Source organism: Neolewinella lacunae (genome assembly GCF_014349155.1).
GTDB lineage: Bacteria > Bacteroidota > Bacteroidia > Chitinophagales > Saprospiraceae > Neolewinella > Neolewinella lacunae.
Genome location: NZ_JACSIT010000100.1, coordinates 230,685 through 346,027, shown reverse-complemented (window position 1 = coordinate 346,027; position 115,343 = coordinate 230,685). Strand labels below are relative to the sequence as shown.

Here is a 115,343-nt window from a genome sequence, read left to right as displayed (position 1 = left end):
ACTGCTGCACAAACCCGTAGATCGCTGGGTTGATGCGCGTGAATTCTTGAAACTCGTCAATCACCAGGTTGATGTGGCGGGTATGCGCCAGTTCCATTAGAAAGCGAAACACGTTGCGGAACTCCGTGTAGGGCTGATAAACATCAATGCCGAGGACACGACTGAGCTGTTCGACAAATTGGGCACACAAAAGCTGTTCGTCTTGCCGGGTTACGAAGAAATACAGGTATTCTTCTCCCGCAAGACTTTCGAGGATTAAACGGGTTTTCCCAATGCGACGGCGGCCCGTAACTACGGTCATCCGACTTTGGGTCTTACTCGCTTCCCGGATCTTCCTTAGTTCCGCAAGGTCATTTTCTCTGCCAAAAAACTTCATGGGGGCAAAGATAAGCATATTCTGTCAACGCAGGTTGCGTCAACTCAGGTTGACGCAACCTGCATTGACGCAACATCCTCTGCAACTCCCAGAAACTTTAATTGGCGCTGGATTGAGATGGGAGAAAAGTTGGTGGCGCAACTGTCAGGGTTGGGGTTGGGCCGGGCTGGAGTTTGCCGGGCCCACTTTATCCTCCACTTTACGATTGTCGAGATTTCGATAATCGTAAAGTGTGTTGATCCCACGGCACGCCATGAAGGCGGGCAAGACGCGGGCGAATATGCACCTACCCTGCGGATGGAAAAAGTCGGCTGTCACCCAGCAATTACTTCTGCGAATAGCCAGCGTAGGGACCTTCTGTTTCGTTTGCGGCCGTCGCCTGGTCATCGCGCAAGATCACGTAGGTCTGCGAGAGGACAAGCAGGGCGGAGCTCGTCGCCGCCAAACCAATCATCAGGGGAGATGGGAAAAAGCCGGCTAGCGCGATCATTACCAGGGCCAGCAGAATGATGAAGCGGGAAATCGTGGAAAGGGACATAAGATCGATTTTGCCAGGCTAACAGCGGGAGAATGATTCGGTTCTGCGTTACCTTCACGTCGGTAGTGCCCACCGACCCTGACCCCGGTAGGGGTCTAACCTCAATAACCCCGGATGGAGGATGCAACGCATCCGGAATCCGGGGTATCTCGCAGTACCGTGCAACGCATCCAAAATCCGGGGTATCTCGCAGTACCGTGCAACGCATCCAAAATCCGGGGTATCCAAAATCCTGGACTACTCCTCACCGCCATGCTCCTCCCCGAGTCTGACCTGCTGTTCAACTTCCCCCCAGACTGGGTGGTGCGCAAGTACGACGCTACCGATGCCTACCAGTCGCTGAGTGGCCACGGCCTGAAGGGCGTTGACTTCCTGGCGCTGAGCCCCGATGGCTACCTGTGGCTGATCGAGGTAAAAAACTTTCGCCCCCGCTTCGCCGCCGGGCTGGAGTACCGCGCCAAACGCCGGAGCCCGGAGCACCTTGCCGCGCAGGTCGCCCGCAAATTCAGCGACACCCTGCGGCTGATCCACATCGTTGACCGGGCGCTGCGCAAACACTGGTACCGCCGCCTTAAGCTCTGGTACGTGGAGCGGGTGGCGGGCGATCAACAATCCAACTACTGGTTCTGGTCTGAGGCAAAGCGACGCATCGACGTCGCCGCCAAAGTAGTCTACGTCTTGTGGTTGGAAACCCCGGAAAAGAAAGCGACCTACGACGAAAGTACCCGGGCCTTGCTCGCCGCCCTCCTGCCGCCGGGGGCCACCCTTTTCGTCGCCGAAAGCGACCGGCCCGCAGGCCTGCCATTCAGCGCCGGGCCTGCGGGCGAGGCGTCGGCGGAAGGTCAAGATCTGCCGTGATGACATCCGTTTTATTGTAATGTTCCTATCTTGCCGCATACCCATGTTTTATGAGTAAGAGCTACGAACTCGATGACCTTGATCGCAAGATTCTGGCCCTCCTGATGGAGAACGCCAAGCGCCCCTACACCGAGCTGGCCAACCAGCTTTTCGTATCGGGCGGCACCATCCATGTTCGCATGAATAAGTTGATTTCTGCGGGCATCGTCCAGGGGCAAACCCTGATGGTCGATCACGCCAAATTGGGCTACGACGTGACGGCCTTTCTGGGCGTCTACCTCAAAAGCAGCAGCGAATACGAGCCCACCACGGTCTACCTGCGCGACATTCAGGAAATCGTCTCCGCCCACTACCTTACGGGCGTCTACAGCATCTTCCTGAAAGTCGTATGCCGGGATACCGACCACCTGCGGCAGGTGCTGGGCAAAATCCAGCAGTACGAAGGCATCCAGCGCACGGAGACCTTCATTTCGCTGGAGGAGAGCATCAACCGCCCGGTACAGGTCGTTAGCCCCAGCGAAATGCGCGAACTGGGTTTGCATTTATCCTGAGGCCAACAAGTCCAGAGCTGGCTGGCGGACCACCCCGCTTTTTCATTTATCCGCACCTTATTGTATGTCCAGATTTTTGCCCCTTTCCTGCCTCTTTTTGCTGGTTGTTTCCTGCCGCGACGTGCCGGATACGGGCAACCAGGCCGATCTGCTGGTATTCAACGCCCGGATCTGGACGGGCGTGGATTGCCCGGGGGTGAGCAGCCCCGCCGCTGCTGATTACTGTGCTACGGCGCTGCTCATTGGCCAGGGGGGCCGCGTCATGGCCGTGGGCAATGATACGAGCGAGTGGCTGGCACAAATTACGCCAGCTACGGCGCGGCTCGACGCGGGTGGTAACTTCCTCATGCCGGGCTTCATTGAGGGCCACGCCCACTTCAGTGGCCTGGGCAGCAGCCTGCGCAACCTCAACTTCCTGCGCTCCAAAAGCTGGGAAGATATTGTGGCCATGGTCGCCGAGCGGGCCGCCACCACCCCCGAAGGCGACTGGATCAGTGGCCGGGGTTGGCACCAGGAAAAGTGGGACGCTCCGCACGACCACAGCGTTGGCGGCTACCCCGTCCACGACGAACTGAGCCGCCTGACCAGCCAGCACCCCGTCATCCTCCGCCACGCCAGCGGCCACGCCCTGTTCGCTAACGAAAAAGCCATGGAAATCGCCGGCGTCAGCCGCGAAACCCCCGACCCACGCGGCGGCCGCGTCTTGCGCGATGCTTCCGGAGACCCCACGGGCGTCTTCGAAGAGCGGGCCATGGACCTCATCACCGACGCCTACCAGAACTACATCCAGACCCTCACCCCCGAATCCCGCAAAACGGAGTGGCTGGCCGGCATCAGCGCAGCCCAGGACGAGTGCCTCCGCAAGGGCATCACCAGCTTCCAGGATGCGGGATCTCAGTTCCAGGAAGTCGATTGGTACAAGGAACTCGACCAGGCCGACTCCCTCCGCCTCCGCCTTTGGGTGATGCTCCGCCACTCCTACCAGCGCATGGCGGGCAATATGGACGGGCTGCCGCACTACGGCGATCGTTTCACCTGTGCGGCCATCAAGAGTGAGCTCGACGGGGCCCTGGGCAGCTACGGGGCCTGGCTGCTGGAGCCCTACTTCGATAACCCCGGCTTCGTTGGCCAGAACACCACCAAAGTGGAGACCGTCGACAGCATCGCCCAGCTGGCCTACCAGCACAACATGCAGCTTTGCGTCCACGCCATCGGCGACCGTGCCAACCGCGAGACCCTCGACGTGATGTCCCGCTACGTGCAGCCCGGCGACGACCGCCGCTGGCGCATCGAACACGCCCAACACATCGACCCGGCCGACATCCCCCGCTTCGCTCAGCTGGGCGTCATCGCCAGCATGCAGGGCATCCACTGCACCTCCGACGCGCTCTTTGCCGAAAACCGCCTGGGTACCGAACGCGCCCGCAGCGGGGCTTACCCCTGGCGAAGTTTGCTCGACGCCGGAGCCACCGTCACCAACGGCACCGACGCGCCGGTGGAAGACGTAGACCCCATCGAAAGTTTCTACGCGACGGTAACCCGCAAACGCGCCGATGGTAAAGCCGACTTCTTCCCCGAGCAAGCCATGACCCGCACCGAAGCCCTCCATTCCTACACCGCCGCCCCCGCCTACGCCGCCTTTCAGGAGGATGAACTGGGCACGCTCGCCCCAATGATGGAAGCCGATTTCGTGCTCCTTTCCAACAACCTCCTGAGCTGCCCCGAGGAAAACATCCTCAGCACCAAAGTACTGAGCACCTACGTCGGCGGGCGCCTGGCCTGGAAAAATTAAGCGCTTAGCGTTAGCCCAACAGCAGGCAAAGCGTGGGTACGGGCGCGGACGCAGGTGCAGGGAGCCGGAACAAGGAGCGGAGTTAAGGCAGTTCGGTAGTTTTTTAGTTCGGTAGTGGACAATGCTCCACTACCGAACTAAAAAACCCTTGCGATCTGACCATCTGAAAATCAGCGAATATCTACGTTGCATCCCCCTCAACCTGACGTTAACTATCTTCGCCGCAAACCTCGTTTGGAATGACCTCCCCCAAAGCACTCGAAGACGTTGCTGAATTTCACCGCACTTTCCACTTGCCCGTTTTAAGCACGCCGCAAATTCCCGGCCCAGACCGCTGCCGGCTGCGCCTCAACCTGCTGCGCGAAGAGCTGGATGAACTCGCCGCCGCCATCGACGCCCAAGACATCGTTGAAGCCGCCGATGCCTTTGCTGACCTCCAGTACGTCCTGAGCGGGGCCATCCTGGAATTTGGCCTTGGCGAGAAGTTCCGCGCCCTCTTTGAGGAAGTTCACCGCAGCAACATGAGCAAGACCTGCGCCACCCTGGCCGAAGCCGAGGCCACCGTGGCCCACTACGCCGCCCAGGGCCAGCAGGGGCAAATCGAAGCCTCCGGCGAAGTGTTCCTGGTGTACCGGACAGACGACCGCAAGGTGCTGAAAAACGTTCATTACTCCCCGGCCAACCTGCCGGCCGTGCTGGGGGGATAGCCAAGCCATTTGCCATGGATTCTTTCCGCCACCGCGGCCTGCGCCGCCAACTCATCGAGCAACTTCGCCAGCAGGGTCTGTACAACGAACAGGTGCTGGAGGTGATGGCCAACGTCCCCCGCCACGTGTTTCTGGACAGCAGCTTCCAGGAATGGGCCTACCGCGATGAGCCTTTCCCGATCGACTGCGAACAGACCATCAGCCAGCCCAGTACGGTAGCCTGGCAAACGACCGCACTGGAACTTCTGCCCCGGCAGCACGTCCTGGAAATCGGGACGGGGTCGGGCTACCAGGCGGCAGTGCTGTCGCTGCTGGGGGGCCGGGTATTCACGGTGGAACGCCACAAACTGCTCTACCAAAAAGCCAAACTGACCCTGAAAAAGCTGCGCCTCGACCGCATCCGTTGCTACTTGCGTGATGGCACGAAGGGGCTGCCCGAAATGGCTCCCTACGACCGCATCCTGGCCACGGCCGGGGCCGCAGCGGTGCCTCCCGCCCTGCGCGAGCAACTCAAAGTGGGCGGCATCATGATCATCCCCGTCGGGCCGGAAGGCGAGGAACAAACCCTGCTCAAAATCGTCCGCACCGGCGATAATGCCTGGACGGAAGAAAACCTGGGGGGCTGCCGCTTTGTCCCCTTCAAGGAAGGACTGGGCTGATTCCTCCCCCGCTCCCGGTCCTTTCTCCCCCCTTCGGGGGGGCGGGGGGGAGCACCCGCGTCCGCGCCCAACCTAAGTCACCGCTCTTTTTCTTTTACCCTACCCCACCCCGCCGATGTCCGATAAAACTCCCCAACTCGAGGCCTTCCGCCGCCTGCTCACCATTATGGACGAGCTGCGCGAGCAGTGCCCCTGGGACCGCAAACAAACCCTGCTCTCCCTGCGTAAACTCACCATCGAAGAGACGTACGAACTGGCCGACGAACTCCTGAAAGAAGACCTCGAAGGCATCAAAGAAGAGGTGGGCGACCTGTTGTTGCACATGGTTTTTTACGCCAAAATTGCCAGCGAGCAGGGTGCCTGGGACATAGCCGATGCCCTCCATTCAGTGTGCGATAAGCTCGTGGAACGCCATCCCCACATCTACGGCAACGTTGTCGCCGAAGACGAGGAGGCCGTAAAACAGAACTGGGAGAAAATCAAACTGGCCAAGGGGCAGGGCAAAAAAACCGTCCTCTCCGGCGTCCCCACCGCCCTGCCCGCCATGGTGAAGGCCATGCGGATGCAGGAAAAAACCGCCCAGTTTGGGTTTGACTGGGACAACGTGGACCAGGTATGGGAAAAGGTGCGGGAGGAGATGGAGGAATTCCGCACGGCTACCGACGAGCGCCACCGCGAGGAGGAATTCGGCGACCTCCTCTTCAGCCTCATCAACTACGCGCGCTGGAAAGGTATTGACCCTGAGCTGGCCCTGGAACGCACCAACCGTAAGTTCCGCGAACGCTTTGAATACGTGGAAAACGCCGCCGGAGCCGCAGGCCTGGCCGGGATGCCGCTCGCCGAAATGGAAGCCCTCTGGCAAGCCAGCAAAAAACTGGCCTAGGAGGGGCCATATTTGGCGCTGCGGCAAGAATATTCCGCAGCGCCTTCACAAGTTTTTGTACCTTCGCACGTCCCTGGCGCGAAGCATTTGAACCCGCGCCGTGGCCTATCCGTTACAACCGGTGCCTGCCCAAGGAGCGATCCACAAGCAACAAAGAAAGGGAAAAGCCTTCTCCTTTCTACCCTCAGGTTGGTATTCCTCCCCAGCAAGCCCCAGGCACTAAGCAGTGTAAGCAGAAAGTATGAACAAGATTGAGCTCCGGATAATGGCCATCAGCCGCAGTGTGACACAGTCAACCAACTACGCCATTGTATTGGGTGAGCTGGATAGCCCGCGCCGTCTGCCCGTCATCATCGGCAGCGCCGAAGCACAGTCCATCGCCGTAGCCATTGAAGGCATGACCGGGCCGCGCCCCCTGACGCATGACCTGTTCAAGAACACCCTGGAAACGTTGCGGACGGACCTGCGGGAGATCATCATCAGCGACCTGAAGGAAGGCGTATTTTACGCCCGCCTCGTGCTCGACCGGGAAGGGGAAATCATTGAAGTAGACAGCCGGACCAGCGACGCCCTGGCCCTGGCCATCCGCTTTGAATGCCCGATTTATACCTACGGCGACATCCTCGAAACGGCCGGCATCGTCTTACACGGCGAGGAAGAACACGACGAAGAGGACCTGGACGAGCAACCCGCAACGGCCGAAGCCAACCCGGAAAACCTCAGCAGTTTCAACGTCGGCGAACTTAACCACATGCTGGAAGAGGTGCTCAGCAACGAAAACTACGAGCGCGCCGCCCAGATCCGGGATGAGCTGAAACGCCGGAGGGAGAGTTAATGCGTGACCGCCGGAGGCAGCAGCGTAGCTAATGCGTGCGTAGGGGCTGAGGGCTGGCGCTGGTTGGCTTAAGCTTTCATCCAATAGCTCGTTTCTTGGCTCCGGCATTTCGGTCATATCAAATTTTACGCTTCGGATATTCAGTGTAGGGGCCTTCGCTTATGCTGCTGTAGCTCGCGGTAGCCATTCACGCATTCGCTCATTAGCTGCTATGCTGCCTACGGCAATCACACATTATCTTCGCTGCTGTCGCTCGCGGTAGCGCATTCACGCATTCACGCATTCAATCATTCACTCATTGACCGTCTAGTGTTGCACCGCCTCAAGTACCTTCTCCTTTTCCTGGTCCTCTGCAGTGCTTTTGCCTGGACGACGCTGCCGGAAGACCCTGACTGGGGCTTTTTCGGCCACCGCCGCATCAATCGCCTGGCGGTCTTCACCCTCGATGAGGAGATGATGCCCTTTTTCCGCGCCCACGTGGAATGGCTTACGGAACACGCCGTGGACCCCGACAAACGCCGCTACGCCTCTAAGCACGAGGCCGTTCGCCACTACATCGACATCGACCACTGGGGCGAGCGGGGGTCCGGTTTTCCGCACGTGCCACGGCGCTGGACGGATGCCTTGCTCTGGAAAGCCGAGCTCCTGGTGGTTGTGGAGGCCCGCGACACCCAGGTGTGGCACGTTGATACCATCACCCATCCTTCGCCCGATCGTTTGTTCTCGCCCGATAGCCGGGTGTTGCTGCGCGACCAGCGGGGCGCTTCCGTGGAGCTGCAGTTGGGTGCCTACCGTAGCTTCTGGATCAGCAACGTGCTGCCCCAGTACTACGAAGACGCCATTCTCCTCCAGCCCGATAGCCTGCGGGCGGTGGGCTTTCCCGTCGGGGAGGGCACCAGCAGCATCACCGTGCGCGAAAACTTCAGCAGCTACGGCATCCTGCCCTACCACCTGGAGTCCATGCACCGCCGCATCACCAAGGCCTTCAAGGACGAGAACGCCGACCAAATCCTCCGACTTTGCGCCGAGATGGGCCACTACGTCGGCGATGCCCACGTGCCGCTGCACACGACCGAAAACTACAACGGGCAACTGAGTGGACAAACGGGCATTCACGCCTTCTGGGAAAGCCGCCTGCCCGAGTTGTTTGCGGATGAGGAATACGACTTCTTCGTCGGTAAAGCCGAATACATTGAAAATCCCCGGGAGTACTACTGGGAGATCGTACTGAAAAGCCATTCCCTGGTGGACAGCGTCTTCCGCACCGAGCAGCGCCTGCGCGACACTTACCCTGAAGACCAGCAAATGTGCTTCGAGGAACGCCTGGGCCGGACGGTGAGCACCCAGTGCGCCGAATTCTCCGCCGCCTGGGACCGCGAGATGCAGGGCATGGTCGAAGAACGTTTCCGCGCTGCCATCCACAGCATCGGCAGCGTTTGGTACAGCTGCTGGGTAGACGCCGGCCAGCCCGATCTGCGCCGGCTGGTTCCCCGGCCCACGCTTTTTGCTAAGTCCGATACCCTGGACCGGGCCGTGCAGGCTGGCGCGATTAAGGGAAGGGTCCACGAATAAGCAAAGGCAGTTTCACACCTGGCTTCACAGTTTACTTACACCCGCGCCAGAAGGAAAAAAGAGACCAGGACTCCCAAGCGGCAAGCAAGGCCGTAGTAGCGGGCTCTCCCTGGTCTCGGTGCGAATCTAAAAAAGTTGGCAAAAAGGTGTTTCTTGGGGGTGATTTTTTTCGCGTGATGACCGAAGATCGTTTAATCCCTTTCCTCCTTTCCTCCCTTACTCCCTTATTCCGGATGTCCCCAACTTTTTCCAGCGAGCGCGCTGCCGCTTTGGCCCGCGAACACTACGGCATTGACGCCACTGAGGTAAAAGCCTTAGCGGGGGAGGTCGACCTCAACTTTTACCTGCGCACGACAACGGGAGCGGCCTATACCCTCAAGATTTCCGCGCCGGATACTGCTCTTTCCTCGCTCGAATTCCAGGACGCGATCATGCGCCACCTGGCGGACAGTGGAATTCCCCGGCAAACGCCCGTACCCGTTGGCAATATTACCCCGCTCGGTGGAGGTCGGTTCCTGCGCTTGCAAACCTGGATCGAGGGTAAGATGCTCGGCGACCAACACCCCATCACGGCCAGCCTGCGCTGGCAGTGGGGGCAAACGGCGGGGCTCCTCAGCCACGCCCTCCAGAATTTCCAGCACCCGGCGGCCCCCACCCGTTACAAGTGGAACCCCAGCCAAACGCTTGATGCTCAGGTCCTGGCACAGTACCTGACCGAAGAAGAGCGCAGCCTGGCACAGTTTTTCTGGGCGCGCTTTGCCACCCATACCCTGCCCCGGCTGGCGGACTTGCGGCAGTCGATCAATTACAACGACGCCCACGAACAGAATTTGCTGGTGGACGCCCACGGGCGCATCACCGGGGTGATCGATTTCGGGGACGCGATGCATACCCATACCGTGAACGAACTGGCCATCGCCTGCGCCTACGCCGGCATGGGCTGGCCCGACCCCATCGGTGCCATGGCCGAAGTTGTAGCGGGCTACCACGCCAGTTTTCCGCTTCAGCCGGAGGAACTGCTGGTCTTGCTGGACCTGATCATTGCCCGCCTGCTGCTTACCGTCACCACGGCCGCCGAAAACCTGGCCCACGCGCCGGAAAACCCCTACCTCCAGGTTTCGGCCGCCCCGGCCTGGGCACTTTTGCGTCGTTTGCGGAAGATCGATCCCGCCTTTGCCCTGGCCATGTTCCGGGCGGCAACGGGGGCGGAAAGTTCGCGGCAATTTGCTCCCCTGCATCCCGTCGTCCGGCTGGCGGGTAAGACGGTAGTGCCAATCGATTTGAGCGTCGGCAGTCTCGACCTGGGCAATCATCGCAACTATACCGACCTGCCCACTTTCACCCGCCACGTTGCCCGTTTTCTCGAAGACCGGAACGCCGATTTTGCGGTGGGCGGCTACGGCGAAGCCCGGCCCGTTTACACCACCGACGCCTACGCTACGGAGGGCAATTACGGCCCCCGCTGGCGCACCACGCACCTGGGTCTCGACGTCTGGGGAGCAGCCGGAACGCCCGTTTTTGCGCCCTTCCCCGGGGTGGTACACAGCCTCGCCATCGACCCCGCCCCCGGCAGCTACGGCCCCACCATCATCCTGGAACACCAAGACCAGGACGGCGTTTTTTACACCCTGTACGGTCATCTTTCGGCGGATAGTTTGCTTCCTTTTCGCGCCGGAGCGCAGGTGCAGGCGGGGGATGAGATAGCAAGGTTTGGCAAGGCCGGGGAAAACGGCGGCTGGCCTCCCCACCTCCACTTTCAGGTGATGACGGACCTGCTGGGCTACGTCGGCGACTTCCCCGGGGTGGCCTACCCTACCGAGGCCGCCGCCTGGATGTTGCTCTGCCCCGACCCTTCGGCCTTCCTCGGTCCGGCCATCTCCGCCCGCGCTACGGCCCAACCCGCACTGGAAACTTTACTCAGCACCCGGCGGCGGGCCCTGGGATATAGCCTTAGTGTATCCTACCAACAGCCGCTGCACATCGTGCGGGGGGCCGGCCAGTACCTCTACGACGTCTCCGGCCGGCGCTACCTGGATACGGTCAACAACGTCGCCCACGTTGGCCACCAACACCCCCGCGTCGTCGAAGCCGTTGCGCGGCAGGCCGCCGTTTTGAACACCAACACGCGCTACCTGCACGAAGAAATCCTCCGTTTCGCCGAAGAGTTGGTTGCGACCCTCCCCCGGGAATTGTCCGTGGTGCATTTCGTCAACTCCGGCAGCGAAGCCAATGAGCTGGCCCTGCGGATGTGCGAAAACTGGTCAGGGACCCGCAACATGCTCGCCCTCGAGGTCGGCTACCACGGCAATACGGGCCGGACGATCGACGTCAGCCACTACAAATTCAACGGCAATGGGGGCCAAGGCGCTCCGCCCCAAACCCGGATTCTGCCGATGCCCGACGTCTTCCGCGGCCGCCACCGCAACCCAGCGACGGCCGGGCGGGACTACGCAGCCTACGCCCGGCAGGAAATCGAAAGGGCCGAAGGCGAAGGACGGCGTTTTGGCGGCTTCATCGCCGAAAGCATCCTGAGTTGCGGGGGGCAGATCCCGCTGCCGGAAGGGTACCTGCGGGAGGTCTACGGCTACGTACGGGCCCACGGCGGACTCTGCATCAGCGACGAGGTGCAGGTGGGCGTGGGGCGAATGGGGACGCACTGGTGGGGTTTTGAACTGCAGGGGGTAATCCCCGACATCGTCACCATCGGCAAGCCACTGGGTAACGGACATCCCCTCGGGGCCGTCGTTTGTACCCCGGAGGTAGCGGCCAACTTCGCCAATGGCATGGAGTACTTCAATACCTTTGGTGGCAACGCCGTCAGTTGCGCTGCCGGGCGGGCGGTCTTGCGCGTGGTGCGGGAAGAAGGATTGATGGAAAATGCGCAGGCGACGGGCCAGCTTCTCCAAACCTTGCTGCGGCAGCTGGCGGCGGAGTTTCCATTGATTGGGGACGTCCGGGGCCAGGGATTATTTCTGGGCTTCGAGCTCGTTTATCCGGACCTGGCACCTGCGGCCGCGCCCGCGAAATACCTCAAGGACCGCATGCGCGAACTTGGCTTTTTGCTGAGTACCGACGGGCCAGACGATAACGTCCTCAAAATCAAGCCTCCCCTGTGTTTCAACGCCGCAAACGCCGCGCAGCTGACGGACTATCTGCAAAAAGTTTTGGGGGAAGACGCTTGCAAAATTTAATGCAAGCAGCTCCCCCCAAATAAAACTCAGGACATTAAATAAGACTCGTACTTAGCGCTTGACGAAGGCGGTCCGGCCTTTAGCAATACCAGCCGCGTTCTGGACAACCAGCAGGTAGTAGCCAGCGGGCAGGTGCCCCACTTGCAGGCCGCGGCTGCTGCTGCCGTAAGGCTGGCTGAGGAGGCGTCGGCCGTGGAGGTCAATGACCGTCAGTACGTCCGTAGCGGCAATACTGGCATTGGGCAGGCTGATGCGCAGCAGGCCGTCCGTCGGGTTGGGGAAAACCTGGAGGTCGATTTCCTGGGCCAGTTCGGCGCGGGTGCTGCTGACCAGGCCGTCTTTGGCGATGCGGTGGAGGCTGACGTTGGTAAAGATCGGCTCGTTGAAATCGAAGTAGATGGCCGCCTGGTTGGTGATGGGCGTGCCGGGGGCCAGGCCTTCGGTGTGGTCGATGCTGAAATTGATCACGCCCTGGCTGGCGGCTACATTGACGTTGCTATCGGGCAGCATGATGTTGGGGAAGCGGAAGGTGACCACCCGGCCGGAATCGATGCTTACGCGGTAGTCGTGGCTGGCCGAAGTTACCTTGAAGGTGGCCAGGTCGAGCTCTGGCGCAATGGTATCGAGGATGACGATGTTGAAGGCGGTATCCGTGCCCGTGTTCTGGAAGCGTACGGCGTAATCGATGCGGGTGCCACTGGGAATATTGCCACCGTCGTAACCCAGGGGGTAACCGAACTTGTCATTGGGGTCGTAAGCCCCTACGTTGGCGCGGCAGGCGATGGCCTGAGCAGGCATACCGTTGCCGAGCGCCAGGATGTTGGCCAGGCCCGTGGTGATGCTGCCTGCGGTGTTCGTACCACAGCCTTCGGAAAGAGCCGTGGGCGAAGAGGAGGCGGGGGCAAGGGGTTCCTGGTTGGTGATGATCTGGTACGTCCGGCCATCGGCGGGCAAATCCACGGTGAACACCCCGTCGGCGGCCAGAGCGGGCACCATAATGGGTTGCGGCGTCATCATGATGCCGTCTTCCACCACCACGTAGCTGAGGGGAACGGTCATGGGATTAGCCCCAATGTTTTCGATGGAAAAGCGTACTTGCTCGCCGTCACAATCTGCGCCGGTAACGTTGACCAGAGCACCCGACCAACCGTTCTCCGGCACACAAGGGGCATCCGGGGTAACGGCAGCCTCTACGCAGTGACTTTGGCCCAGGGCCGCGTTGCAGCTGACGGTAAAGGTAAACTGAATGCGCCCTTGCGCAAAGGGAGGAAGGTCGCCCAGCTCAAAAGTAAAGGTGTTGCCCGTTTGGCTGCTGGCGGGGATGCCCGGGGAGATGTTGAAAAAGAATGGATCGAGCTCGACCGTCAACGTAGCGTTCTCAGCGACGGCCGATCCCTGGTTGGCGTAGCTTACGTACACCACGTTGCTAAAGCAGCGGCGCAGGAAGGGTACACTAACGGAGGTGGTCATCATCGGGCAGTCTGCCAGCACCGGCAGGAAAACATTGGCCTGGCTGGGCGAAGAAGGAAATACCGTAACGGTAGCCGCTGGTTCGCAGGCACCGAAAGGCTGCCCTGGCTGGATTACGGGGTGCAGGGTGTAGGTCCCCGATGGCACGTCCAGTACGAATCGCCCGCTGGCATCCGTCATGCCGTAGTAAACCTGTCCATCGTCCGTATCGACCAACCGAACGACGACGCCGGGCACCGGCGTATCGCCTCCGTCAAAGGAGCAGTTTCCTGCGGCATCCAGGTAGACGTCAATGGACACACTACCGCAGGCCTGGTTTTGCAGTACGCTATTGTCCACCACAATCGCTTTGATGATGGTATCACATTCCGTGGCAATCTCCACGGTGTAGGTGCCCAGCTGATCTACGCAAATGCCGGGTCCGTTGTTCTGGCCGTTCAACGCGCCATCCGGGCCGGTCCAGGTGTAGGAAATTCCCGCATTAGTGGCGGGCACGTTGGCCGCTCCTTCCAGGAAAAGACAGAAGAAAGTTCCGCACAGTGAGTCGGGAAGTTCGGAGAGCAGCAGATCCCCGAATTCCGGGAAGGCAATCACCGTAGCTGCGCCCCGCACGGTACAGCCCCCGTCTTCCGCGACCCCCAATACGCGGTAAATGCCCGCTTCCGTAGCCTCTACACTGGGTCCTTCGGTGATGACACCGGAAGGGGAAGTCCAGGTGTATTCATAGAATACCGTAGCATCGCCCACCTCAATGGTTACCGACCCACCCTCGCAAGGCAGGTAGAAGGGGCTGAACCAGTTGATGGTATTGGTCGTATCAGGCTCAGCGGTGATGATCGTTTCGGCAGCACACTGCCGGGCGTCGATGGCAACAAAGTTGTAGGTTTCGCCAATGGTGATGTTGCTTACGATCAATTGACCACTTTGGTTGACTTCCCCATTGACCAGATACGGAGGTACCCCGCCGATGATTTGCACCTGGATGAAGCTATTTGAATCTTGCGGACTACAGTTGCCGCCGAATTGCTGTGCCCGCACCGCAAACCCAAAACAGGGGTCAGTGCCGCAGCCCGCCGCCGGAGGTGCGATTTCGATGCTCACCACGCAGTTGGGATTGTCGACGTCAACGAACACGAGGGTGGAAATGCCCTGAAACGGACCCGCCTCAAAAAGTTCGTCGGTCAGGAAACTGCCGGTCTGGTTGGTCCCCACCAGGTTCCAGGTACCCTCGGTGGTTCCGTCCACGTCGAAGCTGATGAAATAACCTTCATTGTTGTTGCCGCAAAAGACCGAATCGATCGATACGGTAAAGCACTGGCCCGTGAGTGGGGCCAAGGCGAGGAAAAAAAGCAAAGCAAGTAAAGTACGCATGGGAATAAGTTTTCAGATCAGAGTAAATAGTGTTTGGCTGCAATGCCATTTTCACAGTACAATAATCCGGTGATTACCTGGGCATTTCAAGTACATTTTCGCCCATTTGTTACTGCCACTTTTGCGCGGACGCAGGTGCAAAGTCAATAAAAATAAGCAATGTTTGTTACAACTGTTGTACTATTGTTGAAAGAAATTACTGAAGCCTTGTCACTTTTAAATGCCCTGATTGCGGATTTGAGCCCGGCCGATGTCCGCCGCGCGACCGATTGGCTGGCCTGCCCCCTGCACAACCAGCGGGCGGACGTGGTTGCGCTCTTCCGGCTCAGGACCGCCAGGGACGCTCCCACTACTCCCGAGGCGGAATATACGCTGCTCTTTCCGGACGCGACTTACCACGCCGCCCGGCACCGGCAGGTGGAACACCAACTCCTCCGTCGCCTGGAAGCTTTTCTGGCTTACGACCAGTACCAACGCGACCATTTTGCGCCGGATCGCTACCTGCTGCAGGCCTACCGCGAGCGCGGGCTGGATGATCACCGCCGTACCCGCCTGCGCCGCTACCAGCCCGGGCAGGAAACCAGCATCGAGCGCCTGGGCTTTGACTATTTCCACGCCCGGGAGGAATACGACCTCAACCTGGGCAATTCCCGGGGAGGCAAAGACGACTTCCGCGCGCCCGAAGAACACCTGGAGCGCTACCTGCTGGCCCTCCGCCTCCGGCAAACCTGCAATACCCTGGCCCACCAGCGCCTCCACCAGTCCACCGAAACCTACGCCATCCCCCGCCTGCGGGAGACCCTTGCTGCCGCGGCGAGCGCCGATCACCGTGCCACGCCCTTCATCTATCTCTACCATCTGGTTGCTTTGCTCCAGCTCGACGAAGACGGCAGCGCAGAAGACAGCTTTCACCTTCTGCTCAGCGGGCTGGAGCAGGAAGGCTCCCGCCTGCCGGAGGAAGACCTGCGCAACCTCCTGTTGCTGGCCATCAACTACGGACTGCGCCGCGCCAATACCGGCTGGGAACCCGCCATATCTACCACTTTTGCCCTCTATAAACTTGGCCTGGAACGCGGCAGCCTTTACGACCGGGGCAAACTCAGCGTTTTCACCTTCAACAATGTCCTGGCACTCGCCCTCCGCCTAAGGGAAGTCGCCTGGGCCAGCCGCTTTCTGGAAGAACACCAGGCCGACCTGCCCGAAGGCGGCGAGGAAGTCATTGCCCTCGGCCGCGCCCGCCTGGCCCTCGCCAACGGCAAAGACGGCGAAGCCCTCCGCTATCTCCAGCAGGCAGACTTCCACGACTTCATCCACCACCTAACCGCCCGCGTCCTCCAGTTGAAGATTTACTTCCGCCAAGACAGCTATACCCTCCTGAGCTCCCACATCAGCAGCACCCGCAAGCTGCTCACCCGCCGTCGGGGCATCGGCTACCACTTACAGAATTACCGCCACATTTTCGCCCTCGCCGACACCATTACCCGCCTGCCGCCCGGCGACGAAAAAGCCCGGACCCTGCTAAAGGAAAAGATCGAAAAAACGGAACCTTGCACTGAGAAGCCCTGGTTGTTGGAATGCCTGGAAGCGTTTGCTAAACGGAGGTAAACCCGTTTTCACGCTTAGAGCTTGTCTTAAATCTTTAAGACAAGCGATTAGCCCTCCCGCAGCATTTCCAGCGCCCGGCGGAGGGCGGCCGCGTTATCGGTGCACCATTCGTCGGCGTGGATAACCTTGTCGTTCAGCCCAATCAGGTAGCAGCCCGCCGCCTTGGCCGCCGCCCCACCGGGCGTACTGTCCTCAATGGCAATACAGGCGGCGGCGGGCAAACCCAGGCGTTGGGCAGCCAGAAGATAGATGTCTGGCGCGGGTTTCAGGTGAACGACGTCGGTGGCCGTCACAACCGTATCCGTAAAGCGGTCCAGGCCCAGGGCCGGAACGACCACCCCGGCGTCCACGCGGCCGCTGTTGGTGGCAATGGCCAGGGGAAAGGCGGCGCTGATTTCCGCCAGGGCCGCCGCTACTCCCGGGAAACTGCTGCCTTCAGTACGGACAATCGCATGGAATTTTTCCTGCTTCCCCGCTATCATCTCATCAATGCTGCTGGAAAGACCGTGCTCGCGGATCAGCCAGTCGGCCACCGTACGGTCGCTCGTGCCAATCCACTGCTCAAACCAGTGTTCGTCGTAGTGGAGGCCGTAGCTACTCTCCAGCAAATTCAGCCAGGCGCTGCAATGTTGGGGTTCGGTGTCGGCCAGCGTGCCGTCCAGGTCACACAGAAGGCCAAGGAATCTTGCCACGGGTTTTGTCTTTTGGGGTGCGCTAAGGTAAGGCAGGAGAAGCGGAGCGGAGGTGCGCTTCCGCATTTTCCTTGCCTGGGACGGGGCGGGTGAAGCCCGGCTTCGGCGCAGCGGCTTGAATGGATGCCCAAAAACAGCGAACCCGCCGGAGTTGCTTCCGGCGGGTTCGTGTTTTAGTGCTTGGTGGAGGCTTACTTTACCAGCAGACGCTTTACAAGATCAGCGCCCCGGAAGAGAACCTCACTGGTAGCCTTTACCTGGCTGCCCATTTCCTCGAACTGCGTGGTGGAAGAAGCATTGTGGTGCTGGATACGGCCCAGCAGAAAACCAAAACAAGCGCCACTCAACCCGAGGATGAGGACGAACGCAACGCTTGACCACCTGATTTTGCGGAAAGACATCAGCTACTTGATTTTGATTCGACCCTAAATTTACCGTGCGCGGACGATTTAACAACATTTTAGGTCACAAATTGCCCTGTTTGTCGACGAAGGTTAAGTTTTTATCGACGAGCGGGAGGGCCGGCAGCGAACAGATCAGAAGTTCTTCATCACATCTACCAGTACCTGTACACTCTCCAACGGCATACTGTTGTAAATGCTGGCACGGAATCCGCCTACCGAGCGGTGGCCTTTGATGCCATCGCAACCCGCAGCTTCGGCGGCGGCCAGGAAAGGCTTCGTATCGGCATCGTCCGTACAGACGAAAGTCACGTTCATCAAGCTGCGGTCCTGGGGGTTAGGCACGGTGCACTGGAACCTGGGGTTGCGCTCAATTTCATCGTAGAGCAATTTGGCCTTGGCTTCGTTGTGGCGTTCCATGGCCTCCAGTCCGCCCTGGGCTTTCACCCAGCGCATCGTCAGCATGCTCACGTAGATGGGGTACACCGGGGGGGTGTTGAACATCGACTCGTTTTCAATGTGGATACGGTAATCCAGCATCGAGGGGAGGTGACGGTCTACCTGGCCGAGGAGATCCTTGCGGACGATGACGAGGGTAACGCCGGCTGGCCCCATGTTCTTCTGGGCACCGGCGTAGATCAGGCCAAATTTCTCCAGGGGAATGCGCCGGCTGAAGATGTCGCTGGACATATCGGCAACCAGCGGCGCATCCGTCGTCGGGAATTCCCGCAACTGGGTACCGAAGATGGTGTTGTTGCTCGTCACGTGTACGTAGCGGAGTCCCGCAGGAATGTCGTAGCCGGTGGGGATGTAGTTGTAGTTCTGGTCTTTGCTGCTGGCCAGGACCTGTACCTTACCGAAGGCTTTGGCTTCTTTGATGGCCTTGGAAGACCAGGTTCCCGTATCCAGGTAACCGGCGCTTTGGTTTTCGTTGAGCAAATTCATGGCACTCATGGAAAACTGTCCGCTGGCGCCGCCGGATAGAAAAAGCACGGCGTAGTCAGCAGGAATCTGCAACAATTCCCGCGCCAGGCTTTCTGCTTCGGCGGCAATGGCGATGAATTCTGCGGAGCGGTGGCTGATTTCCAGGATGGACATCCCGATGCCATCCAATTCCAACACGCCGGCGGCGGCTTCCTTGATTACGCTGGCGGGAAGGATGGCTGGGCCAGCACTGAAGTTATGCTTTTTCATTAGGGGGCTATTGAGGCGCAAAAATAATACGATTTTTGGCTACCACCATCCAACATCGCCAAGCTTTTGCATCTTTATACCTGAAACGAAGTGCCGGGGGAAAATCCATCCTACGGAGGACGAGTCCACTGCCCAGCATTCCCACCGGAAACTACCAGCCCGGGATAGCGACCTCCTCTTCGCCTGGCACGCCATTCTCAGTAGCTATTTTTACCAACCAACAGCTTTAACGTATGCATCTGCGCCACCTCCCTTCCTTCCTGACCTTAATTTGCTGCGCCGTATTCCTGGTTCTGGCCTGTACGCCCAAAGCAGTCGGCCCGGTCACCACAACCGAGACGCCAACCACAACTACGCCCAAGCCTCCCAAGCCTGCCGACAGCAACCTAAGCCCCTGCAAGAAGTTCTCGGACGCGCCAAACCCCGACGACGCCGAAACCAACTACGTCATCTACCGGCAAATGCTTAATGCCCAGGATATGGCCGGTGCCTTCAGCGTCTGGCGCAAAGTCTACGCCACCAGCCCCGCCGCCGACGGTAAACGGGCCACCGTCTACACCGATGGCATCGCCTTTTACAACAACCTGATCCAGAAAAACCCGGCCAAAAAGGACGTCTACGCAGATTCCATCATCGCCCTCTACCAGGAAGCCCGCCGCTGCTACCCCGGCGATGGCTATATGGCCGCCATCCAGGCTTTCGATAGCTATTACACCTACCCCGGCAGCGCCACCGAAGACGAAATCTACGCCCTCTTCAAGGAAAGCATCGAAACCGATGGCCCCGAAAAATTGCAGTACTTCGTCATCAACCCCATGTCCAGCCTGGTCGTAAAAATGCACCGGGAAGGTAAAATCGACGCCGAAGAGGCCAAAGAAATCGTCAGCGCCCTCAATACCCGACTTGCCCTGGGCCTCAAGGAATGCCAGGGTGCCGACTGCGAGGCCTGGAAGACCATTGAAAATTACGCCCCCGACGCGCTGCGCTACTTCGAGACCGTTGCCGGGTTCTACGACTGCCAATACTACATCGACCAGTACTACGGCGATTACCTGGCCAACCCGACGGACTGCGACGCCATCTCCACCGCCTACAGCCGCCTCCGCTACGGAGCCTGTGGCGAAGAAACTGCGGAGTTTCAGCAGGTAAAAGCCGCTTTTGAAGCCAATTGTCGGGTACAAAGCTCCTCCGGCCCCAGCACCCTGCGCGAAGCCTACGATGCCCTGGAGCAAGCCAAGTACAGCCAGGCCATCGACCTCTTCGAGCAAGCCGCCAACGAAACCGACGACGCCGAACGCAAAGGCCGTTATCTCCTCACTGCCGCCAAAATATACTACTCCCACCAGCGTAATTTCGGCCAGGCCCGCGCCTACGCCCGCAAAGCAGCGGCGGCCAACCCCAATTTCGGCGAGCCCTACATGCTCATTGGCACCCTCTACGCCAGCAGCGGCCCCTTGTGTGGCCCGGGCACCGGCTTCGATTCCCAGGTCGTCACCTGGCCGGCCATCGATATGTGGCAGCGCGCCAAAAGCGTCGATCCGTCCGTCGCCGGCAAAGCCAATGCCCTGATCGCCCGTTATTCTCAGTACATGCCCTCAAAATCCGATATCTTCCAACGGGGCATTAAAGAGGGCGACTCCTTTACCGTCGGCTGCTGGATTCAGGAAACTACCCGGGTGCGGACGCCCTAAGCCCGCCGGAGTTCAGGAGAAAAACCCCAGGCGCCAGGGCTTAAAACGCGTCGGGACCAGGCTGAGGTGCGGCCCGGCCAGCCCCGGCCGGAAGAACAACAGCCCAAAGTGGTAGACATCCACCGAAGCGGTGACCTGCGGCAGTCCTTGCAACTGCCGCCAGGCCGCCTCCATGCCCTCCGACCAGTGAATGTCGGCAATAACGAACACGGAATCCGGCCCCGCGAGCGGCAGCAGACGCTCCACGTAAGCCAGTGTCGGCTCCTCGCGGTGGTCGCCGTCCAGGAAAAATAAGTCCAGGACGGTAGGCTGCCCGGAGGCAGCAGTTGGGAGGAAGGCATTGGCCAATTGGGTGTCAAGCCACTCCTGGAAGAGGCCGACGTGAGAGCACAAATTGGGTCCCGCCCCCACCCGGGCAAAGGTTTCCTGCGCCAGCGCCGCCACGGCGGGGTTGCCTTCCACCGTCACGAGCCGGGCCCGCGTATCGGCCAGGTGCAGGTAGAGCGTGGAAATGCCGGCGTTGGTCCCGAATTCAAGGATCGTGCGGGCCCGCAGCCACAGGGCCAGACGAAACAAAAACCGTCCGCTCCGGTCGCTGATCGCGTTGGTGGCCACGAGCGAACGGACACTGCGTTCATTCCGGCGCGTCGTCATCGAAGGAGCCCCGAGGGATTGCAGGGTCACCCGGCCGGGGTGGCCCGACCAGTAGCGGCGCACCGCCCGGATCAGATCAAAGGCGTAGTACTGCCGGTCATCCCGGAAAACCGCCCCCATGAAATCCACAAGGTGCGGAGAGTGGACGTCGTAGCGGGTACGCGCTGCCCAGTACCACCGTAAGGCGGAGCGGATACGGAACCAGGCGTAAACCAACTTTGTGCTCATATGCCGCCAAGGTAGGGCCTTTGGGCGATGCCCACTAACTTCCGCAATTTGCCGGCATGGATCAGGAAACAGAGTCCCCCGCTTCGCGCGCTTTTTTTGAACCACTAAGGACATTCAGCGCACTAAGCAGCACTAGGTTTTCTTAGAGTCTGTCTAAGCTATTCGCCCTCGCTGTGGCAACTGCCCACTGCTTAAATCTTTGTCACTATCTTTCCCCAATGCGGAAAGGATTTGCGTGTACTGGGCTGGTCAGCTTCCTGCTCGCCCCTTGCTGGCGGGTGCTTTTCCTGTTTTTTGCGCTGACGCAGGTGCAAGGGGAAGTCTTAGGGCAACGTACGGACCTGAAGCGCCTGCGGGGTGGCAAATACATCGAGCTGCCTTTTGAACTGGAGAATGATTTCATCATTATTGATGTGCTGCTGGACAACCTCTTGCCACTGCGTTTCATCATCGACACGGGCGCGGAGAACACCGTCCTGCTCGACAAAAAGATGACGGACCTGCTCAACGTGGATTACCGCCGCACCTTCAAAGTGCGGGGGGCGGACGTTGAGGCCGACCTCACCGCCTACCTGGCTACGGGCATCGATATGCGCCTGGCCAATGTCCTGCTGGCCCGCAACCGCTCCGTGTTGGTCCTGGAGGAGAACTACTTTAACTTTGAACAAATCATTGGCAGCAACATCCACGGCATCCTGGGCGCTGATTTTCTGATGCGCTTCATCGTGGAGTTTGACTATGGTCGCCGTGTCGTTATCCTGCATGAGCCCAGTGAGTTTCGCCGTTCTAACCGCCACGTAGAAGTCCCTTCCGTTTTCATTCGTAACCGGGCCTACCTGGAAGTTCCGCTGGCCGTGGCCGATGCCAGGCCCACTACCCGGCGCTTATTGGTGGACTCCGGGGCGGGCCTGACCTTGTTGATGCACACGTTTGCGGATTCTACTGCCCAGGCCGAGGATTTGCCGGTTTTGACGGTGCCCACCCGCATTGCCAATGGCCTGGGCGGTTCGCTGGAGGGCAGTGTCGGCCGGGCGCGGAGTCTCCGGCTGGCGGGGAAAGAACTCAGCGGCGTAGTCACCTATTTCCAACCCCTGGATACGGTAGGGTTAGACTTTCTCAACGACCGCGAAGGCATCATCGGCAACCGCATCCTCAAGCGCTTCAACGTTGTGGTAGACTACATCAACTACCGCGTTTACCTGCGGCCGGAGGGAAAGGGCTGGAAGAAAAAATTCCGTTACGACCGCAGCGGGATGAGCCTCCTGGCCGGGGGGACGAACCTACGGACCTACAACGTGGCCAGCATTGTACCGGGAAGCCCCGCCAGCCGGGCAGGCCTGCAGGTGGGGGACCGCATCGTGGCCGTCAATGGCGTATCCTCAACCTTTCTTTCCCTCGCCAACGTTCTTCACAAATTGGAAGGCAAACCCGGCCGCAAGATCAAAATCAAGTACCTGCGCGGCAAAGACTACACTACCGTTGTTTTCCGCCTCGAAAACCTGATCTGATGGCTTTTCTTTACATTGCTCTCCGATCCGCCGCCCCGCACCTGCGGCCGCGCCCCCATTATCCCCTTCCCCCTTGACTATGGCTAAAAATAAGATTACCCACGTTGCCAAACCCATTTACCCCGGTGGGCTGGCTGCCCTGCGCAAGTTTGTCAGCAGCCACCTGACTTACCCCCTTGAGGCGCTGGCGGCCAAGGTAGAGGGTACCGTGACGGTGCGTTACTCCCTGGATTACCGCGGCGTAGTCGTCGATGCCAAAATCAAACAGGGGCTGGGCCACGGCTGCGACGAAGAAGCGCTGCGCGTTACCCGCTTGCTGCGCTTTACGGTGCCGCAAGACCGCAAGAAAAAAGTGCGCATCCACCAAGACCTGAACGTTCATTTCAAACTGCCAAAACCGACCAAAAAAGCCCCGACGCCCCCCGCAACCGCCGTCCAGATTACCTATACAACGACGGCGAGTGCGGCAAAAAAGAGCCCTGAGGCGGGCAGCGGCTACCAATACCAGATTGAGTGGTAAGGGATTAAAGGGGGAGAAATAAAGGGCTGCTCACAAATACAAAGCGGGGTGCCACCGGAAGGCAGCACCCCACTTTGGGTAAAATCGCAGGTTGCTGAATTACTGCTTCGTGAATACGAGGCTGTAATTCATAGCAGGAACGCCACACCCACCGTCGTTAGCACCGTATTCCGTGAATTCAATCGTCCAAGTGGTGTCGTCGTTGAGGTCGAAGGTAGCTACACCCGTTTGTACGGCAGCAATGGATCCAGTCCCACACCCTTGGCGTGAGTCGATGGCGGTAGAACGTACTACGTCACAAGCAAACTCGAGGGTAGCAGGCGGCGCATCGAACATATAGCCGGGGTTTACGGTGGTTCCTACGTCGTAGGTACGTCGCGTGGTAGAACCAGCTATCAATTTCAACTCCACTACCAGATTGAGTGGGGGATTACCCAGAGCCTGAACCGGTAAGTTAAAAAGGGAAAATTCGTCATAAACACTACCGTAGGATACTGCATAGTTGCCAACGAACGCCGTGTTTGCTAGCGGGCAAGTAGCGGTAACGTCGAAGTTCCAGATACCACCGAAAGAGCTGGTGATGGCGGGCGTTGAGTTGGCGGAAGAGAACGTAACACCGTCGGCCTTTACGATCTCAGTACGGAAGCGGAAACGGTCACCAGACACTACTGCGTCTGGAGCACCGGCACCAACAAATGCAGCGATCTCCGAAAAAGGAATGCGAACCGTGAGGCCCAGGTTGCCCTTTTCACCCAGTGGCGCGAAGTCGCTGGGGGTAAATGACTTGTAAAGGGTGGATGGAAACTCGATGGTCCCGTTGTCGGGGTTGTTGTCATTGAAGGAAACGTAGATGTTGTACTGGGCAACATCATTTCCACCGGCATTATCGACGAAGGACACGTCCATTTCGTAAGCGGAGGTGGATAAGTTGGCCAAGTCAAACTCAGCGGTTTTCAGTTCCTCCAGGAATGGGAAAGCCCCAATACCCAGGGTCTCGAAGGTGATGGTCGGCGCGGAATCCGGGTCCGTACAGCCAGCGGCTGCGAGGACGGCGATTGCCATCAGGTAAGAAAGTTTTTTTAACATGGTATATTTTTTAATCCAGCGTTTTGAGGCGGGATAAAAGTTAAGCAAAACTTTCGGTCGGGCCGGGGAGCCAGCCAAGGCTTGGTGGAATGGCCCGACCGAAGGCATCAGAAATCCTGTTAGTAGTTACAGCTGGCAGGGTTGGTATCCCAGAAAACCGGCTCGGTGAAGCTGGTTTTTTGCGTAGCGTTCTGGTTCAGGTTGATGTGTACTGCGGGGTAGAGGGCAGAACGGATGAAGGGACCAGAATTGGGGTCAATGCCGGGCTGGATAGCGGCGGGCAGGCAGGTACGACGGTAGAGGTTGTAGCCTTCGATAGGGTTGCCCCACAGTGCGATCAGGTATTCACGGGCGACGATGCCCAGGCGCTCTTCGTCGCTGGTAGCCGCGTCGTATTCAGCCAGGACGAAGTTAACGTAGTTGGTTACCGTAGAATCGGCAGGGATGGTGTTGGCTACCGTTACGGTAGTAGGGACGGTAGCGAGTACTTCACCCTCATCGATCAAAGAGCGGAAACTGCGGACGCGGGCGTGGGAAAGTTCCATACCGCTCTGGAGGCGGGCCCGGGCATCACCCGTAGCGCCCATCGTCAGGATGGCTTCGGCCAGGATGAAGTGGGAGAAGGAAGCCTGCCAGATGGGGGCGATACCCGCACCAAGTCCACCGTCAACACCGTTGTTCTGTACGTCGCCATCGCGGATACCGTTGTCAAACTTGCCACCACCGGGGTAGAGGCCGTACACGGTACGGATCTGACCATCCGGTGGGATACCGGAACCGTTGAGGTGGTCGCGGCCAAAATATCCTTTGCTGTAGCTGCCTAAGCAGTAAGGCATATCGGGCGAAACGGCCGCGTAGTGTTCAGGGAGGAAATCCTCCTGGGGTACCCGGGTGAAGATGCAGTCGAAGGCATCGGGGTCATCGTCAATGGCACTGAGGATGTCCGTTTCCTGGCGGTAGAAGTAAAAGCGGGTACGGGGATCTTCAAATCCTTTGGATTCAGCGAGCAACCACATGTACCAGTTGGACTGGTACACTCCATCGTCCGCTTCGTAGCTGTCGTTGTAGAAGGGGTGGCGGTTGTTGGGCACGTTGCGGTTGGTACCGTACTTGAATTCGAAGTTGCGGTTGTTGGAGGAGATGAAGTCGTTTTCCGCGAAGATGCTGTTAACCGTTTCTACGCCACCGGCACCGTTGACGAGGCGGGTGGTGACGGCCGCACGCAGCTTAAAGGTTTTAGCCGCACGGGCCCAGTTGGCGGCATTACCACCGTAGAAGTTGTCAAAAACACCGGAAGTCATGTTGCTTGCACCCGTGAGCTGAGTGATGGCCTCATCCAGCAGCGCAACGGCGGCTGCGTATACTTCTGGGCCGGTATCGTCACCGGGGTTGGTTACACCATCCTGGCCCTGTCCGGCCTGGGAAAGGGGAACACCGCCGAAGAGGTCCACCAGCAGCATCAAGGAGTAAGCCTTCATGATTTTGGCAGAAGCCACCTCCGTCCGCAGACCGAGAGGTTCAGCGATGGCAATGTAGGCGTCGATGTCCGGAAAGAGATCGGCGTAAACATCGTCCCAAAGGCCACTGAACTCAGTTGGGCCGTGAGTAGCTTCGTAAGTAAAGCCACCGATTTCTGCCCGCTGGCGGGCAAGGCCGCCTGCGAAGCCCCAAACGGCACCGCTGTTGGCGACGTTGCGGAAGTTCAGCTGTACACTGTTGTAGAGCGAAACCGCATCGGCGCGGGTGGGATCAACGCCGTTGGGGTTGATCAGCAATTCGTCCAGATCCGCACAGGCGGCCATGGATAGGACGATCATTGCCAGAGCAATTTTCTTGAATAGTTTCATATCTGTTGCTTGTCTCCTGCCCCTCCCGGTGTAGCTTTGGAGCTACGGCGGGAGGGGACAAAAGGAGTCTTAGAAAAGGATGGTTGCGTTTAGAACGTGAGGCTGAGGGTTGCTCCGTACTTCTTGGCGGTAGGGCCAGTGAGGTAATCGAAACCACGGCCATTACCTACCCCGAGGGAGAGGACTTCGGGGTCGAAGTTTACTCCGGGAGGGAAGTTCGGTGCGTAGTACCACATGTTCTCTCCGGCGATGCGCAGGCTGATGGATCCGAAAGGAGTCTTGCTGAGCAAGCTGGCGGGAAGGCTGTAGCTGAGGCTAACTTCCCGCAGACGAATCACAGTAGCGTCGAAGATGGAGCCTTCGTCGGCACCGAAGAAGGCCGCGAAGTAGTAGTCTCCAGCGTAACCTTGTACCGTGTTTACAGCACCCTCTGCATTTTCACCCGGCAGGATGAGGGGAAGGGCGCGGTCGAATTCGGTATCGGTGGTCAGACCGCGGGCCAGCATAGTTGCGGCCGTGATGCTGTAGATGTCGCCACCGTCGGTGTAGGAGAACTGCCAGTTGAGGCTGAGGCCTTTGTAGCTGATGGTGTTCAACCAGTTGGCCTGGTAGTTCGGGTTCGGGTCACCGATGATTTCGATGTCGTTGGTGGCTTCGTATTCACCGGCGGCGTTTACGAGCAGGCCACCGTTGGGACCGCGGCGGAAGGCAGAACCCTGGATGGCACCGAAAGGCTCACCGGGAATAGCAAAGTTACCCAGGTTGGTGTAACCAGCAATCGTTACCTGGTTAACCCCTTCGGCAATGCTGATGACTTCGTTGCGGTTGCGGGTAAGGTTCCAGGTCATGTCCCAGGTAAAGTCCTTAGACTTAACGGGGATGAGGTTCAGGCTGGCTTCGATGCCCTTGTTGGAGACCTCGGCGGCGTTGATCGTCGTCAGGGTGTAACCCGTAGCGGGGTCCAGGGGCAGGTCTACCAGCAGGTCGCTGGATTGCTTGTCGTAGAGGCTTACGTCAATACCAATGCGGTTGTTGAAGAAGCGGCCTTCTACGCCGAATTCAAGTTCGCCCAAAAGTTCTGGCTCCAGTGCGGTATTACCAAGTACGTTATCCACAAAGTTGGTATTCAGCGTTGCGCCGGCGGGAGATTGGCTGACGTTGGTGGCGCTGCCCAGGATGGCACGGGTGCTGTAGGGATCGGGGAAACGGGCGGAGGTACCGTAACCTGCACGCAGTTTCAGGTAGTTAAGGACCCGGCTGCCCTGCAGGCTTTGGAAAGCATCCGTTGGCACGAAACTCAGGCTGACGGACGGGTAGAGGATAGAGCGGTTGGCTTTTTCCAGCGTAGAGCTCCAGTCGTTACGGGCAGAAGCCGTCAGGTAGAGGTAACGGTTGTAACCGGCAGTGATGCTACCGTAAATGCCGCGCTGGCCTTCGTTGATGACCGATTGGCTGCCAATGTGGTTGATGAAGTTATCCTGGTCAAAGAGGTCGAAAATGAACTGCTGCGAAGAAGATACGCGGCTGAGGTTCAGCTTATCCGTACGCTCGTTGTAGCCGATGATACCGCTCAGGTTGAAGGTTTCGCTCAGGTCGGTATCGAAAGACAGGTTGATGACCTGGTCGAGGATGGTGTTGCGGCGCGTCGTGGTGACGAGCTGACCATCGGGAACCTGGGCACCACCTTTGTTGATTTCGCGGCGGGATTCCTGCGTGTACTGGTCAATACCGATGCGGTAGCTGGCCGTCAGCCAGTCGTTGATGGCGTAGCTCATCGAAACGTTACCGAAGTAGCGGGTCACGTTTTCGCGGTCGAACATGTTCCGGAGGCCCCACAGTGGGTTCTGGATATCGTTACCACCCCGGTAATAGACGTGGCCACCGGTAACCGGATTCTGGAACGGCCAGTTCAACAGGTCGACGGAGCGGGGCGTGTACAGTACGTTGGCAAATACAGAAGCGCCGGAAGGGTTAGAGCCGAAGCCGATAGAGGCTGGGGGGTTCACCCGGTCGGAGTTCACGATGTTGAGGCTGGTTTGGATCTTGAGGCCGTTGGCCAGGTCAACCTTACCGCCAATGCCTGCATTGTGCTTTTTAAAGGTGTTCTGGGGAACGAAGCCCTGGTCATCCAGATAGCTGTAGTTGGCGTTGAAGCTGATGCCGTTGCCGAAGTTCTTGTCCACACTGACGCTGGTGTTGTACACCGCACCGGGTTGGAAAAACTCAGTTACGTTGTCGTAGGGCTGGTATGGGGTACGCGCACCGACGAATTCCGGAAAAATAGCGGCCAGGTTGGCACGGCTGTAGGGGTGAGGTACCGTTCCGTCAGCGGCAACACCGTTGCTGCCGCGGATATCAAATGCGGGGCCCCAGTTGGAGAAGAACAGACCGTAGTCACCAGAAAAGCCGTTACCAAAAGTGTTTTGGTAGTCGGGCAGGTTGGCCACTTCCGTACGGGCAACGCCCTGGGTGAAGCTCACCTCAAATCCCTTCTGGGCATTGGCGCCACCTTGGCCATTCTTGGTCGTAACCAGAATTACACCGTTGGCACCCTGCTCACCGTAGAGGACGGTAGCGGAGAGACCCTTCAGTACGCTGATTTCGGCGATGTTGTTGGGGTCCAAATCAAGGAAGCGGCTGGAAGCCGTTGCACCACCCGTAACGAAGTTGCGGTCGGTGTTGGTTGCCGTGTTGAAAGGCACACCGTCTACAACGAACAGCGGCTGGTTGGAACCAGAAATGGAGCTGTAGCCACGGATGATGATGTTGGTACCGGAACCGGCTACCCCTGAAGTTTGCGTAATGTCTACACCTGCTGCTTTACCACGGAGGATACGGCCCACGTCAGACTCGACGCGGTTTTGTACCTCACCGGAGCCAATGGTGGCAACAGAGTAACCCAAGGCCTTTTTCTCCTTGCGGATACCGAGGGCGGTTACTACTACTTCGTTCAATTGCGCCGCGCTCTCAGAGAGCGTGATCGTTACCCCTTCGGTAGCGCCCGTAAGGCGGTAGTTGAGGGTGGCAAAACCGGTGTAGCTTACGATAACTACCTCGGCGTTGGCCGGAACGGCGATGGAAAAATTACCGTCAATGTCCGTGACGGTTCCGGAGGTCGTGCCCTTAACGAGCAAGGAAGCCCCAATCAGGGGCTCGCCAGACTCGTCAACGACAGTACCGGTGAGCGTTGACTGCGCAAATGCCAAACTATAGGCAAAGCAGACGAACGCAATCACTAGCGAAATTCTCTTCATTCTAGTTGAAATTTAAGTTGATTACTAGTCTCAAATGGTGATAAAATGTGGTGAAAGCACGCAGGGTGTAGACCTGCAAAGACCTTTAAGCGTCTTAGGTGAGCAAAACAAGGTGGTTTGGGGAGGGGCGTAGTTGAAAATTAAGCGTCTTTGTGTAAGGAGTGTATGGAAAAGTGCGGGTAATGATCTCAATAAAGCTTTCTACGCGGGGTCAGGCAGTGTTTCTACTAGCGTTCTAAACTCAGGGGCGCTGGCTTTACACTTCGGGCCCGATTCCTTAACGCAAAGTTAATTCAATTCGCTGCTTGTGCAAGCCCCCCGACGAATTAATTGCCCAAACAACGGTCGATAGAGAGGATAATTTGGTCGATCCTCCGTGGCGATTCATCGAAATTTTTGGAAAATGTGCCAACCCCAAATCGTCTTAGATTAAGGAAGTTTGACCACCATTTAGTTAAGCGCCCCGCAGGCAAGCCAGGTAGCGCCGGATGGTTTCTTCGAAGCCCAGGTAGAGGGCATCGGTAACGAGGGCGTGGCCGATGCTAACTTCCTGAAGGCCAGGCATGTGTTGGGCAAAGTAGGCGAGGTTTTCCAGGTTGAGGTCGTGGCCAGCGTTAATGCCCAGGCCCAGATCAGCCGCCAGCTGACAGGCCTCAGTGAAGGGCGCGACGGCGGCGGCTGGCCCGTGTTTAAACTGATGAGCAAAGGGGCCGGTGTAAAATTCGATGCGGTCAGTTCCCACCGCTTTGGCCCCTTCGATCATCCGGGGGTCGGGATCAACAAAAATTGAGGTGCGGATGCCGGCCGCCTGGAAAGGTTGGAGGACTTCGCGGAGAAAACCGGCGCGACCGACGGTGTCCCAACCGTGGTCGCTGGTCAGTTGGCCGGGTTCGTCGGGGACGAGCGTGACCTGGTCGGGGCGGCTGGCCAGGACCACGTCGATGAACTCCCCGGCGGGGTAACCTTCGATGTTGAGTTCGGTGGTGCAGGCGGCGCGTAATTCGGCCACGTCGGAGTAACGGGCGTGGCGCTGGTCCGGGCGGGGGTGGATGGTGATGCCCTGGGCACCGAAGCGCTCGCAATCCAGAGCAACCTGCACCAGGTTGGGGTAGTCGGCCCCGCGGCTGTTCCGGATGAGGGCAACTTTGTTGAGGTTGACGGAGAGACGGACCATGGGGGAGGCGATTCAGGGGGGATGGAAGATGCAGGGCAAAAGTAGTGTTTGGCCGGCAGATCATCCGGTTGCTGGCCCTCCCCTACCCTTGCTCCTTGTCCATTCTCCCCCTTTCGGGGGGTCGGGGGGGAGCACCTGCGGCCGCGCCCGACAAAAACGCCCATTGAACTTTAGCCGGCGCCGGGCATTCCCGTCCGTAAACACACCCCATGCGCTACACCACCTTTGGCACCACTGGTTTCGAGATTTCCAAAATTACCCTGGGCACCATGACCTGGGGCCAGCAAAACACCGAGGCCGAGGGCCACGCCCAACTGGATTACGCCCTGGAAATGGGCATCAACGCCATCGATACCGCCGAACTGTACAGCGTGCCCGCCCAGGCAGAGACGCAGGGCAGCACCGAGCGCATCATCGGCAGCTGGCTGGCGCAGACGGGCATGCGCAAAGACCTCTTCCTGGCGTCCAAAATTGCCGGCCCACTGCCCTTCGCCGGCCACATTCGCAATCCCCTGGGCTACGAACGGGCGCAACTGGACGAAGCCCTGGGCAAATCGCTGGACCGCCTGCGGACCGACTACCTGGACCTCTACCAACTCCACTGGCCAGCCCGCAAGACCAATTTTTTTGGCAAACGCGGCGTCCATACCATTAAAGATGATGTCTGGGAAGACAACTTTCTGGACATCCTCACGTCCGTAAACGAGCTGATCCAGAGCGGCCGCATCCGTCACTGGGGCCTGAGCAACGAGACGCCCTGGGGGGTGATGCGGATTTTGCACCTCGCCGACGTCCACGGCCTGCCCCGGCCGGTCAGCATCCAGAACCCCTATAGCCTGCTCAGCCGGAGCTTCGAGGTAGGTTTGGCCGAGGTATGCCTGCGGGAAAACATTGCTGGCTTCCACTATTCGCCGCTGGCCATGGGCCGGCTTTCGGGGAAGTACCTCGATGGAAGGGCTACGGCGGATTCGCGCCTCAACCAATTCAAGCAGTACACACGCTACAACGGCGCAGCGGCGCTGGAAGCCACCGAGGCCTACGCCGCAGTGGCCCAAAAGCACGGCCTGCCGCTGGCCCAGCTGGCGCTGGCCTTCGTCATCGACCGCGATTTCAGCCAAAGCACCATCATCGGGGCCACCAGCCTGGAGCAACTGCGGGAGAACATCGGCAGCATCGACGTGGTCTTGTCCAAGGCCATTTACCAGGAACTGGAGGCCATCCAGACGCGTTGGCCAGACCCCAGTGTTTGATGCTTACTGTAGCTTTCCCGCCGCAGGAGGCCGCGGGGTGATCGACGGCCACGAAAGCGCAGAATAGGCAGCTGAACGCAGCATTTTTTCCCTTCGGGACCATATCTTCGCTGCTTTAGCACCCACCATGGCCAAGAAGATCAACATCGTCCGCAACTCGGGCACCCTCGACATTTCCTACTCCTGGCGCACGGCGAGCAGTTGGTTCATCCTGCTGTGGGCCATTTTCTGGAACTCCTTCGTCATTTTTTTCCTCCTCGTCGAAGCCGGGTGGTTCATCAGCGTTCACCTCATCGTGGGCGTGCTGGTGGGGTATTTTGCGGCTACGCGCTTCATCAATAAATCTACGATTACGGTTTCCACTTCTGCGCTGAAGATTGCGCACGGGCCCATGCCGTGGCCCTTTGCGGCGGAGCACGATATTCCGGCGCGGTCGCTGGTGCAATTGTACGTTGGGAAGAGCAGTGTCCGGATCAACAACCAGCCGACCTACAACCTGAAGGCCAAGCTGGATACCGGCGCGGAGCTAACCCTGTTCCACGCCGAACCCGACCGCGAGCTGCTGATGGAGCTGGAGCGCACTATTGAGGCCTATCTGCACATCAGCAACGACGAGACGTTCGACTTATCCAGGAGTGGCCATACGGCGCTGGATCTCAACCAGATGAAGGAGCAACTCGAGATGTTGCAACCCATTAAAAAATGGTTGCCGAACGCGATGGTGGCGAAGATGGAAGAAGCCGAAGCCAAAATCCACCAAAAGGCCGCTGAAAAAACGCTGGTCTCCCCCACCCCGGGCGCACCGCCGCAGGGCCGGGAAGACTGGGAGGTTAGCCTGCATCCGGGTGCCGTCCGGCCGCGTGCCCTGCCGGCCTCTTCCAACGACTTCAACTTCCCGCTTTACTCCGCCCCCTCCGGCGAGGTTTTCCACTGGAACCACGAACCCTTCCGTGTGGGACGCTCTGCCCAAATTGACTGGGACAACGACCACCAAAGCAGCGCCCGACAATTTGAGATCACCGGGGTCAACAAGCCGGATACGCGCTACCTGTACACCGAAAATGAACGCGGCCGCTGGAGCTACTACGAAGAGCGGCGGCTGGACGACGACGAAGTGAGTAAGCTCGGTTTCAGCGCCAGCCACCACCCCTTGCGCTTTGACAACGGCCCCGAACGCTACTACCCCCGCGATGCGCAACGGGGGCACCGCTTTGTGGCTGCTGCGGCGCAGGCGGTGGAACAGTACATTTACTTCACCACTTCATCCGTCACCCAATTCCGGGCCCTGCGGCCAATGGGGGGCGGCTGGGAAGTTTACGTGATGGAACCCGTGGACGCGGGAGGTTTTGACCCCGTGCCGAATAAGTAAGGTTTAGGCAAACAGCGCTTCGTACAATTCCCGAACCGTAGCCAGAGTGTAGATCCGGATGCTGTAGCGGTCGGGGTCGAGGCCCTTTACGTTGTATTTGCTAACGTAGATGGAGCGGAAGCCCAGACGATCGGCCTCCTGGATGCGCTGTTCAATGCGGGTGACGGCGCGGATCTCTCCGCTCAAACCAATTTCTCCGGCAAAGGCAATTTCGGGGGAGATCGTTACGTCCATGGCGCTGGACAGCAGGGCGGCGACGATGGAGAGGTCGATGGCCGGATCATCCACCCGGATTCCTCCGGCTATGTTGAGGAAGACGTCCTGGTTGCCGAGGGGCAGTCCCGCTCTTTTTTCCAGGACGGCCAGGAGCATGGAAAGGCGGCGCAGGTCGAATCCCGTTGCGGAGCGCTGGGGCGTGCCGTAGACGGCGGTGCTGACGAGGGCCTGGACTTCGATGAGCATCGGCCGCATCCCTTCGAGGGTAGCGCAGACGGCGGAGCCGGAGAGGTCTTCGTCGCGTTCGGAGAGCAACAGTTCGCTGGGGTTGGAGACTTCGCGCAGTCCGGAGCCATCCATTTGGTAGATGCCCAGTTCATCGGTGCTGCCGAAGCGGTTTTTCAGGGTCCGGAGGATGCGGTAGGTGTAGTTGCGGTCTCCTTCAAATTGGAGGACGGCATCGACGATGTGTTCCAGCAGTTTGGGGCCGGCGATGGACCCTTCCTTGGTGATGTGGCCGATCAAAAAGGTGGGGATGCCTGTTTCTTTGGCGAAGCGTTGCAGTTCGGCGGCGCATTCCCGTACCTGGCTTACGGTGCCCGCCATGCTATCGACGTGGGGGCTGGCGAGCGTCTGGATGGAATCAATGATGAGCAGCTTGGGCTGAAGCTCGGCGGCGTGCTGGAGCAGTTTTTGGGTGTTTGTCTCGGTCAGCAAGAAACAGTTGTGGGAGGCCCCGCCGAGGCGGTCGGCGCGCATCTTGATCTGTTCTTCGCTCTCTTCGCCGGAGACGTAGAGGACGCGCTGGCCCAGGCGCAGGGCGAGTTGTAAAAGCAGGGTCGACTTCCCGATGCCCGGCTGCCCGCCGAACAGGATGATGCTGCCGGGGACGATGCCGCCGCCCAGGACGCGGTTGAGTTCCTGGTCCGGCGCGATGAGGCGGTGGACTTCGCCAGCCACCACCTGATCGAGAGCAATGGGGCGGGGCCCTTTGCCGACGGGGCCGTTGCTGCTGGTCTTCCCGACTTCGCGCCAGTTGGGTTGGTTATCGAGGCGCTCGTTTTTGGTCTGGACGATGGTTTCTTCCGTCAGGGTATTCCACTCCCGGCAGCTGGGGCACTGGCCCATCCACTTGGGGGATTCCGAACCGCAGTTGCGGCAGAAGAAGGAGGTTTTGGTTTTGGCCATGGTAAAGTCCGGTGAAAAGGCAAATTTAAAGCAAAAAACTTAAAATTCAAAAGGACCAACTTTTTGTTTATTCCTCATCTTCGGCACATTCGCGAGCAGCGCTTACCTTGGCCCCGCCAAACCTTTTTCTGCCCGTGCAACTGACCTGGAAATCCCTGCCCTTCGCCCAGCTGGATACGCAGCAACTCTACCAAATCATCCAACTCCGCATTGAGGTCTTCGTAGTCGAGCAAAACTGCCCGTACCAAGACCTGGATGACAAAGACTTCCAGGCCATCCACCTGCTGGGCTTGGCCGAAGATGGTCGGCTGGCGGCCTACACCCGGCTCTTGCCGAAGGGGGTTTCCTACCCGGCGTACGCCAGCATCGGGAGGGTCATCACCGCTCCTTTTGCGCGGGGCAAGGGGCTGGGGCGGCCCTTGATGGAGCAATCCCTCCGCCTGCTTTTCGCCAATTTCGGGCACCAGCCGGTCAAGATCAGCGCCCAGGCCCATTTGCAGGAGTACTACGGCAGCGTAGGCTTCGTGGGCGTTGGCGACCTCTACGACGAAGATGGGATTCCGCACCGGGCGATGGTGTATGAACGGTAGGGATTGAGAAACGAATTACGACCTAGCAGGGATTAGTCCTACTTCATTATTCAAATGCCAATTTTTATCCTTGAAAGTGAGGAACCATCTTTATCAGACCAAAGGTTAACGCTTGAAAAATTTGTGGGCCGAAAAGCGCCCATTCTGGTAATCTAAGCGTAGGACGTACGCACCCGGCGGTAATTGGGAAACATCCAGGCTACTATCCACTCGTTGTTGCATCAGTAGCCGTTGGCCATTCATGGCATAGACCGTAGCAACTTGCACTGGAGAGGCATTCGCACCATCCGGCCAGTGTAGGAGCCCCGACACCGGATTCGGGAAAACACTGGGCTGCACACTTGGTGGCGTGACGCTAGTGGAAGAGATGAGATCGGAGCAAGGCATAAATAATGGGGGGGACAAATAAATAGACAGAACTTCAATTGTATCTAAAGGATTGGAGCTACCTTCTACGGGTTGTAAGGTAAAAGAGAAGGCACGATGGGAATTGGAGCCGGGCATTGCGTCAAAAGACTGGTAAACGATGGAAGAATCCAAGGCGAGGCATTTCCAATATATCCCTCCTTCCCTATTTTCGACCGTCCACCACGGATAAACTGTTTCCGCAATAAAACTATTAATTATCCAGGAGGTATGCGTACAATTGGAAAAGCCGTCTCTGGCAAAGGCGTCCTGATTCCAGTATACTTTCAAAGGTGGATACTTGACGTTGATGGCGAAAGCTATTACTTCACTAAAAAGATAATTAATACACTCGTCAGGATCTCCACTGAGATAGACTCGCCTAATTACCTGCCTTTTGTACTCATATCTGGCGGGGTCACCGAAAATGAATTGATCATATTCGCTTGCCCGTACCTCAAGCACACTGTCGTAAGGTTCTCCCAAGATGTTGGAAGACCTTAGAGCTGCGTTAATCGAATCACTTTTATGATCGGAAATAATGATCGTGACCGTATCCCTATTCCCTTGTGCATCTTCGAAATAGAACGGAAGGGTAACTACAATAGAATCTTGCGCACGAAGATTAGCGCTCAGGAATCCCATAACGAGACAAAGACCTGAAATGATGGTTCTATAGGAGGGCATGGTTTAATTTTTTTGGACGCGTTTAACTATGATTTGGTCACCTGCATGAATACTGATGTAATTAAGCCCTTCGCTTAGCTCGTATTCAGGGAAGTATACAATATAGCTCCCGGCTTGTTTATTTCCGGAGTCCGCCTGTTTGAGCAAGGTTTGGGTGGAATTTCCATTCCCGGAAGTAGTAGTTAGATAAATGTATATGTTCGCAGTGACATGCGAAGTGTAATTCAAGCTCGTACCAGTAATGACAGGATTAGGGTAAATTATTATGCTACCCTCTTCAACTGGATTCAACGGACCAGGGTTATCAGGCCGTAAATCACAATCTCCAGTAGTAAAAAAGAGGATAAAGTGGTCGGAATCGCCGCAAAGATTTTTTGTTTGAACGATCACCTTATAGGAAGCATTGGAGAGCAAAACAACATTCGCGAACTTGTCGTGTTCATTGGTGCCAACCGCTACTCGATCGGATTCTGCGGGCCCGTCGAGCCAATCCGTCTGGCGATATGTGACGAAAGTACCATTGGGTTGTTGCACTTCGCTAGGTAACACGGTATTCCGTGTCATTTGTACTTGCTTGAAAATGGAAAGTGTACTTACAATCTGCAGTGAAATCAACCATTGGCAATACCCCAATATGGGCAGAAGCAGGTGGACAGCCTGGATCGATTGCCTCGATCAGGTCGCATTTATCATTTATAAGTCATTCAGCATAATATCCATTTGACATGGTGTAAAGGCAGAAACAAAAGGATCGCTAGCGTAGGATGCATAATTCATCATATTGTTGGTTTGATACTGCTGTTCACAACATGGGTGGGAGTTTACTACGGTAGTGCCGTTTGGTTGGCAAAGGTCAATGCCATTTACGACATTTTACAGGTTCCAACAACTAACCCCGGAAGCATCTGTCGTTCCATCTCCGTTTCTGTCATAGGTCCAGCGAATGTAGGGAGTATCCGCACATCCATCGTTTGTCAGGGCACCCCTTGAAATGGATGTTTAAGCTTTAGGCTATGGCCAATTTCATGGATGAGCAGTTGTGAGTGAAAATTTTCGTTGAAAATGGTAGTATTCCCAAGATCTAAATATACAAATCCGTTAGCGCCACCCTGTACATTAGTAATGAACACATTTAGGGCAGAACCGTAGTTAGCTGTGTCGTACGAAACAACATCATCGGATTGCGATAATTGTACTCCTACTACTCGATTACCCGTCTCACAGTGAATGAAAACCTCATTTAAGACTAAACGAAGCATTACGCACTGAGTATCAGTCACCGTAGCACCCCATTCAAGCTGGTTCCATTGCTGGTTTCCGCTCATGATGCTTAAGAAGGTGTTAGCATTGCCGATGTAGTCTTCGGCCTTTTGAAATACTTCTGACTGTTGAAGTTGATTATTGACTGCTGCTGCAGCGGTAGTTCCCGAACAATCGGACTCCACAAAAAAGTGAACATTTACTCGGATGTAGGTAGTGAGACAGTTATTGTTGATATAGCTTTCTGAATAATTACAAAACTCATAGAGATTTTTCTGAATAATTCTAGGTTGAGCGAATTGCGTCGAGTCAGTCCCACAGAGCGTTTCAGCTGACTGGGAAGCGAGAGAATTGCCAATTGCTAAGCAAATGATTATAATAGTGGTGAGGTGATTTAACATAAGGGATGGGTTTAAGTCTTCAAGAGATCCGAAGGGTAAGACTAAGATTTGAATCGTGCAAAAAAATATTTTAATTTCCCTAGGTTTATAAACAGGCTTGGGGTAAAGTTGACTGCTCTTTAGAATTTTCACAGCCCTTCTATACTCAAAATCACTCCCCCTTCCCCAGCTCCTCCATCTTCCGGATATTGCGGGCGGGGATGGCATTTACGTCGGGGTAGGCGGCGATGGCGCGGGCGACGGACTCCACCCGCAGCAATTGCAGCATGGGATAGGGCGAGCGGTTGGTGCGGTTGCCGGGATCGTCGTCGGCGGTGCCTTCGAAGCGGTAGCGGGGGTGGAAATGGGCCAATTGCACGAGTTGATCGGCGCCCACCTCGGCGAGGGTATCTTCGAAGGTGTACACGAAATCCATAAATTCCGTAAAATCTTCCATGGCTTCCGAGAAAACGATCAGCGTCGTCTCGACTTCCCCGGCTGGTTCGGAGAGCAGACTTTGCACCTGCGCCAGCGCCCCGTTAAAACAAGCTTCAAGGTCGGAACCACCTATTTCAGTGGCCAGCACGCGCCCGGCGGCGAAGGGCTGGGCGGCAAAGGGGCAGAGGGTGTGCTGGATTACAAAATCGCGCACCCAGGCCAGGGAGTCGACTACGGGGTTCATTCCAATTGGTCGTTTTGGCGGCGGGGGCTGACGTAATTGCGCCATTTTTCCAGTACCTCCCGCATGTCGTCGGGCAGGTCGCTATCGAAAGAAAGTCTTTCCCCCGTCGTGGGGTGGGTGAAGGCCAGGCTTTTGGCGTGGAGGGCCTGGCGCGGGCAAATTTCGAAGCAGCGTTCGGCAAAAATCCGGTACTTGCTGTAAATCGTGCCTTTGACGATGCGGTTGCCGCCGTAGCGCGCGTCGTTGAACAAGGGGTGGCCGATGTAGCGGAAATGGACCCGGATCTGGTGGGTACGTCCGGTTTCCAGCTTCAGTTCGATGAGGCTCACGTAGTAAAGGCCCTCCAGCGTGGTGTAGTGGGTAACGGCGTGTTTGTGCCCGTCTTCGGGCTCTTCGAAGACGCGGTAATTCTGGCGGTTTTTGGGGTCGCGACCCAGGTGGGCGTCGATGGTGCCGTTGGGCGGATCGGGCTCGCCCCAGCAGATGGCCTGGTAGGTGCGTTCGATGGTGTGCTCGTAAAACTGCCGCGCCAGGTGGGTCATGGCGTCCTCCGTTTTGGCGATGATGAGCAGGCCGGAAGTGTCTTTATCGATGCGGTGGACGAGGCCGACGCGGCTATCGTCGTTGCCCGGCAAAACGGGCAAATCATCCTGTTTGAGGTGAAAGGATAGGGCATTGACCAAGGTCCCATCGTGGTGGCCGACGGCGGGGTGGACGACCATCCCCGGCGGCTTGTAGATCACCATTACGTCGTCGTCTTCGTAACGGATATCGAGCGGGATTTCCTGGGGAATGACGGTGGGCTCTTCTTCGGGCCGGTAGCGTGGAATATCAATGGTGACCAGTTGGCCGGGAGTCAGCTTGTGATTGGCTTTTACGGAAAGCCCGTCGACGCGGATGCGCCCGTTTTTGATGTCGTTTTGTACCCGGTTGCGGCTGACTTTCGGCAGTTTATCGGTTACGAATTTGTCAAGACGCACGGGTTGCTGGCCCGCATCAACGAGGATGCGGACGGTTTCGATGTGGTCGATACTATTTTTGGAAGAAGGCATCCCGCAAAGGTAGGCAAGAACGGGGAGCCGAGCTGCTTTCCTTGCCGGGGTGTCCAGTTGAATACGAACAAAGTCAGTACCGCGCCAAAACTGCCCGCCGGTGTAGCAGGTAGGAATCCTCCGGAGTATGGCGGAGTCCTTCTTCTACGTAGTGGCGGGCGCCGTGGTAATCTTCGATGCGGAAGTGGTAATTGGAAGCGGCGGCGAAGGCCGTCAGCGTCCATAAGCTGCGTTCGCGGCCGAGGGGGGTGTCCTGAAGAGACTTTCGGAAGGCCTCCAGGGCGATGCTGGCCAGATCGGGGCGGTCGCTGGCGTACAGATCGCGGACTTTCCAGGCCTGTTCCCGCAGCAGGAGGTCGGCAAAGCGGTCTTGCTGGCGGATGAAGGGGTAGTTGGCGGCAGCGGTTTCGGCGCTGCGGAGAAAGTCGGGATCCCCGGGGCGGGTGCCACGGAGATTGGCGATGACGAGTTCGCCGAGGACGTAACGGACGGTGGGGTTGGCGGGATCCTGGCGGTAGAGGGTATCGGCGATGCTCTTGGCCAGGTCCAGGCGACCGGCCGTATGGTAGTGGTTGAGGAGGCGCAGTTGGTGGAGTTTCCGGATGGCTACGCCCCACGCTGCCTGCCCGGCGGGGGCCCGTTCGAGGTATTCTTCCAGCAGCGCCGTGGCCGCCGTCACCTGGTTTTGGGCGAAGAAGAGGCGCTGCTGCTGGTCGTAATGCTGCAAAATGGCGGCGGGCAGGTAGCGGTTGGTGGGGTCTTCGGCCCACTGCTGGAAAAATTCGGCTACGTCTCCCGCCACCGTCGAGCGGTTGGCGGCGGCCAGTTGCAGTTCGGCGGCACGGCGCAGGACGAGGAAGGCGGGGCGTTCTTCGCGGGCCAGCGCTGCGTCCAGGAGAACCTGGCAGGCGGGGTAATCTTTGCGCTGGTAGGCATCCTGTGCGCGGCGGTACTGGAGGTAGGCGGAGAGCTGGCCGAAGCTCAGGGCCCGGTGGGGGGAGTAGTAGTAGCGGTAAAAAAGGGCCTCGGCTTGTTCCTCCGTCAGGCTCGGCAGGCGAGGTTCTACTGTCCCCCGGATCAGGGCCAGGTAATCGCGTTGGTAAGCCTGGACGACCGTCTCTTTGCGCTTTTTGGTACTGGGGGAGCGGACGACGACCTTCTTGCCTTCGGGATCGGCGACGAGAAAGGCTTCCCAGTGGTCGACGTAGCCGTTGAAGTCGATCTGAAAGCGTTCAAAAGCCAGGGCGGTGAGGATGGCGGCCGTGGCATCGCTGTAGCGACTGGTACGGAAGGCGTCGTCCAGGCGGGCGTCGGCAGCAAAGGTCCGGAAAAGTTCCCGCTGCAAGCGGCTGACGATGCGCGTGATTTGCTTGCTGGTGGATTTGCGCGAGAGCCGTTCTTCTTCCTCCAGGCGCGTAAACAACTGGTCGATGCGCTGGTAGAGAAACTGCCGTTCGTTGACGGTGGCGGGGTCATCGCCCGGCAGCAGCAGGCGCAGCCGGGTGGAAAGCACATCGGCCCGCAACCCCGTGGCCAGGCAAAGTAACAAGGGAAGCAGGAGGTATTTCATAGTGGGGATGAAGTTCTTAAGACCGTACAGGACAAAAGCCAAATGTAGGACTGCGACGGCAGTTTTACCAGGCACGGACCGGGAAACTCCCCGCAGGCGAGGACCGGAGGACGCCAGCGATTATAACGCCGGGCCGACCTTCCTTATGCGTAACGCTCCCGAAAAACGTCGGCGTGGTGCAACACGTGGCCACACATCACGTAGCCGATGCCCCGGGTGGAGGCGCTGGCCCCGCTCATGGTCCCTTTGCGCAACAGATCGTCTTTGGTAAAGCTGGAAAACAGGACAATGCTGGACTGCCGCACGAGGCGGAACTCGTCGATCATCTCAAGGAGTTTACGGCCGGAAACGTCCATCACCCGCGCGAAATCATTTTGCTCAAAACCGGGCAGGGGCGTGAGGTCGCCGCGCCCGATGCGCAAGGCACGGTAGCTGAAAATCCGTTCGGTATCGATGATGTGCTGGAGGCATTCCTTGATGGTCCATTTGCCGGGCGCGTAGGCGTAGTCGGCGCGCTCTTCGGGTACGTGGGTAAGGTAATCCAGCAGGGCGGCAGAGCTTTCGTCGAAGGCGGAACGCAGGGTGATTTCCGGAATCTTGGCGATGTAGCCGGCATAGAAGGAGCCATATTCGTCGGGCTGCAGGTCAGTAACGCGCATAGATGGGGTAATTTGGGGCAAAGCTAGTGTTTTGTGGAGTAGCCCGCCTTATTGAAGGTCCCGGACTTGCCAGGTACGGGAGATTTAGCCGTCGTAAATGGCCCGGCCATTTAGCCCCGGGCTTCCGGTCGGCTTTTGCATCTTTGTCACCCCAATAAAAAAGACAGAGAAGTATGGCAATGCTCAACTTCGGAGGCACCGACGAAAAAGTAGTCCTCCGCGAAGAATTCCCCCTCACCAAGGCCCTCGAAACGCTCAAAGACGAAACCATCGCCGTGATTGGCTACGGTGTGCAAGGCCCCGGCCAGAGCATGAACCTGCGCGACAATGGCTTCAACGTCATCGTCGGCCAGCGCCAGGGCGGCAAATCCTGGGACAAGGCCGTGGAAGACGGCTGGATCCCCGGCAAGACGCTTTTCTCCATCGAGGAGGCCGCCGAGAAAGGAACCATCATTCAATACTTGCTCTCCGACGCCGCCCAGATCGAGGTGTGGCCCACCATCAAGCCCTTCCTCACCCCGGGCAAAGCCCTCTACTTCAGCCACGGCTTTGGCATTACTTACAATGACCGTACGGGCATCCAGGCTCCGGAGGGCGTCGACGTTATTCTCGTGGCCCCCAAGGGTTCCGGCACCAGCCTGCGCCGCATGTTTTTGCAGGGCCGCGGACTCAACTCCAGCTACGCCATCGCGCAGGACGCCACCGGCCGCGCCTACGAGCGGGTCATCGCCCTGGGCATCGGCGTCGGCTCCGGCTACCTGTTTGAGACCGACTTCAAACGCGAGGTGTACTCCGATCTCACCGGCGAACGCGGTACGCTGATGGGAGCCATCCAGGGCATCTTCGAGGCCCAGTACCAGGTGCTGCGCGCCAACGGACACACGCCCTCCGAAGCCTTCAACGAAACGGTCGAAGAACTCACGCAGAGCCTCATGCCCCTCGTCGCCGAAAACGGCATGGACTGGATGTACGCCAACTGCTCCACCACCGCCCAGCGGGGTGCCCTCGACTGGAAAGACAAGTTCCGCGACGCCACCAAGCCCGTCTTCGAAGACCTCTACCGCAGCGTCGCCACCGGCAACGAGGCCCAGCGCAGCATCGACTCCAACTCCCAAACCGACTACCGCGTAAAGCTCGAAGCCGAACTCCGGGAACTACGCGAAAGTGAAATGTGGCAGGCCGGCCGCACCGTCCGCAGCCTCCGCCCGGAAAACAACTAAGCCAGCGCAACCCAGCGCTTACTCACCACGCCGGTAGTGCCAAAGGAGCATTACCGGCGTTTTTTTTTGCGCGGCCGCAGGTGCCAGGAAAAGAACTACGGAGCAAGGCGTGAATCAGCGACCGCCGAAGGCAGCAGAGTAGCTAATGTGTGAACCGGCGAATGAACACTCCCACACTCCCCCGCGTGCTGCCAGCCCCCCACGTACTCTCGAACATGTTCGAATGTTCATTTTTACCGACGGCGGAGCAACTCTACACCAAGGTCTTACTACTGGACTATGAACTATGAACTATGAATGAACTATCCCCATAACCCCTTCTCCCGTACCTTTACCCTCCATAAGTTTCCCCACCGCTTCCATGTCCAAAATTTCCCCACCACACCTCATTTCCGTCGAAGAAATCACGCGGGCCCGGCACCGGCTACGCCACGTGGCCTTGCATACGCCCCTGCAACGCAGCACGCGCCTGAGTGAACAGTTTGGGGCGGAGATTTACTTCAAGCGCGAAGACCTTCAGGAGGTGCGGAGTTACAAAATCCGGGGAGCCTACAACAACATGGCGTTGCTGACGGACGAGCAGCGCGCCCGGGGCGTCGTCTGCGCCAGCGCGGGCAACCACTCCCAGGGTATGGCCCAGGCCTGCTTCAAGATGAAAGTGAAAGGCACGATTTACATGCCCGCCGTTACGCCCCAGCAGAAAGTCAAAAAAGCCAAGTCTTTCGGTAAGGAGTTTGTGACCGTGGTCCTGACGGGAGATACCTACGACGATGCCTACGCCGAAGCCATGAAAGGAGCCAAGGAAAACGGCTGGACTTTCGTACACCCCTTCAACGACCACAATACAATTGCTGGCCAGGGGACCGTTGGCCTGGAAATCCTCGACGACGCCAACGGGCCGGTGGATTATGTACTGATGGCCGTCGGGGGCGGCGGACTCAGCGCGGGCGTAGGCAGCGTTTTTGCTCAACTCAGCCCCAAAACCGCCATCATCGGGGTTGAACCGGCTGGTGCACCCGCAATGTACGAAAGCCTGAGGCAGAACAAGATAGTTAAGCTGGATAAAATCGATAGTTTCGTCGATGGGGCCGCCGTCCGTCGGGTAGGCGACCTGAACTTCCCCATCGTCCGTGAAACCATGCGCGAGGTCTTGTTGGTCGACGAGGGCCTCGTCTGCCGTACCATGCTTGAACTTTACAACGAAGACGGCCTGGTGGTGGAACCCGCCGGCTCGCTCTCCGTTGCCGCCCTCAGCCAACTGACCGACATTCAGGGAAAAACCATCGTCTGCGTCATCGGTGGTGGCAACAACGACATTGCCCGCACCGCCGAGATCCAGGAGCGGGCCCTGCTCTACGCCGGGTTAAAGCACTACTTCATCATCGAATTCCCGCAGCGCGCCGGGGCCCTCCGCGACTTCCTCAACGTACTGGGCGACCAGGACGACATCACCCACTTCGAGTATACCAAAAAACACAACCGCGCCGTCGGCCCAGCCCTGGTCGGCATCCAGCTGGCCGCCAAAGAAGACTACGCCCTCCTCGAAGCCCGCATGCTGGCGGCCAACATCGATTTCAAGCACATTAACGATCAACCGATGCTGTTTGAAATGTTCATTTAGACACTGATCAGCAGACCAATGCATTATCGTTAGCAGCAAAGTCTGCCTACCTTCGCCCAATGCTGAACAACCTAAAGCTCATCTCAGCTGGTGCTGGCAGCGGAAAGACTTACCGCCTGACCCAGGAAATGATCTCCCTGCTGGCCAGCGGGGCCGCACGACCTTCGGGAATCATCGCCACCACTTTCACCAAGCGGGCGGCGGCGGAGTTGCGCGAGCGCGTCCGGGTAAAACTGCTGCGCGAAGGCCTCACCACCGAAGCCAATGAACTGAAAAATGCCCTGATCGGCACCGTCCACGGCCTGGGCGTTAAATTGCTGCGGCGCTTCGCCTTCGAGGCCGGCGTCTCCCCCGAAGTCGACATCATTGCCGACGAAGACCACCAGCGCCTGTTCAACCTCAGCATGGCCGCCGTCATCCCTCTCGATACCATCGAAGAGATTGAGCTGCTCTGCGAAAAGCTGGGGCTTAGTCAGAGTGGCGAAAAATACAACTGGCGGGGAGATGTGCTCCGCCTCGTGGAAGTCATTCGCGCCAACAACTTCTCCGCCGCCACCATCGAAAAAAGCAAGCGACTTTCCTGGGAAAGCCTCGCCGCCTTTCTGCCGCCTCCCGTGTCCTCCCCCACCCCGGAGCAACTCAAAAGCCGGGCCAGCGTTGCCCTGACGGAGACCGCCCGCGCCCTGGAAAACAACGAGCAGGACGGAACCAAAAAGACCCTCACCGCCGCCAGTTACCTCAAACGCCTGGCCAGCGAACTCCAGCGTCGTGGCCACCTGCCCTGGTACGAATACTGTAAACTGGCCCGCTTCGTTACGGAGGTAGGAGCCAAAAGCCGCGAATTGGTAGACGAGGTGGTGGCCCTGGGCAATCTTCACCCCGCGCTGGAAGCCTTCCAGTCTGACGTCCGCAGCTACCAGGACCTTCTTTTCACCTGCGCCAGCGCCGCCATCGAAGAGTACGACCGCTACAAAAAAAGCCGGGGCCGGATTGATTATACGGACATGGAAGTGCTGGTCCTCAATCTTCTCGACCACCCGGGCGTGCAGGAAACGCTGCGGCGGGAGCTTGACCTGCTGATGGTCGATGAGTTTCAGGACACCAGCCCCATCCAGCTGGCGGTGTTTTTGAAATTGAGCCAGCTGGCCCGCCAGAGTGTGTGGGTTGGCGACCCGAAGCAATCCATTTACGGTTTCCGGGGTGCCGAGCCCCGCCTGATGGCCGCCGTGGTACACGCCAACGGCCCCATGCCCCCGGAAAACATCCAGCGCTACAGTTGGCGCAGCCGCCAGGACATCGTCCTGGCCTGCAACGCCATTTTCACCCGCGCTTTTCCGGAATTGCCGGCCGCCGAAGTCGTCCTCGAGCCCGTTCGCTGGCGGGCGGGCGGCGCGCACAGCCCACCCGAGAGCCCGGAACTGGCCCAGCACTCCGCCCTCCGCCACTGGCACTTTGAACTGGAAGGCCCGGGCCTGTACGCGCGGGGGTGGCACCAGGACGTAACGGCCAAAGCCATCCGGGAACTGCTGGATAATCCCCTGCCCATCGTCCCGCGCGAGGGCGGCCCGGAACGGCCGCTGCGGCCCGCCGACGTCGCCGTTTTGTGCCGCACCAACTACGGCTGCGTAGCCATGGCCGAGGCGCTGGCCCGCCAGGGCATTCCCGCCGCCATTGCCCGCACGGGCCTCCTCCAAACGGCCGAAGCTACGCTTCTGCTGGCCTGCCTCAAGTACATTCTCAACCGGTCGGACAGCCTCTCCGTAGCCGAAATCCTCCTGTTCGGCAGCCGCCACCGCCTGCCGGAAATCATCGAAAGCCGCCTCGATTACCTGGAACAGGAAAACGACGGTGCCGATACCGACCGGGCCAGCGCCTGGGCCGAGGCCGACCCCTTCATTGCCCAGCTCGACGCGCTGCGCGTGACCACTACCGAGCATTCCTCCAGCGAAATGCTCAACCTGCTGCTGGAACGCCTCGACCTGCGTCGCACCATCGTGGCCTGGGGCGATGGCGAGCAGCGGCTCAGCAACGTCGATGAACTCCGCCGCCTGGCCGTGGCCTACGAAGACAGTTGCCACCGGCAGCACCGCGCCGCCTCCCTGGGTGGCTATTTGCTTTACCTCGATCAGTTGCTGCGCAGCGACCGCGACAAACAGGGGGCCGGAGAACGCGCCGATGCCGTCAACGTACTGACCTACCACCGCAGCAAAGGCCTCGAATGGCCCGCCGTGGTGGCCATGGACCTGGAGCAAGACCTGCGCGCCGACGTCTGGGGGCTGGCCGTAGTACCCGAAACCGAGACGGTGGACCTCAGCCGACCGCTGGCCGATCGCTGGGTGAAATTCTGGGTCAATCCCTACGCCCGCCTGACGAGTGGCGTGCCCTGGCTCAACGCCTTACTGGAAAGCCAGTGGCAGCAAACGGCGACGAACGACGCCCTGGCCGAAGAGGCCCGGCTCCTCTACGTCGGCTTTACACGGGCCCGCGACTACCTCATCCTGCCCACCGCCAAAAAGGGTGCGCCCTGGCTCGACCGGGCCTTCGTCCGGGGCGGTGGCGTGATCCCCGTCTTAGACCCCCACAGTAATCAGGCGCCCTTCGATTGGCAGGGCCACGAGGTCACCAAATACCTGAAAACCTGGACGGAGCCCCGCAATTTGCCCTCCGCTACGATGCAGTATACTGCGGTACAATTCCTCGCGGGTGAGCGACCGGGGCCCGGGCAGCACCAGCCCCTGGAGCCCACTGAAGACTGGTTACTGGCGCATTACGGTCACGCCACGCTTGGCGGCCGGCAGCTCTATTTCCAGGGTCCTGTGCCCGATCCGCAGACGGACGAGCGCCTGCTCAGCCAGGCCATCGGAGCGTTCTTGCAGGGCGATTTTCCGCCGCTGGCGGCGGAGTTGCGGGCGGAGCGGGCCCGGCATTTGCTGGAGGCCTACCTTCCCGGCAGCCAGGAGGCGTCGGATCCTTTCGTGGCGCAATCCAGTGCTTTCCAGGCCTGGCTGGCGGGTCTGGGGGCGGTGTTGACGGGCGCCGGAGCGCAGGTGCAGCGGAGGGTGGTCGAGCAGGGAACGTCCCACGGCCGGCAACTGCATTTAACCGCCGACTACCTGATGGCCACCCCCGACGATGCCCTGATTCTGCTCCGCGACGTCCACTTGCCAGCGCGGCAATTTGACCAGCAACAAGGCACTTTAGCCGCCGAGCTGTGCTTGCTCGGGGAGCTGATCTCCCGGAACACGGGGAAGAAAATAGCGGCGGCTTTTCTGCACTTGCCGGCTTTGGGCAGTGTTTTTCCGTTGGGCTCCGGGGCGGCGGAAAATCCTTGATTCCGGCCTTCCTTTGCTCCTGGTCTTCCACCGGGCACCTGCGTCCGCGCCCGCTTTATCCGCTAATTTCTACGGCATGTTACTCCTCTCCGCTACCCCATTTGAAATTGCGCCAACGGTTGCCTGGCTGCGCGACCGGGCCATTCGGGAAGAAGGCAACGTCCTGGTTTTTGCGCGCACCAGCGTGGAGGTCTGTTTTACCGGGGTGGGCTTGCCGGCGACGGCTTTTGCCCTGGGCAGGCGTTTGGGCAGTGGCCCCGTCGTAGGCCCCATGGTGCAGGCGGGCGTGGGGGGCGCGTTGGACCCTACTCTGGCGCTGGGCGAAGTGGTGCGGATTACGAGTGAGCGCTTCGCCGATCTGGGGGCGGAAGACCCGGCTGGCCACCACCTGCGTCTCAGCGACATCGGCCTGCCGCCCGGCCCTCCCTTCGACGGGGAGGAAGTCCTGCGCCTCCCCCCGGGGTACGCCCGGCTGCCCTTCCGGGAATGCGCAGGCTACTCCGTCAACCGGGTCAGCGGCAACGACCAGAGCATCAGCGTTTTACGCCGTCGCCTCCCCGAGGCCCAGGTGGAAAGCATGGAGGGGGCCGCCTTTTTCTACGCCTGCCTTTCCGCTGGGCTGGAGCCCGTTCAACTCCGGGCCATCAGCAACTACGTGGAAGCCCGCAACCGCGCGAACTGGCGGATGGGCGAAGCCATCGGGGCCTTGAACGCCGCCCTGCAACAAATGCTCTTGCCTTTTACCCAGGCTTGAGGCGGATGGTGTGCCTCAGTGTTCTCTCCCGAAGGCTTTGTCTTTCGAGGCCAGGTGCGCTTATCTTTACGGCATGAAAATGTTCCCACTGCTGCTGTTACTGACCGGGCTGACCGGTTCTCTCCACGCCCAAGACCAGGCCAAGGGCGAGCCTTTTGCCGCCCGCACCGAGTGGCACGAAAAGTGGAAAAACTCGCTGGCCTACACCCAGGAAGCTCTGGCGAGTGTCCCCGATTCCAGCCTCAGTTACCGCCCTTCACCGGGGCAGATGAGCATCCAGGAGCAGGTGCAGCACATTGCAGGTAACATTTACGGCCTTTCGCGGCGCTTTCTGGATTACGAACCCCGGGGGTTTGACGAAGAAGCCCTCCGCGCTAAGCTGGCCGCAGAGACGCTCAGCCGGGCGGAACTGCTCGCACTGCTCAACGGGGCCTATGCCTTTGGCCACGCGGCCATCGATAACCTGCCAGCCGAGCGTTGGGACGAGGAAGTGCCCAATTTTTTTGCTGGCCCCCGGAGCCGGCGGGTCGTCATTTATTTGCTCCAGGACCACGCTACCCACCACCGGGCCCAGGTGCTGATGTACCTCCGGCTGCTGGGTATTGAGCCTCCGCGCTACCGGGGCTGGTAAGGTGCCTCCCTCCTGGAATTTTAAGGCCGCAAACAAGACTGATCTATGCCATTTTTTCCTACTCCGCTGGCGGGCGTCCAACGCTTTGAACCCCGTATTTTTGGCGATGAGCGGGGCTACTTCTTTGAGTCCTACAACCAGCAAACCTTCCAGCAGGCGGGCATTGACAACCTCTTCGTACAAGACAACCAGGCCAAATCTCCCCGGGGTGTTTTGCGGGGAATGCACCAACAGACGGGCGAGGCTGCGCAGGCCAAGCTGGTCCGGGTCATCGCGGGGGAAGTTTTCGACGTAGTGGTCGATCTCCGCCCCGGCTCCCCCACCCTGCACCAGTGGTACGGCTGCATCTTAAGCGCGGACAATCAGCAGCAGTTGTTCGTCCCCCGGGGCTGCGCCCACGGCTACCTGGTTCTTTCGGAAACGGCCATTTTTGCCTACAAGTGCGACAATTTCTACTTCCCCCAGGCGGAGGCTGGGTTACGCTACGATGATCCCACCATCGGGATTGAGTGGCCGGACCTGGGGAAGGCGTTTACGGTGGCAGCGCGGGATTTGGCGTGGCCCTTGCTGGGGTGAATCATTTGGGGTGGGGATAAGTTCTGGCAATCCCCTCGCTACTCTGGTTTTTGGTACACCCGGACGTAGTCCAGGTACATGCTGGCGGGTAAGGCCGTGTTGTCTCCGGCGGATTCGGGGCCACGGATACCGCCCACAGCCAGGGTGGCTGCCATGTAGAAGGGCCAGCGGAAGGGAAAAATCTCAATGGTGGGATCGGGTCCCGGCAGGTAAGACCAGTAGGTTTGGCCGTCGACGGCAAAGTCAATCTGCTCTTCCGTCCAGGTGCAGCTGTAGACGTGAAACTCCGTTTGGGCATCCGGCACGGTCACCCCGCCGCCAAACTGGTTTTTCTTGCTCCAGTAGTTGTTGGTCGTTTGCACTGCGGCATTGACCTTATCGGGAACGGCACCGTAGTACTCCACCAGATCGATTTCGCCCGCTTTGGGCCAGCCCATTTTCGAGACGGTATCGCCCACCATCCAGAAGGAGGAACGGAGTCCGGCACCCCTCGGGAATTTGGCGCGCACCTCGAAGTATCCCCGGGTAAAACTGGCTTTGCCTTTGCTCACCAGGCGGGTGCTGGTGTAGTTGTTGCGGCCGGATTTTTCAGCGATGGCGGTGATACGTAGCAGGCCATCTTCTACGCCGACGTTATCGGGGTCGGCGTGCAGGTAATTCTGGAGTTCTTTGGCCGTCCAGCCGAAACCGCCGGTCTGGTAAGTCCAACGGGTGGTATCGGGCAGCGGACCGCCGTCGAATTCGTCGTTCCACACCAGTTCGTACCCTTCAGGCACGTAGGCTCCTTCCCCGGCGGGGATGCTGGTGGTGGCTGAAGAAGCGTCAGTATTTTGATTTTTACAGGTGGTCAGTAGGCAAACGGCCACCAATAAGAGGCTGAACTGGAAGAGTTTTGCAATCATTTTACTGCGGTTTTGGCCGCAAATGTACCTATCATTACGTTGTAAAGCCCCCGGCCCGATGCGTATTCTTTTCCTCACTCCCTGGTTTCCCAACCGCGTGCACGCCCGGGACGGCAACTTCGTGGAGCGCTACGCAGCGCTGGCGGCGGAGATTGGTAGCGTCACCTTACTCCATGCGGTGCACGACCCAAAACTGGGGGTGGGAACCTTGGAATTACATACTGAAGCCCGCATCTGGGGGCAGTTACATCAGGTGTACTACGGCGGCCAGGGGGGGCGCTGGCAACGCCTCCGGGCCCGGCGGAAGGCCTGGCGGGCAGCGATTGCTGCCTTGACGGAGCGGCCCGACGTAATCTACGCCCACGTCTTGATCGACGGCGGCATCGTGGCGGCGCGCCTTGCGCGGCGGTGGGGAGTGCCCTTTGTGGTTAGCGAGCACGCCAGTCGCTATCTGGAGCCCGGGGTCCCGCTGCGCTATGCATTTGATTTCATGCTGGCCAGGCGGGCGGCCCGGCGGGCCAGCTGGGTCCTGCCCGTCAGTACCGCCCTTCGGATGGGCATGGAGCAAAAGGGCATCCGGGCCAACTACCGGGTTTTGCCCAATCCCGTCGACGATCGCTTTTTTGTACCTGCTTCGCGGGAAGCCTCGCCAGGCGGTCGCCAGATGTTGCACCTATCTGACGCTAGTTGGCAAAAAAACATCGGTCTCCTGCTGGATGCGTTTGAGCTGGCCCACCGGGAAGACCCTGGCCTGGAGTTAGTCCTGGCGGGGGATGGAAACCCGGTTGTGCTGCGCAGGGCCATTGCCACCCACCTCGGCCCGGCCGCCCGGCGCGCACTCCGCCTGCGGGGTCCACTGGACCGCAGCGAGGTCGTTTCCGCCATGCAATCGGCCCGGCTTTTTGTGCTCACTTCCACGATCGAAACCCAGGGCATTGTGGTCCTTGAAGCGCTGCTGTGTGGTTTGCCGGTAATCACTACGCCCTGCGGTGGCCCCCAAAGCCTGTTGCAGCACCCCGAGGATGGGAGCGTCTTGGCCGATTTCCAACCCACCACCCTGGCGGAGGCCATGCTGGCGTGGTTGGCCCGGCCAGCGGAGACCGACCACGCTCGCCAGCAGCGGGCAGAGCGGGCCCGGCAGGCCTTTGGTTTGGAGCGCTTCCGGGTGGACTTGCGGGAAATCCTCGGCAGCTTACGGGGATAAATTGATCTATTGACTCCCCTGTTCTTCCGACGTCCCCAGGTACGAATAGCCCTTGACGTAAACTTCGGGAATCCGGTAGGCCGGGTCATCGGGCAGCGCATTGGGCCGGGGGCGGTAGCGCAATTCGCCGCGTACCACCAGTTGATCGCCCACTTTCAGGTGAACGTGGAGGTCGAGGGCAGCCGGCCCCCAAGCCAGGCAATGGTGGTCTTCTTCGGTACTGCCTGCCGCACCACTGGGCGGCGTACGGAGGGTAAAGCGGAGCAAATCCCGGGCCTCGGGATTGCAGTGGTAGGTAGGGGTGCCCGTCAGGACCCCGGCAAGGCTGAGGCTATTCATGGCAAATGGGAGTAGTGGCCAGGATAGGTTCCTGCGCAGAAGCTCCCGAAGCCAGGTGATGAAAAGCGGTGAGGTGGATTTCCGTACGCAGGTGGGTGATCCCCTCCCGGCGGAAAGAACGGTTGCTGAGGCGGCCCTGGACGAAAAGGGCCTGTCCGCGGCTCACCCGGGTACAGAGGGCTTCGGCAGTACGGCCCCAGGCCACCAGTTGAAAAGCTTCAGGGCCAGCTTCCCGCCGGTCGGGCTCGGCAGCAATGTAAATGCGCAGACGGGTGATGGGCGTGCCATCGGTAAGAAAAAACAGTTCGGGGTTGTGGCCAGCACGGCCCACCAACTGCACCTGGTTCCAGGATAAAGACATAAGCGAAAGGATTGATTCGGCGGCAAGGTGGATCAATCCCTTAGTGACAACCGTTTTTTAAACGCATACTTGCGATTATATTCGTTTTAAAACCTTAGTGGTGTTAAATTTGGGCATTCAAGCGGAGATCAGACGCTTTTTAAGAGAATAATGGCCTGGAATCCGGGAGTAAACCCCTTACTTTGGAGTGCGCTGCGGTAGCTTGAGGAACGAAATTTGCACATTTTTCCCTCAGGTACGCAACGCAGTTTAAACCCTCGCTGAAATCTGGAATCTAAGTGGTGCGTAGTGCGCTTACTCCCGCCGGAGGAATGTCGCATACTCCCATCTATTATTTCTTTCGCCTGCCCGTGTACCAACGACCTCGCCCTCCCGCAGGGCACGCACCTTGCAGCGACATGACTGTAAACCGGCCATCCTGGCTCCCAAAAACTACCGCCCATAATGTCAGCCACTACACTTTTTGCCGCACCAGCGGTGAGTACCCTGGCCGCTTATGCGGGCCCCTGGACCTTCCTCCAGGCCGCGCATCTGCTCCGCCGGGCCACCTTTGCCCCAACGAAGAACGAGATCGACGAAGCCGTTGCCCTGGGCCTGAACGGCTCCCTCCAGCGGCTCTTCAGCAGCATCCCCCTGCCCGCCCCGCCGGTGTACTACGACTACGAAGGGCACACCCAGGCAGGTCTTGGGGACACGTGGATCGACCTACCCATTGAGAATACCGACCGGACGGGTGACGGGAATGCACGCCGCCGGAGCATGGATGCCTGGTGGATCCTTTCCACTGCCGCCGACGGCTTCACCGTCCGGGAAAAGATGCTGCTTTTCTGGCACAACCATTTCGGTATTGCAGATACCAACGACATGCGCGTCGTTTACCGCTTCATGACCCACTACCGGAATTTCGCCACGGGCAATTTCCGGGAACTGATGAAGGTCATGACCATCGACCCCGCCATGCTCGTCTTCCTCAACGGCAATTCCAACACGGCCGCCAACCCGAACGAAAACTTCGCCCGGGAAATCCTCGAGCTCTTCACCATCGGCAAAGGCCCGCAGGTGGCTCCCGGGGACTATACCAACTACACGGAACTGGACGTAGCCGAGCTCGCTAAAGCCTTCACGGGCTGGCGGACGCGCTACTTCAATTCCGTCAATCCGGACCAAACCGGCGAAAGCTACTTCCAGGCCAACCGCCACGACACCAGCACCAAGCGGCTGAGCCACCGCTTCGGCAACGCAGAGATTCCCAACAACGGTGAGGATGAATACAAGGACGTGGTAGACCTCATCTTCCAGCAGGACGAAGTGGCGCGCTACCTCTGTCGTAAGCTATACCGCCACTTCGTGTATTACAAAATTACTCCCGGGATTGAGCAAAGCGTCATTGCGCCGATGGCCCAGATTCTGCTCGACAACGACTACGAAGTTGGCCCTGCCTTGCAAGCACTTTTGGGCAGTGAGCACTTCTTCGAGATGTCCATCGTCGGAGACATGATCAAGACGCCGCTGGAGTTTGTCCACAGCATCTTCCGGGTCACTAACTTTTACGCCCAGGCGAACATTACGGATACCTACCTGGCCGCCCGGGTAGCGGCCGTACACGCCCGGGATACGGGCATGGAACTGCGTAACCCTCCCAGCGTGGCGGGATGGACGGCCTATTACCAGGAACCCAGTTTCTACCGGCTCTGGCTCAATACCACTACCATCCAGCAGCGCACCACCTTCCAGCGCGACGCTACCCTGCGCTGGTTTTTCTTCAACCGCCAGCGCCGCTACGTCAACTGGTTGGCTTTGCTGGAGGACTTTGCCAATCCCTTCGATGCCAACGCCATGGTCGCCGAAATGGCCCAGCGTTTCTTCCCCCAGCCCCTGCTGGCCGAACAACTCATCGCCGTCAAAGAACTCCTGCTCCCGGGGCTGGAAGACTTCGTCTGGACCGGAGAGTACGCCAACTACACGGCCAACCCCGACGACGCCAACTTGCGGGAATCCGTCAGCAAACGCCTCACGGATATGATGTTTGGCATGCTCCAACTCGCCGAATTCCAAGTCAATTAAAGCAGCGCAGCCATGAATAGAAGAAACTTCCTCCGTACGGGCGGCGCCCTGAGCATCCCCGCCCTTTTGCAGGGTGGCATTGCCGCCTCCCCCCTTGAGTTGTTCACGCAGTTCCTCGACCCCAACAGCGACCGGGTGCTGGTGCTCATCCGCCTTTCGGGCGGCAACGATGGCCTCAATACCTTGATCGGCATCGACCAGCTGGCCAATCTGCGCAGCGTGCGGCCCAACGTCGCTTTGCCCGATAACGGCTACATTAACCTCAACGCCCGCGTAGGCCTTCACAAGAACATGACGGGAATGCGCGACCTGTTTGACGCCGGCAAACTCACCGCCATCCAGGCCGTGGGGTACCCCAACCAAAACCGCTCGCACTTCCGGAGTACCGACATCTGGACGAGTGCCTCGGCCGCCGACGAAGTCCTTTCCACCGGCTGGTTCGGACGCTACCTGGAGCAAGATCACCCCGATTTCCCGATCGGCTATCCCAACCCCGAGTTTGATTACCCGCTGGCCATGACGATGGGCAACGTCGTTTCAGAGACTTGCCAGGGTACGAGCTCGAACTTCAGCGTTGCCGTCAACAACCCCTTCAACTTCCTCTACATTGCTCCGGGCGGCGACACGGCCCTGCCGGGCAACTACTACGGCGACGAAGTCTCATTCGTCCGCAACCTCATCGGCCAGAGCAACCAGTACGGCGATGTGGTTCAGGGTGCGGCCAACGCGGGCAACAGCCTGGCCACCAACTACACTACCGGGACGCTTTCCAATCAGCTCCGCAACATCGCCTACCTGCTCAGCGGCGGCATCAAAACGCGGATTTTCATTGCCACCCTCGGCGGATTCGATACCCACTCCGCCCAGGTCATTGACGACAACAGCGTCGGCACCCACGCCAACCTGATGACGGAGCTCAGCTCGTCCATCAAAGCCTTCATGGACGACCTACAATTGCTTGGCCTGAGCAAGCGCGTTTTGGGCCTCACCTTCAGCGAATTCGGTCGGCGCATCCGTTCCAACCAGAGCAACGGCACGGACCACGGCGACGCTGGTCCGCTGTTCCTGTTCGGCGACTGCGTACAGGGCGGCGTACTAGGCAACAACCCGGAAATTGACCCCGCAGTGGAGCAAAACGTAGGTGTTCCCTACCAGTACGACTTCCGCGACGTCTACGGTTCGGTGCTCGTGGATTGGTTCAACGTGCCGCAGCCGACGGTCCAGAACCTCATCTCCGGCGGCTTCGTGTACCTGCCCCTGGCCAATGCCTGCAATACCTTGCTGGACGCCAATCCCCTGACCTTCGACCTCACCGCCGAGGGATACAACGACGATGTGCTCGTTTCCTGGGCCGACCGGGAACACCTCCGCAGTGGCGGCTTTACGGTGCAACGGAGTGAAGATGGGCGCAATTTCCGGGACATCCGCCGCGTGGCGGCCGACAACCGGGAAACGACTACGGCCGAGTACCAGATCCGTGACAACAACGTCGTTCGCAACCGCATCTACTACTACCGCATCCGCAAGGACGGAGGTGGTGATGCGGCGCTGAGCCCCATCGTGACGGCCCAATTGCGCGGTTCTGCCAAGGGAGAATGGTCGGTGGGTCTGCCCCGTCCGAACCCCGTGCGCGAAGACAGTTACATCAAGGTCTACGCGCCGGTGGATGCGACGGCCACTTTTGAGTTGATCGATGCGCGGGGCAGCAGGCTCCGCACGGGCACGGTCACCTTGCTCGGGGGGGCGGACAACCGCATCCCCTTGCGGGCGGGAGATTTGCCGGCGGGCAGCTACGTTTGGCGCCTGCGGACGCCGGCGGGGCAGGAGTTTGCCCGGAAGCTGGTGCGGTAGAATTAGCTACCTCCAGAGGAGCGAGGGCTGGGGATTTTAGGGTATACGATTGATTATCAGGCTATTAGTCTAGTCTTGAGACCCCTCCCCCTTCCCCTCCCCATGTGGGAGGGGTGACTCAAGCACCGTTCTTTTTACGTTAAGGGAATGTTTATCAGCCGCTAGAGTTTCCTCTCAAAAGTCTCTCATTCTATTGCCAGTGATGAATCATGGGGAAAGCAATAGCAAGAAGCTAAATTCTTTCAAAAATTCTACCTAAAAAACTGGCAATCAAACCCTTGCGTCTCCCCTTTCTTGTGGACCACGAAGTAGCCGCGTACCGAGCACGTAGTACTGCGCAGCAAAAGGGGTTGGGGAGAGGGATAGATAGGTGACCCATGAATCAGTTCTTTCCAGTAAAATGGATGGTTGTTCGCAGGGGAATGATGGAGATTTAGTACCTTAATAGGTTGCTAGGGAGAGTAGCTTCCGGAGGAGCGAGGGCTTGGGATTGACTTCCCTTGCTCCTTCGTCCGGTTCGTGGCACCTGCGGCCGCGCCCACTTCCCGCGGCCAACTTGTGCGGATGGGCTACCTTTGCGGCGTGATCATTCTCCTCCTTGCGGTTCTGGTTTTGTGTGGGCTTGGCGTGCTGCACACCTACCTGTTTTACCCGTGGCAGATGCGCATTTGGGCGCGGACGCAGGTGCTCCCCCCCGGCCCCCCGAAGGGGGGAGAACGGATGAGGAGCGATGAAGGAATGGGCTGGCCCCCGGTCTACGTGCTGATGGCGGCCCATAACGAGGAGGCGGTTTTGGGCGAAAAACTGGCTACGCTGGTGGCGCAGGACTACCCCGGGCCGCTGTATTTCCGCATTGGCAGCGACTGCAGCAGTGATGCGACCAACGGCATTCTGGAAGCCCAGGCGGCGGCCGACGGACGCTTCGCGGCCACCTATTTTACCGTCCGCCAGGGCAAACCGGCCATCATCAACCAACTGGCGGCGGCCGTAATAGAAGCCGACGCAGTTTTCGTTTTGACCGACGCGAGCGTGATGCTGCGGCCGGAAACCGTGCGGCAACTCGTGCTCCCCTTGCTGAGCGATGCGCGCCTGGGGGTGGTGGATGCGACGATGGTGCAAACCGGCGGCCGGGCCGAGGGCATTGGGCTGGCGGAAGAAAAATACATCAGTGGCGAGGTGTGGCTCAAGCGGGCCGAGGGGCTGCGCTGGGGGGCAATGATGGGTCCCTTTGGCGGCTGCTGGGCCATCCGGGCGGCGGCGTTTCATCCGGTGCCGGCCAATTTTCTGGTCGACGATTTTTACCTCTGCCTGGCGGCCTACGAGGCCGGCTGGCGGGGCCGGAGTAGTCCGGACGCCATCGTCTACGAAGCCGTGGGGCAGTCGATTGCCGCCGAATTTCGCCGGAAAGTCCGCATCAGCAGTGGCAATTGGCAGAACCTGGTCCGCTTTCGCACCACCTGGTGGCCGCCGGGACGCAGTGGGGTGGCTTACGCCTTTTTCAGCCATAAGATACTGCGCTGGTGGACGCCCTTCTTTTTGCTCGGCGGGGCGCTGGCCTGGGCGGGCCTGGCGTTCCTTTCGGGCAACTATTGGGCGCTGGCCTTGTTTGTTCTGGTGATCAGCGCTACCCTGGGGCTGGCCCTGACTGATCTGCTGCTCAGTCGCCTGGGCATCCACCTGGCCGGTGCGCGGGCCATGCGCTATTTTCTGGCGATGAATGCCGCCCTGCTGGTGGGTTTTCTTCGCTTCATCAACGGTATACAATCCAATGTCTGGCAACCATCCCAACGCAACTGATACCCCCGAGAAGGCCGAATCCCGGTACCAACTCAACACCATCGAAGAAGCCGTGGCCGACATCCGGGCGGGCAAAATCGTGATTGTGGTGGACGATGAGGACCGGGAAAACGAGGGCGACTTCGTAGCGGCCGCCGAGCGCGTCACGCCCGAAATGATCAACTTCATGGCCACCCACGGCCGGGGGCTGATCTGTACGCCCATTGAGGAAGGCATTGCCGACCGCCTGGAACTCCGCAAAATGGTGGAGACGAACACGGACCTCCATGAAACGGCCTTTTCGGTGTCCATTGACCTGATTGGTCACGGCTGCACGACGGGCATTTCGGCCTACGACCGCGCCACCTGCATCCGGCGGATGACCGAGCACAGTGCAAAGCCTACCGACTTTACGCGGCCCGGCCACGTTTTTCCCTTGCGCGCCGTAAAAGGCGGTGTGTTGCGGCGGACGGGGCATACGGAGGCAGCAGTCGATCTGGCGCGGATGGCGAATTTGTTTCCGGCGGGCGTTATCGTGGAAATCCTCAAGCCCGACGGCGAGATGGCCCGCCTACCCTACCTGCTGGAGCTGGCCAAAGAACACAACCTAAAAGTCATCAGCATCGAAGACCTCGTGGCCTACCGCCTGCAGACCGAGCGCCTGGTGGAGTGTGAACTCAGCATGTCGCTGGAAACCCGCTACGGCCCCTTCAAGCTCTACGCCTACCGGCAAACGACGAATAATGACGTCCACCTCGCCCTAACCCACGGGCAGTGGATGCCCGATGAGCCGGTGCTGACGCGGGTCCACAGCAGCACGAGCAGCCGCGACCTGCTGCACAGCCTGCTTTCGGGTTACAGTACGGGGCTGCACGGTCCGCTGGAAAAAATCGCCGAAGCCGGCAAGGGTGTCTTGTTGTTCATGCGCCCCCACCAGGATGGCAGCGAGGTGATTGCGGGCTTGCGCCTGTTAAAATCCCGCCTCGAAGACGGCCAAAGCGCCAAACTCAACCAGCCCGCGAGTATGGACCAGCGCGACTTCGGCATCGGTGCCCAGATTTTGCGGGACCTGAAAATTTCTAAGCTGCGGATACTTTCCAACCATCCCAAAAACCGGGTGGGGCTGGAAGGGTATGGACTGGAGGTGGTGGAGTTTGTGGGGATGTGAGGGGATGTGGGATGTCAGATGTACGAGGTGAGATATGAGATGTCAGATCTGGGATGTGGGTACGACGTTCAAATGCGGTTGGGTGATTGAGCGGTCAATGTAGCGGGTCAGGAAAATTCGTACTTGGTTTAGAAATTATCATTAGAAAAAAATGGAATTACCCATGATTATGAAAAAAATATTGCCCCTCATTTTCCCGCTTTTAATGTTGTGGGCTTGTACCTCATCGCCGATTGATTCGGAAGCAGAGGACGAGTGGATTGTTTTGTTCGGAGGTGATTCGACCAGTGCGCTGCGGGGATACGGTATGGAGGACTTTCCCCAGGGAATTTGGTACGTTGAGGATGGGGTCTTGATCGCCAACCCAGATACGACCAACCGGGATTTAATCACCAAAGATCGCTACCAAAATTTTGAACTGGAATTTGAATGGGCCGTAGACACCGCTGCGAACTCCGGCGTCTTTTTCCACATGCAGGAAGACCTTTCGATGGAAGCGGGCAATGGCAACAGCCCCAACTGGATGGACAATTATGAGCTACAGATTCTGGACGATCAACATTTTTACGACACCCTGGCCGTAAGATCAGCAGGTGCCTTATATGATTTGATCGCACCCAAAAATAAGCAGCTGAAGCCCATTGGCGAGTTTAACGAAGCCAGATTAATACACAACGATGGCCACGTAGAGCATTGGCTCAATGGAAATAAAGTGATCGATTTTGAGATGAATAGTCCTGAGATGAAAGAAATATTAAGCGAAAGTAAATTCAAGGAAAATCCCGATTTTCATTCGGACAAAGAAGGGCACATCATGTTTCAGCACCACGGGCAAAGGGTGTACTTTAGAAACATCAGGGTTAAAAAGTTGTGAGGGTGTTTGGGGATGCTTGGCAGCCAATAGCTGCTTTCCAGTTTTCGTGTGTACGGCCTTGATCTTCGTGAACAAACTCAGTTACCATCGAAGCGGGCAGGTGCTCAGGGTCTAAAAAGCTCTGTGCTTTCCCTCCTTGCTTGAGCGGAGAAAAGCTCGCTATAATAAAATGATTATTCACCACAAACCCGAAAAAATTGCAAAAAGTATACTCCATTTTTCTTGACTCCCTGAAGATAGGCACTACGCAATTGGAAAAAGCGGATGCTAGCATGGGGGTAGTATTCGGCGTGATAAAATTCAACGACGAGTCCTTTGGCTATGACTTCCTTAAGAATTATTGCCAATCTAAATGCATCACATTAGCTGCTGATTATCCTGACGATAAAATGATTTCTACCTCGACCATCGATGCACTCTCCGTAAAGGACGAAAATGGCGTTGAAATCAAAGGGTTAGGCAATCAGATTAGTGGGATGGACGGCAATGATTTTGAAGTTTACGTTGAAGGAATCGCTTACCCTTTCTACGAAACAGCGTTCCCCCATCATGTGAAAGCATACCAAGAAATGCACGGAAAGTAAAAATCAAAAACCAAATGAAAGGGATGAGGAAATGCCATTCCCCATCCCTTAAAGTTTCCAAAAGTGGATAACACGGCAGATTTGCTTATTCCAATTTGAAAACAAAATCTAAAGCAAGGAGTATTTCCGCCGGGTTTCCGTCTTTGGTGTAACGGTCTGGAAGCTGCCGTTTCAAAAACAATCCATACACTTCTTCAGCAAGAATCTCCGGTTGGGCATCGTCCGATTCGATTGGCGTTCCATAACCCACAACGGTTATTTCTGCGGCTGCTTTATCTGAATTGTTGTTAACCGTTATGAAATTTACCTTTCCGGTTTCGTCTGCGCTGACGAGGATACGGAATTTACCCGTTAACCCTGCTTTGCGGGCGGCCTCCGGGTATTTAATACGTTGGTATACATCTGCGATGATGCGATCCAACTTGCCGTCTACCAGAAGTGGGCTTTGGGGATCATCTACCAAGTAAGTATCGCCTTGGGTGGGGTCGTAGGGACGCACCTGGTTTTCAGTAATCGGGGCCACTACAACCTCCGCCACATCACTACAAGCCACCGCCAGCCCGGCCAGCAGCAGGCAAAGGCCAAGGAGGGGAATAATTCGGAGCTTACGCTCGCGGTTTTTATTGGTAATCATTTCAATTCGCTTTTTCAAGGGTGAAGAAAAAAGCCCCAGCTTGCCCGCCGGGCCCAGCGCGCAGTGCAGGAGCTGGAGGCCGTAAATCCGCGCCGGCACCCACTGGAGCACGGCCGCGTCGGCCTCGTATTCGTGGACGGTGGCCAGCAGCCTCCGGTAAGCCCACGCCAAAGGGTGAAACCAGAGGAAAATGCTGCCCAAAGTCAGTAAGTATTTATCGTAGTGGTGGCGCTGTCGCAGGTGCGCGGTTTCGTGGATAAGGGCGGTGTAGGTCAACTCAGCATCCGTCAGCGCGGCGGGCAAAAAGACGTAGCCACGATCGGCAAACGGCGCCTCAATCCTCGAACTGCGGATGACGGGGTAGCCGTTGAAAGTACTGCGCTCCCCGTTTCGCAAACATTGCTTTATCGACCACCCTTGCACCAGCGTCCGCGCGCCAAAAATCAGTACGCCCAGCAGGTAAATCAGCGGCAAAATGTTGTCCACCCAATACCAACCTACCGTTGCAGTTTCACTGGCCTCAGCCGTCACCATCCGCGGCGTAAAACCGAGCGCGGGCAGGTGGATGACCGACAGCTCCGCCCCCACCGCAATGGCCGGCAACAAGGGTACCACTAGGCCAAAGACCCAGCCCAGCAACAGCAAAAACCGCTGGAAACGGAAGCCCGCAGACCGCCCAAAAGCGAAGTAATAGGCCAGCAGCGCCAGCCAAATGACCGTGGCGCGGAGGAGGTATTCCAGGATCTCGGCGCTCATTCCTCTTCGAGTTTGCGGACGAGCGCGTTGAGCTCCTCCAGGCTGATGTTATCGCTTTTTACGAGGTGGCTGACCGCCAGCCCCGGCGAGCCGCCGAAAAAATTGCTGATCAGTTGCCCCAGACTGCGCCGCCCGTATTCCTCCCGACTGATGGTCGGGCGGTAAACGAAGGTCCGGCCGTATTTTTTGGCCCGCACAAAGCCCCGCTCCAGCAAGGCCAGCGCCAGGGTGCTCACGGTGCTGTGCGCCGGTTTGGCCCCCTCGCGCTCTTCAATGGCGTCGCGCAGGTCACCCACGGTACACTCACCCAACTCCCAGATGATGAGCATGAGGTCTTCTTGTGCCTTGGTCAATTTTTGCATTTCTCGTTATTTAACGTAAAAATACGTTACGTTGTTGACAAATGCAAATTTCCGGGAAATTTTGTTTGCTGCCACCGACGGAGATGGCTCGTTGCCAGGCTTTTGCCAGCGTACCTTTCGACGTGGAACCTCTTGAGCAGGTTGTAGATGGGATCGTTCAATAAGTGCCTGGTGCACTATGAACTACTGCACTATGAACTACTGAACTACCGAACTCCCCCCTTCACCTTCATCACCAAATGCTCCGCCACCAGGCGGCCCGTTTCGGCGGCACCGTTCATGTAGCCCTGGAAGTTGAGGCTGCAGTGTTCGCCCGCGAAGTAGACGTTGCCCACCGGCTCGAATTCCTGGCCGGAGATGCTCGTCCACTGCCCTACTTTGTAGCAGGAGTAGCTGCCCTTGCTGTAGGGATTGCTCGTCCAGAGCGCAGCGGCGTGGGTGCCGGTGAAAGCCTGTTTGCTGCCGGGGAAGACTTCGTCGAGTTTGGCCAGGTGGTGCTGCACGTGGCGGTTGTCGACCTGGTCGCGCTGGCTGCCCATGGCAATTTCCTTGGCCTGGGTGCCGCCCAAAAAGACGGTGTAGGCGCCCGCCCCCTGGTTGTTGTTTTGCTGGTGGGTATGGTCCCAGCCGTTCTGGATCTGGTCGTTGAACAGGTACCCGGCGAAGCGCTGGGGGTGCTCGCGCCAGGGCCGGCTGCTTACGCCCAGCATCAGTTTGTTGTTCTGCCCGTAGCCCAGGGTATCGATGCAGGCCTTCTTTTCGGGCGTCATCCCGCGCAGGGAGAGGTCGACCTCCCGCAAGATGGTGTAGGGCAAAGTAACGACCAAAAGATCGGCCGTAATCGCCTCGCCGTTGCCGAAGGTGACCTGGTAGGTGCCCGATTTTTCGCGGATGCTGGTGACTGCGTAGCCGGTTTTGATCTGATCGGAGAGTTTTTCGGCCAGCTTCCGGGTGATGGTGCTGTTGCCGCCCCGGTACTTGAAACGTTCGTCGGAATCCCCGAAGATTTTGAAGCCTTCGGAGGTATCGGTGATGATCATATCGACGAAGTTGAGCGACGACTGCTCGCCAGCGTCCAGTCCATACTCCGCCACGTAAGCGTAAATGATCATGTCTTGCACCCACTTGCTGCAGGGCAGCCCGCGCACGTACTCTTCAATGGAAACGGTATCGAGGTGGGCCGTCAGGGGCGTATCGTAATCAGCGCCCAGCCCCGCTTTATCGGCATTGAGTTTGGCGACGATGCTGCGGAATTCGGTAATGACGTCCTCTTCGCTGTAGTGGCGGCCTTCGAAGAAGAAGGTGTCTTTCGTGACGCTGCCGTCTTTATAATCGTCCTGGGTATCGACCATTTCCAGGCCAAACTCCTTGGCCAGCTGCAGCATATCGGCGTGGTCGGTATCCACAAATTCGGCACCGAACTCGGAGTGCAGGCCGGGACCGAAGGCGTCGGACACGGTGTGGATGCGGCCGCCCGTACGGCTGCTGGCTTCGTAAATGGTGCAGGGCACACCGGCTTTTTGCAGGACGTAGCCGCAGTGCAGGCCCGCCATGCCCGCGCCGAGAATGACGATCCGGGGCTGCCCGCCCGTGGCCACCTTGGCCTTTGGGGTGCAGGCGCTAAAGCCCAGGCCCAGTCCCGCGCCAGCCACTACCAGGCTAGATTGGCGCAAAAAAGCCCGCCGGGAGGCCAGGTAAGCTTCGCGGGCTTCCTGGAAATCGCCCGGATCCTGGGTACCGCGCCGCTCGAGAAAAGCAGCTTTGGAAAAACAGCGCAACAGGGCGGAGAGTGCGGGAGATTTGGCATTCGGCATAGTGGAAAGAGTTTGTGCTTGATCGATTGGCGATGGGACTTGTTACACCTTGTGCAGGGCGACCAAAAATAAGCTTTCCGCGTTTAAACCCCGTTCTTTTTCTGGCGTCCAATCACTAACCGCTTTTTCCTCCACCCCCGCTTTTCAACCGAGTAACCCATGAAAAACCGACTCCTTTTCCTCCTTTGCCTGCTTGGGTCCCTTTTCCTGCCCGCCCAGGAACTTTACTACCCCCCAACGACCAACCTCAGCTGGGAAACCATGACCCTGGAAGAGGCGGGCTTTTGTACCGACCGGGAGCAGGAGCTTTACGACTACCTGGAAAGCACCAACACCGATGCCTTTTTGCTGCTCAAAGACGGCAAAATCGTCATTGAGCGCTACTTCGGCGACTTCTCCGTCTTCACGCCCCACCTTTGGAATTCCGCCGGAAAATCCCTCACCGCCTTTCTGGTGGGCATGGCCGCCGACCTGGATTCGCTCAACATCAACGACCCCACCAGCCAGTACCTGGGCACGGGCTGGACGAATTGCCCCGCCACCGAAGCGGACATCAAGATTGTCCACCAACTAACTATGACAACGAGCCTCGACGACGGCGTGGAAAACTCAGCCTGCTACGACCCGGAATGCCTCGTTTGCAAGGCCGCCCCCGGCACCCGGTGGTCTTACCACAACGGCCCCTACACCCTGCTGACGGACGTCATCGAATCCGCCACCAACCAGGGCATCAACACTTTCATTGCCGAGCGCCTCACCCCCCGAACGGGCATCACCGGGCAGTACCGCGACTTCGGCTTCAACGAAGTCTTCATCAGCACCGCCCGCTCGATGGCCCGCTTCGGCATCCTCGTGCAGGGCAACGGCCGCTGGGCGGGCACGCCCATTTTGCGGGACACGGCCTACCTGCGGGACATGATCACGCCTTCCCAGTCCCTGAACCCCTCCTACGGCTACCTCTGGTGGCTCAATGGCCAGCCCAGTTACCGGATTCCCACGCTCCAGATCAGTTTCCCCGGTCCGCTGCTGCCCAACGCCCCCCAGGATTTGGTGGCGGCCATCGGCAAAGACGCACAGTTGCTCAACATCGTGCCCAGCCAGGGCCTCATTATGGTCCGTATGGGCAGCACGCCCGAAGACGGCAGCCTGGTTTCCACGGGGTACAACGACGCCATCTGGGAAAAAATCAACGGGCTGTACTGCACGACCGCTACCGCTTCTGCCGCCGATCTTCCGGCGGGGGTGAGCGTATTTCCCAATCCGGCAGGCGACTTCATCACCCTCCGTTCCGCCGCTCCCCTGCGCCGCGTCAGTGTGTTCGATCAGGCGGGCCGGGTGTTACGCAGCGAGCGCCTAAGCGGGCAACAGGCAAGGCTCGCACTGGAAAGCTTACCGCGCGGGGTTTTGCTGCTGCGCATTGCCGATGCGCAAGGGGGCGTGAGCTGGCGCAAAGTGGTGCATCGTTAGGCGGGCAGCTTGTTTTTTGCGCGGTCGCAGGTGCTATGGAAGGATAAGGAGCAAGGGCTGGTGAGGGCGGACTTTGGGTGCTTCGCTTTAATTTTTGAACCACTCAGGGCACGAAGATGGACTAAGTTTGGGGACGCTTCGCTTTCCTCTTTTGAACCACTAAGAACAAGAAGATGGACTAAGCTGGCAAAGCCCTGGTTGAACCGTTATACGGCGAAGTGCTATCGGGCGCGCAATCCAGGTATGCAGCGCGGCAACGGTTTGCAGTCGCCGTGAAACGTCTCCGCCACACCCAACTCTATACGACTCTATGGGCTAAAAAGCGCGCAGCGGTCGCCGGATAACGGTGCCACCAGAAAAAACTAAGGGGCACCAGGCACGCTATTCCGCGCCCAGTGCCCCTTAGTTTCCTTAGCTCCTTCGCAAGGAGAAATACCTAATCCTAGGTATGCTGCATCAGGATGTTTTCGAAGAGTTCCTGCCGGCCGCTCGTTTGGGGTGGTTCGCCGTTGGCCTGGCCGAGGCTGGCGAGGGCTTCGAGGGTGAGCTTACCGTTTTCGAAGAGTTGCCCTTCGCCGCTGTCGAAAGAGGCGTAGCGCTGGGTCCGCAGTTTTTTGTACTGGCTGGAGGTAAGGATTTTATCGGCGGCCAGCAGGGCGCGGGCGAAGGCGTCCATACCGCCGATGTGGGCGTGGAAGATGTCTTCCAGGTCGGGGGAATTGCGCCGGGTCTTGGCATCAAAGTTGACGCCGCCGCCCTGCAGGCCACCGCCTTCGAGGATGACCAGCATGGCTTCGGTCAGTTCCGGTACGTTGGTCGGGAACTGGTCAGTATCCCAGCCGTTCTGGTAGTCGCCGCGGTTGGCGTCGATGCTGCCCAGGAGGCCTTCGGAGACGGCCACGGCGAGTTCGTGCTGGAAAGTATGCTGGGCCAGGGTGGCGTGGTTGACTTCAATATTGAGCTTGAAATCGTCCATCAGTTTGTACTTGCGCAGGAAACCGGCTACGGTGGCGGCGTCGAAGTCGTACTGGTGCTTGGTGGGCTCGAAGGGCTTGGGCTCAATGAAAAAGGTACCGGTGAAGCCCTGTTGCCGGGCGTAGTCGCGGGCCATGGTCAGGAAGCGGGCCAGGTGATCGACTTCGCGGCCGTAGTCGGTATTGAGCAGGCTCATGTAGCCTTCGCGGCCGCCCCAGAAGACGTAGTTTTCGCCGCCCAGCTTAATGGTGGTGTCGATGGCATTTTTGAGTTGGGCGGCGGCGTAAGCAACTACCCGGAAATCGGGGTTGGTGCTGGCACCGTTCATGTAGCGGGGGTGGCTGAAGAGGTTGGCCGTTCCCCAGAGTACCTTGCGGCCCTCGGCCTTCATTTTCTCAGCGAGGTAGTCGGTGACTTCCTCCAGGCGCTTGCGGTAAGTGGCCAGGTTGGCGTCTTCTTCGTCGAGGAGGTCGACATCGTGAAAGCAGAAGTAGTCGAGGCCCAGGCGTGCCATGATCTCGAAGCCCGCGTCGATTTTGTCTTTGGCCCGCTGCACGGGGTCCGTGGCCGTCAGCCAGGGATAAGCCGCCGTGCCGCTACCGAAGGGGTCGCCGCCCGTGTTACAAAGGGTATGCCACCAGGCCATCGCGAATTTGAAGTGCTCGTTCATCGTTTTGCCAGCTACTACGCGGTGCTTATCGTAGTACTTGAACGCCAGGGGGTTGTCACTCTCGGCACCTTCAAACGGGATGTTGGGAACTGTGGAAAAATAAGTAGGCATCAGCTTAGAGGGTTGAATTTACCGCCGTGGGCACCGTGCCGCACGACAGCCACTTTGCGTGGAAAATCCGAAGGTAGCCATTCACGGCAGAACTAGGAAATACCGCAAAAAATGCAATCGGTTGGGACGAAAAAATAATTTTCGGGGGGGCGAAAATCGGTTCAGGGGGCCCGACAGACCTTCTCCTCATTCTTTCCATGGCACCTGCGGCCGCGCCCAGATCCGAAAAAAAAGTGTGGAGCCACCAACGCCACGCCGCTGTTTCCCGTCTGACCCAACGTACCGGGCGCAAACCGCTGGCCCCGGCCAGCCCCGCCCCCAAAATACTTAACCATGCAAAGACTTTTGACTCTTGCCCTTCTGGCCCTGCTCACCATCGTGTTCGCGAGCTGCCTGGAAGAAAAATGTGAAGAAAACCGCCTGGTGCTGGGCTTTGAACCCGTGGTGGTGACCAGCGACGCGTGGCGCAACTCGGCCTTCATTTGCGGCATTCCCGAGCCGGTGTGTGAGGCGGGCGGCTTCTACGTTTATGGCCCCTATCTGTTTATGGTGGAGACCAACCGCGGCCTGCACATTTACGACAATAGCGACACGCGCAACCCGCGGCCGATCACCTTCATGGAGGCCCCCGGTGGCCAGGGTATTGCGGTGCGCAACGACATCCTCTACATGAACCAGTACACGGATCTGGTGGCCTTTGACCTGAGTAACCCGGAGAATCCTACGCTGGTGGGCCGCACCGAAGACGTCTTCGACCCTTACAGCATTTTCGCGCAGGTGCTCGGTGGCGGTGAGTTTATTACCGACTTCGTAGAGACCGGCGAGCGGCGGGTACTGACCTGTAACTCCCCGAACTGGGGGCAAAACTTCTGGCGGGAAGGCGGCGTCTTCTTCGCCCAGTCGCGCAATGAACTCGCCTTCAACTTTGACGCGGGCAACGTTACCAACACTGCGGGTGGCACGCCCGAGAACGTAGGGCAGGGCGGCAGCCTGGCGCGCTTCACCATTGCCAGCTCCACGCTCTACGCCGTTGACGACCAAAACCTGAAGGCCTTTTCCCTGGCCAATCCCATCGCTCCCGTCTTTCAGGGCAACATCAACCTGGGCTGGGGCATTGAAACGATCTTTCCCTACGAAGACAAGCTCTTTATTGGTTCCCAGACGGGGATGCAGATTTTCAGCATCGCCAACCCGTTGGTGCCCGAGCACCTTTCCACCTTCGAGCACGTGCTGGCCTGTGACCCGGTGGTGGTGGCCAATGACCTGGCCTACGTCACCCTCTGGGGCGGCCGCGATTGTGGTTCCATTGGCGACCAGCTGGAAATCATCGACGTGAGCAACGCCCGCGAGCCCCGCTCTTTACAGATTACCCCCATGTCTTCCAGCCACGGCCTGGCGGTAGCGGAAGGCAAATTGTTCCTCTGTTCACAGTGGGAAGGCTTCCGGGTGTTCGACCTGACGGACGATGGCCTGCTGGGCGAACAGCTGGACCACTCCACCGAAATTTTTGCGCGCGACGTGATCGTCTTGCCCCAGAACAATGAACTGATCGTGCTCGGCTACGGCCAGGAAAAAGGCATCCAGCAGTTCAACTACGATGAGGCCGGCCGGCTCACCCCGACCAGCCATATTAGTGTATGTGATTAAAGGTTAGTAACGTCCCGGAGCCAGGAAAGCGCCAGTCGTTCCCATGCTTGCACTTTCCCGCTCCGGGTTTTTCCTTTAATTTGCCAGCAACAAGCCCTCAAGCCCCATGCGCTGTATTACCCTTTTGCCTTTGCTGCTGATCCTTTTCCTGCCCCTGGCCGCCCAGAACCGGGCGGAAGGTTACCTCGACGTGATTCACCTCCGGGAGGGGGAGCCGCTGGAAGGGACCATTCTGGAATACGTTTTCCAGGATCGGGTGGTGCTGGTAACGGCAGGCGGCTCGGTTAAGACTGTACCGTGGGCGGATATTCTGCGGGTAAACTTTCGAATGGATAAAGACTACGTGCCGACGGTAGAAACGACTGCGGTGGGCACGCAGGACCGGCCCGGTGAAATCATTCCTCGCCGGAGCTTTTTACACCAGGTGGGAGGCGGCCTGTCCTTCGGCTCCAACACTGCGAACCGCTTTGGCTTTTCGGAAGTGCTCACCACCATTGGCGGCAACGTGAATTACCACCTGGTCAAGCGGGTGGGCCAACGCTATGTCCTCGGTGCGGGGCTCGACGCAGGCCTGATGAGTTTTGAACGGGCGGAAAATGTGATGGCCCTGACGGCGCTGGGCGAAGTGCACCTCAACCAGCGGCGGGCCCAGCCCTTTATCCGCCTGGAAGTGGGGCCGAGTTTGCCCTTTGGCGGAAGCGCGAGCGGGCCGGAGATCAGCTCCCGCCAAATCTCGCTCCTGTACCATGCGGCGCTGGGCCTGGAATTTAAGTCTACGCCCGACGGTTGGGGCAGCCTGGTCTTCGACCTTGGTTACCGCTTCCTCAACAGCAGTTTTATTTTGACTACTGACACCCTCGACGTTATCGAGCGCAACATCCAGTACCGACGGTTGATGCTGCGGGGTGCCATTCGTTTTTAATCCCCTTTTTTACCGCTCCATTGGACAGCTATCCCGATGACAAAAGCCTGGTGGCCGCCTGCGTAGCGGGTGATCGGAGAGCCCAGGAGGTCTTCTACCGGCGCTATGCTCCCACGGCACTGGTGGTCTGCCGCCGCTACAGCCCCGACCGGGAGGAGGCCATGGCGCTGTTGAATGGGGGGATGATGAAAGTCTTTGAAAAGCTGGCAACGTTCCGCTGGGAAGGCAGCCTGGAGGGCTGGGTCAAGCGCCTGGTCTTCCGCAGTACCATCGACCAGTTCCGGGGGCAACCCAGGCGGCCGACGCTGGAGGTGGCCGACTGGGACCAGCCCACGGAGGCCAGCGCCACCCACTCCCTTTACGCTGACGACCTGTGCCGCATCATCGATATGCTCCCGGAGACCAGCAAAGAAGTGTTCTGGCTCTTCGCCGTAGAGGGTTTCAACCACGCTGAAATTGCCGAAAGGCTCCAGTTCAGTGAGGGCAACAGCCGCTGGCACCTCAACAAAGCCCGCCAGATTTTGCGGGAAAAATTACAATCCGACGCCTTTAAAATCAACCGCTATGCCGGGTAAACAACAAGAAGACTGGACCGACGATGCCGCCTTCTGGGATGAAGCCTGGAGGGACATGCAGCAGCGGCTGGACGCCCCGGCACAGCGGCGCGCCGCAGCCTGGTGGTACCGGCCAGCACTGCTCGCCGTGCTGTTCCTGGTCGTGGCCAGCCTGGTTCTACTGGCCTACCGCGCGGGCCGGGAACATGCCCCCGCAACCCCCACCCCTCCCCAACCCGCCGTGGCTGCGACGACCAAGTCCGTAGCTACCCCGCCTGCCACACCAGCGCCCCTGGAAAGTCCGGAAACGACCACCCCATCCCCTACTTTAGTTCCTGAAAAGCAATCAACCCCAGCCCGAAACGCGCCGCCGGAAGCCAGGCCCATCTCCCCCAATTCCCGGGTAGCGCTTGGCGGGCCAGCATCGTCCAGCCCCGGCACGCCATCCACCGCCCCCCGCGCGGTTGAAGGTGCTGCGCTGGAAAACACCCTGCCCCCCCCCACCTGGCCAACGGCAACGGGTTCCCCCCTGCCGGAACAGCGTGCGACGGAGCGGGTGCTGCCCACGGCCGTGTCACTTCTGCCTTCGCTCGCCCAACTCCTCCCCTTTGAAGTCGCGCCGGCTACCAGCAGGAAAGCAGTGGAATTTCGCCCCACCCGCCGCCCGGGCAGCTTCGCATTCGAATGGGGAGCAATCGCCACACCGAGCCTCCAAAAGCCGGGTTTTACGGCTGGCCTGGCCTACCGCCTCCCGGCGCGGGGCCGGTTGGAATTCCCCCTCCAGTTGCGTTACCGGCAGGAAAAGGTACAAATCGTTTCCGCCAATGTGAACGGCCTGACCGGGAACCTGGAAAACCTGGGAACAGGAGCGCCGATGTTCAATGCGCAGTCGGTGGAAAGCTTATTCCTCGATCTCCAGCGCGCCAGACTGGACGCGTTGCGTACCCGGGGCCTGGAATTGGTGGTGGGTGCTGATTACCGGCTCAACAGTCGCTGGACCTTCGGCGTGGCCGGAGGATTGGAATATTTGCTACAGGCCCAGGGACCAATAATTTTCACCGATACCCTATCCAACCAGGCTGTTTTCCGAAGTGCCGGATTTGAAGACCTGTTGGTAGTCGATTTTGCTGCTGCCGACCAAAGCCCCGTCAGCGGGGGAACGCCGGTTTTCAACGCAGGACGCAATGCTTCCGCCGTTGGCAGCATCAACCGGCTGGTGCCCCGGGCCTATCTGCGGGCGGGATACCAGGTTGCTCCACGCCTGGGCCTCTACGCCAGCGGCAGCTATCTGCTCGGCACCGTTTACCAGGATGGCCTGGGAAGCCTTCGCCGCGAACAAGTGAAACTGGGCCTGCGGTGGCGGATAAATTAGCCCACAGGGAGGATAATTCCCGCAGGGCGCAACTTCTCGCTGCGGCATCCAATTATCCGCTTATTCCAGGGCAACTCCGTCCTCGAACGAACCATAAGCAGCAATGGTACAACAAGCATTTGCCCGCCAGGCAAAAAACATTCTGGCGACGGATGACAAGGTTATTGGCCTGGCCGTGGGCGGCTCTTGGCTCGCGGATGAAGTAGACGAGTTTTCTGACCTGGACCTGGTACTGGTAACGCAGGAAAAAATTTCCCATGACCTGAGCCACATGCTGGAATACGCCAGAAAGCTGGGGGATTTCATCTCGGGGTTTACGGGCGAACACGTCGGGGAACCCCGGTTGCTGATATGCCTTTACGATAATCCGCTCCTGCACGTTGACCTCAAATTTCTGACGCTCGAAGAGTTCGGCACCCGGGTGGAGACCCCAGTCCTGCTGCTCGATAAGGAGGGACAGCTTGCCAATACCCTCCAAAGTTCCCAAGCCCGCTTCCCCTACCCCAGCTACCAATGGATAGAAGACCGGTTCTGGACCTGGATCCACTACGCCCTCACCAAAATAGGACGGGGAGAATACGTTGAAGCCGTTGATTTCTTCGCTTTTTTACGAATGCTGGTGCTAGGCCCGCTCCTACACATTAAAAACGGGAATTTGCCCCGGGGCGTCCGGAAAGTAGAAAAAGAGGTAGCGCCGGAAGACTTGGCGCAATTAAAGCTAACCATCCCGACTTGCGAGCGGAAATCCCTCTTAGACAGTCTGGGCAACGCAGTAAACTTGTACCGGCATTTGAGGACGGTGCTCTACGACGGGCAAGTGAACTTGCAGCGCGAGGCGGAAGAAAAAGTGATGACCTATTTTACGGTAATTCAGCACCGTAAATGATGGCTGGCGGAGGGAGGAATACTTCCTTGCCGTTTGCGTTTGCGTGGACATTCCTGCGGATGTCCATCCTCTGGAAGCCCCGGATTCCGGATGCGGGCATGATCTTTTGGGTGTAGCCCCGGATTACGGATGCGGGGCATCCTCCATCCGGGGTTATTCAGGTTCGACCCCTACCGGGTCAGGGAGGACAGGGAACTGGCGAGACTGGTGTTTAATGGAAATTTATTCCTTTATTCCCTTATTCCCTTACTTACATCACCACTTCCCAGGTATTGAGGGCGCGGTAGATGGCGCGGTGCACCTTCCCGCGGATGTCCATCGTCTGGAACCGTTCATTTTTGGGATCGGGGTGGATGCGGTTGGTGAGGAGGACGTAGACCAGGTCGTTTTCGGGATCAGCCCAGACGGAAGTTCCGGAAAAGCCGGTGTGGCCGAAGGTGGTTTCAGCGGCACCCTCGTTGATGACTCCGCGCCATCCGCCGGCCAGGCGGTCAAAACCCAGGGCGCGGTAATTATAGCGATTGCGGTCGGTAAACAAAGCCACCGTTTCGGGACTGAGCAATTCCCGGCCGGCGTAGGTTCCTCCGTCGAGCAACATCTGGAACAGGCGGGCCAGGTCATGGGCATTGCCGAACAAGCCGGCGTGCCCGGCAACGCCGCCGAGGAGGGCCGCGCCTTCATCGTGGACGTACCCACGGACGAGGCCACCGCGCATCCAGGGGTCCACCACCGTGGGCACGAGCCGTTCCAGGGGAAATTTCTCCGTGGGCCGAAAGCCCAGTTTTCCCAGCTGGAGGGGGAGGTAGAATTCGCGCTGCAACAGCTCTTCCATGGGCTCGCCAGCGGCGGCTTCAACGATGAGTTGGAGCAGGTAAAAGTTTAAATCGCTGTAACGGTACACGGGGCGGGAAGTGTAGTCGATCCGGCCCAGCACGTTCGCCGCCACCAGGCCTGGCACCTCGGTGGCCATCCAGCGGTTTTGGGCGATGGGAAGACTGAATGCCGCGTCTTCGAGGTCAGCGACGATCTTTTTGCTGAGCAGGCCATTGAGCGGAATGTCTGACTGCAAGCCCGTATGGTGGGCCAGCAATTGCTCCACGCGGTAACCGCCAATGGCCTTCTTTTTGAATTCCGGCAGGTAGTCGCGCACGCGGGCGTTGAGGTCAATGGCCCCTTTGTCATATAGCTTCATCACCGCCAGGGAGGTGGCGGCCGCTTTGGTAACGGAGGCGAGGTCGTAGAGGTCGCCGGGGTCTACGGCTTGCTGGCGGTAGACGTGGTTGCCGTAGGCTTTTTCGTAGACAACGTGCCCGTCTTTAAGCACTACGAGCTGGGCACCGGGCATGGCCCGGTAGCGAATGCCGCGGTTGATGTGGTAATCGATATCGGCGAAGCGTTCGCGGTCGATGCCCAGCAGCTCGGGCAACCGAAAGCCGCCGCGGACGGCCCCCAGGCGGTATCCGGTGCCGGCTGAGAAATGCGCGGTGCTGCGGGCCAGGCGGCCGTCGATCAACTCCGCACCGAAGATGGCCTGCGCCAGAATCACCTCCGTTTCCTTGCAGCGCATGGGCGTATTGAGCAGCGTCCAGTCTTGCGGGAAGTCGCCCAGCAACGCCGGATCGCCGAAGTGGAGGAAGGTCACCGCACCGATGGGCAGGCCAAACAACTGCTGGTACCAATCGGCATTGAACGGTGAGCTCCCAACGGGATCATCGGCCAAAACTACCGTGGGCAGGGGCGAAGCGGTGGGCAGCAGTTGGGGCAGGCTTTCTTCGTAGGGCAGTTCCTGGACGCTGGTGAAGCGCCGGGCAATGGCCAGAAAGTGCTCGGGGCGCTGGTCCTGGCGATAAATTACCCGGAGAGCGGGAATTTGCAGGTAGGGCAGGCGTCCGGCGGGCCGGGTCAGCACAACCGTTTCCCGCAGCAAGCGGTTGTGGCGCTCCAGATCAATGGCCGGGGTAAGGCTCTCAAAGGGCCAGGTTGCGCCAACGGCCAGGGTATCGGATTGGGGTACCAGGCTGAGCATCCGGCCAAGGGGGGAAGACTGCAGGCTATCCAGTTGGGCCGGCGTGAGGGCCACCGGCGGGGGCTCAGTGGGGGCGGGCTCGCTGGAAAACCAACTGCTCAGCCAGTCGAAGAGGCCATCCGTCCACGACCCCGCGTGCAGGGGCTGGGCGGTGCAAAGCAGGCCAAAGGTGATCAGGGGGAGAAGGAGACGTTTCATTCAATTTCGGGGGCTAGACTGGGCCGTAGGCAACGCTCTATTACTCGCTCTGGGGCGCAAGAATACGGTTCTTTTGGGGAAAATAAAAAGCGATAACGCTAGGATAAACGTGGTATTGCCCCTTCAGTTTCATTCTTTTTCTTGCTTTTAACGGATAATTAAAACATTTGCTTTATTTTGCGCGGCCGCAGGTGCCGGGAGATGGTCTTCGGAAGCGGAGGATGAACGGGGCCACCTTACCTTTCCCTGCTCGTCAGGCATTGCCCGGCACCTGCGGCCGCGCCCTGACCAAAAACAGCGTATGGAAGCAAGTACCGTGGCGATTCTTTTGTTGCTCTCTGCCGTAGTTGGGGCCTTGCTCAGTTGGCTCGTGCTGCAACTGCGGCTGCGCCGGGATTTTCTGCCCCTGGAGACGCTGGCCAAAGAGTACATCCGCCGCGAGATTTACGAGCAACTGCGGCAAGATGCCGACCTCCACTACGAAAACCTGCAGGAAAAAACGGCCGCAGAGCAAGCCTTGGCCGCCGAGCTGGCCGCCACGCGTGTCCGCCTGGAAGCCACCCACGAAAAACTCAACCAGCAGGCCAGCGAGATGCAGCGCCTGCAGGCCGCCAGCCTGGCCCAGTTTGAACAAACCGCCAACCGGCTGCTCCAGGAAAAAAGCGCCCACTTCAGCGCCCAAAACGCCGCCCAGATCAGCAGCATCATCCAGCCCTTGCGCGACCACCTGGCGGGTTTCGAGCAGCAAGTCGCCAGCCGTTTCCTGGAAGAAACCCGCGACCGCATCTCGCTGCGCAACGAAATCCAACACCTCCAACAGCTCAACGTACAGATCAGCAACGACGCCAACAACCTGGCCGGGGCCCTGCGCGGCAACAATAAAACCCAGGGCGACTGGGGGGAATGGCAACTCCTCACCCTGCTGGAAGCCAGCGGTTTGCAAGCGGGCCTCCACTTTGAGGTGCAACAGAGTTACCGCGACGAAGACGACCGCATTAAACGCCCCGATTTCGTCATCAACCTCCCCGAAGGCAAGCACCTGGTGATCGACTCCAAGGTTTCCCTGACCGCCTACGACCGCTACTGCGCCCTCGACGGCAACGACCCCGAAAGGCCGCGACAGGCCAAAGCCCACCTGGGAAGCCTGCGCCAGCACATCCTCGATCTGGCCAGCAAGAACTACCCACAACTCTACCAGATCAGCAGCCCGGATTACCTCCTGCTCTTCATCCCCATCGAACCGGCCTTCGGGCTGGCCCTGCAAACGGACCGCAACCTCTTCACCGAGGCCCTCGAACGCAACGTCGTCATCGTCACCCCCTCCACCCTGCTGGCGACGCTGCGGACGGTGAATTTCATCTGGAAGCAAGACCTGCAAAAGAAGAACGTCCAGGAAATTGCCCGGCAGAGTGGTTTGCTCTACGATGGTTTTGTGGCCTTCACCGAGGAACTCGCCAACGTCGGCAAACAACTCGATCGCGCCCAAGCCGCCTACAACAACGCCATCCGCAAACTCTCCACCGGCGGCAAACCGGGCAGCACCCTCATCGGCCGCGCCGAACGCCTGCGCAAGCTGGGCGCAAAGAACAAAAAAAACCTGCCGCAGGAGTTTTTGGCATTGGAGGAGGAGTAGTGAATGAGCGAATGCGTGACCGCCGTAGGCAGCAGCGCAGCTAATGAGCTACAGCACGGGATAGGCGTGACATTAACGTGTTTATTTCTGTACTGGAATTCAATAATTCAATAATTCTCCTACCTGGTGGGCTGCTCCTAAGGCCGTGAGTTATTCGCCCATTCGCCAATTCACCCATTCACGCATTCACCCATGCACCCCCGTAACCGCTACCAACAACCCCACGATTTTTCCTCCCTCGCCGGGGTCGTTCCGGAATTGGCCGGTTACCTGGTCATTACGCCGGATGGGCGGACGAGCCTGGACTTCACCTCGCCGCAGGCCGTGCGTTTGCTGAACCGGGCCCTGTTGTTGCGGGATTACGGGCTAAAGCATTGGGATATTCCGGCGGGTAATCTTTGTCCGGGCGTACCGGGCCGGTTGGACTACATCCACGTTTTAGCCGATTTGCTGGGGGAAGGTGCCCAGGGGGGCAAAAAGGTGCGGGTGTTGGACGTAGGGACGGGCGCGTCGCTGATTTATCCCATTCTGGGCGTTGGGGAATACGACTGGCGTTTTGTGGGTACGGACCTGGATGCGGGCAGCCTGAAGGTAGCCGGTGCCATTGCGCGGTTTAATCCGGCAATTGGTAAGTCCGTCCTCCTGCGGCAGCAGACGGAGGCGGGGGCCATTTTCCGCAACGTGATCCTGCCGGGAGAAACCTTCGCCTGTACGATGTGTAACCCTCCGTTTTTCAGCGATGCCGCCAGCGCCAGTGCGGCCGCAACCCAGAAGTGGGAAAAGCTGGGGGAAAGCCCTGAGGCGCAACTCAACTTCGGAGGGCAGGCCCACGAGCTGTGGACGCCCGGGGGCGAGCCCGAATTTCTGCGGCGCATGATCCGTGAATCTGTCGCCTTCAAAGGACAAGTGGGCTGGTTTACCACCCTGGTCTCCAAAAAAGGCTACCTCCGCAATGCCCGGCAGGAGCTCGATCGGATGGGTGCTGCATGGGTGCGGGAATTGCCCATCGGGCAAGGGGGAAAGCTGCGGCGGGTATTGGCGTGGACTTTTCGGAAGTAAGGGTTATGGAGTGCTGCCGAAGGCGATAGTATCGGAGAAATTCGGGATGCAAAGTTGGGGGAACCACCAACGAAGCTGGGCGAGGTCAGTAAGTGGTGTTTTATCTTGCTGGGGGTTGAGGGCTTATTCTTCTTTTACCAAGTCGAGATCAAGCTGAATTCCAATCGCGGCTTCTACAGCCATCAAATCCTCTAGCGATAGCGTGGCGAGTTTGTCCGTCAACCTTCTTTCGCTAACTGTGGTGATTTGGTCTGCCATAGCTTTACGTGTTAGGCCGTTCAACGTTATGAGGGTTTCTCCGGGATATATCTTTCGGATTTGAGAAGAAACGGGAACAACTTGAAATCTGGACAGTACACGGTTCGATAAGTCATTACTGACAATTATAGCTGGCCGCGTTTTCTGAATTTCATTACCTTCAAAAGGGTCAAAGCGTACCCACCAAACATCCCCTCGTTTCTTCACAGTTCCTCGTGATTCAGCGTTCCTTCCATCCATTCTAGCGCTTCCATTTCTCTTTGCTCGTCAGCGGCCATTGCTTCGTATCCGGCTGCCAGGTCATTGCGATAGTCTTTCACGATGGTAGGTGCGGGGATGGACACAACTGGGGCTGCGCGTGGTTCTCCGCTATTGCCAAGGTCAAACTCTACACTTAGGAAATCAAAAGCCGTGAGCAGTTCCAATAGGAAAACTTGCTTGGAGGGATCTTTGAGGGTAACAACCAGTCTCTGCATAATCCATAGCTTTTAGCTGCTAACGAAATAAGTGGAGCTTAGGTTGCCACCTAGTGGTTGAAGAACGAATTACGATCCAGCTTGGACTTGTCCTAGCGGCACTGAACTGCCTGGCCAAAACGCCACCATAGGTCGGCTATGCTGGCGTTTCGTCCACTTGTTCAGCACCACGATCACTTCGCCCGAGGTAAGCCCTATTCATTCCTCAACCACTAGCCTCCCAAAGCATGGTGCGTCTATTGGGTTGGAGCAAGGCGTGCAAGGCCCACTAACACCCCTCCTTCGCCAAAAGAACCCATGGATCACTAATATTGCGTGTCCGGCAGACAGCGTCAAGCCCGTTTTCTTCGCTACTTTGCCGACGTAAAACGGAAGGTTTCCAGTCCAATGCCCAGCATGCGAATTTTAGAACATTTTCAACTTGCCAGCGGTCCAACGGGGATAGAGGCCTTCGGCAGTGGCCACATCAACGGCTCTTTCCACGTCTTGGGAAGGGAAGAATACCTGCTCCAGCGGATCAACCACCGGGTTTTTCCCGACGTAGCGGGGCTGATGACCAACATCCAGCGGGTGACGGAACACCTGCGCGGGCGAATGGCGCGGGCTACCGACCTGGCCGAGCCGCAGCTTACCCTACAGATTATTCCAACCCTCGACGGGGCACTGTTCCGCAGGGACGAAGCCGGGGACTACTGGCGGGTCTACACCTTCCTGGGCGGCCTGCACGCTTACGACCTGGTGGAGCACCCTGATCACGCCTACGAAGGTGCCCGCTCCTACGGGTATTTTCTGCGCTTTCTGGACGACTTCCCCCACGCCCGGGTAGTGCCGGTGTTGCCCGACTTTCACAACGTCATCGTTCGGCTGCGGGCGCTGGAGGCGGCGGCTGGAGCGGCGGAAAAAGACCCGGTCCTGCAAATCCGCTGGCGGGAATGCCGGACGGATTTGCGGCGGATCTTCGAGCAGGCCGATGCCCGCTGTGCCATCCAGCTGGCCTGGGACAAAGGCATCCTCAAAACCCGGGTGACGCACAACGATACCAAGTTCAACAACGTCTTGCTTACCCCGCAAGGCAAGGGCAAGGCGGTGGTGGACCTGGATACGGTGATGCCTGGGATTGTCCATTTCGACTACGGGGACGGACTGCGTACCGCCACGGCCACCGCCGCTGAAGACGAGGCGGATCTCCAGCTCGTTGGCAGCGACCCGGAGTTGTACCGGGCTTTCACGGAAGGCTACCTTGAGGTGACGCAAGACTACCTCAGCGCGGCAGAGCGGCATTACCTGCCGCAGTCTGGGGCCCTGCTGGCCTACCTGATGGCGGTGCGCTTTTACACGGATTACCTGCGGGGCGACGTCTACTTCGGCATCAAGCACCCGGAGCACAACCTGCTGCGCGCGCGGAACCAGCTGCGGCTCTGTGCGGTGCTGGCGGGTGGGATCTAGCCGGGGAAATGCTACATTTGCCGCGCTGGGTAGGCCCGCTGCCCCTCGCCTTGCTCCTTCATCCGGTCTCCCCCCTTCGGGGGGTTGGGGGGGAGCACCTGCGGCCGCGCCCTGAAGAGGAAGCACCCCGCATTTTTGGCTACCGCCAAACCATGTTTGCGCCTGCCGCGTTACAGCAACCGAATCCCACTGAACACTCACCGAAAGGGAGGGTCTGATTTGTCAACCTGGGCCCGCCATCAGTATCCCGTATATGCGTTACGAAGTTAAGATTGGAATCCTCGCACTCGCGGCCATTATCCTGGCCGTCTGGGGGTACAAATACATTCAGGGCACCAACCTGTTTACCACCGCCAATACCTACCACACCTACTACACCAACGTGGCGGGACTGACGGTGGGCACGCCGGTGCAGATCAGTGGGGTGACCGTCGGATCCGTCAGTGGCATCGACCTGGACCAGCAAACGCGGACCGTACGGGTAACGATGACCGTCCGCAAGGGCGTGAACGTTCCCGTCGATTCCCGCGCCTACATCACCACCGTGAGCCTGCTGGGCGAAAAAGCCATTGACTTGCAGTACGAAAAACCCTGCTTTGGCGATGGCGACTGTGCCGAAAGCGGTACGGAAATCGCCAGCGGCACCAAGGGCATTCTGGCTTCGCTGATGGGGGGAGGCGACGGCGAAAGTCCGCTGGATGGCATCCAAAGCCAGCTCAACGGGGCGCTCGATAGCCTGGAGTACATGCTCTTCGATGAGAACAGCGACAACCCCATTGCACGCTCCACCAACGACCTGGCCGTGACGATGGAGAACCTGAAAATGGCTACCGCCCGCCTGCAAAACATCATGGACGCCAACGCAGGAGAGATCAACAACACCTTTGACAACCTGGAAACCATCACTGGTACGCTGGCTGATAAGCAGGCCTCCATTGCCAGCATCATTGACAATGCCAACGAGCTTACCGGACGCCTCAGCCGCATTGAGCTTGACCAGACGATGGCCGAAGTCAACAGCGCCATCCAGAGCCTCAAGGGCACCCTTAACCAGGCCAACGCAGCCATCGGGGGCGTCAACAACCTGATGAACAGCATCGAATCCGGCCAGGGAACCCTGGGTAAACTGTTGAAAGACGACGCCATTTACGACCGCCTCAACAGCGCCACACTCGCAGCCGATACGCTCTTCACGGATCTCCAGGAACGTCCTTACCGCTACGTCCCTTTCAAGAGCCGCAACCGGGTGCTCAGATTCGACCGCAAAGACGCCGAGCTGGAAGAACAGAAGGATTAGGCAACTGCGTTATTTTAACGTGGGGTTAAGCCCTTGAAACAATCACAACCCATTGATTTTCAACAACTTTTAGAATACAGTTCGGCAGTTTTGTAATTCGGTAGTTGACAATGCCCACTACCGGAACTACCGAACTACAAAACCATTGCCATCTAACCATCTGGAAATCAGCGAATAGCTACGTTGCCCCCCCAACCTGACATTATTTTATCTGCACCTGGCCGGTTGACCCGCTGCCAGGCCACTCCCGCACCGTAGCTTTGCGCCGCACCGGGACAGTTCACTGCCCGGAGGCTTATGATAACGCCCATATTACCCAAAACCAGCCCTGATGCGCATCCTCACTGCCGCCCAACTCCGCGCCCTGGACCAAGCCACCATTCGCGCCGAAAAAATCACGAGCGGCGAACTTATGGAGCGCGCCGCCAAGGCCTTCACTAAGGCATTCACCCGCCATTTTCCCGATCCGGAACGTCCCGTGGTCGTCGTTTGCGGCACGGGAAACAACGGAGGCGATGGCCTCGTGGTGGCCCGCCGGCTCAAGTCGCGCAACTATAAAGTCTCCGTCATCCAGGCCAACATCGGGACGCGGAGTGCAGACAATCAGGACAACTTCAAACGGCTGAAGGGACAGGGAATTGAAGTCCGGCAACTGACCCAGGGCGATCCCTGGCCGGCGATTGCCCCCGAGGCGGTGGTGGTGGATGCGCTGTTCGGCACAGGCCTGGGCCGCCCGGTGGCGGGCTACTGGGCCGAATTGATCGATTACCTCAATGCGTTGCCGAACTTCCGCGTGGCCGTTGACCTGCCCAGCGGCTTATCTTCCGACGGGCCGCAGGAAGGCCCCTGCGTACACGCCGATCTGACGCTGTGCCTCGGCCTGCCCAAGCTGGCCCTTTTTGCTCCGGCCAATACCCAGTTGCTGGGCAATTGGGAGCTGGTTACTTTCCCCCTGGCGGACCCCGACCGCCTCCATCCGGAAGTAGGCGGTGGCCCTGCTTATCAGGCGACGCTGAACGACGCCAGTGAACTAGGTGGCCTGCTCAAAAAGCGCTACGCCAACGACCACAAGGGCACTTTCGGTCACGCTTTTTTGGTCGCCGGAGCCTTCGGCACGATGGGCGCGGCAGTCATTGCCGGCCGCGCGGTACTGCGCGCCGGGGCGGGGTTGCTCACCTGCCATATCCCCCGCAGTGGCTACGAAATTATGCAGATCAGCTTTCCGGAAGCCATGTGCAAGGTCGATACCCACCGCTACCACAGCACGGAAATCGGTGACTTGGGGGCCTACGACAGCATCGGCATCGGCCCCGGCATCGGCCAGGAAGCCCTGACGGTTGAGGCCGTGCGCTCCGTGCTGTCCCGCTACGAGCGGCCCATGGTAATCGACGCCGACGCCATCAACATCATTGCCGCCCACCCGGAGCTCCTGAAACTGATCCCCAAAAACAGCCTCCTGACGCCCCACCCCAAGGAATTTGCCCGCTTATTCGGGGAGACGGAGCATGATTTTGCCCGGTGGCAGGTGCAGCGGGAAGTTGCGAAGCGCAATGGACTGGTCATCGTCCTGAAAACCGGATTCACCTCCATTGCCACTCCCGGGGGCGAGCTTTACTTCAACCCCACCGGCAATCCGGGCATGGGGACGGCCGGCACCGGCGATGCCCTGACGGGGGTACTGACCGGTCTGCTGGCTCAGGGCTACGACCCCGTCACGGCCGCTCGCCTGGGGGTTTATCTCCACGGCCTGGCGGGCGACCTGGCTGCCGAGGAACTCAGCCAGGAGTTTTTGCTGGCCGAAGACGTGGTCTCCCACCTCGGCCAGGCGTACCGGAAACTCCGGGAGTAGCGAGCTGGCTTTGTACGGGACAAGTTCCCCCCGCAGCGTCCTAAGCAGCAGTGCCGCCCCAATCCCGGAGGCGACGAAAAATGGACGATCATGGGAACTGTATTACGAATGACGATGGCAATTGCCCTGTTGCTGGCCGGCACGGGTGCCCTGTGGGCGCAGGCTACGGCCAACGCCAGTGCGTCCTCCGGCGGAGGATACGCTACGCTGGCCGCCGCCCAGTTTGGGGTGGAAGGGCCGGACAACAGCAGCCCCGATTGCGTCAGCCCCGGCACGGGCAGCCACCAGTCTTTCGGGCAACACATCCTGCAGGTTGCCGACGCTGAACTCGACCAAAACGTCTTCGCCTTCGTCAGTCACATCGACGAAGACAACGACCGCTGCGTGGTTTTCGACCGGGCGCGCATCGAGATCAAAGGTGGCCCCCAGGGCAGCACCGACCCTGAGCTGGAACACGCCTACGGAGACGAAACCTTCTACCGCTGGCAATTTCAGTTGCCGGCCGACTTCGTGGGGGCCAGCAGTTTTTGCCACCTTTTCCAGAACAAGGCCCAGGGGGGATCGGATTCCGACTTCCCCATCCTGACGATTACCGCACGGGCCAGCATTGTGGAACTGCGGCACCACGCGGGCGACGAAAATCCGGCGGGCACCCAGGGCTCGCTCGTCTCCGCCCCGCTCAGCGACTTCCGGGGGCGGTGGGTGGAGGTGTACCTGCGCCAGGAGCACCGCAACGACGGCGCGCTTACGTTTACCGTCAACGACGTCCTTACCGGTGCCAGCATCATCAGCTACGCCAATCCGAACATCGACCTGTTCCGGGGAGCACCCACTTCGAACAACGTCATCAACCGCCCGAAGTGGGGCATTTACCGCGCGTACAACGCTACGGCCAATCCGCCCCTGAAGGATGAGATTGTGCGCTTTGCCAACTTCTGTTCTTCGGAGGTGGCCGCTTCGCTTTGTCCGTCTTTGCTCCCCGACCTGGGTCTGCCCGACACGGTGCGCCTGGCCTTGCCGTTGGAGGGATCGGCGAACGTCCCTCTGTACATGCCACTGGTGTGGGAGCCCTCCGCCGGGGCCACCTCCTACAACGTTTACCTGGGCACTACGCCCACGCCGGGGCTGGTGGCCAACGTCACTGCCGCCACCTTCTCGCCTACCCTGGTGGCGGGTACGACCTACTATTACCAGGTCGGCGCGGTGAGCTCCAGCGGAGAGCGGCGCAATACCGTGGCCACCTTCAGCACCCTGGTGAACCCGGACGACGGTGACTGGGACGTGGCGCGGGGGCACGCCCGCCCGGAAGTGGAGCACAGCAGTGTGTTCTCTTTTGACTTCAACGTTGCGGGCGATGCCGCCATCGACAGTACTTCGCGCATCCCCTCCGAGCTGGGCAACAACCAGCATTGCCACCTTTCCGACCAGGGCACTACGGGCAACTACCGCTGGCGCTACCGGCAGATGACGGACGATGAAGTCACGGTCCTCCTCCGCCTGGCCCCCATTCCCGCCAACAACAACATTACCTACGTGGAATTCTACGGCCGGGGCTGGCGCCAAAAGCTGCGCATTAACCGGAGCAACATCCAATTGCAGCAGACGCCCGGCGACCCCACCTTTGATTTTCCGGAAGGCTTCTGGGATAATGATCCTTACCGCATCATCCGCATCACATTTGGCAGCAACCCTACCCCCGGCGGGCCGCTCTTCACCCGGGTGTACCTGGAGGAATCCCCGACCGTCTTTGCCAGTGGGGAAAGTGAAACCACCTCCGGTGCCACCAGTGCGCGCATCGATATTGGCCGTTCGGGGGGCGACGACTACGGAGCCTGCTTTGATTACCTGGCCATCAACCCCACCGGGGCCTATCCGCCGGATGCGGGAACGGCCTTCGCTCCGCCGGCCGACCTCAACCTGGCACCATTGCCGGTGCGGTGGTCCGGGCCCCTCACCGTAGCAACCGTGGGGAAGGAACGGGAACTGCGTTGGGCGGTAGCGGAGCAGGTGAACAACGAATTTTTCACGGTAGAAAGCAGTACCGATGGGCGCCGCTTCGTGGCCCTGGCCAACATCAGCGCTGACGGCAACTTCCGGGGAGAACGGCAGTACACCTACCGCGATGCACGGATTCTGGGCGGGACTATCTACTACCGGATCCGGCAAACGGACTACAGCGGCGACTATACTTTCAGCAATACCGTTGCAGTAACGGCTGCGGGGCGGAGGGAGGGATTGAGCGTTCGGCCCAACCCGGTTACGGATGCCTTGCAGCTGCGGGGGGTACCGACGGATGGCACCTACCGCTACCGCATCCTTTCGCTGGGTGGTCGGGAGCTTCAGGCGGGGACGGTCGGTCAATCCTTGCTCCCCATCCGGGCCTTGCACCTGCCAGCGGGCCCCTATCTGCTACAGACTACGGCGCCCGACGGCCGGGTGGAAACGGTACGCTTTATCAAACGGTAGGCGTACCTTTAGCGCAGTGAAAAAGCCAGAAAAATTCATCCGCAGCGTCGAGCGGCTCATCGGCCTGTTGGGCAAGGGAGCCGGGTATCTGAACTTAGTCCTGATCGTTTTGATCGTAGTGGACGTCAGTTTGCGCGCCCTTTTTTCCCTGACGGGGGCGTGGGTGATTGAACTGGAATGGCACCTGTTTGCGGTGATTTTCCTGCTGGGCATCCCCTACGCCCTGCAGCAGGACCGGCACGTGCGGGTGGACCTTTTCTACGAGCGCTTTGCGCGGCGGGATAAGCGGCTGGTGAACCTGGTGGGCACCGTTTTTTTCCTCCTGCCCTGGGCGGTGGTCTTGCTGGTCACGGGCTGGCACTACGCGGCCGAAGCCTGGCGGGGCAGCGAGGGCAGCCCCAACCCCAACGGAATTCCCTATTTTTTTCCCATCAAGGCAATGATTCCCGTTGCGGCGGGGCTGCTGATTTTGCAGGGCATTGCGACTGGACTGACGGTCTACTTTGAGCCCGACGGCCTGGATTGGGAGTGGGCAGAAGACGAAGCGGAATAAATGAGCCTGGCCATTCTCGCAATCTTCCTGTTCATCAGCATTTTCCTGCTGGTGTTGTACGGTTACCCGGTGGCGTTTACGCTGTGTGGGCTTTCCTTGCTCTACGCCGTCTGTTTTCTGGACCTGGCCGTGCTGACGCTCCTGCCCAACCGCGTGATGGGGGTGATGGAAAACTCAGTATTGCTGGCCGTGCCGCTGTTCGTTTTCATGGGCATCATGCTGGAGAAAAGCGGACTGGCCGAACGGATGCTGCACACGATGTCGGAGCTCTTCGGGCGGGTGCGGGGCGGGATGGCCGTGTCCGTTATCGTAGTGGGGGCGCTGTTGGCGGCGTCGACGGGCATCGTCGGGGCAACGGTGATTACCATGGGCCTCATCAGCCTGCCGCCAATGCTCAAGCGGGGCTACCCGCCAAGTCTGGCCACGGGGGTGATTGCTGCTTCGGGGACGCTGGGGCAGATTATTCCGCCCTCGGTGGTCCTGGTTTTGCTGGGGAGTGTGCTGGGGGTATCGGTGGGTAAATTGTTCAGTGCGGCCCTCGTGCCGAGCCTGCTGCTCGTGGGTGCCTACGTGCTCTACATCCTGGCGCTGGGCGTCCTGCGGCCAAAGCTCTTCCCCTCTGGCCACCGCGAAGGCAGCCCCTGGAACGCCGCGTTTTTACGCAATCTGGTGCAGAGCCTGGTCTTGCCCCTACTGCTGATCGTGGCTGTGTTGGGGTCCATCATCATCGGGTTTGCGTCGCCTACCGAAGCAGCGGCGATCGGGGCAGCGGGGGCCATGCTGCTGACCTGGAGCCAGCAAAAACTGACCTGGCCCACGGTAAAAGACGTTTGCCGCGAAACGACGCACCTGACGGCGATGGTCTTCATGATCTTGCTGGGCGCTACTACCTTTTCCCTCGTCTTCCGGGAACTGGGGGGCGATCGCTTTTTGGTCCAGCTCATTGAGCGCAGCGACCTGACGGAATACCAATTCCTTTTTTTAGTGATGGTGGTGGTTTTCATCGCCGGGTTTTTCATCGATTTTATTGAGATCATCTTCATCATCGTCCCGGTGGTCACGCCGCTTTTTGTGGCTTACGAAACGGACCTGATCTGGCTGGGGATTTTGCTGGGGATCAACCTGCAAACCAGTTTCCTCTCCCCGCCCTTCGGTTTCGCCCTGTTTTACCTGAAGGGGGTGGCCCCGCCGGAGGTGAAGACCGTGCATTTGTATCGGGGCATCGTGCCGTTTTTGCTCATCCAGTTGGCTTTGCTGGCGCTGGTGATTTTCTTTCCTGAGTGGCTCTGGTAAGGGGGGGCTGCGCAAGAAAAAGTGCCCACGATTTGCTTGGCAGGGAAAGGGTGCATAACTTTGCGAACCAAAGCACTTTACTGCTTTTTTTCCGTTGGTGCTTCTCGTCTCCCTGGCCATTCATTAAGCAGCGTTTATGTCTAAAACCATTGCCAACCCCATCAATGACCTGCGGGAAATCCGCCTGCTGATGGAGCGTTCGCGTTACTTTATAGGCCTGAGTGGGCTTTCGGGAATTGGGGCGGGGGCATTTGCGCTGCTGGGGGTTGCGGCTACGGTGGCTTACCAGTGGGCGGGGGGGCAGGAGTTGGTGTTCATCAGCCGGTCTTTGGAGCTGTCTTCAGCCCATCCCTGGGGCATTGCGCCGCTGCCGTTTCTGGCGCTGACGGGCAGCCTGGTCTTGCTGGGGGCCCTGGCCTGTGGCTACTACTTCACGGGGCGGCGGGCGCGGCGGCTGGGACAAACCCTGCTGGACAAAAAAGCGCTGAAACTGATCTTTCACCTGATGGTGCCGCTGGTGGTGGGAGGAGTGTTCTGCCTGGGCCTGATCTACCAGGAGCACGGGGGGCTCATCGGGCCGGCCACCCTCATCTTTTACGGTTTGGCCCTGCTTAACGCCAGTGGCTACGCCCGCGAGGAGGTCAGCTACCTGGGGTACCTGGAAGTCTTGTTGGGCCTCATCTCTTGTTTCTTCATCGGCTACGGGCTCTACTTCTGGGCCTTTGGCTTCGGGGTGCTCCACATCGTTTATGGCACGTGGATGTACCGCAAATACGACCGTGTATGAAAGACGTTTTGCCCCTCACCACCGTTTCGATTGATGGCCTCAATAAGCTGTTTAACCACCGCACGCGGATGGGCATTATGGCTATTTTGCTGGTCAACGACTGGGTGGACTTCGTTTCGCTCCGCGATGCCCTGGATCTCACCGACGGCAGCCTGGCCAGCCACCTCAAGGCCCTGGTGAAGGAAGAGCAGATTGAGGTAGAGAAAAAATTTGTGGAAGACAAACCCAAGACCAGTTACCGGGCTACTCCCGAGGGCCGCAAAGCTTTTGAGGCCCACCTGGCGGAGTTGGAATCCTTCATTCGCCGCATCGATAATTAGGGCGCGGCCGCAGGTGCTCCCCCCCGACCCCCCGAAGGGGGGAGTTGGTTGGCCCCCCAACCCCCAAAGGGGGAGAGCCGGGGCTCCACACCCCCTGCGGAAGGATACTCCCCCACCCTACGGAAAGTCAAAACCTGCACGCAATCCCGTGCTGATTTTTTTGTTCATAAACTTTGAATTTCAAAGTACTACAACACAATCCATGAATGATTTCTTGCGACGTTCGTTGCTGTTGCTGGTGTTGGGAGTGTCCTACGCCTTTTTGTTCTACCGCGCACCGCTGGGGCTGAACGTTTTGCTCTTCGATGGGCTTTTGATTGGGCTGGCCTTGCGGGCCCGGCCCGAGCTGAGCCAGTACCGGGGTTTCAGTTGGTCGGTGGCGGGGTTGTTATTTGCGGCGGGGAGTGTAGTGTTGGTACACGGGTCGGCCAGTACGGTGGCCCATCACCTGACCTTCCTGCTCGTGTTGGGGTACGCCCAGGAGCGGGAGTTGCGTTTTGTGTGGTTTGGCCTGCTGCTGGGGCTGCGGTCTTTGCTTTTGGGTCACATCCGCTGGCTGCGGGATGTAGCAGGACAGTGGAGGGCACGGAGTGGTGTGAGAACACGGTGGCCGGCTTTGGCTTGGTTTAAGCAGGGCTTGGTACCAGCATTTATTTTACTGGCTTTTACTGGTTTTTACCTGGCGGGAAATACTCGCTTTGCGGAGGGCTTTGCTAAAATGGGGAACTTCTTCCTGTTCTCGTGGCGGTTTTGGGACGTTATTGGGCCCTTGCTTACCACGCTGCTGGGGCTGTTCTTGGTGGCGGCCTTCTTTTTTCCATTGGCTTCCCCTCGGAAAGTCCTAGAGTGGCAGGCGGGTTTTCAAGACCAATTAAAGCGCCGGGGTGCGGATGAGGGGCCAAACTGGTTTAAGGTCCTTAACCCCTTCCGGGCCCTGAAGAACGAATACCGCCGGGCGGTGCTCACTTTTGCACTCCTTAATGTATTGCTGGCCATCGTGAACAGCACCGACCTCCGTTTCGTGTGGCTGGACAGTGGCAACCTGGACGCTGCCACCCTGAGCCACTACGTCCACGTGGGCACCTACAACCTTACTTTTTCGATTTTTCTGGCGATGGGCGTGGTGGTTTACTATTTCCGGGGAAGCCTGAACTTCATGGCGGGGAGGGAGTTGCTGGCACCACTGGCCAGGCTTTGGCTGGCGCAAAATGCCCTCCTGGCCCTTTCGGTAGGGCTGCGGAACTACCACTACATTGATGCTTACGGGCTGGCGATGGGGCGGGTGTACGTGGGCTTCGTTCTGTTGCTCATCCTTTTTGGTTTGTTTACGCTCTACCGCAAGATTGGCCGGAAACTGAGCCTGAGTTACCTGCTGCACACCAATGGTTTGGCGGCGTGGTTATTTCTACTGGCCTTTGGGGCAGTCAACTGGCCGGGCGTCATCACCCGCTATAATCTGGCGGTTCCCGGGGAAAAGGCCATTGACTGGCACTACCTGGAATGGTCTCTGGATGATCGCAATACCTTTCTGTTGTTGGAGCAGCCCGGCGTAAAGCAGCAGGTGCTCAGGCACCGCTGGGAGGGCACCTTCCGGCAGTACGACTGGCGGGGGTGGAATTACCCCGACTGGCGGAACTTGCGGGCGGTGGAGCAGTCGCGGCTGGAGCGCTGATCAGGCTTTGACGGTGGTGCCCGCCCACTGGCCGGTGCGGAGATCGTCCAGGACATTGGGTTTGCGGCCGTTGCCGAGCAAGACGGGGATGCCCACGCTGGCGGTGCTGGTGGCGATGCGAATTTTCGTGGCCATGCCGCCGCGCCCGAAGGCGGTCTTTTTCTCCTGTACGAACTGGAGCACGCTGTCATCACCGGCGGCCACCTCGCGGATGAGCTGGCTGCCGGGCGCGTCGGGCGGGCCATCGTAGAGGCCATCGACGCTGGAGAGGATGACCAGGGCATCGACCTGCAGCATCCGGGCGACGAGGCCCGCCAGTTCGTCGTTATCGGTAAACATCAACTCGGTGACGGCGACGACGTCGTTTTCGTTGACCACGGGGACGATCTGATCGTGCAGTAAGGCGCGAAAGCAGTTGAGCATGTTATCGGCGTGGAGGTCGTCGCGGAAATCCCCCTTGGTGGCTAAGACCTGGGCGCAGAGTAACCCGTGGCTGGCGAAGAGCTGCCGGTAGAGCTCCATGAGCCGGACCTGACCGATGGCGCTGAGGACCTGGCGTTGGGCGACCGCGCCGGTGTCTTCGGAGAAAGACATGATTTCGCGACCGGCACCGACGGCTCCGGAAGAGACCAGAACGAGCGAGATCCCTACGGCTTTGAGGCCGGCGATCTGATCGACCAGGTGGCTGATATTGGTGATGTCCAGGCGACCATCCGGGCGGGTGAGGACGTTGGTTCCTACTTTGATGACAAGGCTGCGGTACATGGGTCAAAGGTAGGTGCTCCGACCGTTTGCTCGCCCGGGAAAGAGGGGTGTGGGAGGGGGAAAAATTCGGCTATTCTCCGGAGGGCGGTGGCTGGAGCTCGCCCCGCTCTTTTGTCCCTTACCCCAGCACCTGCGTCCGCGCCAAAAAAGAACCCGCTCTCCGGTGAAGGAAGAGCGGGCTGGGTCTAATTGGCTATCGTGGTGAAAATTGTGTACAGGTGTTACTGTTGTTCATAGCTGCGGGAAAAACGTAGGGATTATTCACGATGCGGAAAGAAAACAGATCGGGTACGGCGTCAATTTCTAGGATGTTCCAAAGATAGCGCTGGCCCGCAGCGGGAAACAAGGGCCGTGCCACGAGCGGTATCTTTCGTTTGAGCAGCGGCAAAACGACCGCGTCGGTCGCCCTTTTCTGGCCTTCAGCCAGGCTAAAGGCCCAACCATTCTTTGACGGGGCCGCGACGCCGGCGACTTACTTCCAGTTGGGTTCCGTTGGAAAGATCGAGCACGCCGGAGTTGGCGTAGCTGACCACATGGTGGTGATTAACCAGGAAAGAACGGTGGATAGCAAAGAAATTAAAGGGTTCCAACATTCTGAGGTAGTGGCCGATGCTGTAGGCCGAAAGGCGGGTTTTCCCATTTTTCAGGTGGAAGCGGGTATAGCCTTCCACGCCTTCGCAGTAGATGATTTCGCTGGCTTCGACGAACTCCACGCCATCTTCGGAAGGGATGCCGATGCGTTTATCGGCGGGGTTATCGGTGCGTAGGTTTTCGAGGAGTACTTCCAGGCGCTGGCCGCTGTTTTTTTCCCGCAGGCGGATGGTGGCCAGGTCGACGGCGGCCTTCAATTCGTCGGCGTCGACGGGTTTGAGGATATAGGACAGGGCGGCCACGCGAAAGGCCTGGAGGGCGTAAGTGCCCTGGCTGGTGACGAAGATGATCTCCGGCCGGTGGTCTGGTGGCAATTGCCGGACCAACTCGAAGCCATTGCCTCCGGGCATTTCAATGTCCAGAAAAAGCAGGTCGGGCCTTAACGCATTAATTTTCTTCAGGCCATCGCGGACGTTCATGGCCTCCCCGACGATGCGGATGGCGGGATGAGCGGCCAGCAGGCGGTTGCGCAATTCGGAAATTGCGGCGGATTCATCGTCAATCAGTAGTGCGTTCATACGGTAAAAGGGGATGAAGTTCAAACAGTTGGGGGATGAAATAAAGGTGCTAACTTCGGCCCGAAATTACCCCAGGAAGGAAGCGATGGCTACGCTTGCTGTCCAATCCGGTGGGTAACATCAGGCTGATTGGTTATGTTGCTGAAAAAGGTAGTGACTCGCGGACTGGGAATTTTCCTGTTGGTCGGTGCCGTAACGGTAGCCCGGGGCCAGGAAAGCAGCTTTGGGCAAGTCCGGCAGCATTACCTGGGCCTGGACGATGGGCTGCTCAACCGACGGGTAAACAATACGGCGTACGACCAGCGTCATCTCCTCTGGCTGGCGACGGAAAGCGGCCTGGCGCGTTACGATGGCTACGAGGCCAGTCCATTTTCGCATTTCCCCCAACGCTTTAAGGGTGAGTTCCGGGCCAGTCCGGACGGGACGCTCATTGCGTTACCGAAAGGCCTGGGTGACTCCATTGAAATCTTCGACCCAACCCTTTTGGAAGCCAGTGGAGCGCGGCTGACGGAAACCCTGGAGGGGGAATTCGGCGGTGCGGTATTTTCCCGGGCGGGCCGGGTGTTTTTTGTTTGCGGCGACGGCATTTTTGCCTTCCGGCGGGGAGATCGGCCACAACGCTACCATACGCTGGAAGCTTTTGCCCAGCGCGGTGACCGACTCATTTACGCCGATTCGACCCATTACCTGTTGTACCAGGAGCTGGGTCATCAGTTGGTCCACCATTCGCCGGCCGGAACCAAGGTAATCCCTTTACCTTTTACGGAGCCTTACGACCTATTGCATCTGGACCGGGGAGACCGCATCTGGATCAGCGGCGGCGGCAAACTTTACCACGTTGCCACGGGCACCGCAACGCCCGTCCTGCATCCCGGGCTTCCCACGGGATTGCCGGTAAATTACGCCAGCGAAGACGAACACCACCGCTTAATGCTGGGCAACTTGGGAGAGACCTCTTTGCGCTTCCACGATTTGGTGATGCTGGAGAATGGACAGACCTACTCCATGGACTGGATCCTCAAACGCGAAAACCGTATTTTAACGATTACCGGAAGCGATTTTCGGCGGGACATCCACCTCAATACCCACGGCGGGCTGATCGTCTTGTCTTTTTTCCGTCAGGAGGTGCAGCGGTTCCGGAATTACCTCTACCGGCAAGTGAAGCCGGGCCAATTCGGGGAGGTAATGCGTGGCTTTGCGGCGGACGACGAGGGGAACGTTTACGCTAACAAAGATTCCCGCACCCCGCACTGGTTTCGCGTGGGTCCTGACGGGCAGGACGTGGATACGTTGCTGATGCGCGACAATAGTGGCGCGGTGGCCAACCAATTCGGCTGCGGCTCAGAACTGATCAACTACCGAGGTGATATTTATGGCATGAGTTGTTTCCGGGGTGAAGTAGATACTGGCCACGTGTACCGCTACCGACCCCGTACTGACGAGTGGAAGCGGTGGGCCATGCCCGATCCTAACCAAGTGACCCGCTGGATTATTCCCGGGCGAACGGATGACGAGCTGCTGGTGGTAACGGAGCACAGCAAAAACCATACGGAAGGAAAGCTCTATTACTTTTACCCCGACCGAGATGTTTTTTTGCCCGTGCTGCCGGCCGGACCGGAAACGCACATTGCGGGCTGGGCCCGGCGGGTAGTCAAAGACAGCAGCCGGCAGTGTTACTGGCTGGGCTCCATTGGCGGGTTGTACCGCTTTGATTACCTGACTGAACGGCTACACAACTACCATTTTGACCAGGGCAGGCAAGTGACGATTTCGGATATTTTGGTCCGAAGTAACGGGCAATTGCTACTGGGAACCATTGGCGCGGGGCTGTACAGTTTTAATCCGGAAACGGAGGTCTTCCGTCACGCGGGGGGAATAATGGAAGAGGGAAGCCCGGATTACGACCCCAAAAAATTTCTCTACCTCCCCAGCAACGACATTGCGGGGCTGCGACTTGCCGCGGGAGGTGAGCTTTTGATTGCTACCTTCAATGGCTTGGTCATCCACTGGGATGGGAAACAATCGGTATTCACCACCGCCCACGGCTTGCCCAGCAACGAATTCAATACCCCTGCCTTATTTTACAACCCCACCGACGCACGTTGGTACGCCGGGGGCATCAATGGCTTTACCTCTTTTAAAGTTGAGGATCTGCTGCCCAAGCCCAGTCCGTTCCGGCCCGTGCTGCTTCGCTACCGGGTACTGGACGAGCGGGTGGGTTACGAAAGCGTGCACCCCATTACCCGGGAGCAGGAGGCGGGTTTAGTCATTGACCCCTCGGTGGTGTACTTTACGCTGGAATACACCATCCCCGACCTGTTTGCGCCGGGCGACCGCCTCTACCAAACCCGCCTGGTGGGCTATGACCCCGATTGGCACCCGATGGAAACGGCCAACGCGGTGCGGTACACCCGCTTGCCACCCGGCCGTTATACCTTTCAACTGCGGGCCATCGACGGATTTGGGCGCGAGAGTGGGGAGATCGTCAGCTTACCCATAACGGTACTGAAACCTTGGTACAACCAAGCCTGGTTTTATCTGCTGCTCATCCTCACCGCCATTGGCGCATTCTACCAGTGGCAAGAAAACCGCATCCGGCAGATGCGCAAGGTATTTGAGCACAAGCGGCAATTGCAAAACCTGGAGTTGCGCGCCATCCGCCAGCAAATGAACCCGCACTTCATTTCCAATGCCATGAACGCCATCCGGGAATTCATCCGCAACACCAAAGACGTAGAAACGGCCACCGGATACCTCACTGACTTTGCCCGCCTGATGCGTTTGTTTCTGGAATCCTCCCGCAAGCAATTTATCCCCATCGGGGAAGAGATCGACATGCTGCGTCGCTACGTGGGTTTAGAGCAGTTGCGCTTCCCGGGCAAGTTCGATTTCGAGCTTTACGTGGACCCGGAGCTCGACCTGGAGATGGACGAAGTCCCCTCGCTGCTGCTCCAGCCCATCGTGGAAAATGCCATCAACCATGGCCTGGGGCCGATCCAGGAAGGGGGCAAATTGTGGCTGCGGTTTGAGCTGCGCGATGCCTTGGAGGAAGTCATCGTCTGCACCATTACCGACAATGGCGTGGGCCGCAAGGCTGCCGGGGCGGCGCAGTTGGGACGTGAACACGTTTCCCGCGCAACCCAGATTTTGGAAGACCGGCGGCGCCTACTCCGCGAGCACGAGTCCGTTACGGTGAGCTACCAAACGGAAGACCTGTACCCGGACCGGGAACACACCGGCACCCGGGTCACCATCCACATTGCGGGTAATGAGGAGGATTGAAGTGCTGGCGTTTAGTCGTAGGCTGTCTACTTAGCTAGGCCGCAGCCGTACTCACTTTGGCCCATTCGTTGGGGGCTCAACCCCAGATCAACCGTGGGAGGCTCAAGCGCTTACCAGGTCGAGACCCTCTGGGTTGTAGGAGAATACACCACGGTGCCTGGCTCGATCGACCCAGAGGGTCTCAACCTAGGCAGTCTTACGAGCGTACGGGCTCACCCCAATTAATTAGACAGCCTACGTTTGGTCGTTCAGTCGCCACTCCAGGATGCGGCGGTCATCTCCGGCGGTGAGCAGGTGTTTATCGTCCAGCCAAAGCAGGGTGTTTACGGAATTGACGTGGCCACGGTCGCGGACGACTTCACACACTTTAAGGAGTTCGAGGGTGTCGGCCTTCCAGAGTTTGACGGTTTTATCGCGGCTGGCGGTGGCCAGGAATTGTCCCGTGGGGTCGAAGGCCATGGCGTTGACGGTGCTCAGGTGGGCGTCGGTGACGGGGGGAAGTTGGATTTCTTTTCCCACCGGGTAACCGAAGACCCGCAGGCGGGCATCGCGGCCCCCGCTGATGTAGCCAGGGCCCAGGCCTGGGGGAATCGGAACTACGGTGAATACGGAGGGTTCGTTGGCCGGGACGGTGTGGATGAGCGTAAAATCTGGAAGACTTACCGTGTAGATCTGCCCGTCGCTGGCCCCAACGAGTAAGGCATTGGCGGCGGGGAAGTGGGCGATGCAACGCAGGGAGTTGGCGCTCAGCGGCAGGCTTTCCAGGGTGCGGCCGGTGTGGGCGTTCCAGCGGGTGAGGATGCCGTCGCCGCCGCCGGTAAAGACTTCGTCCCCGACGCGGCAGATGGCGAAGACCCCGCGGCGGTGCTGGGCGATGTGGAGGTTGCGTTCTGCTGCGCCGGGGTAGAGCCAGTGGACGCCACCGTCGAGGGCACCAGCTACCAAACCGCCGTCGTATAGCGTAGTCAGGCAAAGAAACTTCCCCCCTTCTACCTGGGCGACCACCTTGCCCAGTTCGGCATCATCGGCTTGCCAACGGACGAGGTAGCCGTCGGCCGCCGCGCTGAAAAAGCCCCCCGGCGCAGGGCACAGGGCGTAGATGGCGGCTTGGTGGCCGGTGCGTTCGTTGATTCTGGTGAGCATGCTTCGGCGAACACGGGGTGGTGGGGGGTGGTTGATCTTCGTTCAAAATTACCGAGGGCCAACTGGCATCCCCTGCTAGAAAATATAGGCCAGTGGATTTGCTATTCTACCACCCGGAAGACGTGAAAGGCTTGGCGGCGATAATTTTCGTATAGTTTTGAGCGACGGGGCTCGTCTGTGACGCATAAACTCTCCATACTACTCTCACACAGTAAATCCAAGTTCTCGTCAGTAGCGCCATTCAAGATTCTATATAGCACCTTAGTAGTTTCACACTCATCTTCTATTTCAACTATATTCTCGCTCAAACCGAGTTGTTGACCAAAAATTATTGACGCAAAGCTGTAGAAATAAAGTCCTACTGATTTAGGAACCAGGGAAAAGGAATATACGAAATCTCCGTTTGCATCTTGCTCGGGCTCGGCAAAGACTCCGGAACTAAGTTCTGAAATTCTCTCTAATTCAACATTTCCAATAGCACCTGGAAAGGTCAATAAATCAAAGTTATGAAAAACATCTGTAATCCTATCTTCAATGTTCAGAATTTGATCAATTCTACTCGCGGAAGAACGCGATCTGATATCAACACGTTTTAAATTGACAAAAGTTGAAGTGCCTTCGCTGCGGACTACTCCCGGCAACCTAAAAGCAACGTCAATAGTATCTCCCACCCGATAGGTATCGCGCAAGGGAGAGAAAGTCACCTCAGCATGCAAAACGTAACCCAAAGGCCCCAACTCGTGGGGGCACTCCTCCTCACAAGTTCCATTCAGGAATAAGACGGATGCCCCCAGGAGTATTAAAAGATGTCTGACCTTACACATGGGCATTATCTTAAAGCAACTGTACCGTTACGGGTTAAAGCTATATCAAAGTTACTCACTGACCAAATATCTGCGAAGTTTACTACTCTACTACTCTAAAAACATGATTGGCACGCTTTCTATACGTTTCATAAGCCTCGGTACGGCGTGGCTCATCGGAGATACAGTAATCAATGACATTACTTTCACAGCGCAAATCTAAGTTCCCGGGCAGCGGATTTTGGAGTATCGTATACAACTGTTTTGTTGTATTACATTCACCCTCAATTTCCACGATGTTTTCTTGAAATCCAAGTTCTTCTCCAAAATTGATAGAACCAAACCCAAAAGAATATAGCCCAGCTGTTTTTGCAACTAAGGAGTAATTGAAAACATAGTCTCCGTGGGTATTTCTTAAGGGGACACTTTCAGCATCTGAGGAAAAATCGTTTATTCTAACTAGTCTCACCTGACCGACTGATTGAGGATAAGTTATTAATTGAAAATTATGGAAAACATCCCCTCGTAACTCCGGTATCGTAATAGGTAAATCAATTCTAGATATTGATGACAAGGTGCGTATATCAACGTGGCTTAGTTTTACAAAAGTAGAAGTCCCCTCATTTAAAATCTCCCCCGGCATCCGAAAAGCGACGTTGATGGTATCACCCACACGGTATGTTTCTTGGAGAGGTGATAATGTGACTTCTGCGTGAAAAACGTACCCGAAAGGCCCCAACTCATGGGGACACTCGTCTTCACAAGTTCCATTCAGGAATAGGACGAATGCCCCCAGAAGTAGTAAAATATGTCTGATTACGTACATAGTAAGACTCTTAAGGCAAACGTACCCTGTTGCAAATTGAAGGTACAACAAAGGTACACATTAGCCAAGCGCCTGGAAAGTTGATTACTCTAATACTCTAAAAATGAAAGTAGCTTGGCGGCGATAGTCTTCATATAAATCGGAACGACGGGGCTCATCTAACACGCAGAAAGTTGACACGGTGCTTTGGCACAACATATCCAAATTATCGTCGTTACCATCCACCAGCTTCAAATAAAGAAGTTTGAAAATATTACTGTTATCACATTCTTGCTCAATCTCCAAAATATTATCTCGAAGCCCTAATTCTTCGCCAAAATTAACCGCCCCGTACGCAAATCGATACAATCCTAATGACTTTGGCACAAAGGCAAAAGCATAAGTGTAATCTCCTTGACTATTTGGTTCTGGAATTCCTTGTACATAACCGGAGCTTGGCCCAAGGCGTACCAGTTGAACGTCCCCTGTAGTATCTGGATAGGTGATTAGATCAACATCATTAAACAACGCCGAAACAATATCTGTGCTCTCCGTCACTTGGTCAATTATTTCAATTGCCGCTCTAGTGGTGATGTCTACATTTGTCAACTTAAGAATGGTTCCAGTACCATTATTTTCAACCTCACGAGGCAATCGAAAAGAAACGTTGATGGTGTCTCCCGTACGAAAAGTATCTCGAAGCGGATAAATAGTAACTTCGGCATTCATTTCGTAGCCAAAAGGTGTTAGAATATGGGGGCACTCGTCTTCGCAAGTTCCATTCAGAAATAAGACGGATGCCCCCAGAAGTAGTAAAAGATATCTTACCTTACACATTGACTAGTATTCTTCAAAAAGTGCATTTACTGAAGCTGTAGGAACGCCGGTGGGTAAGGCATTGAGACACCGTAAACGGAACTGGGCTGGCGAGTCAACGGTTTCGCCCAATTGGGAGGTAAAAAATGCATTGCTGTATCCCGAGACAGGGTCAAGGAGCTCAAACATCTGGAAACTATTTTCATCCCTGACTTTCTCCTTGAGATGTATCCCATCGATTAAATCGTTGTAAAGACCGATGGGGATGTGGCCAAAGGTTTCATTCCTTAACTCCTCAAGGCGATTCCACCACCCGTTGCTAGCTCCGAACCCACTATTTAATTGATTTGCACTAACATACTGCCTTCCAGTCATAGTCAACGCAATATGCTCGGCCCAACTTTCGGCCACTTGGATGTGGCCAGCAAGGTGGCTGTCTTCATCGCCGTGGCCACCAGCGGCTACCTCGGCGCGGATCACGTCTTTCCAGTAAGCCGTCCCTGCGTTCGTGAAATGTGCGCTGTGGCCAATTTCGTGGTAGGAGAGGCGCTTAAGAAGGTCTGAATTCATATAATTACCACCGATGTTAACGTCGCCGAGATAGGTTCTTAAGTTCGCTAAAGGAACTTGGGTATTTTGAAAACCCGTAGCTAGAAAAACTATCGCTGCGATAGGCGACTGCAAGCCCGAGCCAGCGCCCGAACCAATCGCCACTCCATCAGCAAAAGCATTCCTAAAGTTACCAGCCCCCATCTGCCGCAACATCGTAGCAAAACCATCCGTTCTGCCCAGCATCACCAGCGTATTAATGTCGGGAGGAGTGTTAAACCCTTCCGCATTCGCACGGTCATAGTATTCATGCAAAGCGTTGTTTACGGTAGCGCCCGCCCACGTGTAATGGCCTTCGGTGCCAACTGCATTGTCTTGGCGGCTGTTGTAGCGCACAAGGATATTGTTGAAGACAGGACCATTAATCCTACCAATGTAATGTTCCCCCGCGAAGGCTTTTTGCCAGAATCGCCATCCATTAACGCCCGCAAATCGTAGCTTGAGCCGACCTTCATTTTTGAAATTCACCCAGAACCAGGCTTTGCCAGAAAATCGCCGGTTAATGGTCCAGCAACCCTGATCATTCGTATCGGCCGTACGCCAGGTAAACCAACTGTTTTTCCCAACTACCCGCACGCGTCGAACGCCCTGGAAAGCACCAAACTCCGTGTCCTCTACCTGGATACAACCGCTGGGAAATCTGGAGTTAGAAGGAATCGGACAACCACAAGCATTCAGAGGACCACCTCCGCCCGTGCCGCCACCAAAGGTGCCATTATCGTCACATTCAAGGGCTAATCGGTTTTCGAAACAGTAGTCGCCCTGGTTTTTGTAAATGGAATCCCATTCCGGCTTGTTACCCGTCCTGTCAAAAGCTTCTTCCAAAATGATCTCCTCCTTTTCAGAAAGATCAAGGTTGGCAATCAACTCATAAGGAACACTGGGGAAAACATAATCTGCAGCAACCACCGTATACAAGTTAGGGAAACTGGTAGAATCGGAATAGTCCCCATAGTAGTCTCCCTTGACAATGATTTCTTTGGTCCAAGGGAATTCCAACAGAAACAAATCCTCTTCCTCCAGCAAAAGCAAGTGCTCTAAAGTTTGTGGCTTGAACACAACGTATTTGTCGGTTATGATTCGGGTTCCTTGGGATCCGGTAGCTGCAATTGCAGCAGCTTTCATGTTTTCCAGTGTAAAGGGATTTTGGCGGTCGGGGCCTAAAACGGTTTCCACCAAGCCTATTGTTTTGGGCCGGTAACTTAGGGTCCCTACGTCAAAAACAATGGCAGGGTGGTGGCTTGAGGTGCCTTGCTCAGTGTGCAGAAGAAGTTCTTCCTTTTCACAAGAAGGGATAAAAATTAAGCTAACAAGCACTAAAGCGAGAAGCGAGAAGCGAGAAGCGAGAAGTCTCATAAGGCAGTATTTAGGTTTATTTTATTCAAAAGTATTCTCCACCAGCGATAGTAAAAAATTTTAAACGTTAATTTTTCCACCCAAGCAAAAAATAATTCCCTGTCGATACATCAATAATATATGTCACTACACCAATAACAACAATTGCGGTACCGAAAAAATCCTGCTTTGCGAAAACTCTATTGGGCTTCGTCCAGCGCTTGCCCGGCTGGCTTCTTCGATGAACTTCGGCGAACACGGGGTAACGGCGGCTGGTTTTAACAGTAACCCTATTACGTTTCCAGCTCCGTCATCCCCCCCTTGAACATGAAACCCTTTTTTCTCACATTGCTCTTTTGGTCCATCGGCTATACCGTCGCAGGTTTCTCTGACCTGGGGCAAGCGCTGGGACTGCTACTTCTTCTGACTGTGTCACTACTCGTCATGCGCTACTGCATCCAGCTGGACCATATGGGGGAAGTCCACTTCGGCTAGCCAATCGGCAAACCAGGCCCTTCTCCCCTACCCTTTTGTCAGCCCGGCCCAGCACGCTACCTTTGGCCAAAATTATCTGCGTTTGGCCGTCATTCTGCACGAGCAGCTCCAGCCCCCCGGCGAGTGGGGCCTCTGGCACATCACTGAATCCGAAGACTGGCTCCGCGAGCGGGTCAACCTGTTCCCGGCCGAAGCCACCGCGCTGGCCGGCATCAAAGGAACTGGCCGCCGCCGGGAGTTCCTGGCCGCCCGCATGCTCCTGCACGTCATGAGCGGGCGCGGCGAACGGGGCGAAATGTACAAAGACAGTGCTGGCAAACCCCACCTGCGCGACACCCATTTCCACATTTCCATCAGCCATACGGTCAACTACGCCGCCGCCATCGCCCACCCCCGGTCTTGTGGCATCGATGTGCAACGCATCGTTCCGCGCATCGAGGTGCTGGCTGATCGCTTCATGAATCCCCCGGAGTTGGCCCAGTTGACGGAAAACGACGCGCTCTTCCAGATGCACCTCTGCTGGGCGGCTAAAGAGGCCATGTACAAAGCTTTCGGCCGCCGGCAGCTTGATTTTCGCCAGGACTTGCGCGTCGACCTGGCCCAGGCCACCGGCCAAATCGTCCGCGACGAACTCAATCTTCACTACGACCTCTTCTTCCGGTCCTTCCCCAATTTCGTCCTCGTCGGCTGCACCCAACGGGAAATGTATGATGTATGATGTATGATGTATGATGTACGATGTCAGATGTCAGATGTACCACGTTCTGACACCGCACATCTGACACCTCACATCTGACATCGCACATCTGACACCGCACATCTGACACCGCACATCTGACATCGCACATCTGACACCGCACATCCAACATCCACTGCACCTGCGGCCGCGCCCACTTCCTGGGAAAAAAGGCGCTCCGTAAAGCTATCTTTGCCGGATGCAAGTCACCTTTCCTATTTCTGAGCACGAGCAGCTTAAGAAGCAAGTACTGTCCTTGCCACCTGAAGAATTTCTGTACCTGGCCATTGCCGCGTTGAACGGTTTTGAGGCGGACGACGACTCCGTCAAAACCGTGGCCTCAATTGCGCAGCGCAATGGCAAAAAACTGCCCCCGAAGTTTAACTGGCGAATCAAAATCCCCACCGGCAACGCGAAATACTGCCCCTATTTCACCTATACTTTCCGCAAGTTCCTGATTGCCCCGAAATGGGAATTGCCCATCATTTTTGCCCTCGATGCCTTGCCCCGGGAAGTCCTGGAAGCCATCATCAAGGGCGTCAACGCGGTCCACAGCTACCCCGATAACGGGCAGGTGAACCACTTCTGGGGCAGCTATGAACAGCAGATGGAAACCCGCCTGCTGCAAAAATTGCTGCTCAACCGGCCGAAGGAGTTCAAAGAATTGGACGCCTCCATATCCCGCTTCAATCAGTTTAGTGTCCGGAAATTGGGTAACCCGCTTGCCCTGTTTTTTTCCGTGTTCGATTACCATTTCTGGAGCAAACGCCACTTCGATTTCATTTGGCTCACCCTCGCCGAGCACTTCAAGCACTACCCTACCTGGGGCCAGTACGCCGCCCAGGAGCTGGAACGCATCATTAATTTACTGCGCCCCGACATTGCCCCGCAGGATTATCCCAACGAGATCCGCATAGTGGCCGTCATGGGCATGCATTATTTTCAGGAACGGCCGGAGTTTTTCGACTTTGACCCCGGCCTGCGGGGGCTTTGCTACCTGCTCAGCGGGAGCGGGGAGGAGGCGGCCAAAGACTTCACCAGCATCCTGCAAAGGGGGCAACGGGAGGAGGCGGACCTGATCGATGTCATTGCCCTGCTGTATTGTTACGGAAAGGGGCACCTGGATAAAGCGGCTTTTTTGAGCGTGGCGGGTACCTTCCGCCGCAGCGCCCAGCCCCTCACCATCAATTGCTTTTTGGCTTTCGTCCTCCACGAAAAGGGGGAAGTTGAGAAAGGGGAAGCCCTGTTGTTTGAGCAAATTGGGCACCCCAGCCTGCACCCCACGGCCATGCTCATGGCGCTCTGGTCGGCGGCCTGGATGGGCATCAAATTGCGCCCGTCGCAGGTCGATAATCTCCGCATACAACTGGCCAAAGGAGAGCTCCAGGGCCTTCCCTGGCTCAGTGGGGAACTGCTGCACGCGCTGGGCGTCCTCTTTCCGGGCGAAACTTTTTCCGTTCCTACTACGCACGATTGGGCGCGGCCGCAGGTGCCGGGGGAGTCGAGCCTGCTCCACCTGATCCCCGTAAAACCAGCCTGGGCCTACGCATTAAGACAACTTGCCAGCATCGGGACGAGCAAGGAAAAGACCTCAGAAACGAATCTGCGCACCATCTGGATCATCGACTTCGACGCGCAGGAAGCCTACTGCAAAGAACAAAAGCAGGGAAAGTCGGGCTGGACCAAAGGCCGCCGCCTCAAGACTACCGACCTGCTCCACTATCCCCATCCTGAGGTACTGGACCCCGCCGACGTCCGGTCGCTGGCCGCCGTGCGTTCCTACGATGGCCGCCGGCTCTCCACGGCCATGTCCTACCAGAACGACATGCTGGTGGCCGACTTCGCGCAAATGCTCCACGAAATTGCCGATCACCCCCGCATCTACATGGATGAGAACCGCCGGATCCCCGTCGAGCTCATCCGTTCCACCCCCGAATTGCAGGTAACGGAGACGGCCGAAGGCATTTTGCTCCGCTTCGATCCGCCCATCGACGCCGCGGGCTACCGCTGGCAAAAGGAAACCCCCACCCGCTACCGCATCTACCACCTCACCGAAGAGCAGGCCAAGCTGGGTTGGGCCATCGGGAGTAAACTGGAACTCCCCGCCGACCAACGTCCCGCCCTGGAAGGGATTCTGGAAAAAGTACGTCCGCTGGTCCAGGTCCAGTCTACCTTCGACCTGATCGATGAAGACCTGGAGGTGCACGCGGGCAGCCCCCTGCCCTGCTTCCATTTGCTGCCCTTCGGGGAAGGCTACAAGGTGGAACTCCACGTCAAACCCCTCCCGGCGGAGCCCTTTTACTTCCAGCCCGGCGAAGGCCTGCCGCGCAGCATCATTGTGCTGGAAGACGGGCGGCACATCCTGGAACGCCCCCTGGCCGAAGAACTTGCCAGGGCGGAGCAGGCCATCGCCAGCTGCCCCACCCTGACGGCCCTGCCCCACCCGGGATTTGAATGGACCGTCGAAAATACCCAGGCCGCCCTGCGCATCCTGCTCGAACTGCGCCGCCTCGTGACCCAGGGCGACATCAGCATTGAGCACCCCAGGGGCGAGAAACTCCGCATCGTCGGTAACCTCGGCTCCGATGAGCTGGCCATCCGCGTCGGGAAGCAACGGGACTGGTTTGAAGTCGATGGCAAACTCACGGTCGACGAAAACCGGGTACTAGACCTCCAGCTCGTCCTGGAACACCTCCAAAGCGACCAAAGCAACTTCATCGAACTCGCCGAAGGGCAGTTTGTGGCCCTGACGGATGAGCTCCGCGACCGCATCCTGGAAATGGAAGGCCTCCTGCACCGCAAGGGCGAGAAATTCCAACTGCCCGTTTTGGCCGCCACCGCCTTTTCGGAACTCACCGAGGGCCTGCAAGACCTCGAGCTGGATGAAGCCTGGAACGAGAGCCTGGAGCGCATCCGCACCGCCAACAACATCCGCCCGCGGGTACCCAAGGAATTCCTGGCCGACCTGCGCGACTACCAAAAAGAAGGCTTCCGCTGGATGATGCGCCTGGCCGCCTGGGGCGTCGGGGGCTGCCTGGCCGATGATATGGGCCTGGGCAAAACAGTGCAGGCCCTGGCCGTCCTTACCGCCCGCGCCCACCTCGGCCCCAGCCTGGTCATTGCCCCGGCTTCCGTCACCCGCAACTGGCAGCGGGAAACGGAACGCTTCGCCCCCAGCCTCCAGCCCATTCTCATCGCTACGCGCCAGGACACGCCGCAGTTGAGCCAGTTGGGCCCCAACGACCTGGCCCTGGTCAGCTACGGTCTTTTGCCCTTCATCGGCGAGGAGCTGGCCGCGATCCCCTTCGCCAACATCGTCCTGGACGAAGCCCAGGCCATCAAAAACGCCGCCACCAAGCGGGCCAAGACCGTACAAGACCTGCAAGGGGATTTCAAGCTGGCCACCACCGGAACGCCGATTGAAAACCACCTCGGCGAACTCTGGAGCCTCTTCCGCTTCCTCAATCCCGGGCTCCTGCTGGGCAAACAGGCCTTCAACGAAAAGTACAACCGCCCGATCGCCCGCGATGGCAACGCCGAGCGGCAGCGGGCCCTCAAAAATTTGGTCCAACCCTTCATCCTGCGCCGTCGCAAGGACGAAGTGCTCACCGAGCTGCCCCCGAAAACCGAGATCATCCTGGAAGTGGAGCTGAGTGAAGAAGAAAAAGCCCTCTACGAAGCCATGCGCCGGCAGGCCGTGGAGGCCATTGCCGCCGCCGAAGAGCAACAGCGCCGCTTCACCGTGCTGGCCCAACTGACCAAACTGCGGCAGGCCGCCTGCCACCCCCGCCTGGTACGCCCCACCAGCAAACTGGGCAGCGCCAAACTGGAACTCGTCGGCGAAACCCTCCTGGAGATCCTGGAAAGTGGCCACAAAGCCCTCGTCTTCAGCCAGTTCGTCAAGCACCTCAAGATCGTCGAGAACTGGGTGAAAGGCCAGCGCATACCCTACCAGTATCTGGACGGCAGTACGCCCGGTGCCCAGCGCGAAGCGGCCGTCAATGCCTTCCAGGGGGGCGAAGGCGACGTCTTCCTGATCAGCCTCAAGGCCGGCGGGACAGGCCTGAACCTGACGGCCGCCGACTACGTCCTCCACCTCGACCCCTGGTGGAACCCCGCCGTGGAAGACCAGGCCAGCGACCGCGCCCACCGCATCGGGCAGCAACGCCCCGTCACCGTTTACCGCTTCGTCAGCCAGGGCACCATCGAAGAGCGCATCATCTCCCTCCACCGGGAAAAACGCGACCTGGCCGACCAAATCCTCTCCGGCACGGGCAACGCCGGCGCATTGGAAGTGGACGAGATTTTGGCGATGATTCGGGAGTGAGGAGGTCGTGCTAGCGTTTTTTCGAGATCACCAGCTCGAAACTGCAAAATTTAGGGTGTCGGTTAATACAATGTCTTCACACCTTTCGTACTGGTATGCCTGGTAAACTTTGCTGATTTTGATGAGACTGCTCTTAATACTTTCCTCAAAAGTTGGACCTAAAGAGTTCCAGTAACCAATAGCTGCAACACCACAAGACTCATCCAATTGGCAAGTGAAAGCCATGATGCCCCCTATTCCGTTTTCGGCAGCTACTCTCGGGTAATTAAAGCCAAAGTTGTAAGACCTGTAAAAAACTCCTTTTACGTACGCAGCTACTTGTCCTTGAGCGTAAACGAGACTGTCTCCTGCCAGGGTGCTGCTCTGTGCGCTCAATTTGAGAAATCCGATCAGCAGTAGGGCAAAAATAAATTTCTTATTCATTGTTGCGGCAGATGCAAGCCAAACTGATTTTGGTGCGTGGATGGGATCTTTCCTGTCGCCAAAATATGAAGTGCAGTAAAGTAGAACGCTCCCGTTCTGCAATTTTACCGCCACTCATTAGCCTGCACGTCTTGCCAAAGTATTTTCTCCAGCGACTTGGCATCGTACCGCAAAGCGTCCTTCATGGCATTTGCTTCCTGGGCGGTAGGCGATAACCCGAAGTGCGTAATAATGGCTGGGTAATCCTCCAAAAATGCTGGATATTCACCATACCGGCCATCTTCATTCTTATTGCTGCTGGCGTGAAAACGGTGCCCGGCAATCATATTCGCCAGGTATTCCTCTACGCTCCGAACTACGCTGCCTGGCGAAAGGAAATGCTTGCGGACAACGTCGACGGGATGATTCAACCAATCCATGAAGCCGCCGGAGGCTTGCAACAAACTCGCGGTCAATGCTTTATCCTCCCGGTCCAGAAAAACCCACGGGACACCCGGAAAGGCCCGTTGAAAAAGGGGCAGGAAGTAAACGTTCCACGACGTAAGCTTGAAGACCACGTGTGCTTTCCCGTCCGATTTTTGCCGGTACAGACCTGCAATGGCTCTTAGCTTTTCGATGATCACCTCATCGTCAATCCCGTGCAGTGCTTTTGACAACAACAGCCCGTTAATGGCTTCCGTCTCGCTGACCACCCTCACCCTGTCCATCTGTTGCAGTAATCGGCCCAATAACGTGGAACCACAGTGGGAAATATGGAAAATCAAGCCGTTTAACGCCAGCTGTTCTTCCTCCGCCGGTACGGTAGCGGGTTGCAGCGTATGCGTTGCCCGATTCGTAGTCTTGCAAACGCGCGCGCCATCGTTAAAGAAGGGATAATCGAAGACCTCGCTGCTCAATTCCTGACACACCGTCTCGGGTGGGTTGGCAACGGCGGTGTATACGGGGTATAGCTGGTTCATATCTTTTGGGTGACCTACCCTTCCTCCCCAAACCAGGAGGCGTAGGTAAGGTAGGCGGCGGCAATGCGTTCGATGGTATCCTTCCTTTGCTCGGGGTCCAGGCTTTTGATCTTTTTGGCGGGGATACCGGCGTAGACCGAGTTGGCCTCGCAGCGCATGCCGGCGGGAACGACTGCGCCAGCCCCGATAATGACGTTGGACTCCACCACCGCATCATCCATCACAATGGCCCCCATGCCAATGAGGACCGAATCGTGGAGGGTGCAGCCGTGGACCACCGCCCGGTGGCCAATGCTCACGTCGTTGCCAATGGTGGTTGCCGCCCGCTGGTAAGTCCCGTGAATCACCGCCCCATCCTGGATGTTTACCCGGTCGCCGCAGGTGATCGCATTAACGTCGCCCCGCACCACGGCGGTAAACCACACGGAGCAATCATCACCCATGGTGACTTCCCCGATCAGGGTGGCATTCTCGGCGAGAAAGCAGTTCTTGCCCAAGCGGGGGGTGTGGTTGCGGACGGGGACGATAAGGGCCATGGAAAAGTCTTGGAGGGTGAGGGAAAGCGGTGGGATCAGGCGATTTCGTGGCCACGGCCCGCTTCGAGGATGGCGTACCAATCCTGGGCGTCCAGCTGAAAATCCAGGGCAAGGCGGGTGGAAGAAAGCCGTTCTTTTTTGGTCGTCCCCACCACCGGGATGGGTCCGGCGGGGTGGCGGAGCAGCCAGGCCAGAAGGATGACGTCTTCGCCAACGTCCCCGTGCTGGTGGGAGATGGCCCTGACGACTTCGCGCAGGCGGAGCACGTCGGTCCCCCCATCCTTGAAGTAGGCACTGCCGCCCAGCGGACTCCAGATCATGGGGCGGATTTTCTGGCCCAGCAACTGGTCAAAAGTGCCGTCAAACAGGCAGTCGGTATGCAGGGGGTGGCACTCCACCTGGTTGGTCACCAGCGGAAAGACCTGGTCGACGAGCGCAAACTGGCTGGGGGTAAAATTGCTGACCCCGAAGGCGCGGACTTTACCCGCCGCCTGGAGTTGGGTGAAGGCCTCGGCGATCTCATCGGGGTGCATCAAGGCATCGGGGCGGTGCAGCAGGAGCAGGTCCAGGTAGTCGGTCCGCAGGTTCTGCAGGCTGCGCTCAGCCGAGGCAATGATGTGGGCGCGGCTGCTGTCGTAGCTTTTCACCCGCAGGTGGGGCCGGCGTTGGGTGGGCAGGTTGATGCCGCACTTGGTCACCAGTTGCATTTGGGCGCGGACGCGGGTGCCAAGCTGGTCGAGGGCCAGCCCGAAGCCTTCCTCCGTAGAGTAGTGTCCGTAAATGTCGGCGTGGTCGAAACTCGTGATGCCCAGGTCCAGGCAGTGCTCAATCAGGGCCGCCATGGCTTCCGGTGAATAGTCAACGCCCCATTCGCCCCAGGTCATCACACCAGCTACGATTTGGGAGAGGTCAGGGCCCTGGGGCGAAAGAGAAACTTGCTGAATCGTCATGGGGTAAAGGTAGCAGCCGGGCGGGAAATTAGCTAATGCCGCCGCCACCAGTCGGGAAGCGCTGTAATGGAGTCTGCCCCCTTGCTTCGTCCTGTTATAGTTGAACCACCCCGCAGCGCCCACCGTCGGAGGCCACCGGGACGAATTAAAACCAGCTTCCGATCATGCGCATCCTCTCTTTTCTGTTCAGTTGTTGCCTGCTCCTGGCCATTTCCTGCTCCACCGCTCGCCCGGCCAGCGCCGGGGGTGCCCCCTTGCTGAAAACGGCCCCCATTGAAACGGCCATGCTCAAAGCCCTCCGCTGGCAGGAGGCCAACCCCATCTACTCCCAGGATCCAACGGACTGGACCAACGGTGCCTACTACACCGGCGTAGCCCGCGCCCACCAGGCCACCCAAAACCCCGCTTTCCTGCAGGCCATCGAAGACATGGGACAGCGCACCGGGTGGAAAACCTGGAAGCGTTATTACCACGCCGACGACGTGGCCATTGCCTACTCCTACCTCTATCTCGCCAACCAAAAACCCGGCGTGGCAGACCTGGCCCCCACCGCCCGGTGGATTGAAGACCACCTCAACAAAGACCACGCCTGGAAAAACGGCGACAAAAGCGTCAAAGAAGAAATCCTCTGGTGGTGGTGCGATGCCCTCTTCATGGCTCCCCCCGTGCTCGTGGAATGGGCCAGGCGCAACAACGACCCCAGCTACCTGGGCCCCATGCACCGCTATTTCTTGGAGACTTACGACTTGCTCTACGACCAGGAAGAACACCTCTTCGCCCGCGACACCCGCTTCGTGTGGACGGGCGGCCCCGACGACCAAAAAGGGGCCAACGGCAAAAAAATCTTTTGGTCCAGGGGCAACGGCTGGGTCATCGGCGGGCTGGCCCTGATGCTGGAATCCCTGCCGGAGGACTACGAGCACCGCGCGTTCTACGTTGATCTCTACCGCGAAATGGCCGCCAAAGTCAAAGCCATCCAGCCCGCCGATGGCATGTGGCGGGTCAGCCTGCTGGAGCCCGAGGCCTGGCCCCACGGTGAAACCAGCGGCACGGGATTCTACACCTTCGCCCTGGCCTGGGGCATCAACAAGGGCCTGCTGGACCGCAACGAATACCTCCCCACCGTCACCAAAGCCTGGAGGGCCCTGACCAAAGTCCAGCGGGAAGACGGTAAAGTTACCTGGGTGCAAAACATCGGCTACGACCCCAAACCCGCCTCGGCCGAGAGCTGGCAAAACTTCGGCACGGGAGCCTTCCTGCTGGCCGGCAGCGAAGTGCTCAAACTGAAGTAGCTGCATTCTCAACGCACTTTGTAAGGGGAGAGCAACGAAATCCAGCGTCTACTTCCCAGTACCTGACTTAAGCCACCCACTATGCAGACCCGCTACGGCGTCCATTTCGACCATTTCAAAACCTACACCACCGACCAGACCCGCGAGGAATTCCTGGTCACCGGGCTGCTGCGGGCCGGGGAGATCAACCTCGTCTATTCCCACTACGACCGCTTCATCTTCGGCGGAGCGGTACCCACCACCCAGCCGCTGGCCTTGCCCAACGACGAGGCTCTCAGGGCGGCCTGTTTTCTGGAGCGGCGGGAACTCGGCATCCTCAACCTGGGCGCGGCGGGTACCGTCGGGGTCGATGGCACCGACTACCACCTGGAGCGCTTCGACTGCCTGTACGTCGGTCGCGGCAGCCGGGAGGTGACTTTCCGGAGCGCCCACCCCGGGACGCCCGCCAGGTTCTACCTCAACTCCGCCCCCGCGCACTGCCCCTACCCTACCACCAAATTCACCCAGGCCCAGGCCAACCGCGTCGAACTCGGCAGCCAGGAGACCGCCAACGAGCGGGTCCTTTACCAGTACATCCACGAAAACGGCATCAAAAGTTGCCAGTTGGTGATGGGCTTTACGGAGCTGCTGCCGGGCAACGTCTGGAACACCTTCCCGCCCCACACCCACGAGCGGCGCATGGAGGTGTATCTCTACTTTGACCTGCCGGAAGACCAGCTCGTGATGCACTTCATGGGCCAGCCCACCGAAACCCGGCACCTGGCCGTGCGGAATGAAGAGGCAGTCATCTCTCCGCCCTGGAGCATCCACAGCGGGGCGGGCACCAGCGCCTACCGCTTCGTTTGGGGAATGGCGGGCGAAAACCAGGCCTTCACCGATATGGATGCCGCCCCCCTGGCGAGCGTCCGCTAAGCGTAGCCCCATGATCCTCCAGCAATTTGACCTGACGAACAAGACCGCCCTCGTCACCGGCTGCAAACGCGGCATCGGCTACGCCATGGCCCTGGGGCTCGCCGAAGCCGGGGCCGACATCATCGGCGTCTCCGCCAGCCTCGAAGCAAGCGGCTCCGACCTGGAAAAGGCGGTGCTGGCCACGGGGCGCAGCTTCCGAGGCTACCAGTGTGACTTTGCCGACCGCAGCGCCCTTTACGCCTTCATCGAACGGGTGAAAGCGGAGGTGGGCACGCCCGACATTGTGGTCAACAACGCTGGCACCATCCTGCGCGAACCCGCCGCTACGCACTCCGACGACTACTGGGACCGCGTTGTGGAAATCAACCAAACCGCCCAGTTTATTGTGGCCCGGGAATTTGGCCGCGAGATGGTCGCCCGAGGCAGTGGCAAGATCATCTTCACGGCCTCGCTGCTGACCTTCCAGGGGGGGATTACCGTGCCGGGCTACGCCGCTTCCAAGGGGGCCATTGGCCAGCTGACTATGGCCCTTTCCAACGAATGGGCGGGTAAAGGCGTGCAAGTCAACGCCATCGCCCCCGGCTACATTGCTACCGACAATACCCAGGCCCTGCGCAACGACGCCGAGCGGAGCAGCGCCATCCTCGGTCGGATTCCGGCGGGGCGCTGGGGACGGCCCGATGACTTCAAAGGCCCGACGGTTTTCCTGGCAAGCGCGGCGGCCGACTACGTCAGTGGGGCCATCCTGCTCGTCGACGGTGGCTGGATGGGGCGCTGAAACGCTCCACTCCGCCGGGCTTCTTTCCTTTCCACCACCAGCCTTCCTTTGCTATGCCAAACCTTGCTCGTTTTACCCTGCTTTGCACCTGCGTCAGCGCCCTGCTGCTCTGCCCCGCCTGCCAAAATCCTACCCCGCCTGCCGACGCTCCCGAGATGCGCACCAACGTGCGGCTGGCCAAACGCAACGCCGCCAACGAATTTGTGGAAGACAGCGTGTTTACGCGGGCGGAAGACCATATTGAGCAGATTCTGCCCGCCATTTACCAGAACGAGGGGCCGGCCTGGGAGAACGAAAACATCGGCTTCCGGATGTACTTTGACCGGCGCAATGGCCTCGATATCCACGGCAAAAAAGTGCGCGATATGGTGCTCGATACCGTGGGCTTAGACCGCAACAACTACCACGCGATGGCGGACTGGGGCATGGACGTGCTCAAGGTGGGCAACTCCCTCGGCGCGGGCGGCATCGCCCTGCTGGTGGGCGACAGCATCTACCGCCTGGGCGACGTGGCTAAGGAGACCGTCCGGATCACCGAAGAAAGTCCCGAGCGGTCTTCGTTTCGCGTGGATTACCAAGGCTGGGAAGTGGCTGGCAGAACCCTGGACCTGACGTGGGCCTTTAGCATCGCGGCGGGCACCCACCACTACGAATCAGCCGTGACGGCCACGGGTCTGCGGGGAGACGAGCAGCTGGTGATCGGCATCGTCAACCTCCACAGCGATACGCTCTACACCCTGGAGCAAGATGGTCGCTTCGTGATGTACACCCACGGCCCGCAGGCCGAACTGGAGCACTACCTGGGCATGGCCCTTTCGCTGGAGCGGGGCGATTACCTCCGCCACGGTGCGCTGGGCCCCGAAGAGCAGCCGGTATCTTCCACCTATTACGTGGTGGCGCGCCTGCGGGAGGGGCTGCCGACGGGCTACCGCTTCACGGCGGGCTGGGCACCGGGGCACCCGGCGTTTATCGAGCGTGCGGCGTTTCAGGAAGTTATTCGCTGAGCCGTTGTAGCTTGCGGGCTCGCAAAAGCTCCTGCTACGATGAAATTTCTGCACCTCGGCGTTGCCGCCCTCTTCCTGCTTTGTGCCTACTGGCAGCTTAACGACCCCGACTGGAACCGCTGGGTGGCGGCCTACGGCATCGTGGCCTTCGTGGCCGTGCGGGCGTTTACCGGCGGCCTGCGCCCTGTGGTGGCCCTGTTGCCGGCCGTGGCGCTTTTTGCCTGGTGGTGCGCGTATTTGCCCGACTTTACGCAGTGGCTCCGCGACGGCACGCCCACCATCACCGGCTCCATGCAGGCCGAATCGCCGTACATCGAGCTGACGCGGGAGTTTTTTGGGCTCCTTATTTGTTGGGTTACTTTGGCGGCTTATGCTATTTGGGCGCGGAGGCGATGATCCACTTCGCTCGTCGGGACTACGCTGGCGGTTGGGGGCATCTTGCGCGGACGCAGGTGCGCAGCAGAGGATAAGGGAGCGAGGGAGGAGAGGGTGTTTGGCTATTCTCAATTGGCGGAAAGTGGGCTTGGCTGGCTGACCCCGTTGATTTTCTCCCCCTCTCCGTCCATCTCTCCTTATTCGAGGTTACGACGGTGGTTCGATTCCATCCCAGGCCACATTTCAATCCATCTCCCGTCATTCGACGGTCTGGAAGTAAAGCTGGCCGGGAAGGCATCCGGGCCAGCACCTGGTTTCAATCCATCTCCCGTCATTCGACGGTCTGGAAGAAACGTTGCAAACTCCAAGTTTGTACCGATTCCCGAGTTTCAATCCATCTCCCGTCATTCGACGGTCTGGAAGCTTGACTTCCCACAATTTCCGCGACCTTACGGGGCGGTTTCAATCCATCTCCCGTCATTCGACGGTCTGGAAGAAAGTCCGGCTACCAATCACCTCCCCGTGGAAATGGTGTTTCAATCCATCTCCCGTCATTCGACGGTCTGGAAGTAGTAAGTCCAGAGTACTGCCTTTACCGTCATGGTGTTTCAATCCATCTCCCGTCATTCGACGGTCTGGAAGTCGCCTATCAACTCCGGCGTGAGCTGGAGAAGATGGTTTCAATCCATCTCCCGTCATTCGACGGTCTGGAAGCCCCGGAGGCGACCACTCGGCCGTTGGAGCGCTCGAGTTTCAATCCATCTCCCGTCATTCGACGGTCTGGAAGTTTGTACCGCGACGTCTGCCGGTTGATCGAGCGCTGGTTTCAATCCATCTCCCGTCATTCGACGGTCTGGAAGCGAAGACAACCCCCAGTGGGAGGAACTGCAGCTGCGGTTTCAATCCATCTCCCGTCATTCGACGGTCTGGAAGGCTAAAGGCTTCAAGGCGGAGCGAATCACGCCGAACGAGTTTCAATCCATCTCCCGTCATTCGACGGTCTGGAAGCAGGGGTAAGAAGACTAGTAAGGATTGAAGAAACGGGTTTCAATCCATCTCCCGTCATTCGACGGTCTGGAAGTCGAAATAGTCCAGTAGTCGTGT

General features: G+C 58.5%; 94 protein-coding genes and 1 CRISPR repeat array (2 of these 95 cut by a window edge). Of the genes, 54 read left to right on the top strand and 40 right to left on the bottom strand.

Annotation, left to right across the window (positions count from 1 at the left end):
• Nucleotides 1-376, bottom strand: partial view of an ATP-binding protein gene (locus H9S92_RS11120; protein WP_187466783.1) — the start only. Its footprint begins 983 nt before the window's first position; 376 of the gene's 1,359 nt are visible here — the first part of the coding sequence; the start codon lies at nucleotides 374-376; the stop codon falls past the left edge of the window.
• Nucleotides 377-701: 325 nt separating this feature from the next.
• The gene (locus H9S92_RS11115; RefSeq protein ID WP_187466782.1) at nucleotides 702-914 is read right to left on the bottom strand and encodes a hypothetical protein; all 213 of its coding nucleotides are present in this window, start codon (nucleotides 912-914) and stop codon (nucleotides 702-704) included.
• Between the two features lie 252 nt (nucleotides 915-1,166).
• On the opposite strand from H9S92_RS11115, the gene H9S92_RS11110 reads away from it, so the two are divergent.
• The 9 genes from H9S92_RS11110 (at nucleotide 1,167) to H9S92_RS11070 (ending at nucleotide 11,962) form a co-directional block, all read left to right on the top strand.
• Nucleotides 1,167-1,772 carry a hypothetical protein gene (locus H9S92_RS11110; RefSeq protein ID WP_187466781.1) on the top strand — a complete coding sequence of 202 codons (606 nt, stop codon included), beginning with the start codon at nucleotides 1,167-1,169 and terminating at the stop codon, nucleotides 1,770-1,772.
• Nucleotides 1,773-1,822: 50 nt separating this feature from the next.
• A complete protein-coding gene (locus tag H9S92_RS11105) occupies nucleotides 1,823-2,323 on the top strand; it encodes an Lrp/AsnC ligand binding domain-containing protein (RefSeq protein ID WP_187466780.1) in 501 nt (166 codons plus the stop codon).
• A gap of 64 nt (nucleotides 2,324-2,387) precedes the next feature.
• Entirely contained in the window at nucleotides 2,388-4,115 is a 1,728-nt protein-coding gene (locus H9S92_RS11100; RefSeq protein WP_187466779.1) for an amidohydrolase, read from the top strand.
• 239 nt (nucleotides 4,116-4,354) lie between these two features.
• Nucleotides 4,355-4,822: a pyrophosphohydrolase domain-containing protein gene (locus tag H9S92_RS11095; protein WP_187466778.1), complete on the top strand. Its 468-nt coding sequence runs from the start codon at nucleotides 4,355-4,357 to the stop codon at nucleotides 4,820-4,822.
• Nucleotides 4,823-4,836: 14 nt separating this feature from the next.
• A complete protein-coding gene (locus H9S92_RS11090) occupies nucleotides 4,837-5,481 on the top strand; it encodes a protein-L-isoaspartate(D-aspartate) O-methyltransferase (RefSeq protein ID WP_187466777.1) in 645 nt (214 codons plus the stop codon).
• A gap of 115 nt (nucleotides 5,482-5,596) precedes the next feature.
• On the top strand, nucleotides 5,597-6,364 hold the full coding sequence (gene mazG / locus H9S92_RS11085; RefSeq protein ID WP_187466776.1) for a nucleoside triphosphate pyrophosphohydrolase: 768 nt from the start codon (nucleotides 5,597-5,599) through the stop codon (nucleotides 6,362-6,364).
• A gap of 241 nt (nucleotides 6,365-6,605) precedes the next feature.
• Complete coding sequence (locus H9S92_RS11080) at nucleotides 6,606-7,199, top strand: bifunctional nuclease family protein (protein ID WP_187466775.1); 594 nt, start codon at nucleotides 6,606-6,608, stop codon at nucleotides 7,197-7,199.
• 309 nt (nucleotides 7,200-7,508) lie between these two features.
• The gene (locus H9S92_RS11075; protein ID WP_290283278.1) at nucleotides 7,509-8,771 is read left to right on the top strand and encodes a zinc dependent phospholipase C family protein; all 1,263 of its coding nucleotides are present in this window, start codon (nucleotides 7,509-7,511) and stop codon (nucleotides 8,769-8,771) included.
• 233 nt (nucleotides 8,772-9,004) lie between these two features.
• Entirely contained in the window at nucleotides 9,005-11,962 is a 2,958-nt protein-coding gene (locus H9S92_RS11070; protein ID WP_187466774.1) for an aminotransferase class III-fold pyridoxal phosphate-dependent enzyme, read from the top strand.
• Between the two features lie 51 nt (nucleotides 11,963-12,013).
• Here H9S92_RS11070 and H9S92_RS11065 read toward each other — a convergent pair whose 3' ends face one another.
• Nucleotides 12,014-14,803 carry a DUF7619 domain-containing protein gene (locus tag H9S92_RS11065; protein ID WP_187466773.1) on the bottom strand — a complete coding sequence of 930 codons (2,790 nt, stop codon included), beginning with the start codon at nucleotides 14,801-14,803 and terminating at the stop codon, nucleotides 12,014-12,016.
• Between the two features lie 207 nt (nucleotides 14,804-15,010).
• Between H9S92_RS11065 and H9S92_RS11060 the strand changes: the two genes are divergently transcribed.
• Nucleotides 15,011-16,408 carry a hypothetical protein gene (locus tag H9S92_RS11060; protein WP_187466772.1) on the top strand — a complete coding sequence of 466 codons (1,398 nt, stop codon included), beginning with the start codon at nucleotides 15,011-15,013 and terminating at the stop codon, nucleotides 16,406-16,408.
• Nucleotides 16,409-16,455: 47 nt separating this feature from the next.
• Here H9S92_RS11060 and H9S92_RS11055 read toward each other — a convergent pair whose 3' ends face one another.
• From H9S92_RS11055 to serC, 3 genes are all read right to left on the bottom strand, one after another.
• A complete protein-coding gene (locus tag H9S92_RS11055) occupies nucleotides 16,456-17,100 on the bottom strand; it encodes an HAD family hydrolase (protein WP_187466771.1) in 645 nt (214 codons plus the stop codon).
• A 191-nt stretch (nucleotides 17,101-17,291) separates the two neighbouring features.
• Nucleotides 17,292-17,501 (bottom strand): hypothetical protein, encoded by a 210-nt coding sequence (locus tag H9S92_RS11050; protein WP_187466770.1) that lies wholly within the window; start codon nucleotides 17,499-17,501, stop codon nucleotides 17,292-17,294.
• A gap of 135 nt (nucleotides 17,502-17,636) precedes the next feature.
• Nucleotides 17,637-18,695, bottom strand: a complete 1,059-nt coding sequence (gene serC, locus H9S92_RS11045; RefSeq protein ID WP_187466769.1) for a 3-phosphoserine/phosphohydroxythreonine transaminase — start codon at nucleotides 18,693-18,695, stop codon at nucleotides 17,637-17,639.
• Nucleotides 18,696-18,928: 233 nt separating this feature from the next.
• Here serC and H9S92_RS11040 point away from each other — a divergent pair, with 233 nt between their 5' ends.
• A complete protein-coding gene (locus H9S92_RS11040) occupies nucleotides 18,929-20,386 on the top strand; it encodes a hypothetical protein (RefSeq protein ID WP_187466768.1) in 1,458 nt (485 codons plus the stop codon).
• Between the two features lie 12 nt (nucleotides 20,387-20,398).
• Here H9S92_RS11040 and H9S92_RS11035 read toward each other — a convergent pair whose 3' ends face one another.
• The gene (locus H9S92_RS11035) at nucleotides 20,399-21,268 is read right to left on the bottom strand and encodes an O-methyltransferase (RefSeq protein ID WP_187466767.1); all 870 of its coding nucleotides are present in this window, start codon (nucleotides 21,266-21,268) and stop codon (nucleotides 20,399-20,401) included.
• 218 nt (nucleotides 21,269-21,486) lie between these two features.
• On the opposite strand from H9S92_RS11035, the gene H9S92_RS11030 reads away from it, so the two are divergent.
• Both H9S92_RS11030 and H9S92_RS11025 read left to right on the top strand, forming a co-directional pair.
• Complete coding sequence (locus H9S92_RS11030; RefSeq protein WP_187466766.1) at nucleotides 21,487-22,776, top strand: PDZ domain-containing protein; 1,290 nt, start codon at nucleotides 21,487-21,489, stop codon at nucleotides 22,774-22,776.
• A 79-nt stretch (nucleotides 22,777-22,855) separates the two neighbouring features.
• A complete protein-coding gene (locus H9S92_RS11025) occupies nucleotides 22,856-23,296 on the top strand; it encodes an energy transducer TonB (protein ID WP_187466765.1) in 441 nt (146 codons plus the stop codon).
• Nucleotides 23,297-23,395: 99 nt separating this feature from the next.
• Here H9S92_RS11025 and H9S92_RS11020 read toward each other — a convergent pair whose 3' ends face one another.
• The 4 genes from H9S92_RS11020 to H9S92_RS11005 form a co-directional block, all read right to left on the bottom strand.
• A complete protein-coding gene (locus H9S92_RS11020; RefSeq protein WP_187466764.1) occupies nucleotides 23,396-24,382 on the bottom strand; it encodes a hypothetical protein in 987 nt (328 codons plus the stop codon).
• Between the two features lie 119 nt (nucleotides 24,383-24,501).
• Nucleotides 24,502-26,229, bottom strand: a complete 1,728-nt coding sequence (locus H9S92_RS11015; protein ID WP_187466763.1) for a SusD/RagB family nutrient-binding outer membrane lipoprotein — start codon at nucleotides 26,227-26,229, stop codon at nucleotides 24,502-24,504.
• An 89-nt stretch (nucleotides 26,230-26,318) separates the two neighbouring features.
• A complete protein-coding gene (locus H9S92_RS11010; protein WP_187466762.1) occupies nucleotides 26,319-29,483 on the bottom strand; it encodes a SusC/RagA family TonB-linked outer membrane protein in 3,165 nt (1,054 codons plus the stop codon).
• 454 nt (nucleotides 29,484-29,937) lie between these two features.
• On the bottom strand, nucleotides 29,938-30,657 hold the full coding sequence (locus tag H9S92_RS11005; protein WP_187466761.1) for a pyridoxine 5'-phosphate synthase: 720 nt from the start codon (nucleotides 30,655-30,657) through the stop codon (nucleotides 29,938-29,940).
• A 209-nt stretch (nucleotides 30,658-30,866) separates the two neighbouring features.
• On the opposite strand from H9S92_RS11005, the gene H9S92_RS11000 reads away from it, so the two are divergent.
• Both H9S92_RS11000 and H9S92_RS10995 read left to right on the top strand, forming a co-directional pair.
• Complete coding sequence (locus H9S92_RS11000; protein ID WP_187466760.1) at nucleotides 30,867-31,907, top strand: aldo/keto reductase; 1,041 nt, start codon at nucleotides 30,867-30,869, stop codon at nucleotides 31,905-31,907.
• Nucleotides 31,908-32,034: 127 nt separating this feature from the next.
• Nucleotides 32,035-33,276 carry a hypothetical protein gene (locus H9S92_RS10995; RefSeq protein ID WP_187466759.1) on the top strand — a complete coding sequence of 414 codons (1,242 nt, stop codon included), beginning with the start codon at nucleotides 32,035-32,037 and terminating at the stop codon, nucleotides 33,274-33,276.
• A 3-nt stretch (nucleotides 33,277-33,279) separates the two neighbouring features.
• Here H9S92_RS10995 and radA read toward each other — a convergent pair whose 3' ends face one another.
• Nucleotides 33,280-34,680, bottom strand: coding sequence for a DNA repair protein RadA (gene radA / locus H9S92_RS10990; protein WP_187466758.1), 1,401 nt, complete (start codon nucleotides 34,678-34,680; stop codon nucleotides 33,280-33,282).
• A 134-nt stretch (nucleotides 34,681-34,814) separates the two neighbouring features.
• Here radA and H9S92_RS10985 point away from each other — a divergent pair, with 134 nt between their 5' ends.
• Entirely contained in the window at nucleotides 34,815-35,270 is a 456-nt protein-coding gene (locus tag H9S92_RS10985) for a GNAT family N-acetyltransferase (RefSeq protein ID WP_187466757.1), read from the top strand.
• A 105-nt stretch (nucleotides 35,271-35,375) separates the two neighbouring features.
• Here the strand turns inward: H9S92_RS10985 and H9S92_RS10980 are convergent, their stop codons facing one another.
• The 7 genes from H9S92_RS10980 to H9S92_RS10950 form a co-directional block, all read right to left on the bottom strand.
• The gene (locus tag H9S92_RS10980; protein WP_187466756.1) at nucleotides 35,376-36,362 is read right to left on the bottom strand and encodes a T9SS type A sorting domain-containing protein; all 987 of its coding nucleotides are present in this window, start codon (nucleotides 36,360-36,362) and stop codon (nucleotides 35,376-35,378) included.
• A gap of 3 nt (nucleotides 36,363-36,365) precedes the next feature.
• Nucleotides 36,366-36,926 carry a hypothetical protein gene (locus H9S92_RS10975; RefSeq protein WP_187466755.1) on the bottom strand — a complete coding sequence of 187 codons (561 nt, stop codon included), beginning with the start codon at nucleotides 36,924-36,926 and terminating at the stop codon, nucleotides 36,366-36,368.
• 410 nt (nucleotides 36,927-37,336) lie between these two features.
• Complete coding sequence (locus H9S92_RS10970) at nucleotides 37,337-38,023, bottom strand: zinc metalloprotease (RefSeq protein WP_187466754.1); 687 nt, start codon at nucleotides 38,021-38,023, stop codon at nucleotides 37,337-37,339.
• Nucleotides 38,024-38,174: 151 nt separating this feature from the next.
• Nucleotides 38,175-38,684, bottom strand: coding sequence for a DUF1415 family protein (locus tag H9S92_RS10965; RefSeq protein WP_187466753.1), 510 nt, complete (start codon nucleotides 38,682-38,684; stop codon nucleotides 38,175-38,177).
• Entirely contained in the window at nucleotides 38,681-39,736 is a 1,056-nt protein-coding gene (locus H9S92_RS10960) for an RluA family pseudouridine synthase (protein WP_187466752.1), read from the bottom strand. The genes H9S92_RS10965 and H9S92_RS10960 overlap by 4 nt, the downstream gene beginning before the upstream one ends.
• A 73-nt stretch (nucleotides 39,737-39,809) precedes the next feature.
• Nucleotides 39,810-41,306, bottom strand: coding sequence for a tetratricopeptide repeat protein (locus H9S92_RS10955; RefSeq protein ID WP_187466751.1), 1,497 nt, complete (start codon nucleotides 41,304-41,306; stop codon nucleotides 39,810-39,812).
• Nucleotides 41,307-41,449: 143 nt separating this feature from the next.
• A complete protein-coding gene (locus H9S92_RS10950) occupies nucleotides 41,450-41,965 on the bottom strand; it encodes a DinB family protein (protein WP_187466750.1) in 516 nt (171 codons plus the stop codon).
• Nucleotides 41,966-42,138: 173 nt separating this feature from the next.
• Between H9S92_RS10950 and ilvC the strand changes: the two genes are divergently transcribed.
• The 6 genes from ilvC (at nucleotide 42,139) to rfbC (ending at nucleotide 50,099) form a co-directional block, all read left to right on the top strand.
• Nucleotides 42,139-43,185, top strand: a complete 1,047-nt coding sequence (gene ilvC, locus H9S92_RS10945) for a ketol-acid reductoisomerase (RefSeq protein ID WP_187466749.1) — start codon at nucleotides 42,139-42,141, stop codon at nucleotides 43,183-43,185.
• Nucleotides 43,186-43,555: 370 nt separating this feature from the next.
• Complete coding sequence (gene ilvA / locus H9S92_RS10940) at nucleotides 43,556-44,806, top strand: threonine ammonia-lyase (protein WP_406612147.1); 1,251 nt, start codon at nucleotides 43,556-43,558, stop codon at nucleotides 44,804-44,806.
• 59 nt (nucleotides 44,807-44,865) lie between these two features.
• Nucleotides 44,866-48,138: a UvrD-helicase domain-containing protein gene (locus tag H9S92_RS10935; RefSeq protein WP_187466747.1), complete on the top strand. Its 3,273-nt coding sequence runs from the start codon at nucleotides 44,866-44,868 to the stop codon at nucleotides 48,136-48,138.
• A 76-nt stretch (nucleotides 48,139-48,214) separates the two neighbouring features.
• Nucleotides 48,215-48,892, top strand: a complete 678-nt coding sequence (gene mqnB, locus H9S92_RS10930) for a futalosine hydrolase (RefSeq protein ID WP_187466746.1) — start codon at nucleotides 48,215-48,217, stop codon at nucleotides 48,890-48,892.
• 73 nt (nucleotides 48,893-48,965) lie between these two features.
• A complete protein-coding gene (locus tag H9S92_RS10925; protein ID WP_187466745.1) occupies nucleotides 48,966-49,523 on the top strand; it encodes a DinB family protein in 558 nt (185 codons plus the stop codon).
• A gap of 45 nt (nucleotides 49,524-49,568) precedes the next feature.
• Complete coding sequence (gene rfbC, locus H9S92_RS10920; RefSeq protein WP_187466744.1) at nucleotides 49,569-50,099, top strand: dTDP-4-dehydrorhamnose 3,5-epimerase; 531 nt, start codon at nucleotides 49,569-49,571, stop codon at nucleotides 50,097-50,099.
• Nucleotides 50,100-50,137: 38 nt separating this feature from the next.
• Here the strand turns inward: rfbC and H9S92_RS10915 are convergent, their stop codons facing one another.
• Entirely contained in the window at nucleotides 50,138-51,001 is an 864-nt protein-coding gene (locus H9S92_RS10915; RefSeq protein WP_187466743.1) for a glycoside hydrolase family 16 protein, read from the bottom strand.
• A gap of 58 nt (nucleotides 51,002-51,059) precedes the next feature.
• Between H9S92_RS10915 and H9S92_RS10910 the strand changes: the two genes are divergently transcribed.
• The gene (locus H9S92_RS10910) at nucleotides 51,060-52,205 is read left to right on the top strand and encodes a glycosyltransferase (RefSeq protein WP_187466742.1); all 1,146 of its coding nucleotides are present in this window, start codon (nucleotides 51,060-51,062) and stop codon (nucleotides 52,203-52,205) included.
• A gap of 6 nt (nucleotides 52,206-52,211) precedes the next feature.
• Here H9S92_RS10910 and H9S92_RS10905 read toward each other — a convergent pair whose 3' ends face one another.
• Both H9S92_RS10905 and H9S92_RS10900 read right to left on the bottom strand, forming a co-directional pair.
• Nucleotides 52,212-52,544, bottom strand: a complete 333-nt coding sequence (locus H9S92_RS10905) for a single-stranded DNA-binding protein (protein WP_187466741.1) — start codon at nucleotides 52,542-52,544, stop codon at nucleotides 52,212-52,214.
• On the bottom strand, nucleotides 52,537-52,905 hold the full coding sequence (locus tag H9S92_RS10900) for a single-stranded DNA-binding protein (protein WP_187466740.1): 369 nt from the start codon (nucleotides 52,903-52,905) through the stop codon (nucleotides 52,537-52,539). The genes H9S92_RS10905 and H9S92_RS10900 overlap by 8 nt, the downstream gene beginning before the upstream one ends.
• A gap of 444 nt (nucleotides 52,906-53,349) precedes the next feature.
• On the opposite strand from H9S92_RS10900, the gene H9S92_RS10895 reads away from it, so the two are divergent.
• The 6 genes from H9S92_RS10895 (at nucleotide 53,350) to H9S92_RS10870 (ending at nucleotide 61,222) form a co-directional block, all read left to right on the top strand.
• The gene (locus H9S92_RS10895) at nucleotides 53,350-54,969 is read left to right on the top strand and encodes a DUF1800 domain-containing protein (protein WP_187466739.1); all 1,620 of its coding nucleotides are present in this window, start codon (nucleotides 53,350-53,352) and stop codon (nucleotides 54,967-54,969) included.
• Nucleotides 54,970-54,981: 12 nt separating this feature from the next.
• On the top strand, nucleotides 54,982-56,820 hold the full coding sequence (locus H9S92_RS10890; RefSeq protein ID WP_187466738.1) for a DUF1501 domain-containing protein: 1,839 nt from the start codon (nucleotides 54,982-54,984) through the stop codon (nucleotides 56,818-56,820).
• A 564-nt stretch (nucleotides 56,821-57,384) separates the two neighbouring features.
• A complete protein-coding gene (locus tag H9S92_RS10885; protein ID WP_222936056.1) occupies nucleotides 57,385-58,617 on the top strand; it encodes a glycosyltransferase in 1,233 nt (410 codons plus the stop codon).
• Nucleotides 58,589-59,764, top strand: a complete 1,176-nt coding sequence (ribB, locus tag H9S92_RS10880) for a 3,4-dihydroxy-2-butanone-4-phosphate synthase (protein WP_187466736.1) — start codon at nucleotides 58,589-58,591, stop codon at nucleotides 59,762-59,764. The genes H9S92_RS10885 and ribB overlap by 29 nt, the downstream gene beginning before the upstream one ends.
• A gap of 169 nt (nucleotides 59,765-59,933) precedes the next feature.
• Nucleotides 59,934-60,638 (top strand): 3-keto-disaccharide hydrolase, encoded by a 705-nt coding sequence (locus H9S92_RS10875; RefSeq protein ID WP_222936055.1) that lies wholly within the window; start codon nucleotides 59,934-59,936, stop codon nucleotides 60,636-60,638.
• Between the two features lie 197 nt (nucleotides 60,639-60,835).
• A complete protein-coding gene (locus H9S92_RS10870) occupies nucleotides 60,836-61,222 on the top strand; it encodes a hypothetical protein (RefSeq protein WP_187466735.1) in 387 nt (128 codons plus the stop codon).
• Between the two features lie 85 nt (nucleotides 61,223-61,307).
• Here H9S92_RS10870 and H9S92_RS10865 read toward each other — a convergent pair whose 3' ends face one another.
• The 3 genes from H9S92_RS10865 to H9S92_RS10855 form a co-directional block, all read right to left on the bottom strand.
• Entirely contained in the window at nucleotides 61,308-62,612 is a 1,305-nt protein-coding gene (locus H9S92_RS10865; protein ID WP_187466734.1) for a M56 family metallopeptidase, read from the bottom strand.
• The gene (locus H9S92_RS10860) at nucleotides 62,609-62,974 is read right to left on the bottom strand and encodes a BlaI/MecI/CopY family transcriptional regulator (protein ID WP_187466733.1); all 366 of its coding nucleotides are present in this window, start codon (nucleotides 62,972-62,974) and stop codon (nucleotides 62,609-62,611) included. The genes H9S92_RS10865 and H9S92_RS10860 overlap by 4 nt, the downstream gene beginning before the upstream one ends.
• A 206-nt stretch (nucleotides 62,975-63,180) precedes the next feature.
• On the bottom strand, nucleotides 63,181-64,788 hold the full coding sequence (locus tag H9S92_RS10855) for a flavin monoamine oxidase family protein (RefSeq protein ID WP_187466732.1): 1,608 nt from the start codon (nucleotides 64,786-64,788) through the stop codon (nucleotides 63,181-63,183).
• A gap of 159 nt (nucleotides 64,789-64,947) precedes the next feature.
• On the opposite strand from H9S92_RS10855, the gene H9S92_RS10850 reads away from it, so the two are divergent.
• Nucleotides 64,948-66,255 (top strand): serine hydrolase, encoded by a 1,308-nt coding sequence (locus H9S92_RS10850; RefSeq protein ID WP_187466731.1) that lies wholly within the window; start codon nucleotides 64,948-64,950, stop codon nucleotides 66,253-66,255.
• Between the two features lie 442 nt (nucleotides 66,256-66,697).
• Here H9S92_RS10850 and xylA read toward each other — a convergent pair whose 3' ends face one another.
• Nucleotides 66,698-68,011, bottom strand: coding sequence for a xylose isomerase (gene xylA / locus H9S92_RS10845; protein WP_187466730.1), 1,314 nt, complete (start codon nucleotides 68,009-68,011; stop codon nucleotides 66,698-66,700).
• Nucleotides 68,012-68,344: 333 nt separating this feature from the next.
• Here xylA and H9S92_RS10840 point away from each other — a divergent pair, with 333 nt between their 5' ends.
• From H9S92_RS10840 to H9S92_RS10820, 5 genes are all read left to right on the top strand, one after another.
• Entirely contained in the window at nucleotides 68,345-69,658 is a 1,314-nt protein-coding gene (locus H9S92_RS10840) for an LVIVD repeat-containing protein (protein ID WP_187466729.1), read from the top strand.
• 106 nt (nucleotides 69,659-69,764) lie between these two features.
• Nucleotides 69,765-70,580 (top strand): hypothetical protein, encoded by an 816-nt coding sequence (locus H9S92_RS10835; RefSeq protein WP_187466728.1) that lies wholly within the window; start codon nucleotides 69,765-69,767, stop codon nucleotides 70,578-70,580.
• Between the two features lie 20 nt (nucleotides 70,581-70,600).
• Nucleotides 70,601-71,155: an RNA polymerase sigma factor gene (locus tag H9S92_RS10830; RefSeq protein WP_187466727.1), complete on the top strand. Its 555-nt coding sequence runs from the start codon at nucleotides 70,601-70,603 to the stop codon at nucleotides 71,153-71,155.
• The gene (locus H9S92_RS10825; RefSeq protein ID WP_187466726.1) at nucleotides 71,145-72,506 is read left to right on the top strand and encodes a hypothetical protein; all 1,362 of its coding nucleotides are present in this window, start codon (nucleotides 71,145-71,147) and stop codon (nucleotides 72,504-72,506) included. Before H9S92_RS10830 ends, H9S92_RS10825 begins: the two co-directional genes overlap by 11 nt.
• A 103-nt stretch (nucleotides 72,507-72,609) precedes the next feature.
• On the top strand, nucleotides 72,610-73,392 hold the full coding sequence (locus H9S92_RS10820) for an aminoglycoside 6-adenylyltransferase (protein ID WP_187466725.1): 783 nt from the start codon (nucleotides 72,610-72,612) through the stop codon (nucleotides 73,390-73,392).
• A gap of 250 nt (nucleotides 73,393-73,642) precedes the next feature.
• Here the strand turns inward: H9S92_RS10820 and H9S92_RS10815 are convergent, their stop codons facing one another.
• A complete protein-coding gene (locus H9S92_RS10815; protein ID WP_187466724.1) occupies nucleotides 73,643-75,616 on the bottom strand; it encodes a serine hydrolase domain-containing protein in 1,974 nt (657 codons plus the stop codon).
• A 301-nt stretch (nucleotides 75,617-75,917) separates the two neighbouring features.
• Here H9S92_RS10815 and H9S92_RS10810 point away from each other — a divergent pair, with 301 nt between their 5' ends.
• Nucleotides 75,918-77,249 (top strand): DNA recombination protein RmuC, encoded by a 1,332-nt coding sequence (locus H9S92_RS10810; protein WP_187466723.1) that lies wholly within the window; start codon nucleotides 75,918-75,920, stop codon nucleotides 77,247-77,249.
• Between the two features lie 192 nt (nucleotides 77,250-77,441).
• Entirely contained in the window at nucleotides 77,442-78,308 is an 867-nt protein-coding gene (rlmF, locus tag H9S92_RS10805; protein WP_187466722.1) for a 23S rRNA (adenine(1618)-N(6))-methyltransferase RlmF, read from the top strand.
• A gap of 123 nt (nucleotides 78,309-78,431) precedes the next feature.
• On the opposite strand, the gene H9S92_RS10800 is transcribed toward rlmF, so the two are convergent.
• Together H9S92_RS10800 and H9S92_RS10795 are read right to left on the bottom strand one after the other, a co-directional pair.
• The gene (locus tag H9S92_RS10800; RefSeq protein WP_187466721.1) at nucleotides 78,432-78,806 is read right to left on the bottom strand and encodes a type II toxin-antitoxin system PemK/MazF family toxin; all 375 of its coding nucleotides are present in this window, start codon (nucleotides 78,804-78,806) and stop codon (nucleotides 78,432-78,434) included.
• Complete coding sequence (locus tag H9S92_RS10795) at nucleotides 78,770-79,042, bottom strand: hypothetical protein (protein ID WP_187466720.1); 273 nt, start codon at nucleotides 79,040-79,042, stop codon at nucleotides 78,770-78,772. Before H9S92_RS10795 ends, H9S92_RS10800 begins: the two co-directional genes overlap by 37 nt.
• 396 nt (nucleotides 79,043-79,438) lie before the next feature.
• Here H9S92_RS10795 and H9S92_RS10790 point away from each other — a divergent pair, with 396 nt between their 5' ends.
• The 9 genes from H9S92_RS10790 (at nucleotide 79,439) to H9S92_RS10750 (ending at nucleotide 90,725) form a co-directional block, all read left to right on the top strand.
• Nucleotides 79,439-80,488, top strand: coding sequence for a phosphotransferase enzyme family protein (locus tag H9S92_RS10790; RefSeq protein WP_187466719.1), 1,050 nt, complete (start codon nucleotides 79,439-79,441; stop codon nucleotides 80,486-80,488).
• 253 nt (nucleotides 80,489-80,741) lie between these two features.
• A complete protein-coding gene (locus H9S92_RS10785; RefSeq protein ID WP_187466718.1) occupies nucleotides 80,742-81,785 on the top strand; it encodes an MlaD family protein in 1,044 nt (347 codons plus the stop codon).
• Between the two features lie 331 nt (nucleotides 81,786-82,116).
• Nucleotides 82,117-83,634, top strand: coding sequence for an NAD(P)H-hydrate dehydratase (locus H9S92_RS10780; RefSeq protein ID WP_187466717.1), 1,518 nt, complete (start codon nucleotides 82,117-82,119; stop codon nucleotides 83,632-83,634).
• A 90-nt stretch (nucleotides 83,635-83,724) separates the two neighbouring features.
• Entirely contained in the window at nucleotides 83,725-86,100 is a 2,376-nt protein-coding gene (locus H9S92_RS10775) for a hypothetical protein (RefSeq protein ID WP_187466716.1), read from the top strand.
• Between the two features lie 16 nt (nucleotides 86,101-86,116).
• Complete coding sequence (locus tag H9S92_RS10770; protein ID WP_290283248.1) at nucleotides 86,117-86,653, top strand: TRAP transporter small permease subunit; 537 nt, start codon at nucleotides 86,117-86,119, stop codon at nucleotides 86,651-86,653.
• Nucleotides 86,654-87,946, top strand: coding sequence for a TRAP transporter large permease (locus tag H9S92_RS10765; RefSeq protein ID WP_187466715.1), 1,293 nt, complete (start codon nucleotides 86,654-86,656; stop codon nucleotides 87,944-87,946).
• Nucleotides 87,947-88,082: 136 nt separating this feature from the next.
• Entirely contained in the window at nucleotides 88,083-88,733 is a 651-nt protein-coding gene (locus H9S92_RS10760; RefSeq protein WP_187466714.1) for a hypothetical protein, read from the top strand.
• The gene (locus H9S92_RS10755) at nucleotides 88,730-89,053 is read left to right on the top strand and encodes a winged helix-turn-helix domain-containing protein (protein ID WP_187466713.1); all 324 of its coding nucleotides are present in this window, start codon (nucleotides 88,730-88,732) and stop codon (nucleotides 89,051-89,053) included. Before H9S92_RS10760 ends, H9S92_RS10755 begins: the two co-directional genes overlap by 4 nt.
• 202 nt (nucleotides 89,054-89,255) lie before the next feature.
• Nucleotides 89,256-90,725, top strand: a complete 1,470-nt coding sequence (locus tag H9S92_RS10750) for a DUF4153 domain-containing protein (protein ID WP_187466712.1) — start codon at nucleotides 89,256-89,258, stop codon at nucleotides 90,723-90,725.
• Here the strand turns inward: H9S92_RS10750 and proB are convergent, their stop codons facing one another.
• Together proB and H9S92_RS10740 are read right to left on the bottom strand one after the other, a co-directional pair.
• Nucleotides 90,726-91,490: a glutamate 5-kinase gene (proB, locus tag H9S92_RS10745; protein ID WP_187466711.1), complete on the bottom strand. Its 765-nt coding sequence runs from the start codon at nucleotides 91,488-91,490 to the stop codon at nucleotides 90,726-90,728.
• Nucleotides 91,491-91,918: 428 nt separating this feature from the next.
• Entirely contained in the window at nucleotides 91,919-92,659 is a 741-nt protein-coding gene (locus H9S92_RS10740; protein WP_187466710.1) for a LytR/AlgR family response regulator transcription factor, read from the bottom strand.
• A gap of 135 nt (nucleotides 92,660-92,794) precedes the next feature.
• On the opposite strand from H9S92_RS10740, the gene H9S92_RS10735 reads away from it, so the two are divergent.
• Nucleotides 92,795-95,941 (top strand): sensor histidine kinase, encoded by a 3,147-nt coding sequence (locus H9S92_RS10735; protein ID WP_187466709.1) that lies wholly within the window; start codon nucleotides 92,795-92,797, stop codon nucleotides 95,939-95,941.
• A gap of 234 nt (nucleotides 95,942-96,175) precedes the next feature.
• On the opposite strand, the gene H9S92_RS10730 is transcribed toward H9S92_RS10735, so the two are convergent.
• The 5 genes from H9S92_RS10730 to H9S92_RS10710 form a co-directional block, all read right to left on the bottom strand.
• Nucleotides 96,176-97,084, bottom strand: coding sequence for a WD40 repeat domain-containing protein (locus H9S92_RS10730; protein ID WP_187466708.1), 909 nt, complete (start codon nucleotides 97,082-97,084; stop codon nucleotides 96,176-96,178).
• Nucleotides 97,085-97,185: 101 nt separating this feature from the next.
• The gene (locus H9S92_RS10725; protein ID WP_187466707.1) at nucleotides 97,186-97,773 is read right to left on the bottom strand and encodes a hypothetical protein; all 588 of its coding nucleotides are present in this window, start codon (nucleotides 97,771-97,773) and stop codon (nucleotides 97,186-97,188) included.
• Nucleotides 97,774-97,990: 217 nt separating this feature from the next.
• A complete protein-coding gene (locus tag H9S92_RS10720) occupies nucleotides 97,991-98,560 on the bottom strand; it encodes a hypothetical protein (protein WP_187466706.1) in 570 nt (189 codons plus the stop codon).
• Nucleotides 98,561-98,797: 237 nt separating this feature from the next.
• Nucleotides 98,798-99,421, bottom strand: a complete 624-nt coding sequence (locus H9S92_RS10715; protein ID WP_187466705.1) for a hypothetical protein — start codon at nucleotides 99,419-99,421, stop codon at nucleotides 98,798-98,800.
• A 111-nt stretch (nucleotides 99,422-99,532) separates the two neighbouring features.
• Entirely contained in the window at nucleotides 99,533-101,473 is a 1,941-nt protein-coding gene (locus H9S92_RS10710; protein ID WP_187466704.1) for a hypothetical protein, read from the bottom strand.
• Nucleotides 101,474-102,029: 556 nt separating this feature from the next.
• Here H9S92_RS10710 and H9S92_RS10705 point away from each other — a divergent pair.
• Nucleotides 102,030-102,665, top strand: coding sequence for a 4'-phosphopantetheinyl transferase family protein (locus H9S92_RS10705; protein WP_187466703.1), 636 nt, complete (start codon nucleotides 102,030-102,032; stop codon nucleotides 102,663-102,665).
• A gap of 274 nt (nucleotides 102,666-102,939) precedes the next feature.
• Entirely contained in the window at nucleotides 102,940-107,010 is a 4,071-nt protein-coding gene (locus H9S92_RS10700; RefSeq protein ID WP_222936053.1) for a DEAD/DEAH box helicase, read from the top strand.
• Between the two features lie 27 nt (nucleotides 107,011-107,037).
• Here the strand turns inward: H9S92_RS10700 and H9S92_RS10695 are convergent, their stop codons facing one another.
• The 4 genes from H9S92_RS10695 to H9S92_RS10680 all read right to left on the bottom strand — a co-directional run bounded on the left by H9S92_RS10695 (nucleotide 107,038) and on the right by H9S92_RS10680 (nucleotide 109,878).
• Nucleotides 107,038-107,433, bottom strand: a complete 396-nt coding sequence (locus H9S92_RS10695) for a hypothetical protein (protein WP_187466701.1) — start codon at nucleotides 107,431-107,433, stop codon at nucleotides 107,038-107,040.
• A gap of 104 nt (nucleotides 107,434-107,537) precedes the next feature.
• Nucleotides 107,538-108,392, bottom strand: coding sequence for a hypothetical protein (locus H9S92_RS10690; RefSeq protein ID WP_187466700.1), 855 nt, complete (start codon nucleotides 108,390-108,392; stop codon nucleotides 107,538-107,540).
• A 14-nt stretch (nucleotides 108,393-108,406) separates the two neighbouring features.
• On the bottom strand, nucleotides 108,407-108,928 hold the full coding sequence (locus H9S92_RS10685; RefSeq protein WP_187466699.1) for a gamma carbonic anhydrase family protein: 522 nt from the start codon (nucleotides 108,926-108,928) through the stop codon (nucleotides 108,407-108,409).
• A gap of 35 nt (nucleotides 108,929-108,963) precedes the next feature.
• The gene (locus H9S92_RS10680) at nucleotides 108,964-109,878 is read right to left on the bottom strand and encodes an aldo/keto reductase (RefSeq protein WP_187466698.1); all 915 of its coding nucleotides are present in this window, start codon (nucleotides 109,876-109,878) and stop codon (nucleotides 108,964-108,966) included.
• Nucleotides 109,879-110,042: 164 nt separating this feature from the next.
• On the opposite strand from H9S92_RS10680, the gene H9S92_RS10675 reads away from it, so the two are divergent.
• The 5 genes from H9S92_RS10675 to H9S92_RS10655 all read left to right on the top strand — a co-directional run bounded on the left by H9S92_RS10675 (nucleotide 110,043) and on the right by H9S92_RS10655 (nucleotide 114,260).
• Nucleotides 110,043-111,170: a glycoside hydrolase family 88/105 protein gene (locus H9S92_RS10675; protein ID WP_187466697.1), complete on the top strand. Its 1,128-nt coding sequence runs from the start codon at nucleotides 110,043-110,045 to the stop codon at nucleotides 111,168-111,170.
• An 81-nt stretch (nucleotides 111,171-111,251) separates the two neighbouring features.
• Entirely contained in the window at nucleotides 111,252-112,082 is an 831-nt protein-coding gene (gene kduI, locus H9S92_RS10670; protein WP_187466696.1) for a 5-dehydro-4-deoxy-D-glucuronate isomerase, read from the top strand.
• 10 nt (nucleotides 112,083-112,092) lie between these two features.
• Nucleotides 112,093-112,860, top strand: a complete 768-nt coding sequence (locus tag H9S92_RS10665; RefSeq protein ID WP_222936052.1) for an SDR family NAD(P)-dependent oxidoreductase — start codon at nucleotides 112,093-112,095, stop codon at nucleotides 112,858-112,860.
• Between the two features lie 53 nt (nucleotides 112,861-112,913).
• The gene (locus tag H9S92_RS10660) at nucleotides 112,914-113,864 is read left to right on the top strand and encodes a DUF4861 family protein (protein ID WP_187466695.1); all 951 of its coding nucleotides are present in this window, start codon (nucleotides 112,914-112,916) and stop codon (nucleotides 113,862-113,864) included.
• A gap of 39 nt (nucleotides 113,865-113,903) precedes the next feature.
• Nucleotides 113,904-114,260, top strand: coding sequence for a transmembrane 220 family protein (locus tag H9S92_RS10655; RefSeq protein WP_187466694.1), 357 nt, complete (start codon nucleotides 113,904-113,906; stop codon nucleotides 114,258-114,260).
• A gap of 219 nt (nucleotides 114,261-114,479) precedes the next feature.
• A CRISPR array of direct repeats spans nucleotides 114,480-115,343; the repeat unit is 37 nt; unit sequence GTTTCAATCCATCTCCCGTCATTCGACGGTCTGGAAG (it continues 3,648 nt past the right edge of the window).

What these genes read in the sequence shown, in the direction of transcription:
- H9S92_RS11115 (WP_187466782.1), bottom strand. Translation starts at nt 914, where the DNA reads ATGTCCCTTTCCACGATTTCCCGCTTCATCATTCTGCTGGCCCTGGTA.
- H9S92_RS11110 (WP_187466781.1), top strand. Translation starts at nt 1,167, where the DNA reads ATGCTCCTCCCCGAGTCTGACCTGCTGTTCAACTTCCCCCCAGACTGG.
- H9S92_RS11105 (WP_187466780.1), top strand. Translation starts at nt 1,823, where the DNA reads ATGAGTAAGAGCTACGAACTCGATGACCTTGATCGCAAGATTCTGGCC.
- H9S92_RS11100 (WP_187466779.1), top strand. Translation starts at nt 2,388, where the DNA reads ATGTCCAGATTTTTGCCCCTTTCCTGCCTCTTTTTGCTGGTTGTTTCC.
- H9S92_RS11095 (WP_187466778.1), top strand. Translation starts at nt 4,355, where the DNA reads ATGACCTCCCCCAAAGCACTCGAAGACGTTGCTGAATTTCACCGCACT.
- H9S92_RS11090 (WP_187466777.1), top strand. Translation starts at nt 4,837, where the DNA reads ATGGATTCTTTCCGCCACCGCGGCCTGCGCCGCCAACTCATCGAGCAA.
- mazG (WP_187466776.1), top strand. Translation starts at nt 5,597, where the DNA reads ATGTCCGATAAAACTCCCCAACTCGAGGCCTTCCGCCGCCTGCTCACC.
- H9S92_RS11080 (WP_187466775.1), top strand. Translation starts at nt 6,606, where the DNA reads ATGAACAAGATTGAGCTCCGGATAATGGCCATCAGCCGCAGTGTGACA.
- H9S92_RS11070 (WP_187466774.1), top strand. Translation starts at nt 9,005, where the DNA reads ATGTCCCCAACTTTTTCCAGCGAGCGCGCTGCCGCTTTGGCCCGCGAA.
- H9S92_RS11065 (WP_187466773.1), bottom strand. Translation starts at nt 14,803, where the DNA reads ATGCGTACTTTACTTGCTTTGCTTTTTTTCCTCGCCTTGGCCCCACTC.
- H9S92_RS11050 (WP_187466770.1), bottom strand. Translation starts at nt 17,501, where the DNA reads ATGTCTTTCCGCAAAATCAGGTGGTCAAGCGTTGCGTTCGTCCTCATC.
- serC (WP_187466769.1), bottom strand. Translation starts at nt 18,695, where the DNA reads ATGAAAAAGCATAACTTCAGTGCTGGCCCAGCCATCCTTCCCGCCAGC.
- H9S92_RS11040 (WP_187466768.1), top strand. Translation starts at nt 18,929, where the DNA reads ATGCATCTGCGCCACCTCCCTTCCTTCCTGACCTTAATTTGCTGCGCC.
- H9S92_RS11035 (WP_187466767.1), bottom strand. Translation starts at nt 21,268, where the DNA reads ATGAGCACAAAGTTGGTTTACGCCTGGTTCCGTATCCGCTCCGCCTTA.
- H9S92_RS11030 (WP_187466766.1), top strand. Translation starts at nt 21,487, where the DNA reads ATGCGGAAAGGATTTGCGTGTACTGGGCTGGTCAGCTTCCTGCTCGCC.
- H9S92_RS11025 (WP_187466765.1), top strand. Translation starts at nt 22,856, where the DNA reads ATGGCTAAAAATAAGATTACCCACGTTGCCAAACCCATTTACCCCGGT.
- H9S92_RS11020 (WP_187466764.1), bottom strand. Translation starts at nt 24,382, where the DNA reads ATGTTAAAAAAACTTTCTTACCTGATGGCAATCGCCGTCCTCGCAGCC.
- H9S92_RS11015 (WP_187466763.1), bottom strand. Translation starts at nt 26,229, where the DNA reads ATGAAACTATTCAAGAAAATTGCTCTGGCAATGATCGTCCTATCCATG.
- H9S92_RS11010 (WP_187466762.1), bottom strand. Translation starts at nt 29,483, where the DNA reads ATGAAGAGAATTTCGCTAGTGATTGCGTTCGTCTGCTTTGCCTATAGT.
- H9S92_RS11005 (WP_187466761.1), bottom strand. Translation starts at nt 30,657, where the DNA reads ATGGTCCGTCTCTCCGTCAACCTCAACAAAGTTGCCCTCATCCGGAAC.
- H9S92_RS11000 (WP_187466760.1), top strand. Translation starts at nt 30,867, where the DNA reads ATGCGCTACACCACCTTTGGCACCACTGGTTTCGAGATTTCCAAAATT.
- H9S92_RS10995 (WP_187466759.1), top strand. Translation starts at nt 32,035, where the DNA reads ATGGCCAAGAAGATCAACATCGTCCGCAACTCGGGCACCCTCGACATT.
- radA (WP_187466758.1), bottom strand. Translation starts at nt 34,680, where the DNA reads ATGGCCAAAACCAAAACCTCCTTCTTCTGCCGCAACTGCGGTTCGGAA.
- H9S92_RS10980 (WP_187466756.1), bottom strand. Translation starts at nt 36,362, where the DNA reads ATGCCCTCCTATAGAACCATCATTTCAGGTCTTTGTCTCGTTATGGGA.
- H9S92_RS10975 (WP_187466755.1), bottom strand. Translation starts at nt 36,926, where the DNA reads ATGACACGGAATACCGTGTTACCTAGCGAAGTGCAACAACCCAATGGT.
- H9S92_RS10970 (WP_187466754.1), bottom strand. Translation starts at nt 38,023, where the DNA reads ATGTTAAATCACCTCACCACTATTATAATCATTTGCTTAGCAATTGGC.
- H9S92_RS10965 (WP_187466753.1), bottom strand. Translation starts at nt 38,684, where the DNA reads ATGAACCCCGTAGTCGACTCCCTGGCCTGGGTGCGCGATTTTGTAATC.
- H9S92_RS10960 (WP_187466752.1), bottom strand. Translation starts at nt 39,736, where the DNA reads ATGCCTTCTTCCAAAAATAGTATCGACCACATCGAAACCGTCCGCATC.
- H9S92_RS10955 (WP_187466751.1), bottom strand. Translation starts at nt 41,306, where the DNA reads ATGAAATACCTCCTGCTTCCCTTGTTACTTTGCCTGGCCACGGGGTTG.
- H9S92_RS10950 (WP_187466750.1), bottom strand. Translation starts at nt 41,965, where the DNA reads ATGCGCGTTACTGACCTGCAGCCCGACGAATATGGCTCCTTCTATGCC.
- ilvC (WP_187466749.1), top strand. Translation starts at nt 42,139, where the DNA reads ATGGCAATGCTCAACTTCGGAGGCACCGACGAAAAAGTAGTCCTCCGC.
- H9S92_RS10935 (WP_187466747.1), top strand. Translation starts at nt 44,866, where the DNA reads ATGCTGAACAACCTAAAGCTCATCTCAGCTGGTGCTGGCAGCGGAAAG.
- mqnB (WP_187466746.1), top strand. Translation starts at nt 48,215, where the DNA reads ATGTTACTCCTCTCCGCTACCCCATTTGAAATTGCGCCAACGGTTGCC.
- H9S92_RS10925 (WP_187466745.1), top strand. Translation starts at nt 48,966, where the DNA reads ATGAAAATGTTCCCACTGCTGCTGTTACTGACCGGGCTGACCGGTTCT.
- rfbC (WP_187466744.1), top strand. Translation starts at nt 49,569, where the DNA reads ATGCCATTTTTTCCTACTCCGCTGGCGGGCGTCCAACGCTTTGAACCC.
- H9S92_RS10915 (WP_187466743.1), bottom strand. Translation starts at nt 51,001, where the DNA reads ATGATTGCAAAACTCTTCCAGTTCAGCCTCTTATTGGTGGCCGTTTGC.
- H9S92_RS10910 (WP_187466742.1), top strand. Translation starts at nt 51,060, where the DNA reads ATGCGTATTCTTTTCCTCACTCCCTGGTTTCCCAACCGCGTGCACGCC.
- H9S92_RS10905 (WP_187466741.1), bottom strand. Translation starts at nt 52,544, where the DNA reads ATGAATAGCCTCAGCCTTGCCGGGGTCCTGACGGGCACCCCTACCTAC.
- H9S92_RS10900 (WP_187466740.1), bottom strand. Translation starts at nt 52,905, where the DNA reads ATGTCTTTATCCTGGAACCAGGTGCAGTTGGTGGGCCGTGCTGGCCAC.
- H9S92_RS10895 (WP_187466739.1), top strand. Translation starts at nt 53,350, where the DNA reads ATGTCAGCCACTACACTTTTTGCCGCACCAGCGGTGAGTACCCTGGCC.
- H9S92_RS10890 (WP_187466738.1), top strand. Translation starts at nt 54,982, where the DNA reads ATGAATAGAAGAAACTTCCTCCGTACGGGCGGCGCCCTGAGCATCCCC.
- H9S92_RS10885 (WP_222936056.1), top strand. Translation starts at nt 57,385, where the DNA reads ATGGGCTACCTTTGCGGCGTGATCATTCTCCTCCTTGCGGTTCTGGTT.
- ribB (WP_187466736.1), top strand. Translation starts at nt 58,589, where the DNA reads ATGTCTGGCAACCATCCCAACGCAACTGATACCCCCGAGAAGGCCGAA.
- H9S92_RS10875 (WP_222936055.1), top strand. Translation starts at nt 59,934, where the DNA reads ATGAAAAAAATATTGCCCCTCATTTTCCCGCTTTTAATGTTGTGGGCT.
- H9S92_RS10865 (WP_187466734.1), bottom strand. Translation starts at nt 62,612, where the DNA reads ATGAGCGCCGAGATCCTGGAATACCTCCTCCGCGCCACGGTCATTTGG.
- H9S92_RS10860 (WP_187466733.1), bottom strand. Translation starts at nt 62,974, where the DNA reads ATGCAAAAATTGACCAAGGCACAAGAAGACCTCATGCTCATCATCTGG.
- H9S92_RS10855 (WP_187466732.1), bottom strand. Translation starts at nt 64,788, where the DNA reads ATGCCGAATGCCAAATCTCCCGCACTCTCCGCCCTGTTGCGCTGTTTT.
- H9S92_RS10850 (WP_187466731.1), top strand. Translation starts at nt 64,948, where the DNA reads ATGAAAAACCGACTCCTTTTCCTCCTTTGCCTGCTTGGGTCCCTTTTC.
- xylA (WP_187466730.1), bottom strand. Translation starts at nt 68,011, where the DNA reads ATGCCTACTTATTTTTCCACAGTTCCCAACATCCCGTTTGAAGGTGCC.
- H9S92_RS10840 (WP_187466729.1), top strand. Translation starts at nt 68,345, where the DNA reads ATGCAAAGACTTTTGACTCTTGCCCTTCTGGCCCTGCTCACCATCGTG.
- H9S92_RS10835 (WP_187466728.1), top strand. Translation starts at nt 69,765, where the DNA reads ATGCGCTGTATTACCCTTTTGCCTTTGCTGCTGATCCTTTTCCTGCCC.
- H9S92_RS10825 (WP_187466726.1), top strand. Translation starts at nt 71,145, where the DNA reads ATGCCGGGTAAACAACAAGAAGACTGGACCGACGATGCCGCCTTCTGG.
- H9S92_RS10820 (WP_187466725.1), top strand. Translation starts at nt 72,610, where the DNA reads ATGGTACAACAAGCATTTGCCCGCCAGGCAAAAAACATTCTGGCGACG.
- H9S92_RS10815 (WP_187466724.1), bottom strand. Translation starts at nt 75,616, where the DNA reads ATGAAACGTCTCCTTCTCCCCCTGATCACCTTTGGCCTGCTTTGCACC.
- H9S92_RS10810 (WP_187466723.1), top strand. Translation starts at nt 75,918, where the DNA reads ATGGAAGCAAGTACCGTGGCGATTCTTTTGTTGCTCTCTGCCGTAGTT.
- rlmF (WP_187466722.1), top strand. Translation starts at nt 77,442, where the DNA reads ATGCACCCCCGTAACCGCTACCAACAACCCCACGATTTTTCCTCCCTC.
- H9S92_RS10800 (WP_187466721.1), bottom strand. Translation starts at nt 78,806, where the DNA reads ATGGATGGAAGGAACGCTGAATCACGAGGAACTGTGAAGAAACGAGGG.
- H9S92_RS10795 (WP_187466720.1), bottom strand. Translation starts at nt 79,042, where the DNA reads ATGCAGAGACTGGTTGTTACCCTCAAAGATCCCTCCAAGCAAGTTTTC.
- H9S92_RS10790 (WP_187466719.1), top strand. Translation starts at nt 79,439, where the DNA reads ATGCGAATTTTAGAACATTTTCAACTTGCCAGCGGTCCAACGGGGATA.
- H9S92_RS10785 (WP_187466718.1), top strand. Translation starts at nt 80,742, where the DNA reads ATGCGTTACGAAGTTAAGATTGGAATCCTCGCACTCGCGGCCATTATC.
- H9S92_RS10780 (WP_187466717.1), top strand. Translation starts at nt 82,117, where the DNA reads ATGCGCATCCTCACTGCCGCCCAACTCCGCGCCCTGGACCAAGCCACC.
- H9S92_RS10775 (WP_187466716.1), top strand. Translation starts at nt 83,725, where the DNA reads ATGGGAACTGTATTACGAATGACGATGGCAATTGCCCTGTTGCTGGCC.
- H9S92_RS10765 (WP_187466715.1), top strand. Translation starts at nt 86,654, where the DNA reads ATGAGCCTGGCCATTCTCGCAATCTTCCTGTTCATCAGCATTTTCCTG.
- H9S92_RS10760 (WP_187466714.1), top strand. Translation starts at nt 88,083, where the DNA reads ATGTCTAAAACCATTGCCAACCCCATCAATGACCTGCGGGAAATCCGC.
- H9S92_RS10755 (WP_187466713.1), top strand. Translation starts at nt 88,730, where the DNA reads ATGAAAGACGTTTTGCCCCTCACCACCGTTTCGATTGATGGCCTCAAT.
- H9S92_RS10750 (WP_187466712.1), top strand. Translation starts at nt 89,256, where the DNA reads ATGAATGATTTCTTGCGACGTTCGTTGCTGTTGCTGGTGTTGGGAGTG.
- proB (WP_187466711.1), bottom strand. Translation starts at nt 91,490, where the DNA reads ATGTACCGCAGCCTTGTCATCAAAGTAGGAACCAACGTCCTCACCCGC.
- H9S92_RS10740 (WP_187466710.1), bottom strand. Translation starts at nt 92,659, where the DNA reads ATGAACGCACTACTGATTGACGATGAATCCGCCGCAATTTCCGAATTG.
- H9S92_RS10735 (WP_187466709.1), top strand. Translation starts at nt 92,795, where the DNA reads ATGTTGCTGAAAAAGGTAGTGACTCGCGGACTGGGAATTTTCCTGTTG.
- H9S92_RS10730 (WP_187466708.1), bottom strand. Translation starts at nt 97,084, where the DNA reads ATGCTCACCAGAATCAACGAACGCACCGGCCACCAAGCCGCCATCTAC.
- H9S92_RS10715 (WP_187466705.1), bottom strand. Translation starts at nt 99,421, where the DNA reads ATGAATGCCGAAGTTACTATTTATCCGCTTCGAGATACTTTTCGTACG.
- H9S92_RS10710 (WP_187466704.1), bottom strand. Translation starts at nt 101,473, where the DNA reads ATGAGACTTCTCGCTTCTCGCTTCTCGCTTCTCGCTTTAGTGCTTGTT.
- H9S92_RS10695 (WP_187466701.1), bottom strand. Translation starts at nt 107,433, where the DNA reads ATGAATAAGAAATTTATTTTTGCCCTACTGCTGATCGGATTTCTCAAA.
- H9S92_RS10690 (WP_187466700.1), bottom strand. Translation starts at nt 108,392, where the DNA reads ATGAACCAGCTATACCCCGTATACACCGCCGTTGCCAACCCACCCGAG.
- H9S92_RS10685 (WP_187466699.1), bottom strand. Translation starts at nt 108,928, where the DNA reads ATGGCCCTTATCGTCCCCGTCCGCAACCACACCCCCCGCTTGGGCAAG.
- H9S92_RS10680 (WP_187466698.1), bottom strand. Translation starts at nt 109,878, where the DNA reads ATGACGATTCAGCAAGTTTCTCTTTCGCCCCAGGGCCCTGACCTCTCC.
- H9S92_RS10675 (WP_187466697.1), top strand. Translation starts at nt 110,043, where the DNA reads ATGCGCATCCTCTCTTTTCTGTTCAGTTGTTGCCTGCTCCTGGCCATT.
- kduI (WP_187466696.1), top strand. Translation starts at nt 111,252, where the DNA reads ATGCAGACCCGCTACGGCGTCCATTTCGACCATTTCAAAACCTACACC.
- H9S92_RS10665 (WP_222936052.1), top strand. Translation starts at nt 112,093, where the DNA reads ATGATCCTCCAGCAATTTGACCTGACGAACAAGACCGCCCTCGTCACC.
- H9S92_RS10660 (WP_187466695.1), top strand. Translation starts at nt 112,914, where the DNA reads ATGCCAAACCTTGCTCGTTTTACCCTGCTTTGCACCTGCGTCAGCGCC.
- H9S92_RS10655 (WP_187466694.1), top strand. Translation starts at nt 113,904, where the DNA reads ATGAAATTTCTGCACCTCGGCGTTGCCGCCCTCTTCCTGCTTTGTGCC.